This window comes from Paenibacillus xanthanilyticus, assembly GCF_042682185.1.
GTDB classification, from domain to species: Bacteria; Bacillota; Bacilli; order Paenibacillales; family Paenibacillaceae; genus Paenibacillus_Z; species Paenibacillus_Z xanthanilyticus.
The window spans coordinates 1,445,344-1,560,686 of record NZ_JBHUHA010000001.1; the positions used below are offsets into that span (position 1 = coordinate 1,445,344).

Consider the following 115,343-nt stretch of genomic DNA (forward strand, 5'->3'; position numbering starts at 1 on the left):
ATTCCAATACAATTGCTCCAGCGCTAGCTGCGCCGCTTCGGCGCGGGATGCCCACGTCATGCCCATATGCTTCACTCTCCGTATCCTTTTATCTCTCGTCCAAAGTACCGTTCCTCTCGAGCTTCGCCAGCTGCTCCAGCAGCATCATGCCGCTCAGCTGGGTGCTCAGCTGTACGACCGCATCCGGCGTCTGCGCCCATGAATTGCTGAACGTCGCGCTCTCGCTCGCTTTGCCATACGCCCACAGACTGTCACCGTTGGTCTTCATCAGCTCAATAAGGTCTCGCCGCTTAGGGTCGGCTTCGATCAGCTCGCCGAGGTATCGCACGAGCACGCCTTTGAACAGCCCGCCGTCGCCATCGCCCTCGGAAGGCAGCATGCCTGTGGCGGGCGACAAGAAATCCGCCTTCAGATTGCCGGCCGTCCTGCGCGCCTCGTCCAAATAACGCGTCTCTTTCGTTGCATGATACAACTCGACGCCCGCGCCGATGTACACGCCTTGCCCGTAGGTGAATTTCCAATCCTTGTCGACGGTGCCGTCACCCGTCCGGTTAATGCCGTCCCACACGAGCCCCGTCTGGAGATCGACGAGCGTCTTTGTCTGCCAATCGTAAATCTTCTTCGCCCATGCCAAGTCCTCGCCGCTGCCGAAATGCCGGTATAATCGCGCGGCTAGAATAACGGCTGGAGCATTCGCCGGCGTATTCTTATAATTCAGCTGCTCCTTCCGCCATGCAATGCCGCCGCCCATCTCCTCATTCCAACCGGCCTTGATGTCGGCCCACAGCTCGAGCGCAGCCTGCTTATAGCGCTCCTCCCCCGTGGCGTCATACGCCCGCAGCCAGCCAAGCGCCATCCACTCCATATCGTCGTAATAATCGTTGATCATGACGCCCGCGTTGCGATCCAATATGCCCTGATACAGCTTCGCGAGACGCTCCGTGTACGCGGCGTCGCCGGTACGCTCATAGCCATCCACGAGCACGTCGACGGCATGCGCCAGCCACCAATAATTGAACGGATCGGTGCATAGCTGGGCGATGCATGGCGCGGCATTGTTGAACAGCCCCCGCTTCTCCTCCCAGAAGGACTTGGCCAGCTCCCCCTGCGCTTCGTCGGCCCGCTCCTGCCATACCGTCTGAGCTGGCGAGAATGCTTCCTTCAACCGGTCCGCTTGCAGTACGGCGAGGACGATGCCGACGATCACGATCGCCGCCGCGGCCAAGCCGATCGCGCGTTTTCGATTCAATACCTTCACCTCGCCTTTGGCGATAGCGGGTGACGAACGCTGCACTTATAACCGGTGCATGCCGTCACCCGCCGTTTCTAGATTACAAACCGTACATTTTATCGAGGTTCACATAATTACCGTTGCCTTTGGCGCTGTCATAGCCGACGATGATCGTGTTCTGGCCCGCGTTCAAGTTGACGTTCAGCGTCACGGTGCCCCATGCCCCCCAGCTGCCCGTGCCAGGGAAATTCAGGTTCGCCGCCACCACCGTCCCATTCACGGACACGTACCGGCTCGCATTGCCCGCGCCGCCCGCATAGCGCAGCGTGATCGTCCGCGTGCCGGCTGTGTTCTGATTGACGTAGAACGTCACATTCGTCCCGCTCGCATTCCAACCCGCGAGATAGCCCCGGCCCGAAAATCCGGCTTGCGTCGACTCGGTGCTAATGCCGTTGACCCGCGCATTCTCCGCTTCGTAGTTGCCGTTGCCCGCAATGTAGCCGGTGTAATTGTCCGCGGGCACGAGCTGCAGGATCGACGCGCCTGCCGCTGCCGCGAGGCTTTGTACGTACCCGGAGCCCGTCGGCGCCGACCAGTCGCTGCCGATCACGTTATCCGACGTCCGTCGATGGTTGAACGCCTGCGTCGCGTTCTGCTGAAGGAAATTCAAGTACGTCGCGTTGCCCGTGGCGATCCGCAGCTTGTTGAGGTTGCGGGCGAAGATCATTTTGAACCCGGCGCCGTCGTTCTCCCCTTCGTACATCAGCGTGTTGGACAAGGTCAGATTGTTGATCGCATAGTTCGCCGCATTGTTCGCATCCGTCAGGTAGCCGCTGCTGCCCGTCGCCTGATAGAGCGCCAGCGCCGCCCCGAGGAAGTTGCCGTAATTATAGGAGAATTCCCAGCCGACGACCGTGCCGTTGCCCGTGCCTTCCACATGGTCGCTCAGCTTGCTGCCGGAGACGAGCCGCGACTTGATCCAGTTGTACAGCCCTTGGGCTTTCGTAAGATAAGCGTTGTCGCCCGTGGCGTTCTTCAGCTTGATCGCCGTCATGACCATCGGCGCGTTGGTCGCGATGTTCTTCTGCGGCGAAGTCCCGTCGCGCTTCCACCAGATGCCGCCACCGTACGTAGCGTCGTTGAACGCATAGATCTGATCGAACAGGAAGGACGCCCGGTTGCGGTACTCCGCCGTCCCCGTCAGCTCGTATGCCCGCATGCAGGCCAGCGCCCACCAGCCCAGATCGTCGTTGAAATCGTTGTCCATCATGTTCGGATATTTGCTGTTGAAGCCGGTATAAATATCGTCGATCATCGTCCGGTACGTCTGGCTGCCGGTCCGCTCGTAGGCGTCCATCACCGTCTCCCACAGCTGCGCCTCCCACCAGAAGTCCGTGTACAAGCCGCCGTTCGGACCGTGCGCATGCTCCGGATGGATTTGGTGATCGCTGTTCGTGTAGAAATACTTCGCCGACGCGTCGTAGAACTTCGTGATGAATCCGCTCATCGCGGTATCCGCCTGCGCCGCGGTGAACGCCTCCGCCCGCTGCGGAACGCCGACGCCCGCGCCTATGATTACGGCCGCCAAGACCGCGCTCAACATTCGTTTGCCTGTCGATACTCGAGATTGCATCGTCTTCACTATTTGCTCGCCCTCTTTCCGATTCGAGATTCGCTTGCCAAAAGCCCGATCAGCTGCGCGAAGCGGCATTGCCGATACCCGGGTTCCGCTTCCGTCTTAAGCGTCATCACCTCCTCTCGAAGGAGCATCCGAAAAGCGAGGGGCGAGCATTAGCCCTTCGTTCCGGTGAAGGCGATCCCCTGCACGAAATACTTTTGCAGCAGCAAGAACAGGATGAGGATCGGCAGAATCGCGATGAGCGCCCCGGCCATCATCGGCCCGTAATCCGTCTGGTAATTGTACGAGAACGCCTGCAAGCCCATCTGGATCGTCGCCTTGTCCGGATCATTGAGGATAATCATCGGCCAGAGGAAGCTGTTCCAGCCCGCCTGGAAGGTGAAAATGCTGAGCGTCGCGAGCGCCGGCTTCGTCAGCGGCAAGTAGATGTTCCAGAAGATGCGGAATTCCGGGCAGCCCTCGATCCGCGCCATCTCCATCATGTCGGAGGGCAGCGTCAGGAAGAACTGGCGCATGAAGAACACCGCGAACGAACCGGATGCGCCGGGCAGGATAATCCCCCAGAACGAGTTCAGGAAGCCGTTGCCGCCGTCGCCCATCAGATCGTTGCCGCCGATGAGCGGGAAGTGCTTCAGCACGTAGAAGCTCGGGATCATCGTGACGATGCCCGGAATCATCATGGCGGCCAGCAGCACGCGGAACAGCGGCTTGTTCAGCTTGAAATCCAGCTTCGCGAACGCATAGCCGCTGAGCGAGCCGAAGAACAGATTGCACAGCACGCCCGCCGCCGCCAGCACGAAGGAGTTGTAGAAATAAAGGCCGAACGGCACCGTCGTGAACGCCGCCTTATAGTGCTCGAACGTGATGCGCGACGGCAGCCAGCTGATCGGAACCGAGAAAATTTCGTCGCTCGGCTTGAAGGAGGTGATCAGGCTCCAGAAGAAAGGCAAGAACATGCAGATTGCGATGATGATCGCGACCGTATAGAACGCGATTGCCGCCAGCGCCCTCCTCGCCGTAACGGAGGCCGGCCTGGTTCTCGTCGCCGCGGTCGCGGATAATGATGGCTGAGCCATGTCCATTCCTCCTTACACGATAGGCTCTTCGGATTTGGAAATACGCATGTTGATGAACGAGAAGACGAGAATCGCGAGCGCCAGCACGAATGCCTGCGCCGAAGCGTAGCCCATCTGCAGCTGGTTGAAGCCCTGTTGGTAGATGAGGTACACCGGCGTCTTCGTTACGTTGCCCGGCCCGCCCTGCGTCAGGACGAACGCCTGATCGAACAGCTGGAGCGCGCCGATGATCGACATCGTGCTGACCAGGAACGTCGTCGGACGAAGCTGCGGCCAGGTGATGTACCGGAAGCGATCCAGCGCCGTAGCGCCGTCGAGCTTCGCGGATTCGTAGAGATAATCCGGCACCCCTTGAAGGCCTGCGATATAGATGACCATATTCGAGCCGACCGACTGCCACAGCGTGACGAGAATGATCGAGAGCATCGCCGTCTCCGTCTGCGCCAGCCATGCCGGGCCCGTCACGCCTACGTAGCTCAGCAAATTGTTGACGAGGCCGAATTCGGGATGCAGCAGCCAGATCCATACCGTGGCCGCGGCTACCGCGGAGGTTAGCGTCGGCAAGTAGTTCATCGTCCGGAATAGCTTCACGCCGTAGCGCCGGAAGTTCAGCAGCATGGCGAGCCCGAGCGAGATCAGAATATTGAGCGGAACGAAGATCACCGAGTAGAAGGCGACGTTCTTGAACGTCGTCCAGAACAGATCGTCCTGCAGCAGCCGCTTGTAATTGTCCAGCTGGACGAAATCCATCCGGCTGACGACGTCATAGTTCGTAAAGCTTAAGTAGAGCGCCATCACGACCGGTATGATCGTGAAAGCGACGAAGAGCAGCATGGTCGGCGTAATGAACAGGTACGCCGTTCGAGCCTGATGTTTATTTAATTTTCCCATCGAGGACATCAGCGCTCCTCCTTTCTTCCATCGGTTGATGCACAAGGGAGCGGCCGCGCTAAGGGGGCGAAGGACGACATTACCCTTCGCCGCACCCGCGCCGGTTAGATTAGGCCCGACTGCCCGCCCGCCTCGTGCCGATCAAGCTATTTCACGTCCGCGTTATCCTGCAGCAGCTGGTCGCCGCGCTGCTGGGATTTGCTCAACGTATCCTCGATGCTCTGTTTCTTCTGTTGGAACAGCTGCAGGTTCGGGATAAGCGCGTCGTTCTCCATGACGGAGTAACCCGGATGGGCCGGACGAATCTTCGCGAACTCGAGCGTGTCGAGGAATGGCTTCCAGAACGGATCGTCCTTGAAGAACGGATCTTCGAGCGCCGGCTTGTAGCCCGGAATGTTGAGGCTCGTTTTGGCCCACAGCAAAGCGTTGTCCTTGTTCGCGGTCCACCACTTGATGAATTCCCACGCTTCCTTGTGGTGCTTGCCGCCCTCTGGAATGACGAGGCCGAAGCCGCCCATCACGCTGCCCTTGTCGCCATTCGGTCCGACCGGAGGCGGCACGATGCCAAAGTCGAGATCCTTGCCGTACTTCTTGTATGTGCTAAGCATCCACGGACCCGTGTACTGCATCGCCAGCTTGCCGGTTACGAACGCATCCGTGCCTTCGCCCAAGCCTTGCTCGAACCCGGTTTTGTACACTTTATCCTCGTTCAGCAGGCGATCCCAGAAGGTGAGCACCGCTTTGCCCTGCTCGTTATTGAAGTTCGTCTTGCCGTCCTCGGTCATCATTGATCCGCCCGCCTGCTGCAGGTACATATTGAACAGCCCCGGATCGCCGAGCGAGAAGCCGGCCACCTCCAGCTTGCTGCCGTTCCACTTCGTCGTCTTAATCGCCGCCTGCTCCAATTCGTCCCATGTCGTCGGCGGCTCCACGCCGGCGTCGGCGAGAATCTTCTTGTTGTAGAACAGCGCGCGCGCGTCGACGGTCAGCGGCAATCCGTACAGCTTGTCGTCATGCGTCAGCTCCTTGAGCGCCTCGCTGTAGAAATCGTCCCGGCTAAGACCATCTGCCGCCAACAGCTCGTCGATCGGATGAAGTACGTTCTTCGGCGCGTAGAGCGAGGTGCGCCATCTGTCCCAGAACAGGATGTCCGGTGCGCCGCCCGACGTGGAAGCCGTCAGGAATTTCGTGATCATATCCTGCTGCAGCACGTATTTGACGCGAATTTTGTCCTGGGATTTGTTGAAGGCGTCGACCATCGTCTCGAATTGCTTCTGCCCTTCGCCGCCCCAATCGCCCCAGAAGGTGAGCTCGACCGGCTTGCCCGAACCCGAGTTGCCGCTTGCTTCTCCGTTGTCGGACGTCGCGCCGCCGTTGCCGCCGGAATTTCCGTTACTGCTGCAGCCTGTCGCCGCGCCAAGCAATACCGCGCTCATTGTCATGACCGTCATCCATTTTTTCACGTTTCATGCCTCCCTTTTAATCGTTGCGCCCCTATAAGTTCGAAAGGACAAGTCCTTTTGAAACCGCTTTAATTCGTTCGCACGGCAATGCCGCAATAATCGAGCAGCAGCTCGCTGAACATCATGTTCGCCCAGGAGAACCATGGCCGGGTGAATCGGTGCGGGTCGTCGGCATGGAAGCCCTCGTGCATGAGCCCCGTATCCGCTGTCGTGGCTGCCAGCACCTCCAGCATCCGCGCCTGCTCTTGCTTGTCGGCAGCCGTAAGCCCCTGCATCGCGAGCGCGATGTGCCATATATACCGATCCGGCGTATGTGGACTCCCGATTCCCGATGCCGCTTCGCCTTCAAAGTAGTAGGGATTGGCGCGGCTTAAGAGAAAGCGTCTCGTGTTCTGGTAGATCGGGTCGTCCTTGCCGGCATAACCGAGATAAGGAATGGCCAGCAGGCTCGGGACGTTGGCGTCGTCCATCAGGTTGTAACGGCCTAGACCGTCCGTCTCGTAAGCATACATCCGGCCGTATTCAGGATGATCGACGATGCCATGCGTCCGGATACCGCTATCGATCTCCTCGCGCAGTCGCGCCGCTTGTTCGGCGAGCGCCGCATCGTCCAGCACATCCTTCGCGATCTCCTCCACGTACCGAAGCACGACAACCGCGAACATATTGGACGGAATCAGGTAACCGTAGGTACAGGCATCGTCGCTCGGCCGGAAGCCGCTCCACGTCATGCCCGTGTACGCCGTCGGCGAGCCTTTGCCCTCTCTCGGCAGCGTATCCGTCGGCGGGCAATCGATCCGCTGGAACCGATACGCCGACCGCGTCTCATGGTGCTGCTCCGTCATCCACAGATCGAGGATCGCGGCCGCCGCTTGCCGGAAGGTATCCCCCAGATGCGCAGTGCGTCCCGTATTCTTCCAGAGCAGATAGCTCAGCTGCAGCGGATAGCAGAGGGAATCGATCTCGTATTTACGCTCCCATAGCCATGGGCTCATCTCGGTCAAATCCTGCTGATGGCCGCTTGCGCTGGGCGATGAGTTAAAGGCATTGGCATAGGGATCGAGCAGCACGCAGTCGAGTTGTCTGCGGACCAAGCCCTCGATCATATCCGCCAGCTCGGCATCTTCGGCCGCGAGCACCAAATACGGTCGAACCTGTGCGGCCGAATCACGCAGCCACATAGCTGGTATATCACCTGTTATAACAAATGTCGTGCCATCCGGCATGCGCTTGATTGTCGTCTGCAGCGTGTTCGTGAAGCCGTTCTCGAATATCGCTGCTAGATGCTGATGTTCCGGTCCCAAGATCGACTTGATGCGCTCCACTAATCGTACGATGGATACCGGGTTTTGCGTTGATTGCACCACGTCTTGCCGCCCCTCCAATCTCTAATTAGCGTTTAGTAAACCGCTTACATTCCATATTGTCATTATATTGGCATGTATATGGTATGTCAATATGTATTTTTGGAAAGAATATATCATTTAAGCATATCAACTAAGGGGTCGCTCCCCCTTCCCCCTCGGCAACGCTGTCAGGTTAAGAGGGCTCCGCCCCCTTTAATCCCACTTTTGTTGCTCCCTCCTCCCACCTCCTCCGCCGAGGAGGCTCCAAAGGACTTTGCCCAGCGTATGCTTCCGAAGTGCGTTTTCCTTAGAAAACGCTCAGGACTCCCTATTTCGAACTTGCACGTTTGTTCGCGGTCGGCGGGTTGCTTCGAGCGGGCACGCTTTTGTCCTCGCGGACAAAGCTTCATGCGCATTGGGAACATCTTTTCAAGACACCAGGATATAGGGTGATTTGCAGCTCCTTGCTGACCTTCGATTACGTCCGCTCCCGCGGACACACTTAACGTTTCAGTTCACACTAGTATCAGGAACGTGTGCATGATCTCCTTTCCTGCCTCAACAACAAAAAAGCCCCTCGCGGGGCTTTGCGGTTAAACGGATTTGGCCGGGCCGGTCGATTCGCTGACGATCAGCGAGGCGTCGAGCAGAATTTTGCTTGGGACCGATTGGCCTTCGCGCAGCTTCAATACATTCTCGAAGGCGAGACGGCCCATCTCCGTCTGATTCTGCCGCAGATGGGTGAACGGGAACTTGCCGTTGACTTCCGGACAATCGAAGCAGACGATCGAGATATCCTCCGGCACGGAGCGGCCCAGCCGCTGCACCGCCTGGACGGCCAGCTGCGCGATATTGTATTCGGTGGCGAACAGCGCCGTAATGTGCGGGTGACGCTCCAGATGCGCCATCACCAGCCGAATGTCCTGCTCGCGGTTCTCTTCCGTATTCGCCTTCGGCAGCGTCGACGTCAGCTCCAGCCAGATGTCGCGGTCGACGACGATGCCCTTCTCCGCATGGGCTTGAATAAAGCCCTCGATTCGTTCCTCGATGGCCGTCGTGTCGACAGGCGGCGGCGTGAGGAACCCGATCGACTTATGTCCGAGCTCGAACAGATGGTTCGCGCCTTCCTTCGCCGCGCCGGCGTTGTCCGTCGCGATCGAACCGGCCGAGATTCCCTTCAGATGGCGGTCCACCAGCACGAACGGGAATTGATTGATGACCAGCTTCAGAATCTCGGCGTTGAAGTATTCGCCCTGCGCCGGGAAGATGATCAGCCCGTCCACGCCGAGCTCAAGCAGCCCTTTGATCGCTTCTTCCTCGTACGCCGGGATCCCGAACGTGCGGCGGAGCACGAGGTAGCTGTTATGCTGGCGCGAAGCTTCCTCCATGCCATAGATCAACCCGCTGCCATAACTGTCGGCGAAATCCGTAATGACCAGACCGATCAGCAACCGGCCGTCCGCCTTGCGCGCGTGCTGCTGTTGTGTGCCGCCGAGCGACGGTTTGATCGCTCCCGCGGGCTGCTCCGCGACGAACGAGCCCCGCCCCGGCTGTCGCACAATGTACCCTTCGCTCGCCATCAGTTCCAGCGCCTTCTTGCTCGTGATGCGGCTGACATTGTACATATCGCCTAGTTCCTTCTCGGACGGCACGCGGTCGCCCGGCGCATACTTCCGTTCCCGAATTTCATCGCGCAGCGCTTCAAATATTTTCTCGTACATCGGCTTCGATGTTTCGTTCGACATGTTCGTCCCTCCGCTTCCAACAACCGGCTGTCGCAAATTTATACATAATAATATATCATGATATATGCGTTTTGCCAAGATGAGTTGACATATCAGCCGGACTTTGCGATTCGGGACGAACATGTCGCGGTCTACCTCTACTTCTCCTCCTACACGCTATGGATGAAGGAAAGGAGTTGTTGGTGTTTGGTGAAAATAATGTATTAGACTGGATTCGTTGAATTAGCGCGGTTTTGAATTGAAGAATCGTCAGCTTATAAAAAATAAGTTTTAGACTGATCTATTAAAGAAGCTGCGGCGGACCAAGACTTGAAAAATAAAGTCTTAGACCGCAGCTGTTGTCATTTAACTAACGTTCTTTTCCGAGCAATACATACCCACGTACAGGCGTCTGAAGTTTAAGGACATACACTGAGTAGGAATAATTTTTTCAGAGAGGAGTATGTTCTGTATGCCAAGTTTCAACTTCCCGGTTACTGCACAGGGTTTCCCGTAGTTCGAACCTGCTATTGCGATTAACCTGCTCAATCCAACGATTATGCTGGCTGTCGCTGTAGATACGAACAATCCGCAAGGTTCCCCTCAAACGGGTGTATACCGTTCCGTAGATGGAGGTACGAACTGGACAACTATTCACATTCTTCCCCTTCCCACCCCCTTTACAGCTGCAGAAGCGCCTTACATTGCCTATGCATTCCCTAATACGTTCTTTGTAACTGCCCACGCTTTCGAGGGTGCTTCGGCTGGAACATGTATTGTCTACCGATCCACTAACAACGGTACTGATTTTGATGCCCCTGTAATCGTTAATCGTGGTTACGGCTCTTACATTAACAATGATGAAACACTTGTAGCCGTTGATAACGGACAATCAAGCCCCTCCCTCGGTTTTAAGGGTTTATCTCACATATACTCACTCATTCGCAGGATTTCATCACCTTAGATCAGATCAATCTTAGGATAAAGAACAGATGAACACGGTTGAGGTTGCGGGCTGAGCATGCGGAAATAGAGGACTATCAGGAAATATTCCCCAATTAGTTTCTACTGCACGCATACTCCACTAATCCCTTGGCGTTCACCCTCCCATGACTCAACGGGTCATTGCCCTTACAATCCTTCGTTATACCAGTTGGCCAAGTTAAACCAGTAATGCCCGGTTGGTTCCATGCCAATAATGAGCCTTTTCAATCGATGTTTCTGCTGTAATTCACTCATCCAGCGGCTCAGTTTTTCAAATCCTTCAATACTATTGGAAAATGAGAGATGGCGTTTCGAAACCACAATACCGCGAAAATTCGTAGCTTGTGCGACATGCGTTTCTTTCGCCATGTCGATCCCTACGACGAGATGCGAGGTGGTAATTTGTTCGACCCGTTGATTTTGTGCATCTATTTGCTTAAACTTCATAGTAAGAGCGCCTCCTCTGATGTGTTGTCGACAAACCCATCATACCGAGGCGCTCCCTTTTTTACAAAGCTCATTTCTTAAGCTCTGCAGGATTGTTTAGCGTAATGATTAGAAAAGTTATTTTTTTTGTTTTTTATATTTCTTCCAGACATTATTATCAACAAATAACTTAGTACCTGTATCAACTTCTTCAACGTACTGTATTTTTTTATAGTTTGAATATAATCCCCAAAAGATACTGATGGGCAATATCAATAATACACACCATATTGATTGCACAAAGGTTAAGATTAAGGAAAGTATAGTTAACAAAGATGTCAGAATAAAAATCAAAAATTCATTCTTTGTTGCAATTTGCTTATACTTTTTTGAAAAATCAATACTTCTAATTTCTTTCATTTTAGTTTGTACTCCTTCATTTTTAGTATGACGCATAAATTATAATAAGAATATTTCATAAAGACAATTTGAATAATTTTCATCTCCCATATTCAACTAACCTCCCTCTATGGAGAATCGCTTTCCTCTTAAATGCTCACGTTTTCTTAGGTTTTGAACGTTTTTCTTTCGTACGAGACTACCACTGAATGGAACATGGTTGTAGAAGATGCAGAATATGGGGCGGAGAAAGTAAAAAGAGCATACCCACCCAAACCACTGGCTTAAAAAAGTGGTCGATCTGGAGATTTATGGTCGCACCTTTGGATCTCCACATTGCCTCATGGAGGTCAACCCTCCCATGTCTCACAGCGTCTTCGCTCCCACATTCCTTCATTCAACCTGCCCATGAGGTGGAGGTCGGATATGCTGCCCGACAGGATCTTCGTCCGTATGTTAGTGTTTTTCCGACTTATCCGTGCTTCAATTGTCTGTACCTTTGTTACGCTAACGTTCGTCTTCTAAGAAATGCATGAATTTAAGCTGCTAACGAAACTTCCCTAAACTGAGGGATATCCTGCAACATCTTTACTTCACTGAACGGATGACCTTTTTTCAAGACACCAAAGAGAATTCGAATCAGCTTGCCGCAAAGCGCAATGAGCGACTGCATCTTTTTCAACGGATTATCTGACCGCTTGGTGTAGTACTGATGCAAGGCCTTAAACGCTCGATTCTTCGCCACCATTGGCATCATGACGCGAAATAGCAGCGCTCGCAGCCGCTTACGACCTCGCTTCGTGATCTTGGTTTGACCCTTGTGTTTAGGCTTGCCGCTGCTTTCAGACCTCTCATTCGTTCGATGCCGAGACCTCGCTTGGCAACCTTCCTGAGATGACTCAGCAAGGCCTCCTCTGACTCTGAAACCAGCTCGTGCGGCAACAAACAAAGACTGAGCATTTGGCGTGCGGACTTGCATTCCCAATCCTTAAATACCGTGAGAAACTCTGGGAAGTACCGATCCAACCAGTTATGAACTCGGCCTTGCACCACGCGCATGTCAGTCGACAGATGATCGCGAATTTTCATCGCTTCCCTTAGTTGGTTGCATACCTTCGCCTTCTCGGGGTTCAGCGCGTACCCTGCGTTCGGCAAATAGCGCCTCGGGAGCAAGTTCCCGTGGCGCTATGAATGACAGCTTGGCGGCAGGGAAGGAACGCGAGCGCACCTTCTGCTACATCGGGGTCGGGAATAGCCCTCTGCCGATGAAGTTGGCCGATACCGGCTTCTTGCCGATCTCTCGCGACCAGACCGACAATTGACCGATATGGTGAATTTCGTGGGCGATCACGTGCCGCATCACCTCGCCGTATTGGTGCGCTTCCTCTACCCCTTCATCCGTAACGTCGATCATGACAAGGTCTTCCAGCCCCTCGTGCCATTGCCGCACGAAGGGAGCAAGCTCGGCATGGCAGCGGTCGGAGAATGCTTTGATTTGACGCACGCTCATGATTTCCTCGAACGGCGGAATATGAATTTCCTTCTGTAGAATCCCGGCGCAGATCCAGCCATACTCGACGGCTACAATATGATACAGCGTGGGGAGTATGTATCCGATGCCGCCGGTGCGCGGTTTCATCAGCTCTTCCATGCTCACCGTCTCGCACCATTCGAACCACTCGTTGCGCACCTGCCAGTTATACTCGAATAGCTTCAACATTACATTGCCTCCTATTCAGCGTCTCCGTCGTACTTTTACCAACATTCGCCATTCATTGTCGCGATCCTGCACCGCTCCGATCTATTCGATTTCCCGTATTTCACGTCTCCGGCTGGCCTCGCCGATAATGCAGCGGCACATAGCCGGTCACCTCCTTGAACACGCGGCCGAAATGCGTCACGCTGCCGAACCCGACCTTCTTGGCGATCGCTCCGACCTTCAACGAGCTCCCCTCCAGCAGCCGTTTCGCCTCCTTGATCCGAACGCTGTTCACATATTCGACGAACGTGAATCCGGTCGCTTCCTTGAAGAACCGGCTCAAGTAATACGGACTGATGAAAAATCGGTCGGCCACCAGCTGAAGCGACAGCTCATCCATATAGCGGTCGTTGAGGTAACGGACGATTTCCGACATCCGTTCATGCATGGGACTTAGGGCGGCCGGCGGTTCCGTCGCTTCCTGACCGATATGCCTGCAGCAGCGAATGAGCAGCTGCTGGGCCAACGTCATCGCATAGAGCTCGAATCCCGGCCTCCGATCCGCGATCTCCTGTCTGATCCCGGCAGCCAGACTATCGACGGACAGCCGTTCGTGGAGCGGCAAGCGGACGACGAGATACGCCCGCTCCGCTAGGGGCAGCAGCACGTCGGGCAGGCTCCTTTCCGTCATCCCCGCGCGGCTCGGATGAATGTTGACGATCAGCCGCTCATGCTCCGGCATAGCTGCGTTCGTCGTCCGATGGAGCACATGGGGAGCGACGATCACGATGTCCCCCTCGCGCATGACGATCGTCCGGTCTTGCACGAAGAACTCCCGCTGGCCGGACAACAGGCAGTACACCTCGTACGTGCCGTGAAAATGACTGGCCGGCATATGGTGGCTTTTGGCCTTCCGATAGGAGACGCCGAACGTCCCTGTACTATTCTCGTAATGAAGATCGCTCATCGCCCGCATCCTCCCTTCCTGACTCCATTATAAGCGGCCACGGTCCGCAAGATATAAGAAAAAATCGCTCATTCGCGCAATTTATGTACATATTCCAAGTGCTACGATAAAGCTATCTTCGAAAGGAGGAACATAGGATGAATATGAAATTACCTGTATCCGCGGCTCGCGCGCAGGAGGCGCTGTCTCCCCTGGAATGGGCCGAGAAGGCTTGCGAGGCGTTGATGGCCAAATTCGAACCGGAGAAGCTGCCGCCGGACCGATTCCATTACCATCAAGGGGTGTTCCTGTCGGGCATGTCGAAATGCTGGCAGCAGACCGGCAATGACAGCTACTACGACTACATCAAGCGCTGGGTGGACAGCCACGTGCTGGAGGATGGCCGCATCTTGGCGCGCAACGCCGACGAGCTGGACGATATCCAGCCTGGCGTGCTGCTGTTCCCGCTCTACGATCGGACCGGCGACGAACGGTATAAGCAGGCGTTGTACAACCTCGTCCCGACGCTCAAGGATTGGAAGACCAACCCGTCCGGCGGCTTCTGGCATAAAGCGCGTTATCCGAATCAAATGTGGCTCGACGGCCTATATATGGCCGGACCGATCGCCGTCCAGTTCGGCAAGACGTTCGACGAGCCGGACTACTTCGACCTGCTGACCTATCAGGCTATGCTGATGGAGAAGCATACGAAGGACCCGGTCACCGGCCTGCTGTACCATGGATGGGACGAGACGCGGCAGGCTGCATGGGCCGACCCGGCAACCGGGCTCTCGCCGGAATTGTGGGGCCGCGCGATCGGCTGGTACCCGGTCGCGCTGCTGGAGATGTTCGAGCATCTGCCTCAGGACCATCGGGATAAGCCGCAGCTGGTCAACATTGTTCGGGACTTGTTGATCGCCCTCGCGAACTACCAAGACGAAGCCACCGGCCTCTGGTACCAGGTCGTGGACAAGGGCGACCGCCCGGATAATTGGACGGAAAACTCCTGCACCTCCCTGTTCGTGCACGCCATCGCCAAGGCCGTGCGCATGGGGATTCTGGATGAAGCGTATATGGACCACGCTTGGAAGGGGTACCTCGGCGTCATCGATACGCTTGCCTTCGATGAACAGGACCGCCTCGTGATCAGCCGAATCTGCATCGGCACCGGCATCGGCGATTATGCGCATTATATCGCTCGCCCGACCAGCGAGAACGATCTGCATGGGGCGGGTGCCTTCATTCTCATGTGCGCGGAGATGAACCTGGCGAAGTCTAAAGGATAACCCGCTTCCATCCCTTGCATCGCTCAATCATCGCCACAACGCCAAAAACCGGCCGCATCCCGCTGCCGGTTTTGCTCTTTTATACCCCGATCTTGCGACACCTATATGAAAAAGGAGCCCGAAGGCCCCTTTCTCAGCAAAATGCTTCTAGCTATCACGCGCTAAGGCTTGGTCAGAATCCCCTGCGCCACGATAACCAGATCCTCCAGACCAATGGCATTGTCCGCATTGAGATCGTACGGCTTGAACTTCGCGTCCCACTGCGCATCGGCGGAAGTCTTGCCATACGCCGCGGCGACGATGCCGAGGTCGCCGATCGTGTACGCGCCGTCTCCGTTCGTGTCGCCAGGCTGCGCCGCGTTGACCGATGCCGCGAACGCGTTCATGGCCGCCGTCAGCGCATTGACCGCCTGCGCGATTTGAGCCGCCGTCGCGTAATCGTCGGTCGTCACCGCCGTCGCTTGCGCGATGGCCGTGCCGAACGCGTCCTTCGCTTGCTGCGGATATTGACCCGGCTTCGTGCCGACCTGCGCGGCGTCGAACTGCGTTTGCGCGCTGACGAGCAGCGAGACGAGCGCGGCTTTGTCCGCTGCGACGCGAATTTGCACCGCTTTGGAAGCTGCGTCAATCTGCTTCTCCGCGCCGTCGCCCGTAGCGGCCGTGCCCGTAATCGAGATGGCGGCAGAAGACGTCTCGCCCAGCTCCTTCGCCTTCCAATTCAACCGGATCAGCGTCGTATCTTCATCGATGACCCCGCCCTCTCCGGCGGAGGCGCCGATGATGCGGACGGTGCCCGGCGTGCCGGATTCCACGTTCAGCAGCTGGAAGCCTTCCGCCAGCGAGACCGCCGAGACGAATTCGAGTTTGTCCGCGTCGTAGGCGACCGTGATGTCCTGAGCGTACAGCCCCTCTTCGACATTGCGAAGGTTATAATCCGTGTTGAATTTGGAGCCGCCGACCACGCTGGCCGGGATGCCGGTAATCGCGCCGGACAGCTCTCCGCCCAGCGTGACGAAGTCGGACAGCGGTATGTTCAGCTCGTCGACCAGCCTGGCCACCATCTCGGATACTTTGATAGCGCCATACATTTGCAGATGCGTGTTGTCTTCTTTGCCGTCGACCCACATGAAGATGTCCTTCGTGCCTTCCGTACCGAGCTGTTGGAAGTATTCCCAGCTCGCCTGATTCAGGTCGACAAGCAGCGTTCCGGTTTCTTGCGCCGTTGCCTTCATCGCCGCCACGTAGTCCGGGAAGCTCTTGTTCAGCGTGTCGCCCGTGAAGTCGCGCCGGTTCACCGGCGTGACGAGCACCGGAATCGCGCCGCGCTGCACCGCGCCATCGATGTAATTCTTCAGATACACTTTGAACTGCTCCGGCGTGAGATAGCGCTCCGGACGCGAAGGCGTGGAGTCGTTATGGGACCATTGCATGAACAGATAGTCGCCCTCGTGAATGCCGAGCAGGATATCGTTCAAGTGGCCGCCTACCAGGAACGTTTTGCTGCTGAGCCCGCCGATCGCGCGGTTGTCGATCGACACCTGCTCCAGATCGAAGTAGCTGCCCAGCGTCTCGCCCCAACCGGCTTGCGGACGATAGCTCTCCGCGTAATTGGCCACCGTGGAGTCACTCGCCAAGTAGATCACCGGCTTCTCGCCCGCGCCGTTGTCTGGCAGACGTTCGATCGTCAGCGCGTTGATCTTCGGCGTATTGCCTGCGAACTCGAAGTTGAAGACGCCGTCGATAAGGGCAATGTCATACGTAATCTCCTTGAATTCACCCGCCGGAACCGTCGTAACCGGCAGCTTCGTCATCTGCTCGACCGTCACGCCGGCGTTCGTCGCTTCCGCCGTGTCGCCGATCGTCATGGCGACGCGGTAATTGGCCGGCTCCATCTCCACCAGGAAAGAGGTGCCGCCTAAGCGCACGAAATCCTCCGTCAGCGCATTGCCGGTGCCGCGGTTCTCGTCTTGGACGAGCGCGGTGTCGGCAAACCCGTAGCCGTTGCCTTCCACGTAAGCGCGCTTCGCATCGACTTGGACGTACCCCTCGGCTGCTGCGCCGGAACCGAAGTCGAAGCGGTAGCCGTTCACATCGCCGGCAGGTTCGCTGGTCAGCGATGCCTTCGCGACGGTCAGCATGTTAAACGCATGATCTACCTGCGCCTGTGTCGCCTCGGTGCCGATGATCGCTTCGGCCGCGGCCAGCGCCTTATTCAGCACGGCGACCGATGGCGCGGTGTAAGCCGACAGATCCATCGCTTTGACCTCGCCCTGCAGCGCGATGAGGGCGGTCTGATCGCCTGCCGCCGCATCTTGCTTCTCGCCTTCGATGCGCACGTTGTCGATCTGGGTCGTCCAGCTCAGCGTGCCGCCGCCGCCCTTTCTCGTGCCGAGGAAACGCAGCGCCCGGACGTTGTCCGCATAGGCCGTGCCGGCGCTCATCGGAATGTCCGCGATCGTCTGCTTGACGCTCGGATCAGCCAGGCTCGTCAACGTCAGATCGATCGTCTTCTCGGCGAAGTTGAGGTCTGCCTTCACGTTCACCCACTGGTTCTTCGTCAGGTTCGTCGCCGTCCCGCCCGGGATGGCCGTCGTGCCCGTACCGTAGTCCGGCACGTAGTGACCCGGGAGATAACCGATCGGCGTGTTCGTGCCGCTCGTCGTGTACAACGTCAAAATCAAATTCTCGTTCGCGTCCTGCAGCGACAGATGACCTTCGGACGGGGACGCGCCGACATTGCCCGTATTCCAGTCGAAGTCCACATGGACGATGTCGCCGTTCACGGCATCGAACAGCCGGAACGTCTTCGCGCGATTGCCCGACCCGGAGCCGACGACCGACAGCACCTTGCCGCCGTTCTGCTCCACGACGGTCCCCGTCATCGTCCCCGCAAAGCCGGTCGCGTTCACCATCGCATATTGGACGACGGCCGGATCGCCCTCGAAGTTCTCCTCATACAGCTGCTGCTCCGGCTCCGGCTCCGGCTCGACGATATCCGGATTAATCACGAATGGCGAAAGTCCGACGTTCATGCCTTTGACCGCGCCCGCGACCAAGCCGGCGATCACCTGCGCGCCGTAGCCGCTGAAGTGCGTGTTATCATTGACGCCGTTCGGGTACTTCGGATACTGACCCGGATTCGCGTACAGGAATAGTTTCTCGGATGCAGCCAAGCCGACCTTGTTGTAATGCGCGATGCTGAGCTGGCTCAAATCGATCAACGCCACGTTCTCTTCTTGGGCCACTTCCTTGGCCGCTTGGACGTATTCCGGGAAGCTTACGTTGAACTCCTGGGTGATGTTGTTGAAATCTCTGCGCCCGACCGGCGTGAGCAGTACCGGCGTCGCGCCGCGCTGCTTGGCGCCGTTCACGTAGCGGGTCAGGTAGGTTTTGTAGTCCGCAGGTGACGCATACCGCTCCGGAATGCCCGCGCTGGCATCGTTATGACCGAACGAGATGAAGAAGTAATCGCCCGGTTTGATTTCGCGCAGTATCGTATCCAGGCGGCCGTCGACCATGAACGATTTGCTGCTTCTGCCGCCGATCGCGTTGTTCTCCACGACGACGCCATTCGCGAAGTAACGGCCGAATTGCTGCCCCCATCCTTCTTGCGGGGCTTGCATGTCGCTGTACGCTTGCATCGTCGAATCGCCGGCCATGTAGATCGTCGTGGCGGCGCCGGCCGTCTTCGCCGGGTATTTCTCGATCGCGATCTCCTGCACGTGAATCGCGCTGCCGGAGAAGATGAACTCCAGCTGTCCGTCGACCAGCGCGACGTCATAGGCATATACCAGCGGCTCGCCCTGCTTCACGTTCGTCACGGCCAGCTTCTGCACGAATTCGGATTTGACGCCGACATTGGAGGCCTGCGCCTCATCGCCGAGCTTGACCGTTACCTTGTAGTTGGCGTTCGGCAGATCGACCGCGAATTTGCCGTCGGCCGGCACCGTCACGTTACCGGCGCCCACCGTAATGCCGCTCGTATTCACGAAGCCGAAGCCCGTGCCTTCCGCATAAGGCGTATTCTGCACGTTGGTCGCGCCGTCGGCGGATTCCGTGCCGAAGTCGAAGCGGTAGACCGGCTCGGTCGTCGCTTGACCGCCGACAAGCTCCAGGTTCGCTTTCGGGAACGTCGTCTCGCCGAAGCCGATATGGAAGCTCGTATGCGGGGGCTGATTGTAGCCGACGTTCTGCCATGCGACGCCCAACCGGTACACGGGATCCTGCATCAGCGCCGGAATCCGGTAAGCCGTCGGAATGGTCGTGGAATAGAGACGGTATTCCGTGCTGTCTTCGCTGCGCACCAGCACTTCCTCCCGCCAGTCGCCCAGTATATCCGCCTGGGCCGCCGGATTGCCCTTCGTGCTATTGTTGGTCAGCGCCCCTTGCGCCCGGAAAATCTCATCCAGCTTCTTGTTCTCGTAATCCCAGTTGTATATGACCGGGACGCCTTTGCCCGTGCTGTTGTCCCAGTCATGGTCGAACAGCTCCCGCCCGAGATCGCCATCCCACCAAATCGCGAAATTAGCGCTCTTCGGCGACACGCTTCCCCCATAGATCGATTCGCCGTTCGCCGCGTAAGCGCTCGTCAGCGGCACCATTTGGCCTTCGACGATGGTGGTCGCCCAAGATTCATAGCCCGGATAGGCCGGGTCGATATCCGCCGACATGCCGCGGCCGGTATCCTTGCCGGTAAACTCGCCCCATAGAATCTCGCCCGTCGCGGCGTCGCGCATCTCGAGGCCGTATGCGGCGCTCGTATGCTCGTGCACGCTGACGATCTGATAGCCGTCGCGGGTCGAATCCAGCTTGCCCGCATGCATCGCGTCGCCGTGACCGAGTCCGGTGCTGTACAGCAAAGTCCCGTCGTCGTCGATCGCGAGCGCGCCGAACATGATTTCGTCTTTGCCGTCCGCATCGACATCGAGCACGCTGAGTCCATGGTTGCCCTGCGCTTCATATTGTTTGCCCGCTTCGTTCGTGTCGAAGACCCAGCGCTTCGTCAGCTCGCCGCCCACCACATCATAGGCAGCCAGCACGGTGCGCGTATAATAGCCGCGGGTCATGACGACGCTTGGCTTCTTGCCGTCCAGATAAGCGACCGCGCCCAAGAAACGATCTACCCGGTTGCCGTAGCCGTCGCCCCAATCGCTCACGATGCCTCTTGGCGGCTCGTAGGCGACATTGGAGAGCGCGGCGCCCGTCGCCCCGTCGAACAGCGTCAAATATTCCGGTCCGGACAGAATATAGCCGCTCTCGTTGCGGTAATCCTTCGTGCCGTCGCCGATGACGCGGCCTTTGCCGTCCTTCGTGCCGTCCGCCGTCTTGACGACGACCTCGGATCTGCCGTTGCCGTCGAAGTCGTAGACCAAGAACGGCGAGTAATGCGCGCCCGCACGGATGTTGATCCCGAGGTCGATTCTCCACAGCTTGCTGCCGTCCAGCTCCACGGCGTCCATGTACACATTGCCGGTATAGCCGGCTTGGGAGTTGTCCTTCGCGTTGGTCGGGTTCCATAAGAAGACGATCTCATACTCGCCGTCGCCGTCCACGTCCGCCACGGACGCATCGCTGGCCGTGTAGGAGTAAGTGCCGCCGTCCTTCGTTCTGCCGTCGGCCGGCTTGTCGAGCGGGATCGGCAAATAATCGCGATGCCACACCGACACCGTCTCCGGCTGTATCTCTTCCTTGCCGGCGATGATCGTGGAAATTTGGTATTGCGAGCTGTCCGCGCCGGTCGTATCCACGTAGTTGGTCACGTCGCTCAGCGGCGCCGCATTGACCTTGTTGCCATTTTTGTAGACATTGAAAGCGATTGCATCCGGATCCGCATGAAGATAACGCCAGCTTAAGAACACGCCGCCATCGGTTAAGACCGCGACCAAGCCTCGGCCCAAATTCTCCGCCTGACGCGCAGGCAGACTATCCGCGGCCGACGCGGATGCATAACCGTGAACCGGCGCGGCGACCAGCGAACCCGCCATCAAAAATGATAAAGCCATCGCGCAAATCGATTTGCTGCGGGATACAGCTTTTGTACCCATGAACTCACTCCTCTTCCGAAATTCCAATCGTCTATCACTCATGACTGGACCTGATGCCGGAGCGCCCACTCAACTGTAAAGCGCTTACAATTTTGAAAATTCCACCTCCTGGCGACTTGCACGCAAGCCTGATTCGCCGCTTTGGGCCGGCGAGACTAACGTCATCGTACTGCTTCGCTCTTTCATCGGTAAATCGTTAGTATTGATAATCCATGGTCACTTTTGACTTTTAAGCCGGGAATGGCACGGTTTAAGATACGTTTTGTATCAAAATTGATTGAGTTTAGCAAAATTGACGCCCTTGGTGATAAACATCTGATGAACGAATAGCGCGAATCGAAGCAAGCCTTCCGAGAAGGGGGCAAGACAAAAAGCACCACGGCGTACTCGCCATGATGCCTCATCCATCGTCCCCTTACGCATAGTAGCTCCGGACGAGCAAATCTTGATTGTAATTGCCAAATCCCCTGCCGTACAGCGTCAGGCCTCCCCGTCCGCCACCGGTATCCTCCGCGGCGATCCGGAGCGTCCAATTGACCGCGTCCAAGGCCAGATCGCGGAGACCAGTGCCGGAGATTTGCTGACCGTCGACGTATGTGCCGTTCTCTTTGATCCGAAGCACCTTCAGCAGACCGTATTGGTTCACATCCGCGTGCCACCACTCCGGCGTCAATCGCCCTCTCGTCTCGCCGAAATCGCCGGGGCTCGTCCAGACCCCGAGCGGCTTGTCGTTCAAATAGAACCGGATATCGGAGGGCCAGTTCTCGTTCACCCGCGGCGCCTCGGAGCCGATCTCGAGCGAAATTTCGATTTCGCGCAGACGTTGGTTTTGATCCACGTAATTCGGAATTTTGTACTCCACCCATCCCTTCGCGAACCATAGAATGCCCGCGTTCACCCGCTCCGGGTCCATGAAGCAGGCCGGGTTGTCATATTGTCCGATGACCGATTTGGTCGTGGCGATCCCGCAGGTCGGCCAAGCTTCGTAATCGGTATAATGCCCGAGCGGAATGGATAGCTCCTGGGAGCTTAAGGAGACGGGTGCTTCAGGGGAGAGCTTGACCTGCATGAATTCCGTCTTGACGTAACAGACTTTGTACGTGCCGTTGTCCACCCGCGTCATCCGGCTTCCCACGATCCCCGCTTCCTCCAGCTTCCGTATATGTCCGCTAACGACCGCATTGCTGAGGTACAGCTCGGACGCCAGCTCCTTGACGTGTCGTTCGCGTTCGAATAATTTCTCGATCATGCGCAGGCGCACTTCGCTGGCCAGCGCCTCATAGACGCGCAGCGATGCGCCATCGGTCGATAACTGCATACAGACACCTCTAGTTGGATTTTGTTTTAAGCGAATCCTGAATTTCGATATTGTCTCATATCCCTCATTATGATACGAATATTATAGAAACACAATATTTAGAATTCGCTTATAACTTAATCCATAGCACTCTAGGAGGTATGACGATGACAATTCGCGCCAACATGCTCGTCGACAAGCATTTCACGGTGTCCGCCGTGGACCCTCGGGTATACGGGTCCTTCATCGAGCATCTGGGACGTGCCGTATATGGCGGCATCTATGACCCCGGCCATCCAACGGCGGATGCCAGCGGTTTCCGCCAGGATGCGCTTGAAGCGATTCGGGCTCTTCAGGTTCCGATCATCCGCTATCCCGGCGGCAACTTTGTCTCCGGCTATAACTGGGAGGACGGCGTCGGCCCCAAGTCGGAGCGGCCGCGCTCGCTGGAGCTGGCGTGGTGGACGACGGAGACGAACCAGATCGGCACGAACGAATTCGCGGATTGGGCCAAGCTGGCCGGCACCGAAGTGATGATGGCTGTTAACCTCGGCACCAGAGGCATCGACGCCGCGCGTAATCTCGTGGAATATTGCAATCATCCCTCCGGCTCCCGCTGGAGCGACCTGCGCATCGCGCACGGCTATCGGGAGCCTCACCGATTCAAGACGTGGTGCCTCGGCAACGAGATGGACGGGCCTTGGCAGATCGGCGCCAAGACGGCCGTCGAATACGGCCGCCTGGCCAACGAGACGGCCAAAGCGATGCGGTGGGTGGACCCTACCATTGAGCTCGTCGCTTGCGGCAGCTCTTCGCGGGGCATGCCGACGTTCGCCGACTGGGAGGCGACTGTCCTCGATCTGACGTACGACCAGGTCGACTACTTGTCGCTGCACGCCTACTACAACAACAACGAAGGCGACACGGCGAATTTCCTCGCCCGTTCGCTCGATCTCGATCAGTTCATCCAGAGCGTGGCCGCCATCTGCGACTATGTGCAGGCGAAGAAACGAAGCAAGAAGAAAATCATGCTGTCGCTCGACGAATGGAACGTCTGGAACTCGATCGGTTCGAGCCGCGCGGACGAGCGCTGGCAGATCGCCCCGCCCGAATTCGAAGATGTCTATACGCATGAAGACGCGCTGGCCGTCGGCTGCTTCCTGATCACGATCTTGAAGAACGCCGATCGGGTCAAAATGGCCTGCATCGCGCAGCTCATCAATACGATCGCGCCGATCATGACGGAGACGGGCGGGCCGCTGTGGCTGCAGTCCACGTATTACCCGCTCCTGCATGCTTCCAATTACGGCCGGGGTACCGTGCTGCTGGCCAACGTCGACTCTCCGAAGTATGACGCCAAGGACTACACGGACGTCCCTTATCTGGAGTCGGTCTGCGTGTTCGACGAAGCGACGGAGCAGTTGACGATCTTCGCGGTCAACCGCCATCTGGAAGAAACGATGACGCTGGACGTCGACGTCCGCAGCTTCGGCAGCCTTCGCCTCATCGAGCATCTCGTGCTGGCGAACGACGATTTGAAAGCCGTTAACACCAAGGAGACGCCTAACCGGGTCGTCCCTGCATCAGGTGGCCAGACCGCAGTCGATCAAGGCCGGATAAGCACCCGGTTAAGCCGCGCTTCCTGGAACGTTATTCGACTTCAAGTGACCAAATAGCTCGGGCAACCGACGAACGACAAAGAGACGACTCCATCGCTATGATGGGGTCGTCTCTTCTTTAAATACAAATGGATACCATTAGTAATTACTCAGTATGTTTAAAATTTTTATCATCCTTACCGTTCGTAGGAGCAGCGCCACTTTGAGCAATATCTTTGTTGTCTGATTTATAGTTATACTTATAATTATAAATCACGTCCGGCTCATCGTTAAAAACTACGTTAATAGCATAAGGACCTCCGAATTTGCCTTCCCCTGATTTATGATATTTAACATCGATATCGAACTCATTTTCTTCGTAGCCTTTTGAAACAAGATGAGCGACCACTTTCTGTTTAACCGATTCCTCCGATTCTGGTGGTCCTGTTAATAGATTGCATCCGGTTGAAAGAATACTCACTGCCAAAATGATAATTAGCAATGCAGCTTTTCTCTTAAGAATCATGCATAACTCCACTCCTGAACAATTTTCTAACGGGCGCCGGGAATTCCCTGTCCGAACTGGCTGCATGCTAACTCCGCAAGGACGCCGCCTGCTTCAGAGCCGCCAACCCTTTCTTCTCGCTGCCGAACAGCCGGTAGAGAACCACATCCCGCTTGTGATCCGGCTGGTCCGCGAGCGCCTCGCGCAGCGCGTCCGCCAGCTCCGGCGTATCGATCGCGATGCCCTTGACCGGCTTCGCCATGTCGCTGCCGCCCAGCACGATGGCGACCAGCGTCGGCATGCTAGCGACGGTCACGCCATGCTGCGCGACGAACGCTTCCGCATATTTATCCTGCGCCGATTGGTGCTCGCTGTCGACGATCTCCATATAGCGGCGAACGAGAGGAAAATACGTCTCGCTAACCAAGCCCAGTCCGAAGACCGCGTATGTCCCGGGCATGACGGACTTCACGCCGCTCTCCACATCGCCGTACCATGCGAATTCCTTCATGGCCAGCTCCGCATAGTCCGCGATCAGCGGGTGCAGCCCTTCATATTGCAGGGCGTTAGCAAAAAACTGATGCAGGTTGGATTTGGCCAAGCTCGCGATCGGAAGCCAATGCTTCGCCGCGCTCTTCAGCTTCAGCTGATAGCCCCTCGGAAACCCTTCCCGCAGCAGACCGCTCACATAGTCGAGCGCTTCTCGATAAGCCGCCTCTTCTTCCGCGTCGATTCGGATGTTGATGGTCTGCAGCACGTCGTTGCATGTGCCGGACATCAGACTTCCGGTATGACCGGCGGCGAACTGGCCGCTTCCCTTCGTCAAATAAGCGGCCGCTTGCTCGGAACCGAGTTGGACCGCGTAGTCGAGATAACGCTTGCGGGTATCCGGTTCCTTCAAGCCGATCTGCAGCGTGACATAGAGGAAAAATGTCATTTCGCTCGGCTGTATCGGCGGGCGTTGGTCGTCCGGGAGCAGCGCGCGTTCTAACTCATAATGCCCGGTACGTTCAAAATACCGATCCAAAAAACGTTCCTCGGCCCAGTCTTTGCAAGCCGAGACGAACGCATAGCGCCACTTCTCCAACCGTTTGGGGAATGCGAGCATCTTCGCGTTCAGGCGTTGATTGAGCGGTTCGACCACGTCCGGGTCTTGCGCCGCCAGATCCGGATTCATTAGATGTCGGGCGAAGAAGAAATCATCGTTCTCCGCGGGCAGCACCGGCAGGTCCTTCAACACCTTGACTTCGATGAATCGGTTCAACTGCTGCTTCAACTTCTCCAGCTTGGCTTCATTGCGGAGATATTCACGATGCACCAGCGATTCGGTCTCGGACTGAACCTCCAGCACGAGCTGCATGCGATAGCCGAAGAAATGCGCGCCGTACGCCTCCGACTGAAAGATCCCCTCGACGCGAGCCCGCCAGGCGGGGAAAAATTCGCGGAGCAGGGTGTCGCCGCTTAATGCGGCCGACTCCGGTCCGACCTCCACATCGTAGGCATCGTCGCTGAAGAGGGGTTCGTGCACGTCGAGGCCGACTTGATCCGCCACCGAGCGGGAGCCGCTCCTTCGAATGCTGACTCTCATGTAATCCATGATTCCCGGGTGAAGCGGACCCAGCCCTTTCAAGCCGTCGATTCTCGCTTTTTCTTTCTCGTAAATCGACATCAATAAGGTCCAGATCTGATCCAATAGCTGTTCGGCCGCCTTGTCCATCATTTCCTCCTCAGGTATATTTTCTCAGTACAGACTCATTTCTAGTATAGTGGATGGTTCGGAAGAATCCAATTCGCTAGATTCCGATGGTCAAGGCGTGCCGAATAACCCCATGCGCTGAATCTGATTTATTTCACTTTCATGCTAAAAACATCGCCCTTGTTACCGCCAAATACGAGAAGTCCGCCTTCAGGCAGCACGACGGAATCCTTATGGTGTACCTTGGAAAAATGAACCGTCGCCCCTTTCGCATCATAGACGGCAAATCCTCCGCTGGCCGGCGCCTTGACGATGATCTGGCGATTGGCGAACTTCTTGTCGATTTTAAACCAAGCAGCCTGATCATTGTGGAGACGGAGCGTACCGCTGCCTAACGTGAAGGTCGGTATGGCATCTTCCCGGATGTAAGCTTGCCCGCCGATCGTCAAATACTCTTTCTGCTGTTTCGTGTAGAAATTCAAATCGAACGTGTCTCTTCCGTGCATAATCGGCATTTGGGCGACATTGACGGCTTTATTCCCGCTGATGATCTTGGTGCCAGATGCATAACCGAAGTCAGTGTTCACCTCGAATTGCTTTGTCATGAACGAAGGAGTAAGATAGCCGATTGCCGTAATTTTCTCATCCAGCGGATAGTAGGTCTTTCCGTTCCGCGCTTCCCATGCTTGTTTCGTTGCCTGATCGAGCGGATTGCGATCCAGCTTCTGATGCGAATACGTAGCCATAGCCGATTGGCCGATTCCCGGCACGCTCGCATAGCCGATAAATTTCATATACGTCTTGCCGTTGTCCGCCCGCTCGAAGCTCACGGTCGCGCTGCCGTCGTTGGATTTGAATTGTCCGTTGCCCGTATACATGAACTTCTGAGGCGGGGAGAAACCGTCGCTCAGCTCGGGCACGATCTCCCCGTTCTTGAACTGCACGTCGACCATTTGTCCCAAAGTCACGTACAATCCGGCGTACGCCTGCAGGTCTGTCGGCATGTCGACTTTAACGGCGGGTTCGAACGTTTTGTCAGGCAAAATTTCGTCAATGATGCCTTTGGTTTTGGCATAGGCCAGCAAGGTCTTCGTTGCCAGTATGCTATTGTAGATCGAACTTCCTCCCGACGAGAGTACCGCCATAGAAAGATCATGCTCCGGCAGCGTAATGAGACTGGCGTGATACATGGTCGTATCCCCGCCTTTGGACAGCGCCGTAATCCCGTACTCATCGAACGGCGCTAATTGTACGGCATCCCAACCGAGACCGTAATTGAAGGAGTTGGTCTCTTCCGGCACCCAAAATCCCTTGCGATACTCATGGCTTTGCATCGCCTTAACCGACTTCTCGGATAAGAGGTCCGTCCGGTTGCCGATGAGAACATCCCCGAACTTGCTTACCTCTTCAGCCGTGGAATAAATACCGCCTGTGCCGATGAGATTGACGTTCTCTACCGGCAGCGCCTGCTCCGATGGAGGCAAATACACGCTGGCAAGTCGGTCTCTGTCAAAGGAATCGCGCGGCGTCTTGGTGGCGTTTAGCCCAAGAGGCAAGCTAAAATGAGTTTGCAGAAATTTGCTGTAGCTTAGCCCGCTTACCCGTTCGATCATGATTTCCAGCAGCTGGAACCCGTCGTTGCAGTATACCGAGAACGCGCCGGGATCCGCCTTTAAGCGTCCCGACCGCAACCGGTCCAGCAATTCGTCGTGGGCTTCCGTATCGTTGTCGTCGAACAGGAAGCCGTCCTCGAAGTGACTGCCGTACAGGCCCGAGGAATGATTCATCAGCATGCGCGGCGTAATGTTTTTGTACCGCTCATCCGCCATTTTGAAATCCTTCACATAGGTGGTCAGCGGTTTATCGATATCGATCAGACCCCGATCGGCCAGCTTCATCGCGGCGGCCGTCACGTACACTTTGCTCGTCGAGCCGATGCCGAACATCGTATCCTTGGTGACGGGAGCTTTGGTCGCTTTATCGTGGACCCCCGCGCCGTCCAACAAGACGACGGCCCCATGATCACGGAGCGCGTATTGGATCCCGCTGACGCCATAGTCGGATACGATCTTCAAGGCCAGCTCTTTCGCCGTCTGCTCAACGGACGCCTCCGTCGATTGCGAAGATGCCGAGACGACGGGCGCAGCCGCAAGCAGCGTGCTCATGAATAACAACACTTTCTTTTTCATGTTTCCTGCCTCCTGGATTTCGATTGGTTGGTGGTGACTAAAGTCAGCATACAAGGAAACCAACCCGCTGATCCGAAATCGCCCTGAAACGAAAAAAACAATCCCTAAACAGCAGGCTGCTTAGGGATTGTTCGTCAAGAACGGCAGAACGACCATGTTATGAAATTGTTTATGCTTCGTCTCAATGGTCATATGACCCCCGTACTTGTCGCAGATCCTAGCGATGTTGGTAAGTCCGATGCCATGGAATTCCGGATTTGGTTTTTGGCTTTGCAGCCGTGCCGTTTCATGCTCCATATTATTCTGGATGTGAATCAGCAGCGTATCGGGCTTGGCGTGGATTTTGATCAGCATGTACCGGTCTTCCGCGAGCTTGATTTGTTTGGACGCTTCAATGGCGTTATCCAGCATATTGCCGAGCACGACGCAGAGGTCGTAGCGGTCGAGACGGACTTCCTGCGAATCCAGGCTAAGCTTCGTGTCGATGCGGATCCCGTTGGCTTGACCGATATCCAGCGTGTTGGTGACTAGGGCGTCGATGGCCAGATTCCCCGTATTGACCCGCCGATAAGCGCCCTCGATCTTGCTTAACGTCGTCTTGATGTGCTCCCTCGCTGCTTCTAGTTCGTTGCGCTTCATGCATTCGTCAATATACAGGAATTGTTGATTCGTGTCGTGAATGATTCTCTTGATGGATTTGAAGCTGTGCACGACTTTCTCGTAGTTCGCGTCCTGGTAGTCCATTTGCTGCTGCAGCTGCGCGTTCTCGTGCATGAATTGCAGCTTTTCCGTAATCGTATCCATGATATAGACGATCAGAACGTTCAAGAACAAAAAGCCGATGGCCGAAAGAAAGGAGAAGAAGCTGTTGAACGTTAAAATATTCAGATGGTAGATGCTGAGAACCGGGATGACCAAAAAAATCGCATAATACCGGTAAGGCAAGGAGAAGCTTCTTCGTTTGGCCACGAGCCGTATGAGCTGGATGACGGCAAACATGATCAAGAAGCAGAGAAACATCAGCTTCGTCAGCGTGGCGGAATCCAGCTGCGCGACAGCGTCCAAGCGCTCGAAGTCGATATCGTCCAGCGTATATAGAATATAAATGGAGATCGAGCTTGCCAACGACACTAATACAGCGTAGACCAGTGTGAAAATGAGCTTCAGACGAATGGCGACGCGATACGAATGCGCGACGATAAAGACGAACACCAGCGGCAGCGCGGCATAGATCACGGGATGAAGCGAAATGGCAATGTAGGGGTAACCGAGGAGCCCGTAGATCAGAAAATAAATAAACCGGTTTTGTTTTCTAGCGGCTTTGCCGAACACCGACTGAAAGAAAAAGTTCAGCTGAAATCCGAGCACGAGAAGAAAGAGCACGACAACCGACGCATCAACCAAACTCATCGCCATCGACCCTCTTGATCATAAATTTGGTGTACGTATCCTTAACCTCCTTGACTTTAGAACGGCCGATCGGCAGATCCAGTCCATTGGTCATCTGCACAACGCCGCCGGCGAACTTCCGCACATGGAGCAGGTTGATGATAATAGACCGATGAATTTGCAAGAAGTTGTGGTCCTTCAAGGCTTCCGCATAATCGGCGATAATGCCTTTACCGTCATAGAGGCGGTGAAGGGTCGTGAAGCGCAGCTTGCTTTTGATCGTTAAACTTTTGGCCGCTTCGATGCTGATCAGCTCATCATATTTGATGACGATGTCTTCATAGCCCGATTTGACGATCATGAACTTCTTGTCCATCGCTTGCACGTATTGGCAGAGCTTGAGAATCTTCTCTTCCAGCACGGACGGGGGCACGGGCTTAATCAAATAGTGAAAGGTCAAGACGTCGAAGCTCTCCATCATATAGTCCGGATAGCTGGTAAGGAAGATGATTTGGACATCCAGGTCGTTCAACGCTCTGATTCTGCGCGCCGCTTCAATCCCGTTCATGCCCCCCATCTCGATATCCAGGATCAGCAGATGGAACGGCGTCTCCCGACGCTCATAATAGGCGACCAATTGTTCGCCCGAGCTGAACAGCTCGATTTCGAATTCGATATTTGCCTTCATCGACAAGGCAATGACGGCGTTTCGAATTCGCTCTCGTTGGTTGACTTCATCATCGCAAATCGCCACTCTGTACACGAATGGAACACTCCTTACTTCCAACAGCTTTTTGGGACGCTATGTCTCATCATACTACGTTTGGATCGCAAGGAAATGGGATTCCGGATGAAACGCGAATTTTGATCCCTGAACGTCATGCCCCGCTTCGGTACAAAAAAATGCTTACCATCGAAAGCGAGCGGTAAGCATTTTGATTCGCGCAGAAGCAAGTCGGGGCAAGGCGTCTCCGCCTCTTCTATAAGTTAGACACACGGATGCCTTGCACCGGATCGAACTGCAGCATCTTCGTCCCGATCTTGTCGATGAAGAACCGGTCGTGGCTGACGGTGATGACCGCGCCTGGGAAATGGATGAGCGCCTGCTCCATGACCTGAATGCTCGTCAGATCCAAGTGATTCGTCGGTTCATCCAAAATAATGACGGCCGCGCCCGAGAGCAGGCACTTGGCCAGCGCGACGCGCGCCTTCTGCCCGCCGGAGAGATGGCCGATCGTCTTGCTCAAGTCCGCCTCCGAGAATTGCAGCATGGAGAGGAACTTATTCACCTTCTTGCGCGGCGCGTCCAATCCCAAGCCGTACGTGTTCACCGCGTGGGTCACCGTATCCTTCGGATCGAGCTCCTCCCACATCCGGTTGAAATACGCGTAGCTGACGCCCTTCTCCCATGTCACTTCGCCGGATTCCGGCTTCGCCTCTCCGGTAAGCACCTTGATCAGCGTCGACTTCCCGCTGCCGTTCGGCCCGACGATGACGAGGCGGTCCTCCTTCTGAATATCGAAGCTGATGTTCTCGAAGATCGTGCGCTCGCCGAAGGTTTGGCCGATCTTCTTCACCTCGCACAGCTTGTCCGGGAAGCGCAGCCGCTCGTAAATGTCGGTGATGAGCACGTTCACCGGATGCGGCTCGATCCGCTTCTTGTTCTCCGCCAATTGCCGGGACAGCCTGTCCTTCGCAGACGCTTTGCGGCTTGCGCGGCTGTCGATCGCCTCCGCCTCCATCGCGAGCAGCTCTTCCTCCCACTCGAACTGGCGGTCCAATTCCTTCTTGCGCATCTTCTTCTTGCGGACGTAGTCGGTGTAGTTCCCTTCGTATTCCTGAAAATGATAGTTCTCGATCTCGATCGTGCGCGTGACGACCTTGTCGATAAACTGGCGGTCATGCGACACCAGAATCATCGCGCCCTTGAACCGGTACAGCCATTGCTCCAGCCAAGCGATGCCCTCGATGTCCAAGTAATTCGTCGGCTCGTCGAGCAGGACGACATCCGGCTGCTCGATGAGCATCTTGGCGAGCGCGGCGCGGTTGCGCCAGCCTCCGGACAGCTCGCCCACCGGCTGATGGCGCGAACGGTCGTCGAAGCCGAGCTTCGTCAGCACCGTGTTGATCTCGACCCCGACGTTCCACCCGTCCAGATGCTCCATTTGCTCGAACAGCTCCGCCTGCCTGCCCAGCAGACGCTCCATCTCGCCATCGTCGGCAACGACGCCAAGCTGCTCGCCGATTTGCTGAAGCTCCCGTTCAATCTGCGCAACCTGCTCGAAGCACAGCTCCAGCTCTTGTTGCACGGACAGACCGCTTTGCAGCTCCGAGAATTGCGAGAAGTAGCCGATCTTGACCTGCGGATCGACCTCCACATTGCCCGACGTCGGCTCTTCTTTGCCCAGGATCAGCCGGAATACCGTCGACTTGCCCGCGCCGTTCCGCCCGATTAGGCCAACCCGCTCCCCTTGACTCAGGCGAAAATAGATATTGCGGAAAATCAAGGATTCTTCGTATTTCTTCGTGACGTTCTCCAATCGAATGACGCTCATGCGATTCTCCTTCTGCTTGTTAGCTATTCTCGCGCTGGTACCCTTCAGCCCATCCTTCCGGGATCGGGTAAGCAGCCGGTTCGCCCGTCGAAATCTCGTAGGCTCGCAGGACCGTCTGGAGCAGCCCCGGAAACCGCGCTTCCAGGTCTTCATGCCGAATGCTCTGCAGTCGCTGCGTGGCTTGAATTCGGGTGCGGGTAATACCGGATTCGCGAAGCGTGCGCATATGATGGGACAAGGTCGATTTGACGATAGGCAGCTCTAGGCATCCGCATGACCCTTCCCCCATCTGGACCAGGGTAGCCACCAAGCGAATGCGAATCGGATCGCTTAGCGCATATAACACGGAAGTGAGTTGAAGATCAGATCGATCGGGATGATGTAATGCTTTCAAGTGGAGCAGCCCCTTCCGACGATATCGTGTACTCGTTGTCAGTGAATAGTTGGAAAGTTAATAATTGCATCGTACCATATTCCATGCTATATTTCTAATGTTCGATTATAATCGAACATTAGAAATAATGAAAAGAGGGATACCATGCCGGATACGGACATTGCCCATCGCGCAAGCGAAGACAAGGCGCCCATTGACGAAGGCGTCATTACGCTGCTGCTCGGATTTACAATCGTGCTCGTCATTATGAATACGATGATGTTCAATCTCGCTCTGCCCGATGTCGCGCTTGATTTCGGTCTTTCCTCCACCTCGGTGTCGTGGATCGTGACCGGTTACTCCATTCTGTTCGCCATCTCGTCCATTACGTACAGTCGGCTCTCCGATTTCGTTCCGATCAGGCGGCTGTATGTCATCGGCTTATTGTCGTTCGGCGGAGCCGCCATCCTTGGCTTATTCAGCGACAGCTTCCTGCCGCTCTTGTTCGCGCGCCTGATTCAGGCCTCCGGCGCGGGCGCGATTCCCGCGTTGTCCATGGTCCTGATCACCCGGTACGTGCCCGTGGACAGGAGGGGCAAAGCGATGGCCGCCATTATGTCGGCCGCGTCGCTCGGTTTAGGCCTTGGCCCCGTCATCGGTGGCGTGATCGTCGAATATTTGGGCTGGCATGTTCTGTTTGGCGTGACCGCCCTTACGCTGCTGCTCATTCCGTTCTATATCCGGCTGCTTCCCAAAGAAAAGCCGGCGAAAGGAAGCTTCGACGTGCTTGGCGCCTTGTTCGCGGGCATCGGCACGACGGGACTGCTGCTGTTCCTGACCAGTCAAGCATGGTATTGGCTGGGTGCCGGTTTGGCTGCCATCTTCTTGTTCGTCGTGCGTATCCGCATCGCCAAAGATCCCTTCGTCCAGCCGTCGCTATTCCGCAATGGGCGTTATTTGACGGTCAGCGCCGTCGGGATCGGGGCCTACCTATGCAGCTTCGCCACCCTATTCATCCTTCCGCAAATTTTGGTGCATCAATTCGAATTAACGGCGAGCCAAGCCGGCTTCATTATTTTCCCGGGCTCCATGCTGGCCATGATTCTGTCGCGTTCGGTTGGCCGAATCATCGATCGTTACGGCAATCGCCTCATCATTCGAGCCATTCCGCTGCTTATGCTGGCGTCCGTCGTGCTGTTCGCGCTCTTCGCCGCGCGCTCGTACTGGGCGATTGTGTTCATCTATATGATCATGAGCGTAGGGTTCACGTTCCTATCCAGCAGCGTCTCGAACGAGCTGTCGCGCCTGCTGCCGGGTTCCCAGGTCGGCTCGGGACTCGGATTATTCCAGCTGCTGCAATTTTTCAGCGGCGCATTCGGCATCGCGGCGACGGCGACGGCGCTCGAATGGCAGCATGCCCGGACGCTTGCCGCCGCGTACGGCAGCATCTTCTGGGGCATGGTTGCGATCGTCCTGCTTGCCATGGCTTGCGGCTACTTCTACACCCGGCCAGGCAAATCGAGCAGCAAGTCCGCAGCCTCGTCCCTATCCTCAACGCCGTAACGGCAGCTGCGCGAAGAGAGGTGTCCTACCGTCATGCGAGTTGACGGTAGGACACCTCTTTGGCGTTTCTATTTCCGGTAGGCCAATCGGCGCAGCAGCTGCTCGGCAGGGCCAGAGACGTTCGCGCGCTGCATGAACCAGGCCATGATGAGGGAGGCGATCCAAGTCAACCAAGCCACAATGTCGCTGCCAAGCTGATTGCCGATCTCGCCCACACCGCCTAGTCCATCCGCAAACACGATGAAGAACACGATCGATTGGAGAATAAAAAACGTTAACGATCGCTGGCCGAGTGCGGCAACCGCCACGGTTAGCTTTCCACGTACCGTACTCGGTCTCCCTGTGATATAGCCGATAAGCGCTGCCCAGCCGATTCCGCCCGCATAACCGGTTAAAGTATGCAAGGCGCTTGCAAGGGATCTGGCTGCCGCCGAAGGGTCATGCCAGTACAGCGAGGACATCAGCGCAAGCGGCATGCCGCCAAGTACGGACAGCGTAAGACCGATGGATGCCGTCCGCAAGAGGAGAGCCCGATGCCGCTCCGGATCGTCGAGCAGCTTCTTCCGAGCCGCCCAGATGCCAAGCGCCATGGCCGGTATAACTTGGTGCAGGAGAATGAGGGTATAAGGCACAAAGTAAAACGCTCGCGTAAGCAGGAAATTCCCGATTCCGTCTCCAGCGGCATCCGTAGTCGAAGCAGCATGATCCCAGTCATATTCACCGCGGGTAATCTCAGCGCCGAGTACGGTTGCCAGGAATAACGTGATGCCCGCGATCCAAATCAAGGTCTTATCCGACAGACGGAGGAACCAAAAAAAGGCCAGCGTTGCCAAGCCGTACAGTCCGATTGTGATGTCGTAAAGCGTAATCGTATGTACGAATCCAAACAAAAGAAGCCACCAGCCGCGCCGAAGGAGCAGCTTGCGTATAGCCGGCCACTCCTGTCCCTTCTCTTCCAGCCTGCGTAATAATTGGACCATGCCATAGCCGAACAGCAGAAAAAATACAGGGAACGCCCGACCGTCGACAACGATTTGCCGCAAGAAGATGATGACGCGATTTAATGCGGTTTCTTCGAGGTGGACTAGATACTGATTCGCATGCGCCAAAGCAATAAGCAGCAGCATAAAGCCTCTGGCCAAATCCGGCGCTAGCTTGCGCCCGCTGTTTGTAGACATCGAGAACCCGATCCTCCCCTCTTTTTCCGCTCCATTATCATCCATATTTTAACACACGATCTCTGATGCGGTTACCGATGATTATCGTTCCCGACGAAAATGAACAGGCAGCCGGTCGTGATGAACCGACCGTCGATCCGATCAACGGCAAGCTGATCGGCTGCGCTTGTTTCCTTCTATCGGCGAAGCGTATCCAGCAAATAATTCCACTTGGACACGATCGCCACGTTATCGATGGCGATTTTGGCGATCAAATTCTGATAGTAGCCTGTCGGCATGGCGGCAAGAATACTGCCCGCGCGCTGGACCATGGTCCACTTGTGAAATAACGCTTGTTTCAATCCGGCTTCATACGAGGAGACGTCCGTATACACCGTTATCGGCGCGGTTACCTGAACATCCCTGCCCGTAAAGGCCGTGTATATTTCGCGCAGCGTAATCAGATGCTTGCGTTCGTCATCCCGGATGGAGGCAAGCACGCTGCGCGCTTCCTCGGAAGGCGCCAGTTCGATAAGCCGTTGAAAGAACGACTCGGCATTGCTTTCCGCATTCGCCGTCATCTGAATGGCTTGGAGCGACTCCTGCAGCGCGGCATAAGGAAGCGGCGCTCCTGTTTGGCGATAACCCCAGCGGGCATGGTCATAATGGCTATAATACAAATGGACTTCCCCATTTCGTATAGAATCCTTCCACTATATGCCGCCGCCCAGTCAGAGGGTGCTATGACCAAAGAAAAAACAGCCGATCCGGCTGGATCGGCTGTTAAAGGAACCGTACCTGCGACAATCCCCTTCTCATTCACGCAGGATCTAACCCTTAGATTGCATCACCTTTATGCCCGCCAAAAACGTATCAACGATCAGGTTGAACGTGACGTCCAGATCGAGCGGCATCCCGAAGCCTCCCTGCTTCTCCAAATGAGCAAACCCGTGCAGAAAGCTGCGCAAGCCGCGCACGGCGTGAATGGCCGCATCTCCCCGTAGTCCATACACTTCCAGCGCATTCACGGCCATATCCACTACGCCTCCGGCCGCTTCCTGCAGCCGGTTGTCGTCCTGGTCGACGGCACGCTGCACCGCTTCATAGAGACCGGGATGTGCGCGGGCGAAGTCAAGATATGCATAGCTGAACGCCCGAATGGCCTCGTCGCCCGACTTGCCGGCCAGCGCGCTCGCGAACCGTTCCGACATCTTCGCCATCCCGGATAGCGCCAGCTGGCGTCTCAAATCCGGCAGCCCATTGACGTGATTATAGAGCGACGGAGAACGAATCTGCAGCTTCTGCGCGAGCGAGGCCAGCGTGACGGCTTCGAGACCTTGCTCGTCCGCGATTTCGGTTGCGGCGCGGATGACCGCCGGCAAATCAAGACCGATGCGCGGCATCTTGGTTGCTCCCTTCTTCCGCGTTGGCATGCAGCCGGCGCTCGGCGGTTTCGATCGCGCGGGCAATCTGGGCTTTCGGGTTATCGACCATGAGGCCGTGCCCCACGCCAAGAAGCGAGGGATTCAACTCGCATAATTTGCGCGCGGTCGCGAGCGACGCTACCTTGTTCCACGTCGCCATGGCCGGGAAGGGGAATAACGGACGCAGTTGGCCGGCTACCGCCATGCCGCCTCGCGTCTGAAGCGCGTCGCCCGCGAGCAGAGCCCGGTTGCGCGTATCCAGAAACGCCATATGCCCGGGCGTATGGCCAGGCGCGGAGATGGCAAGCAAGGAGCCCACCCGGTCGCCGTCTTGCAGCAGGACGTCCGCCTTCGTCTTGATCTTGCCGGCTTTCGGCACATCCCCTCGAATCGGATCTTGCGGTTCGTGCGCGTAGAGGGACCGGTCGCCGGCCAACAGCCGGGCGTCGCGAGCCGAGACGAATACGGGCACCTGCGGCAACGCCGCCTTGAGCGCATCGAGCGCGCCAATATGGTCGCCGTGCGCATGCGTCAACGCGATCCGCGTAATCGGCTTGCCAATTCGCGCCGCGGCTTGAAGGATGCCCTTCGCGCTGTAGGGCAAACCGGCGTCGATCACGGTCAAGCCGTCCTCCTCCTCGACTAAATAAGCGTTCACCGGGAAGAAGCGCGGTAAAAATGTCAGTTGAAAGACGGAACGTTTATGAATAATTCGCAATCGGATCACTCCTTATTTTCGAAAACTAATGCCATTAGTTTTATATTAACTAATGGCATTAGTTTTTGCAAGGAGGATTTTGGTCATCCGCTGCCTCGAACGGGGGACGCATCGAAATTCGGACGCGTTCATGAAACCACATGACGTAACGTCGTATGCAATCGCTTTTTTTATGAGAAAAACCCCAGACTTGTTGGGTCTGAGGCTTGTCGATCGCCTTTCTTATTCACCGTCTTCCTTGAACGCGTATTGTTCGTCGCTTACCTGCTCCAACCATTCAACGGCCTTGCCGTCCAGACGTTCTTGAATGGCGATATGGGTCATCGCCGTGGTCGGCGAAGCGCCATGCCAATGCTTCTCCCCTGGCGGGAACCAGATGACGTCGCCGGGACGAATCTCCTCGATCGCGCCTCCCCAGCGCTGCACTCGTCCCAGGCCAGACGTGACGATCAGCGTCTGACCGAGCGGATGCGTATGCCAGGCCGTGCGCGCGCCAGGCTCGAACGTCACGCTTGCTCCTTGCGCCCGCGCCGGATCGGCGGCTTCGAACAGCGGGTCGATGCGCACCGCGCCGGTAAAATAGTCTGACGGCCCTTTGCCCGATGCTCTCGTCCCCACTCGATTGATTTCCATTCTATATCCCTCCAATTATGAGCAGTCGTCAACTCGCGTTCATTATCCTATAAACAAGCACGCCGGTTCAATCGTTAAAGTGACGCGATCTGTCCTTGATGGTAGGGACGTCTTAGGATGATCGCGACGACGCTTAATAGCGCCAATAGCATGCCGCCGAAAACCACGTACGGCGTCCCGATCCCGGTTATAAATAAACCGCAGACGGCCGTGCCGACGGTCGTCCCCAAGTTCGCGGCCGTTAGAAACAACCCATTGGCGAACTCGGGGGCTTCCGGCGCCGCGGACGTGATCCAATATTGATTGATGTTGCCTCCAATCCCCGCCACGATTCCCCAAAGCAAGAGGACGACGAACATAGGAACGCCGAGATGACCCACCCCTAACATCGCGACGTACACCGCGACGAGCGCATAAGGGAAAGACGCTACCAATTTGAACGCATGTTTCGTAAGCAGCTTGCCGGCCGCGATGTTCCCGATAATATTGGCCGTGCCATATACGAATAAGAGAAAGCTGATCGCATCCCAACTCATGTTCGTCACGGTCTCCATATACTCGGAAAGGTAACTATACACGCCGAAGACGGCTCCGTTCATCAAGATGACGGCAGCGATGGACAGCCAGGTAACCGATCTTTTCAATACGGTTAGCTGCGCGCCATACGAAAGCTTATCGGCCACCGGCATGGACGGTATGAAGAACAGCGTGGCCACCAATACGACGGCATTCACGGCTGCGAAGAACAGCATGGCCATGCTTAACGAAGCTGTGTTCGCGATGAGGCTCGTGATCGGCACGCCAAGCACCATCCCCGCGGAGACGCCGATGAATATGCTGGATACCGCTTTGGGGGCATCTTCCTTGCCGACCGACGATGCGGCCACCGTAAAAGCCAAGGACACATAGACCGGATGGAAGAGTGCCGGGATTACGCGCGCAGCTAATAAAAGGGTGAAACTGGTCGTGACCGCGGACACCACGTTGCCCGCGATAAAAACGGCAAGCACGAGCAGCAGGGTCGTTCTGCGATTCATGCGCGAGAACAATAACGGCATGACAGGACCGGATACGGCAATGGCAAGCGCGAATAGGCTGACCACCAGCCCCGCCTGGGCTATATTCACCTGATAATGCTCGGCGATTAACGGCAATATCCCGATAACGCCCATCTCGGTATTCAAGATGCTAAAGACGCCCAGCGATAAAATAATGAGTCGTACTGAATTGGGTTTTACTCTCAATGGGGATCATCCTCACGTCGATTTCCTGCATGTTGAATGAAAGAGGCACACCTGTTAGGCGTGCCCCGTCAAATTGTGCAAGGTTAACCTGTTATTCTTGCCCCATCGTGCTAATGTCGATGACGAACCGATATCGGACATCCGAAGCCAGCACGCGTGCCCAAGCTTCATCGATCTGGTTCGCGGCGATCACTTCGATCTCGGGCGCAATGTGGTGTTCGGCGCAAAAATCCAGCATCTCCTGCGTCTCGCGAATGCCGCCGATGGACGACCCGGCGAACGAGCGGCGATGAGGGATCAACGAGAACACGTGGACCGGCAGCGGCTCCGACGGAGCGCCGACGTTGACGAGCGTGCCATCCACCGCCAGCAGCGAAAGATAGGCGTTAATGTCGATCTCCGCGCTCACCGTATTCACAATCAGATCGAACGATGCAGCCAGCTCCTTGAACGTCTCCGGATCGCTCGTCGCATAATAATGATCCGCGCCCAGCTTCAGCCCATCCTCTTTCTTCTTCAGCGATTGCGATAACACCGTCACTTCTGCTCCCATGGCGTGAGCGAGCTTCACGGCCATATGGCCAAGCCCGCCAAGTCCCACGACGGCGATCTTATTGCCGGGAGCGGCTCCCCAATGACGCAGCGGCGAATATGTCGTAATGCCAGCGCACAAGAGCGGAGCAGCTGCATCCAGCTCCAAACCGTCGGGTATGCGGACCACAAAGTCTTCCGTGACGACGATGTGCGTGGAATAGCCGCCCTGCGTGTACTGTCCGTAACGGTCGACAGACCCGTAGGTTCCCGTCATGCCATGCAGGCAATACTGCTCCTCGCCCTTGTGACAGTTGGCGCACTCCCTGCAGGAGTCGACCATGCACCCGACGCCTACCCGGTCGCCGACGGCATATTTGGTCACTTCCGGGCCGACCTCGGCGACGATGCCGGCAATCTCATGTCCGGGCACGAACGGATATTGGACCGGCCCCCATTCGCCGCGAGCGGAATGGATGTCCGAGTGGCAAATGCCGGCGTATTTGATTTCGATCAGGACATCGTGCGGCTGAAGCTCCCGACGTTCTATGGTGGTTAGGTTGAATGGACCTTCTTGATTAAATACGGCGCGTGCTTGAGCGTTTATCATCGTGAAACCTCCTGGAAAGTGGGATATGGGGTCGTGTACATGTACCCATAAATAAACAAAATGAATTGTTTAATCAACTCATGTCTAATATTATGAATATAGACGCGTTCCTTCAATGGTTAATCCGACGCGGATTGTTGATATCTCAACACAGCCGTTCAAAATGTTCATTATCTTGAGAAGCCAGGTGAAACGATCGATGCCCAAAGTAGACCGTCGAATACTCAAAACGCAAGAAGCCATGAAAAAAGCGGTGATCGAGCTGATGACCGAAAAAAACTTCGACCACATCACCATTCAGGATATCGCCGATCGGGCGAACATTAACCGCGGTACCATTTATCTTCATTATCAGGACAAATACGATCTGTTGGATAAACTCATCGCGTCCCACTTTGATGAATTGGAAGCCATGGACAAGTGGGCATGCGAGATGGATTGGATCGACGCGCTCGTGCCCTATTTCGAATATTTCGAGAACCATTACCTGTTTTTCTCGGCGATGCTGGCCAGCAATGACGCGAAGAGCGCTCCTTCTTCCTTTCGAACCCGGCTGCTGGCGAATTTCATGGCCGGCTTCGAAGGCGAGATCGACAGAGAAAGCGGCAAGAACGCGGAATTAAGCGATGATGTGATCCTGCAATATGCGGGGACCGCTTATGTGGGGCTCATTGAATGGTGGATCCGCAACGGCATGCCCTACCCGCCTCGGGATATGGCGAAGCAGGCGGGCATCTTATTGGGAAGAAGCTTATAAATTATCGAGCGCGATCGCGGTCAGCAAATGAACACGCAGAGCCAGCAAAAAAGCGGCGTCCCCCAGGGATGCCGCTTTTTTGTTCCGCATGTTCGTTGCGGATATTTCGAATGTCGTTCAAACATTACGCGTTGCTTAATTTTTCCGTGCCTGTCCTGCGTTCCTTCGCATACTCCGCGGTTGCCGTGAACAGCACGTCGGAGGAGGAGTTCAGCGCGGTCTCGAACGAGTCCTGCAGCACGCCGATAATGAAGCCGACGCCGACCACCTGGACGGCAATTTCGTTCGGGATGCCGAACAAGCTGCACGCCAGCGGGATGAGCAGCAGCGAACCGCCCGCGACGCCAGAGGCGCCGGCAGCCGCAACGGCGGAGAGAACACTGAGCAGAAGCGCCATGCCAAAATCCACCTCGATGCCGAGCGTATGGACCGTCGCCAAGGTCAAGACCGAAATCGTAACCGCCGCGCCCGCCATGTTGATCGTCGCGCCGAGCGGAATGGAGACCGAATAGGTATCCGGGTTCAAGCCGAGCTTCTCGCACAACCGCATGTTGATCGGAATATTGGCTGCGGAGCTGCGCGTGAAGAACGCCGTGATACCGCTCTCCCTAAGGCAGCTGAACACGAGCGGATACGGATTACGGCGAATATTCACGTACACGATCAGCGGGTTGACGACAAGGGCGATGAACAGCATGCACCCGATCAGGACGAGGAGCAGCTTCCCGTAATCCAGCAAGGAAGCCAAGCCGTTCGCTGTAATCGAATCGAATACAAGGCCCAAGATGCCAATCGGCGCCAGATTAATGACCCACTTCACGATTTGGGACACGGCATCCGAGAGGTTGACCAGCACGGTCTTCGTGCTGTCGTGTGCGTTCTTCAGCGCGAGGCCGAGCAGAATCGCCCACGCCAGAATGCCGATATAATTGCCATTCATGAGCGCGTGCACCGGATTATCGACGACATTCAACAGCAGCGCCTTAAGCACGTCGACGATGCCTTCCGGCGGCGACAGATCCTGGGATCCCGTAACAAGCGATAGGGTAACCGGGAATATAAAGCTCGCGATCACCGCGATCAGACCGGCAAGAAACGTGCTGATCCCATACAGTACGAGGATGGAGCCCATATTCGTCTGTTGGCCCTTCTTGTGCTGCGAGATGGCCGCCATGACGATCAGCAGGACCAGCACCGGCGCGACCGCCTTCAAGGCAGATACGAACAGGGAGCCGAGCAGGCTGATTCCGGTTGCTTGAGGGAGCGCTAACGCAAGGAGAATACCTGCGAGCATGCCCGCGAGTATACGCTTTACGAGGCTGATTTGATTCCATTTGAGTACGAGTGCTTTCATGAAGTCCCTCCAGCAAATATTTGGAATTATACATACGATCATACATTATATGGAATAATTCCGTGTCGTATAAACGTAATTTTATCATGAAACCAGATTGTTGTGTATATGTGCCTATGATGATGATATCTATCTTTTACTACAAGTATCTATTAAAGATAAAAAGCTTTTAGCGAGGCTGCCCAATGGCTGAATCCCGCACGAGACAGGACTTCACGGCCGCCCTGCATTATTTTTTCAGACTTCATCGCAAGCTTTCGTCATTTTTATAGACGAAATGGACAAAGCGGTTCAAAAAATAGAATTAGGGGGTTTATGCGCAACCCACCTATTCCGTTCTCCTGTTCGTCGGTGCTTCCTCCCTTATTACCCCCAGAATTCGTCCCCAATCCACCACATGATGTCTGCAATATTTACAATAGAGGAAATAACGCGTCCCTAATCGGTCCTATCTGTCTGTTTTTATCACATCGATCCGTAAAAAATAACAGCCGGTTGGCTGCTGACGTAGAAAATGGCGGCTCTTCCGTTCCTCTGGCAGTCGCGCTCTGCGCGGACGTAACGAAAAGCCGAGTTAGAACCAACGCCAAAAAAGCCCCTTAAATTGGGGGCTAAGCGTGAACTTGCTTGTCGGCTCGTGCGAAGCGGGAAATGAGAAACTCCTCCAGATAAAACTCCCCTCCCGCCCTGAGAACAACGTTCTCGGTTTGAAGCAGCCGTATCGCGCGCTGGCAAGCCGTCTTAAACTGTCGGAGCGTGAAGCATGCTTTGACCGCCCTGTAGAACTGATAAGGACGCGCAAGCGCATAGTCCGTCTCCTCGCCGGCGACGAAGGCGTAAACGCCCGTGCTTTGCGCAACTTCGATAAAGCGTTGGAAGGTGCGGTCCTCCAATTCCTTCTCCAGAACGAGCACGGGATCGACGCTGAACAGCTCGCGGCTATCGAACAACTCGCGAAGCCGTTTGGCCGCGAAACGCAGCACCTTCATCCCTCGGTTATGCATCAATTGAGCCAGCCGGAGGAAGGTTTGTCCATTGTCGAGCTGCTCGAGATCGCCGATCCGGAATGCATGGAGCAGCATGCGCAGCCGCCCGACCGTCCTGCTATACGGCACTTTCGCCTTGGGGACCGACCGATAATGACGATTCGCTTCATGACGAACGTGATAGACCGGATTGGGCACGCAGCACAAAGACCACCGTCCCGACGTGTCTTTGGATACGGCTGTCTTCGTAAATAAAGGCTGTCCCGGCTGCGGCTCCAAGGCTGCTAGCGATTGAAGCGTCTCGCGAATCTGGGCAGGGCGGTTCTTGTGGGTCAGCGTGTAGATCCACGATCCATCGCCAAGAAACTCCTTGAATTCGGTGTTCATTTTGTCGCCATTGCGGCTGATGATGTAGAGATACAGCTTCTGGGCGGACAACGGCAGGTCCGTGAACGCTTTCGTGAAGACGACCGGACTGAACAGTACGAATCGGCCTGTCCGACGCTTGTATGCTTCCAACCGCCATTCGGAGATGATGCCATTCCTGTTGGTCGAGAGCAGACCCAGGTCGATGAACTTTCGAATCTCGGCATAGAACTGCTCTTTAGAGCCCGCATCCTCATACTCATCGTTCATGAGCTGATACAGCTGATGCGTAGACACGCCGGTTAGCGCCCCTTCGGTATTGAAGCGACGGGAAATGGTCATCAGGAGGCGGATCGACATCTCCGTCACATGGTATTTTCGCATCGGGTGGCTATTGCGGCGGAACAGCATCACTTCGTCCTGGTCGTACGAACGTTCAATTTGGAGCAGATCATGCAGGAAGGAATAATCGACCGACACCGGATACGTCGCATCGAAGTTTCGGTTGTTCAATTTCATATATTGGAACGCATGTGATCCTTTATACGGCTTCGCCATCCAGATCGGCCTCCTTCCTCATCTATTCATAGGAATGTCATGTGCAGCGTATTTACTCCCGTTCCTTGGCGCGTTATAATAAGGAAACAGCCGATAAAGGCAAAACTAAAGCAGACCTTTTCTGCGACATTTTTTCGCGAAAAAGGACTTTGCAGCAATTATCAGCCGATTCCCTGTTACCAGCAGGTGATCAGCGCACGCTCGTCATCGCCTCGCTACCACACGAAGCGTTGACGGCACAGGATTCCATCGTGAACCTACCATCAAACGCAAGAAGTAAAGTTTACCAGACCTTACTTCTCCTAACCCCCGTTACCAGCGGGGGTTTTTTTCTATCCATACAAGCATGTCTAAGTCTCACGCCTATACATGCCTGTATTTCTCTCGCTGAATGCTGCATTCCCGGTCTTGCGACCGTGAACGCAAACCAATCAGCTTGGGCTGAATGCTGCATTCCCGGTCTTGACCGTGAACGCAAACCAATCAGCTTGGGCTGAATGCTGCATTCCCGGTCTTGACCGTGAACGCAAACCAATCAGCTTGGGCTGAATGCTGCATTCCCGGTCTTGACCATGAACGCAAACCAATCAGCTTGGGCTGAATGCTGCATTCCCGGTCTTGACCGTGAACGCAAACCAATCAGCCCTTATTACATAAATCTCCTAGTTTCGACAATACCACTGGGGTTGGGATATGGTCAAACGTACTACAGGGGAGTTTTGGCACGTAATTTTAGGGGAGTTTTGAGACGTACTACAGGGGAGTTTCGTACTTCAGGGGAGTTTTGACACGTACTTCAGAGGAGTTTCGTACTTCAAGGGAGCTTCATGACGTACTTCAAAGGAGCTTTGACACGTACTTCAGGGGAGTTTCGTACTTTAGGGGAGTCTCGGCACGTACTTCAGAGGAGCTTCGTACTTCAGGGGAGTTTTGGCACGTACTTCAGGGGAGTCTCGTTGGAGAAGAAAATTTTTGAAAAACGGATGAAATACGTACTTCAGGGGAGTTTCGAGACGTACTTTAGGGGAGTTATTAAAAAAAAACACGCGCTACCCTAGTAAGGTAGGCGTGTTGAATTGCAGCTGATTGTCCATCGAATCCGCTTGCAGCAGCCAATCGCTCGGAATGAACCGCACTTGCACCGGAACGCGACGTTCTTTTCGCACAATATCGAAGCTTTGAATGACGTCGAACGATTGCAGCTCCTCGAAAGCACGCTGCATATGCGAGTACGCTTTCGACTTCTCGCTCGAATGAAGACCTAGGTGCGGAAGCAGCTGCTCCACGTCGAGCATCAGCTCGCCATCCTTCGCTTTGTTGACCAAGATCAGGTACAGCGCGCGCGAAGTCGGCGAGGCCAAATCGTTAAACAGCGAGATGCTGATCGGCACGACGTTCCCGATCAATAAGTTCTTGTGGAGGTTGTTGCTGAGCATAACGGACACCGTATTCGTGGTCCGGTCGATCTCCATATCCTGAAACGGGTTATGAATCTTCGTTCTCATCCGTTTTTTGGCTTCCGCATCAAAAAATTCTTCCATCACGATGGACGTTTGGCCCAGGTTCGACAAGCTGTCGAACAGGTTATTATACTCGCCGCCGATCGCCTCCACCTGAACGCATTTCAGTAATTCGTTGAACGTAAATTCGAAGCTTTGATTTTTCCCCTTTTGCTCCCATAGCTTGAATATGCCCAGCATGTTGCGCGCGTCCGTCGGAAGCAGCAGCTTGCCGTTGCTGTTGTTATAATGCATGTTGCGGAAACCCGTCTTATTTACCTCTAAGCTCCCGTCTTTCTTCCGCTGCTTCTGCAAGGTCTCCTCGTTCGGGCTGCTCGACGAGATGAACGGATGGTCGATGAAATTCCGCTCCATATTGTGGCTGAGCTGCCGGTTTTGTTTTTGCTTGATTTGAATGGCCTTCTCGAGGATTAAAATTTGATGCTGCAGCAGCTGAATCTCTTCGGTTACTTCTTCGTTCTGATTGTCCTTCAGCGCAATTTCCGTATACCGCGTAATGAGTGGAACCGAGATCCGTTTGAGCTCCGAGATGCTTTTATATAATAGCGGCTTGGTGAACCCTTCCGCTTCTAGTTCGATCTGCCCTTTGATCATCGCTTCGTCTTTGGAGTATTTCGCTAGATCCTTACGGCTTTTCACGAGAATTTGAGCATTCTTCTCAAGGTTGTTCAGAATCGATTTGCTCAAGTGCCTGCCACCTGCTTTCATGGTCGTTCTTCCTTTATTGTAGTCGCTAATCTAGCACATGACAATCGGCATGGCCCGATAAACCAAGAAGCCGCGCTCCCCCACAAATTTGAACTAGTATTGCACAAGATCCTGCGAGAAAACAGGCTTGAACCTCGCTATACTGAAGTTGCTTAGGTACGCCATATGCCAAAATAGGAGTGATAATCAAGATGACGAATCAATTGCGCATCGGTACGCTGGTAGGCGGCGGCGACGCTGTTCGCGTCATTCCCCAGATCGCGTCTCATGGCTTCGAATCCTTCAGCTTAACCTTCTGGCAGACGACCGGCACGACCGATCTCGTCGAGACCGCCAAGCGAATTCGCGAGCTTCAAGATGAATACGGTTTCATCATCTCGACGCTCGGCATTTTCGGCAATCCGCTGACGGGCGCCGGCGATAATGCGGATACACGGGCGAGCTGGGAGCGTCTGATCGACCATGCGCATCTGTTCGGCACCGATATCGTCTCCGGATTCACGGGACGGCTGACGGGCGAATCGATCGAAGCCTCGATCCCGCAGTATGCGAAGGTGTTCGGCGAACTGTCGAGAAGAGCGGCCGACCAAGGCGTCCGCATCGCCTTCGAGAACTGCGACATGGGCGGAACGTGGGAATCCGGCGATTGGAACATCGCCCATAACCCGACGGCGTGGGAAATGATGTTCGGCGCTATCCCGTCGGACAATATCGGCTTGCAGTGGGAGCCTTGTCATCAGATGGTGTCCTTGATCGATCCGATCCCGCAGCTTCGCAAATGGGTGCATAAAGTATTCCACGTCCATGGCAAGGACGCGACGATCGCTTGGGATATCGTGAAGGAGTACGGGATCCATGGGCCCAAACCGTTCGTATGGCATCGGACGCCAGGCTTCGGGGACACGAATTGGACCGACATCATTACGATCCTCAGACAGGCGAATTATCAAGGGACAATCGATATCGAAGGCTGGCATGACCCGGTCTATCGCGGCGAATTGGAGATGACCGGCCAAGTGCATGCGCTCAACTATTTGAAGCAGTGCCGAGGCGGGAGCTTCGTACCGAACCCGGCGTAATGGATCTAAGAGGAGGACGAACAACGATGACGGCAACCTATAATGTAGTGGTAGCCGGCTGCGGCGGCATGTCGAATATCTGGATCGATTATGCGCTGCAGCGGCCGGATACCGAGATCGTCGCGCTGGTGGATATTAAGGAAGAGTTCGCGATCGCCAAGCGAGAGAGCAAAGGTCTTGCCTGCCCCGTCTTCACCGATCTTGCGCAAGCGATCGAGCAAACCGGCGCGAATTTGGTATTCGACGTCACCATTCCGGCCAGCCACTATGAGATTAGCAGCACGGCGCTCCGAATGGGGTGCCATGTATTCGGGGAGAAGCCGCTGGCGGAGACGATGGCGGCATGCAACGAGATCGTGCAGATCTCGGAGCAGACGGGCAAGGCTCATGCCGTCATGCAGAACCGCCGTTACGACCCGCGTATCCGTTCGCTGCGCGAGCTGATCGCATCCGGAACGATCGGCAAGCCCGGATTCGCGGGGGCAGACTTCTTCATCGGGGCGCATTTCGGCGGCTTCCGCGATGCGATGGCAAGCCCCCTCCTGCTCGATATGGCGATTCATACATTCGACCAAGCGCGGCTGATCCTGAATGCGGATCCGGTATCCGTCTATTGCCAGGAGTTTAACCCTCCCGGCTCCTGGTATGCAGGCCATGCGGCGGCTGTCTGCATTTTCGAAATGTCCGACGGTTCGATCTTCAATTATCGCGGTTCTTGGTGCGCGGAAGGTGCGCCGACTTCATGGGAAGCCCAATGGCGCATCACCGGGGAGATTGGAACGGCGATCTGGGACGGTCATGGCGCGCCTTATGCCGAAGTTGTCGCGGACAAGGATCAAGCCGGGAAGTTCATGAAGGAAACGATCCGCGTGGAAGGAAGCGCCGAAGGTACGCAGCAGCTGCGTTACGGCCATCACGGCTGTCTCGACGAAATGTTCGCCTCGTTGGAAGAAGGACGTCCGGCAGAGACGGACAGCCGGGATAACCGGTACAGCATGGCGATGGTGCTGGCTTCGCTCGAGAGTGCGAGCACGGGAAGGAAAGTAAGCATCCAGGAATTTATGGAGCAATAGCTTCTACTAATAAGGGGTTTGGCTTGGAGTAAATCCGAAGCCAGACCCCTTATTCACTTTCGCCTCACGGAAAAGACGAAAAAACGTTGAAAAAACTAATTAATCCGGGTATAATACTTGGTATATTAAAAATGCCAATCGTTAAGGGGGACAGATGTCAATGACAACGCGGAATAATTGGGAACAGGCCTGGGTGGATGACTATCTGGATCTCTTGAATATGGCGAAACGGCTTCAAGATCAAGAGTGGGAGCAGGAACTGCTGCAGACCCTTCGGGAATATAAGCGCCATTCGGCCATGGAGATTCATTATCGAATGACCCAGGGTCTGTGGCGCAGATTCGATGAGATTAACCGGCGCATGCTGGAGCTGTACGAGAAGCTGAAGGCGAACCAGGACCAGACGGAGAACGAGCAGATTCAGGAGCAAGTATGGGATCTGAAGATTGAGCGCATTGATGTGATGCGGCGCATTCACGGTTGAGAGGTGTATCTTCACAATAAAAAAAGGCATGCGGTCAACCGCTCTGCCTAGAATCATGCAATGATAAAATTGTGTTCTCCGTGGCATACAGCGGTCTGTTCTGCCCTGGCAGAAGAAGCGAATTACTTGGCTACCTGCTCCATATTGCGCATGGCTTCCATCATCGAGGTCATCATTTCATCGCATTGCTGCATTTTCATCATCATGGCTTTCATGTCCATGCTGTCGGTCATGTTCATCTCGCTCATGGTGTTCATCATCGTTTTCATACAGGTCATCTTGCTCATCATGTCTTCCATACACATCGTCATCATCATGTTCATGCACATCGATTCCATTTTCTCCATGTTCGTTTCCTCCTCGGATTTGTCCCATTTCATACTTGGAATAGATTTAGCATACAGAAGACTGTTCTGCGCAACTTCCTCTATTAAATTACTACAGGGTTTACCATTGTTCAAGCTTTTTCCTGAAACTTTTCTGAAAAAATGGATATTTTTTCAATTCTGAGTAAGGCGATTTATCGCATCGGATTGAAAAAAGAGTACAAGTAGACGGGAAATGCCCTCTTTTGTACTCTTTTTTGTATGTTCTAATCGGAGTCACCCCAACCTCGCCGAATGACTGCGAATGAGGATTATAACCCCTTATAGTAAGTTTTCTAGTACGCGCTTGGCATATTCCCAATTGCTCAGGTTGCGGGCGTATGTATCCTTCCCCTTCGATGTTATCCTAAAATACTTGCGCCGTCCGCCCTGTGATTCGTCGCCCCAGTACCACTCGATGTCGCCGTCCGCTTCAAGCCGGCGGAAGCTGGAGTACATCGTCGCTTCCTTCAATTCATACTCGCCGCCCGAACGCTCGGCGATCAGCTTCGTTATTTCGTAGCCGTATCGATCCGCTTCGGACAAGAGCCGTAAAATCATCGTGTCCGTATGGCCGCGCAACAGGTCGGATGTGATTTTGTTCTCGCTCATGCTGCTCACCTCCCTGTCCGTATCATACGCCATACTACTGTTACCGTCGATGTAGTATTTTGGATTTATGAGGTTACCGAGTTGTCCGAAGCCGCCAGGCGATTGGCACTGCCGCGGTTTGGGTCCGAACTGCTGGATAGCGAGTGGTCCGCATATATCTGCGATTGAAAGGGTCGTATCGCTGCATCGCGTCCCATGCCAACTAGACCAAGAGCTCGCCAGCGAGCTCTTGGTCTTCATCGTAGACGGTCGCCTCATTCCGAAGGCAGATCAATTCCGATTCCGCGCACCCCCGCCTTGCGCAGGAAGTAAGCGGCAATCCCGATATCGAAGGCCGCGAGCCCCATTGGGCTAAAAAACACGGCGTCTTCCGGCCCGTAGTCTGCGAGCTTGCCCCGGCATACGACGTCGGCGATCGTCAGCGCATCCGACTGCTTCAGGCCATGGTCGAGATGAAGCCGTTCAATATCGGTATTCTCCCGGCATACCTCATGCCAATCATCGACAACGACGGCGCGTACGGCGCGCACGCTCTCCGGCAGGTAATCCCGCAGCGAGATATTCAGGAGCAGCTTCCCGTCGGCTGGCGCTTCATCGATGTAGCGCTCTTTAGCCACCGTGGTCGTCATGAACACATCCGATTCCCGGAATGGCGCACGCCAACCATCGTTGACTTCGATGAAGGGCCGCAGTGCGGAATCGATCGTATCCGGGTCGACCCCATTCAGGTCGAACACCGTGATGCGCTCGAGCGCCGGGCCCAGCACGTCCTTGGCCATTGCCGCGTGCAGCCGGCCGATCGGACCCCAGCCCACAATGCCGACCTTTCGAGCAGCTGCTGCTCCCCGAACCGCCATGTATTGCCGTATCATCAACCCGCTGACTGCAGCCGTGCGCAAGCCGCTGAGCAGGCCGCCCTCGAAGCAGGCCGCCGGCTTGCCCGTCACCGGATCGTTCAAGATGACGACGCAATGCGCCCGAGGCAGCCCGTGCCGATGGTTCCCCGGGAAGCTGGCGATCCATTTGATCCCCGACATGACGACCCCGCCGCCGACGTAAGCCGGCATCGCGATGATCCGGTTAGCCGGATCGCCGAACCGCAAATACGGCTTGAGCGGCTGCGCATAATCCCCAGCGTCGATCGTTCGGACGACTTGCTCGATCACGGTTATCAGCTCGTGCCAATCGATCCCCAGCTCCCGAATATGCGCATCGTTCACATATCGCATGGTCGAACACCTGCAGTCGGCTCAGACGGGCCCGCGACTAATTCCTTCTCCACCCATTCGTCATCGTAGACGGTCGATAAATACCGTTCGCCGCTATCCGGAAGAATCGCCGCGCAGACCGAGCCGGGCGGAATCGAATCGGCCAGCTTGCGAATGGCCGCCACGACGCCGCCGGAGGAGCCGCCGGCCAAGATCGCCTCGGCGCGGACGAGTTCCCTGCAGCCCTGCATGCATTCCAGGTCTGTGACCGCCACGACTTGATCGGCCATATCCGGCCGATATTGACCCGGGACGATGCCCGCCCCTAGCCCCGGCAACCGCCGTTTCCCTTTCTCCCCGCCGAAAATAACGCTTCCAACCGCATCCACCGCCACGATCTTCGTCTTCAGCCCCTTCTCCCGGACATACTCCATGCAGCCGCGAACCGTGCCGCAGGAGCTAACGCCGCAAAACAAATAATCGAGGCGTTCCAAGGCTGTCGCGATTTCCTTCATGGTCGTGTTGGCATGCGCCCGGTAGTTGTCCGGGTTCGCATACTGATTCGTCCAGTAACTTCCGGGTATTTGGGCAAGCAGCTCGTTCACTCTTCGGATGCGCGCTGGCAGGAACTCCCCCGTGTCGGGATCCGGTTCCGTGACGAGATCGATCTCGCCGTGATAGCTGCGAATAATTGCCTTATGCTGATCAGTCGTGCGCGGATCGACGACGCAGATGAAACGCAAGCCGAGATAGCCGCAAATTTGCGCCAGGCTAATGCCCAAATTGCCGGAACTCGATTCGATCACCACTGACTTCGAATTAATATCGCCTCGCCGAATCGCCTCTTGAATCATGTAGAGAGCCGGCCTGGCTTTCACGCTTCCGCCCGGATTCATGAATTCAAGCTTGGCGTAAACCTGGAAAGGCAGTCCGCCGTACAAGCGGCGAAGCGGCATTAACGGGGTGTTGCCTACGTATTGAAAGATGCCCTCCGCTGTATTCATCCCGACACTCCCCTATGCCTTATGGATCTTCTTTCCTTTGATCGCTTGACGATGGACCGCATCATCGAAGACGCCCGTGATGACACGGATTTCCTGCAGCATTCCGCCTTGGATCATGACGCCGATCTCGGGGATGCTCCCCGCGATGTCCCGCTTGATCGCCTCCAGCACGTCCGGCGCAATCGTTTCGCCCAAAATATGCACCGTCAGCGCATTGTCCTTCGCCACCACCCGAATAGCGGCATCGCGAACGTGGCGGTAGACGGCCTCCTCGATATCGTAAACGCTGATTTTCTCCCCATGCTTCAGCTCGTGACCGACGCGTCTCGCAAGGCTCTTGAAGCTCGCCCTGGTTTCGCCGTTCACGACGATGGGTTCGAAATCGCGGACGACGTCATAGGTCACGAAACGAATGGCCGGAAACAAGTCGCGTACGGTAGAGGTCAAGACAAGGATTCGCTCGTCAGGTCCGAGCTCGGTCGCACCGATGCCCGCTTCCTCCGCCCGCAAGCCTTCCGCGATCAGCCCTTCCGTCAAGACGTATCTGCCGAGCGCATGATCGTAGCGCGCAATCGTCCCGATCTCAATGGAGCCATACGTATCCGTCATTGCGTCCGGATGTAGGCCCAGGCGCTCGGCCGCGCGCTGCTGCCAGGAAGGCGGAGCCGCTTCGCCGACGAGGATGACTTTACGAATCCCATAACGACCGGGGTCCGGCGAAGCCATCAAAATCCGGTCTAGTATGGAGGGCATCGTGTACAGCACCTCGGGGCGGAACGCGGCAAGCCGTTCCACATGCTGCTCGATCGGCAGCTGAAACGGGATCGACTCCACCTCCATGCCGAGCTGTCTGAACACGGCCTCCGCCGTCGCGGCCGCATGACCCGTCCCCATGTCCGCCATCGCCCTGGTCAGGTTCGAATCCGCGAGAATCGTGCGAACGACGTTTAATTTGATCGCCAAATACCGTTCTTCATCTTCGGCAGAATAATAGATGCTTTTTCTGCGTCCCGAGCTCGTGCCGCTCGTCTTATAGCAATAGATATCCGTGCGTCCGGCGAACGGCTCATTGGCGGCATAATAGTAGCGCTCCAGCACCTCCGCGGTCATAAGCGGCAGCTCCTCCAGCCTGCGCGAAAAGAGGAATTCGCCGTTGTCCGCCGGCGGAGCGATCAGTGATTCATACCAGGGAAACAGAAGCCTGGTTTGACGAAGCTTTTCTACCAATTCTTGATCAGCGTCCATAGGAAGCCCCCGTTCTCAGCCGTTCGTTCACTCTATGAGCTTCAACCGCGCACGGTTCATGAAACGGGCGTCCGTAACGGTTTCTTGGTCTGGGCGGACAACGATTCACCCCGGATGCGCCGCGCTCGTAAACTATGGGGGCAGTGAAAGTTGGGATTTACGGAAGAGGAGCGGTGGCCATGAAACCTAGACGAACGAAGCTGATCAGCAAGCTCGTAAAAACCACCATTATACGGAAAGACCGCGAACTGGCAAGGTACGTTCCAAGGACGGTTCCGATGTCGAGGAAGAGTCTCTCCGGCATGCTCGAGCAATACGGCATGGTTTATATCAAACCGACCATTGGCGCGCTAGGCATCGGGGTCATGCGGGTTGAACGGATCCGCGGCGAGGAATACCGTTATCAAGACGGCAAGGCGAAGCATGTCTTCTCTTCCTTCGCGTCCATGTACGCCTCCATTCGCCGCCGGGTCGGAGCCAAACCTTATCTTGTTCAACGAGGCATCGATATGCTGAGGCACCTCGGGCGTCCGTTTGATTTTCGCGTCATGGTACAGCGTAACCCGCGCGGCCAGTGGGAATGCACCGGCACCGTCGCACGGCTTGCTCACCCGAAGAAGATCGTTACGAACGGCAGTCAGGGCGGAACGATCTATCCGTCCGTACAGCTGCTCCAGCGCGCGTCGGGTACCCGAAAGGCGCACCGGCTCATCCGGAAGATGGAGGTCATCTCCCTCCAAACCGCGCGGCTGCTCAGCCAGTCGGATCCCGCTCTTCACGTGTTCGGACTGGATATTGCGGTCGACCGGAAGCATCGGCCCTGGATGCTGGAGGTCAACACCAATCCCGATCCTTGCCCGTTCACGAAGGTACCGGACGCCTCCATGCTCCGCAAAATTTTACGGTACGCCAAGGCGCACGGACAAACGTACGACTTGCATTGCATGAAAGCCCGTAGGGCACCGTCGCCTTAGCATGGTTAGAAAAACAGCATAAGCCCGTCGCGATCTTTCGTCCTCGCGATGGGCTTATGCTGTCTTCATGACTCCATGCTAAAAATTCACAGCTAAAAATTCACACGCACGCTCATCGGCTTCCGCGAGCTTCCCCCGGCCAGCGTACCTGCCTTATGGCGGGTCGAGCCGTCGTGCTTCACCACGAAAACCTCGTTGCCGATCGAATAGCTAACATATTCGCCGACCGTCTTCACATTCGCGATGCGCACCCATCCATAATCGAAATCCAGCGCCGCCGACGCCAGCTGCCGCTTCGCGCCCGTTACCGGATCCACTTGAATGAGCGATTGGCTCGAACCTATGGGCTGCTGATTCTCCGTGGTGACGAAGATGCGGCCGTTATCTCCCGCGAAGATGCCGATTCCCGGACTTGCCAGCTTGAGCACCCCTTGCTGGCGATAGCCGTCCAGCGACATTTTCCGCAGCGATTGCGTGGTGCCGTCGATAAAATAGATTTCGTCCTGGACCGGGATGGCGTGCGCCACATCGGCTTCCCGGGATAGCTTCGTTCTCTGGGTTCCGTCCACCGACATCCGATAGAGCGCTTGGCGGTTATTCTCGTAATGGGTATAGTAAAGCCAATTGCCCGCGCCGAATTTCAGAAAGGCATCGTTGCCGGAAAGCTTCGTCTTCTTGCCGTCTTGAAGCTTGTAAATCGCATACCCTTCATCGTCGTAATCTGTAAACCAGACTACGCCGCCCCGGATGTAAACCGCCTCCTCATGCAGCCGGCCTTTCCCGAGGACTTTGCGGTTTGCGCCATCGTCGCCCTTGATCCGAACGATGCTGCCCTTCGCGTTATAATACTGGTCGCCATCTTGCGCCAGGATGAATTCCATTTGGGCCTCCGAGTCAAACTGGAGCTTCTTCGCGATCTCGCCGTCAGCCGTTACTTTGTATATGCGCTCGTAATTAGCCGAGAAATTGTTCTCCGAAACGTAGAAATGCTCGCCATCCCCGTCGGCGGCATGATGAAGCCCGGGTCCAATCGAGCCGCCAAAGGAGCGCTGCGCGCTAGTTCCGTCCCCATACACGTAGATGAGGTCCTCTCCGCCGCTGAAGACGACGCGCGGCTTCAGCACGTTCGCAAGCTCGGCCAGCTCATTCTCGGAAATCATGATCGGCTCTTGGCTGATGACGATGATCCCGCTCTTGTAATAAAGCTGCTGCCGCAGCACATCCTCCACCACATGCCGAAGCGGCAGAAACGTGACGCCATTCCGCGTCTGGCTGGGCGCATTCATCGTGATCGTCCGGTCATTGATGCGAAGCGCGCGTTCGCCGACCCGCATCGTGGCGGTATCGGTGCCGGCTTGCAGCTTGATTTCTCGAGTCTGGGGTGCCCATGTTAGCTTCGCGCCCAACTTCTCGGATACGAAACGCAGCGGGACGAGCGTCGTCCCTTGATCCACGAATGGCGCCGCGTCTTGGCCGCTGTCCCCGATTCGGCCTAGCGTGCCGTTCACGTATACTTTCGAGCTGCCTACGCTAAGTATGATTGCCTCGTCCAGTTGGGGGGCCAACGTTTCGGCTGCCGCGGCAGGATGCGGGGAACCGACACTGCTTGTCAGCAGTGCGGCCGTCAAGAGCAATTTCTTTATCACGATTGAACCTCCTAATATGTGGATGCTATGACTGGAGAAATAGTAGCACGGATTGAGTAAGGTGGCAAATCGATCAGCCGGCCGCTCATTCGGAACAACAGTCTTCGCATCCGCGAAAAAAAATGCCCCGGATCGCTCCGGGGCACCGCTGTATTACCTTTCTGTATACCACTGCGTCAGAATTTCGCCCGCGCGCTTGCCGTATACGTCAAAGCCGCGATTCGTCTTCGCTTCCGCAAGCGGGTACAGGTTCACGCTCCAGTCCCACCAGAAGAACCCGCCGAACCAGGGCTGATCCCAGAATACCTGCATGACGGAGCTATAGAAGTTAGCCTGCTCCTCCTCGGAGAACGGCAGATCCCGGCGCGTGAAATCCCAGGGCATCGTGGCGCAGCCATGCGCGCTGCGACAACCGATCTCCATGAAGACGACCGGCTTGTTGAATCTCCGATGCAGCCGTTCCATCTTGTCTCGGACCGGGAGCCAATTGGCGATCATGTTCTCTTCCGTATCGCCCGGCACGCTGCCGACCGGATAATACGCGCTCGTGCCGATGACGTCGACCAGATCGAACCACGCCACGCCTTCTTCGCTGCCATGGTTGGCATTATAGATCAGCGGGCCCGAGTACACCTCTCTTACGCGGGCGATCGTCTTCGTCCATCTGGCCGTCTGCGACTCGGTCTTGACCATCTCGCAGCCGACGCAGAACATCTCGCAGCCCAGCTCCTCCGCCAGCTCCGCGTAATGGACTAGAAAATTCGTGTACGATTCGAACCAGCGATCCCAGTAGGAGGGACTCCCGTTATCCTCCTCCGGAAACCCGATATGGGCACGCCAGAGGCCGTCCTTCGAATTGACGACCGGCTTCAGGCAAATTTTCAGCCCGTTCTTCCTTGCTTCGCGCACGGCGGCTTCGATATCGCGGTCCGTTACGGTATAGCCGTAATCGAACGGAATCTGCGTCGCATGCACCGTATCCTGCCACGTCCAAAACGACAGCGCGATCCATTCGCTTCCGGTTTCGCGCAGCTTGCGCATGGAGTCCGCCGCGGCTTCCGTCCGGTAGTCCCCGCGCTTTGCGCTCCAGCCCCATGTCATGCCTTTGATGAATAATCGCTCCATGCCGTCCCTCGTTTCTATGATGCTGCAGCCGCGTTCGGCCTTTCACCCTTCGAATTCCGTTCTATTGACGTTCAAGCGCCCTGCGGATGCTCGTCTCGAGCGGCGAATACTCCGCCTCGTCCTCCCGCTTCAGATTCAGCCGCTCGATGACCGGCGTCGTGCGGTTGCACATGAACCGGGGAACGCCGATCATGTTCTGGGAGGACGAATGGTAGAGGAAAGGATGGCACAGAATCGCGTCGCCTGCCCTGCCCGTCGTCTCCAGCACGCGCAGCGTGAAGCCGTCCGCATCGATATAGTCCTCGTTCATGAACGTATCGATCCGCGCTTGGGCGATCTTCTCCGCGGACATCCCATCCGGCGTCCCGGTTCCTGGAATCGGGGCGTCCTCGATCGCGGCGGCCGCCTCGTCCTTCCGCGCATCCGCGCCGGTCAGCTCGCGCAAATACGGATGCTGGCGATTGAGCTTGCCGATCGCTTCCCCGATCTCCAATCCGTCCGGGTAGCCTTCCAGGAATCGGGCGACCACCTTGTGCGAGCCTTCCACGATGAACGTGCCGCCGCCTTGATGCCCGACGTCGGAGAACAGGCACAGACAGAGCAACCCCTGCTCCGGGCTGTCGACGAAATGCTTGAAGTGGATGCCGTCCCAATGCCAGCCGCGCAGCGGAACGGTCCACGGCTTATCCGCGTCCAGGGAGAAGTTGACGGGCCACCAACCGAACCCGCTCAGCTTCTCCGTCTCGCCGTACACGGTACGGTTCGCCCAACGTCCATGGCCGATCAGATCCTCGATGGCGTCGCCGAGCCGCTCGGTGTTGCAGCGGGCGAAGGCCGGCGTCATGAACACCTCGTTAATCTGCACCAAGGGCTCCGTCCAGGTCGCGCGGTCGTCCTTGCGCACTGCGCTGCGCTTCTCTACCTCCGTCCACAGGAAATCCTGCGCCTCCAGCGCGTCTTGGCGGGCGTAAGCGCCTTCCAATTTGACCCAGCCCTTCTCAATGAAATGCTCGACCTGCTCTTCCGTCAGCACTTTATATGTCATGGACCGTTTCCTCCGTTAGATGAAGTATTTGCCTTAGAACCCTGCTTCCCTGCCTCGCCGCCCACTCCAGCATTCGCTGCTGCGCGCCGTTTAGCTTATCGAATAAGTGGTTAGATCGGGCAATTCGTCCCGCGTCACCGTGAGCGGATGCGCGTAATACTTGAGCAGCATCGCCCGCTCCGTGTACTGCTCGCCGACGTCCCATGCCCCGCTTGCGTCTTGGCTGCATACGAAGCCGCCGTACCAGGTACAGTTCCACAGCCACGGCGCTCCCTCGTCGGCCATGCGATCGGGATCCGGCAGCGGTCCATTCTCCGACAAGGCGATCAATTTGTTCGCGGCCGTATAGCCAAGCGCTTGGCGGAACCGTTCGGCGTTGGACACATAGGTTCGCTCCGGCGGATAGATGTCCTCGCCGATGATATCGACAACGTCGTCGCCGGGATACCAGTCGCGGTGCTGGCCGTTCCATACCCAGATCAGGTTGTTCAGTCCGTGCCGATTCGTCAGCCGGTCATACATGATTTTCCACAGCTTGATGCAAGGCTCGGGCCCCTTCGCCCCCCACCAGAACCAACCGCCGGACGCCTCGTGCAGCGGACGCCATAACACGGGGATGCCTTCTTCCTCGAGCCGCTTCAACTGGATGGCGATCGCGTCGATATCGCGCATCAATAGGGCATAGTCTTCGGATGTGTCGTCGTTCATGGCGCCCGCGATGTCGAAGGTCGTGGCCGACGTATAGAAGCCCCGGTGCCATCCGTTATCCGGCGGCTCATCGATCAAATCCTTGGGCGCGTTCCAGTGCCAGCAGAACGTGACGATGCCGCCGCTTCTCCACCAGTCGATCGCAAGCGGCGTATCGGTCGGCACGGAGCCGCGTTCGACGCGGGACGGCGAATCGTTCATGAAGTCGAAGCCGCCGACCGCCGGGTACTTGCCGGTTGCGCGGCGAATCACCTCCATCTCGGGCGTCGAGACGACGCCGACCTGCTGGCCGGTCAGCGTCCGCGTGCCGTAGATGCTGCACAAGTAGGCCATCAGCCGTTTGGCGTTGTCGCTTGCTTTCGGATTAATCAGCTTCGGTTCGACGGCGAATCTCCCTTGCGCATGCTTTCTCATTGCTTATGCCCTCTTCCCTGTTTGGAGTCTTGGCGTGCTGCCTTATCGATTAACCAACGACGCCGGTGCGCTCGACGCTCTCGACGAAGTAACGCTGGACGAACAGGTACAAGACGATGAGCGGCGCGATGGTCAGCAGAATGCCGGTATCGACGATCATCGAGACATGGTTCGGATCCGCCCGCGCCTCCGTCCCTTCGATGCCGAGCAGACGAGGCAGGAATTGATTGACGTCTGCGGGGAACGACGCGATTTTCACCGCCATGAGATTGCTGTCGCTCATGAACAGGGACGTATAGAACGTGTCGTTGTACTGCCAGACGAATGAGAACAGCAGCACCGTAATGATCGGCGGAACCGCGTTCGGCAGCATGATCGCGAAGAAGGTGCGAATGCCCCCTGCCCCGTCGATGAGCGCCGATTCCTCGATTTCCTTCGGCAATCCTCGGAAGAACTGCCGGAAGATATAGATGAACAGCCCCGCTTTCAACCCGATGGCCAATCCCGAAGTAATGAGAGAAGGCCAATACGTGTTCAGCAGATTGACGCCTGCCTTGCCCGTGAACAGCGTGACGAGTCCCAGCACGTCGAATTCCCGGAAGTGCAGGTACATCGGGACCATCAGCGTGCTGGACGGAATCAGAATCGTCAGAATGACGAGCGCGAACAGCACATTGCTGCCCGGAAAGGTAAACCGCGCGAAGCCGTAACCCGCCAAGGCGCAAGAGATGGTGGCGAGCAGCGTCGTCGATACGACGAACAGCAGGGTGTTCTGAAGAAGCGGCCAGTAATCCAGAATCTCCATCGCCAGCCTGATGTTCTCCATCGTATAGTTCACAGGTATCATATAGATCGTAGGGTCGTAAATATCGAGCGGATCTTTGAACGCGACGGAGATTTGCTTCATAATCGGCAGCAGGATGACGAACGATATTCCGAGAATCAAAATGTAGCGAAAGATCGACCACAGCAGCTCGCCGCCTTTGTTTCGCGCACGCTGATACCGCAGCAGGACCGCTTCGTTTTCCGGTATTTTGGCGGACATGCTCTTCCCCCTCTCCGACAATCAGTTGTAATAGAACACTTTTCTGGAAATGAAGAAGCCGACCACGACCAGAATAAGGCTGACGACGAGCGTATACATCCAAGCCATCGCGGCGCTAAGTCCGAAATTCTGCGACGTGAACGCCGTCTCATAGATATACTGCGTCACTTGGCTGTCGGCGAACGAATCGATGATCGTATAGATGACGTTCGTCAAGATGAGCGGACTGACCATGGGGAACGTAATTTTCCAGAACGACTCGTACGCGGTCGCGCCTTCCATCTTCGCGACCTCGTACATCGTGGTAGGCACTGACTGCAGCGCGGCGAGGAAAATGAGAATCTGGACGCCCGAGCCGCGGATAATCTCGTAAATCCGGTTGACGGCCGTCACGATATACTCGATGAACCAGAGCGGAATGCCGCCGTTGCCGAGCATGCTCACGAGAATCATCGGGTCGAAGCCGTTCTGCTGTTCGCCGAGCTCCTGCGCGATCTGGGAGCTGCCCGTCAGCTGGATCAAGCCGGCCGACTGCGCCTCCGCGATCGCGCCCGAAGCGAGAATGACGGGCAGGAAGAACACGGCGCGCGCGAGCGCCCGGCCCCTGAACTTCGAGTTCAGGAGCGTGGCCGCGAACAGACTGAAGAACAGAATCATCGGCACGTTGTAGGCCATCTCGGATACGGACTCCGTCAAGATCCGGTTAAAGTTAGGATCGACGCGAAGCGCGCTCGTGTAATTATCGAGGCCGATAAAGCTTAATTCATAGCCGCTAGGCGCCACGTTCAGCTCGCTGAAGCTAAACCGGACGGACTGCAGGAACGGCGTTACGAACAGGAAGAGGAATCCGAGCAGCCACGGCAGGATAAAGAGGATCCCGAGGAGCGCCCGCTTCCGCGTCAGCGTCAGTGTGAAACTTCTCTTGGTCAATTGCCCTCACTCCCCGCCGTGAAATTTTTCGCTTCTACCCTTGTGCCGTTAATCGTCACCGGCTGGTCGGTATAGTTGACGTATACCGCGTCCCCGTTGCCGTAGCGGACCTCGACGACGCCTTCTCCATGGACGATGCGATCCGTGATCGGCTGCGTCCGCAGTCCGCCGAGCGCCTCGTTCGCCTTGGCGTACATCTTGGCCGCCTCCTCGATCCAGCTGGCGTATGCGGTAGAGAACATCGCGTCGTACGCCGTGAATTTCAGCTCGGAGGACGATTCGTGCGACCACAGGAAGTGCGGCGCCGCGCCGTATTCGACCGACCGAAGCAGTTGGTCTTGGAGATCCTGCTCATCGCTGAGGTTGATTGGCGAGCCCGCATAATCCACATAGCCGTGAATGACCATTTGGTAGAACGGCACCGTCTCATCGACGATATTGAAGCCGCTGCCTTCCATCGGCACGTTGATCAGCTGATCGGCGTACGGAAGCGCGTACGCATTCCCGCCGGTCAACAGCAGGTTCGGGAATCGCTGCTCGAGCTTACCGAGCTGCTCCTTCACGATGTTCTTGGCCGTGTCGCGGAAGATGACCCGGCTGACGCGGTAGTCGGCATGGAGCAGATCGCCGAGATCGCGGAGCGCGACGGCATCGATGTCGTAATCGTCGTAGTCGGCCATGAAGCGATCGACGAAATACGGGAGCTTGGCAGGCGATAGCAGCCAGTAGACGCCCAAGTCGTAATCCATCGTATTGAACGCGCGGTTGTACGGCGTCCGCGCTGCTTGCTCGCGGGTAATGAACCGGGCCGCATCGGAGGCAGGCTTGAACGCGTAGCTGTCACGCAGCACGTGCTGGAAGGCCGTATCCGGGAACAGCTGCCCGCCGGCCGCCTCCAGCTTCTCCGCCAGCTGGCGGAGCTCCGACTTGCTTCCAAGCTTCCCTTCCAGCTCGATATCGGAAGGAACGGTATGCTTCATGCCGCCGTTAAACCAGCCGAGATATCGCATCTGCACGTTGGAAATCCCTTTGTCCGTTAACAGATCCGCGATTTCGCCGGCCTGGCGGAAGGTCGTCATCGGCACGATCCCCTTGTACGGCACGCCAAGGAACGATTTGCGCTTATCGACCGCGCCAAGCACATCCACGAAGAATGGCAAGCCGTCTTCGACTTCGATCGCGGTCAGATGGCCTTGCGCGGCAAGCCGCTCGCGGTAGATCTTGGCCATGCCGGCATAGGTGGCATTCGAACCGGCAAGAAAGCCGTAACGAATCTGTATGTCTCCGGTGTAACGCGCTTCGGACAAGAGCTGAATTTCGTCGACCTCATTGCCCTTGTACAGCTCCAATTCGTCCTCCCCGCGAAGAGCGAAGCTGGCATGAACGTGGTTGAACGAATTTTGCCGTCCGCCGATATCGGCCGTAATGGACGCAATCGCTTCGCCCTTCTCGATTTGCGCGAACCAGGCGCCGTCGCCCGCTTTGAGACCGAATACCGGCAAGCGCGCGCTCTCCGATACTTGGCCGCGCCGGCCGCTGTTGTCGTTATAATCGTCGCCGTAGACGCGCTGCGCATAGACTTCGGCATTCGATTTGCCGTTGTTGAGATGAATCAGGCCGCCGGATCCGTCCGGCACCAGCATATAGCCTTGCTCATCTGTCCCGGCGGCGCCGAAGAAGTTCAGCAGCTCGAGGTTGCGGATCTTGAATCCTTGGCTTTCCGCAATCTGCGCGGCCGGCACGTTCACAAGGAGGCTGTCGCCGTCCAGACGGTATTCGAGAACGACGGTGAAATTCGGCTTCTCCTCGCCGCCTGCGCCGATGCCGTTCGCTTCATTATCGATAGCGAGATCCTCTTCCGTGTAGCCTGCCTTGGCGAATGCGTCCAGCACGCGCTGCAGGACGAGCGGGCGTTCCACCGCGGTATCGAGCCGTTCCATGACGTCCGGTTTGGTCTCCGAAGGCAGGTACGCCCGATTGATCGTCACCTTCGTCTGGTCATCCAGCTGGCTAAGCACTTTCTCTTCCATCCGCTGGGTGCTGATGTATTTCGGCAGCGCGTCGATGCCCAGCGACATATCGCCGATCGTGTACGTCAGCCGAAGCCCGCCCTCGATCATCTCGAGCTTGAACTGCTTGTTCGCGACCGACTGCGCATAGTTCGTGAACGTCCCTAGCGTCCCGATGCGGTCGCGGTAGTTGACGGTCACCTGAGAAGATAGCCGTTCTTTCTCGACGGGAGACGCCTTCGCGTCTTCGTTCCTCGATGCAGGATTGGTGCGCCAAACCTTGCCGCTCCTTTTGTCCACCACGGCAAGCTCGGTTGTCTCTTCATGGACATACATGGCCAGGGCCTCCGTCTCGGCCGCAAGCTTCATGCCCGGAACGGCGCTGCCAGGCAGAAACCGGGGTTCGGTGGCCGCAGCCGGGATCGGCGCCTCCCCCTCATAAGCGGAAACGTGAATCGCCGGCGCACCTCTCGTCAGCGTAACGTAGAGCATGGCGCCGATTCCGACTACCGCGATACCAGCCAGCACCGCATAAAGTTTCTTTCTCTTGTTCACTGGTGCTGTCCCCCTTACGTCCGGAAAATGAGTTCGCGGTAGATATCATAGACGAAGTACCAAATCTGAGCGCCAAGGCTAAGCGCAAGCGTGCCCAGAAAGACGACGATCCCCATGGCGATGACGGTCAGGATCAGCGTGATGACCGTCTTCGAGGCGGTATACTGGTGCACGGTCATAATGCCGGCGAACAGCAAATAGATGAACCAAATGCCGGCAAAGCTGTTCATCAAATAAAAGAAGGCCGTCTCCTCCTGCACCATGATGCGGCTGACGAACGTCATCGGGAGATTGATCAGGATGAGCGGCAGCATCGCATAGCCGGTCGCCATGACGATCTCCTTGAATTTGCCCTCGCCTTCCATCAAGGTCGTGATCGACCAGTTCGCGACGCAGAACAGCAGGAACGGCAGCAGCGTGTAGATGATGTCGTTCACGCTGTTCAAGTTCCGCGGATCGTTGAAGTTGACGAGGAAGCCCGAGAACTGTCGCTGCAGGATGAGCGTCAGGATGAACAGCGCGAGGATCGTCAGCGCGACCCGGACCTTGCCCTTGCGTTCGTATTTCATATCCCAGAACCCGTCGAACGGGTGGACGATGACATGGAGGGGAAACTTCACGAAATCATGCTTCACGTCTCTCACTCCTTCTCACCCTGACTTTCCTTGCGATCCGATAGGCAACGAAGGCGAAGAGAAGCACCATGAGCGTCGTCATCGCATTGCCGAACTGCTCCTGCATGACTTCGCGGCGGTATCGCTTGAAGGCCGTCGAATAATATTTGCGGTCCATGCCGAGCTTGAAATACGCCATTGCTTCCTTGTTTTTCTTCTGCATAAGCAGCGAGCGTCCAATGCCCCGATATGCGATATCGAAGTTCGAGTTCAGTCGGAGCACTTCTCGCCATATGCCGACGGATTGGTCGGTATTGCCGTTATAATGCTCGGTTGTCGCCGCGGTCACCAGCTCGCCGAATCGGGTAGGCTGGAAGACGACGATATTGTTCTTGCCCCGGTCGAGCACGACCAGTCGATCCGCGACCCGTTCGACCGCGACCGGCGTATTGAAGACGCCAAGCTGCGTTCCTCGTCCGCCGAAGGCATACAATAGTTCTCCCTCGTCGTTGTACGTGAACAGACGGGCGCGCAGCGAATCGAGCGCGACATACATGCCGCCGCCAAGCACCTTGATGTCCACAAGTTTGGACGGGCCCGAGTTGTTGCCCAGCATCCGGTAACGGATATCGCCTCGCGGCGAGTATTCGCCGAATCGTTTCAGCACGTCCTGCCCGGAAGGGTTCAGCCGTTTGATCGTTTCGGTCGAATTGATATCGATCGTCGTCGCATAGACGAAGCCTTTGCGGTCGATATCGACGCTGGCGAATTCCGTCGGAATGAACAGCTGCATCTGCGCTTGCTGCGCATCCGTCGCAAGCGCCCGCCACAGCCGGTCGGCCGGGTTCGCCGTTACCTTGATCGTGCCGACGTAACCCATGAACTGGCCGGTCTCGTCGAATTGCATGATGCCCTCGTACATGCCGCGCGCGACGACGAAGATCCGGCCCGCCTTGTCGGCCGTCACCTTGAGCGGGACGAATTTGAAGTCGGGCGGCAAAATTTCCGATTGGGGATTGTCGACGATGCGTATGAGCTCGCCTTCGTTCGTCAGGATGACGACGCGCCCCTTATCCGTATCCGCGACGTAGATCTCCTTCTCCTCCGAGACGAAAATCCCCGATGGATTGGCGAACTTGTTCTCCGCCCCGTCCAGCTCGAAGTGATCGATCGTCCGAAGTACCCGCCACTGCCGGTCAAGGGCGATGATCCGCGCATTGCCGCTGTCCAGAATGTAAATGAACCCATCCTCTGTGATGAAGAGGTCATTCGGCTGATTGAAGCTGCCGACGCCAAGACTTTGTCCCGTGACGGCTTGCTCCGGCACATAGGGCGCGGGCAGCGGCACCGATTCTTCATAAAAATTGTAGGTATAGGCTTCATATGGCGTGGCGGCCGAGGCGGTCGGCGCCGCTAGGGCGGCGAGCATCGAGAGGATCGCCGCCAGCACGATCGCTTTTTGTAATCTCACGGACGGTCCCCCCTAATCTTTCATGCCGGATGTCGCCATCGTCTCGATAATGCGGCTTTGCGAGAAGACGAACAGCGTGATCGGCACGCTCATCAAGATCAACGCGACGGCTGCGCCGACGCCTGCGCGGGCGATCCCGCCTTGAATGATTTGGCCCGAGGCATAATGAAGCGTTTTCAATTGCTCGCTGTAGATGAATCCGTTGCCGTCCGTCCCCCAGAGCAGCTGGAACAACAGAATGACGAGCGTCAGCCAGGCCGGCTTGACGTTGGGCATGACGACTTGCCAGAATATGCGGTATTCGCTCGCCCCGTCGATCTTGGCCGCTTCCAGCAGCGAGTCCGGCAGCTGTTCCATGAATTGCTTCATGAGATATAGGCCGAGCGGATAGGCGAATGCCGGGACGATCACCGCCCAGTAGGTATCGATGAGGCCGAGCCACGACATGATCATGTAATTCGGAATCGACGTTACGGCGCCGGTGAACATGAGCGACAGCACGACCGTCTGGAACATGAGCGCCTTGCCGGGAAACACATGCTTCGCAAGCGGATAAGCGGCGGCCGACGCCAAGATGACGTGTCCGATGACGCCCATCCCGGTAATGAAGAACGTATTGAAGATATAGCGGGAGAACGGGACCCACGACTGGCCGAGCAGCGTCATGAGATCGACGAAGTTCGTCAGCGTCGGGTTGCGCACGAACAGAGTCGGCGGGAACAGGAAAATTTCATCGAGCGGCTTGAAGGCCGAGTTGATCGCATAGATGAGCGGGAGCGCCATGAAGGCGCCGACGACCGCCAGCATGACGAATAAGGCGAAACTCCCCATAAAGGACCGGTTGACCCGCTTTTTGCGCATCGTAAGAATGAAATTCATGCGATTAGTCCCCTACCTTCCTGAGAAGTCGTTGGATCACCAGATTCGCGCCGAGCATGATGACGAACAACACGGTCGCGATCGCGGAGGCATATCCCATCTCGAAGCGGATCGTGCCGAAGTCGATCAAGTGCGTGACGATCGTCTGCGCGGCATAGTTGACGCTCGGGAATCCGGCCAGGTTGATCGATACGTCCGCCACGGCGAGCGATGTCGTCAGCTGGATGACGGCGCCGAACATGAGCTGAGGTCTCATGGACGGCAGCGTAATATACCAGAGCTCCTGCCAGCGATTGCGTATGCCGTCTACCGCGCCGGCTTCGTACAGCGTCTTGTCGACCGTCTGCAACCCGGCAATGAAGGCGAGGAAGCCGGTCCCAAGCGACAGCCAGAGCTGCACGAGGATGAGGATCGGCAGAATGTACTTCTCGGTCTTCAGCCACTGAATCGGCTCCAGAATGAAGCCGAGCTTGATGAGCAGGCCGTTGGCGATGCCGTACCGGTCCCCGGAAAAAATGATCTGCCAGATAAAATAAACGTTGCCGGATATGGACGGCGCGTAGAAGACCAGCGTCATGAACGCGCGAAGCTTCGGTCCGAGCTCGTTGATGATCCAGGCGAAGATGAAGCAGGCAATATAGCTGACCGGTCCGGTAATGGCCGCGAAGAGGAGCGTGTTCTTGATCGCCGTCAAGAACACGTCGTCTTCCAGGAACAACCTCGAGTAATTCTGCCAGCCGATAAAGCGCGGAAATTCGAGCAGGTTGAAATACGTAAAGCTGATGAAGATGGACATGAGCACGGGCAAAATCGTAAAGGCCGCGAACAACAGCATATACGGCGCCATCAGAATATAGGAATGCTTCTTCTTCTTCATTTCCTGCTTCTGGACGGCCCACCATGTCCGGGAACGCGTCGGTTTGCCGGTTCCCGCCGGCTGCTGCTTCTTGCGCTCGATCGTGATATTGGACACGTATGTCCCCCCCTTTTATTCCGGAAGGCCGAACTCTTTGCGTTTGGCTTTGATCTCGTCCTGGATGAACTGGACGTAATCGACAATCGCTTCGCGCGGTTCCGTATTGGCGCTGACCACGGTTTTATAGAAGGCATTGAGCAGGTGGCGTCCCGTAAAATACCCGCCTGGCACTTCCGGAATGCCTTGGACATAGTCGAACTGGGCCTTCAGGTTCTCGTACTCGGCAACCGGCCAAGGCAAGCTGTCGAGCGACTCGATGTTGGCGGTCGGGTAGCGGGCGGATGCGCCGAGGAGCCCTTCCATCTCGCGGCCGAATTGCGTCTGCGTGTCCGCGGACGTCCACCATTTCATGAATGCCCACGCGGCTTCCTTGTCCTCGGCGCCCTTCAGCATGATCGTGCCGCTGCCCGCGCTTGAGACGGAGCGGTCGATGGTGCCGTCTGGCTTCGGCGTTCCGGGGATCGGCACGAAGCCCCACATGCCGCGAATTTCCGGCGCGAATACGGTGAGCAGATTATAGGTCGTATAATCCGCGATGCCGATCGGCATCTGGCCGGTGCGGAACCGGTTCGCAAAATCGAACTCCCGCTCCAGCTTGTAATCCGTGTAGAACTCCGTCCATTGCTTGAACGTCTCGATGCCGATGCGGGAATCGAGATCCGATTCCTTGCCGTCATTCCGGTAGAATTGACCGCCGTTCTGCATCAGCAAGGCCGCGTAGATCGAATTCGGCGGCAGGTTCTCTCCCGGGTAGGTCGGGTTCAGCACGAGCGGCAGACCGAACTCCATATGGTTCTTATTCAAGATAGCCAGCAAATTGGAGACATCGTCCCACGTCTGCGGGATCTTCAGTCCCAACTCGTTCAAGACGTCCTTGCGGTAGAACAACATATTGAACGTCTGCGTCTCCGGCAGCGCGTACACGCCGCTCTCGTACGTATACGGGACGAGCGCGCTCGGGCGGAACCGTTCCGATACCGCTTCGAAATCGCCGAATTGCGTCAGATCCGCGGCCGCGTTCCGCATCGCATAGTTGACCGGAATATCGTTGCCGATCTGCATCGCTACATCGGGTCCTTGACCGGCCAGCGTCGCGGGGAGCAGCGTCTGCATTTGCACCAGCTTCAAATTGACATTAATGCCGGTCTGCGGCGTGAACGTCTCGTCGATCATCGCCTTGAGCGTATTCGCCTGGTCGCGGCCCGAGCCGATCCAGACCGTGACGGAACGCTGATCGCCGTCTTCGGCGACATTGCCGATCGAATTGTAGTCGATGAAGAACGAGTACGCGAACGTGCTAATCTCATGCTTCAGCTCGGAGAAAAATCCGAGCCCGCCGCGCGGGAATTTCTTCTCCGGCGAGGCGACGTAGATCTCGTCGATCTCCAGCGGCATCTCGCGAGTCCGCAGCAGCCATGTGCCAAGACCTCCCGTATTCGTCTTATAGGAAGTAAGACGGCGCGGGATCGTGTCCGGTTCGTCGATCATCTCGTCGAGCTGCACGTACATCGTCTTCAGCAGCGCTTCGGAGTCGCTGCTTCCGCCCGATAGACGGCGAAGCTCCCGGCTGACGAATTTGAGCCTGTCGCTCTCGGCCTTGAACGTATCGAGCAGATTCGGAATCCGCACATGGACGCGATAATCGCGGTATTGGTCGGGCGCGGTGCCGGTTATCATCAATATTTTGCGGTAGAGGCTGTTCAAGTTGAACAGGCTCTCTTCGATGGACCGGATCAGCGGCGCGAAATCGCCGAGGTTATTCTCCAGCCGGATGACGTTCTTCCCTTCGTTCAGCTTGACGAGGTACGGTTCGTCGCCGCCAAGGACATCGATCCGGTAACCGCTCTTGTATCGGAACGGCACCCGCTGCGCTTCGCTGAACGGGATGACGCCGTTGACCAGCAATCTGCGCGTCGAATAGATGCCCCGCACGAAATTTTGCTGCGTTTTGAAGCCCAGCTTATAGAGTCCCGTCTCCGGCACCTCGACCTCCCATTCGATCCATTGGCCCGGGACGCGCCAGTTGTAGCCCCCGATCGTATTGACGCGAACCTCGGAAGGGCTGTACGGGGTGACCGCAGGGCTGGAACGTTCCGTCTGCGGGTACAGCGTCGGGGACGATTTGACAAGGGCATCCTCGCCTTGCACCGTCACCAGAATATCTTCGGTTTCCTGGATGCCTTCTTGCTGATAAGCAGCCAGCGCTGCTTCATAGGAAGCCGGCTCCTTATACTGGAAAAGCTTCAATTGGCGGATCACCATCGGCTCGCGCTGCGAAACCAAGGTGAGCGTATGACGGCCGGCCGTCAGATAAAATTGGAACGGCTGCTCGAAGTAACCCTCGTAATCCTTGAACAGCGTCTCGCGCCATCCCGGCTTCTCCGATTGCCGCGGCCGCAGGTCGTTGCCGCGATTGTCCCGCTGCACCTTCTCGAACTCGTTGCCCCATACGCGGTCGAACTGCAGATACGCCGTTTCTTCGAAAGGCGCTTCGCCGTCGATCAGGAACGAACGCTCGATGCTCGAGCTCTTGCCTTCGATCGGATAGTAGAGCAGCGAGACGTGGTACAGTCCCGTCTCCGGCACGTCGACGACCCATTCGACCTGCCCGCTCTCGCCTGTCTTCAGCGAGACGCCGCTCTGGCCTTCATAATTGTCGAGCTTCTCGAAGCCTTCTCCGGAGGCGGCGTCGTATGCGGCAGCCTCGATGATGATTTCACGATCGGGGCGACTGGCGCTTTCATATTTCGCGGCATAAGCCGCATACCCCCCTTTGCCTTGAATCATGGAGAAAAGCTCCTCGTCCGCGGACAAATTCGCGCTGGCCATCTTCGTCTCGTTGGTTGGGCTCTCTGCCGATATTCGGCTGCCGGATATCAGCAAGCTTAGCGCCAAGACGGTGCTCAAGGCCGTGAGCGCTGTTTTCATAGTCCCCTTCAATTCAAGCCCCCCTAATAAGCTTTCGCGACGCGTACTTGGCGTGGCGCCTTTTACACCCGAGCGGATGAATAGACTTGGTTAGGTAAACGCTTACATTACATAAAGATCGTATCACTGAACCAAACAACAGTCAATGAAACTTTATTAGTTTGTTATTGTTTTGTTATTATAAAATGAGCGGTTATTTGCCATTCGCGATCGAATTTTGTCAAAAACAATTCGTTTTTCTCCCCCGGCTTCCGATCTCGGGTGTCGCATTCCATCCAACCGCTTTGTTCCCTTTAGGTTCTGTTTGCCGACCGCGCAAAAAAAGGGATGTGCTTCGTAACCGCACACCCCTTCCGCTATTTACCGTCTGCTGCGCGAACGGCTGTGATGATTATTTTACTTTTTGCAGCGCGGCTTCGGCGGCTGCCTTATGCTTCTCGATCGTTGCGGACACCGATTGGTTCTGCAGGATGACTTCGTCCATGACCGCATAGATCGGGAAGTCCGGGATTCCCTCTTCGACCGCCAGACGGCCGGTGCCGTTCACGCTCTTCAGCGCAAGGTCGATGTCGGCTTGGTTCTTGAAGCGGGACTCCAGCCAATCCTGGCCCAAGTATTCTTCGGTCGGCGGCACGTCGAAGCTTTGCTCCCAAATCGAGTAGACCGTCTGCGCGTCTTTCACGCCTTTGAGCATGAACCAGCCGTTCTGGGCCGTGTTCGCATACGTATGCTTGCTGTCGGTGTTCGGACCGCTCGGGTTCGGAACGACGCCGACTTCGAAGGTCAGATCCGCCACGTTCCAGTCATAGTTGATCGACATGAGGACGTCGCCGTCTTTGAACGTGTTCGTTTCGTTCCAATCCATTTTGTTGCCCGTCTTGACTTTAACGACGTTCTCCACGTTGTACAGGCGGTTGACGAACTCCAGCGTTTCGGCGAATTTCGGATCCGTCATCCCCATGGTCAAGTCTTCGTTCACGAACATCGCATTGTTCGTCACGCCGAAGTGACGGGCCGCGTCGACCGGCCAGCCGGCATAGCCGAACGTGTCGTTCTTGCCGTCGTTATCCGTGTCGCGCGTCGCGGCCTTGGCAAGCTCCAGGAATTTATCCCACGTCCACTGCCCGGCGTTGTACAGCTCCTGCGGATCCTGCAAGCCCAGCTTCTTCACGAGGTCGCGGTTGTAGTACGTGCCGACGATCTGTACGCCCGGCGTGCCGAACGCGTACTCGGTGCCCCCCATGGCGGGCAGCTTCTGCATCAGCTTCTGCTCGTTGTTGATGTCGTCCGTCGCCGACGTGAATTCGCTGACCGGGAGGATGATCCCTTGCTTCACCAGCGGGATCGCGCGCTTGAGCTCCATGATCGCGATATCCGCGAACGGCTCGCCGGCGAGCGTCGACGTCGTCACTTTATCCATGTATTGTTCAAACGGGACATTGATGAATTCGAATTTGAAGTTGTACTGCTTCTCCAGCTCCGCAAGCTTATCGAGGCGCGCTTTCTCGCCTGCCGTGTTGCCCGCCGGCTTCTGGTCCCACCAAGCCGCGACTTTAATCGTCCGGCCGCCGAGATCGATCGCCGCAGGCGGTTCTTCCTTGACCGGCTCTTCCTTGGCCGGCTCGTTCGTCGCCGTACCTTCGCTGCCCGCATTGTTCTTAGGCGCGTTCGTCCCGGCATTGTTAGCGCCATTATTGCTGCCGCCACTGCAAGCGGTTGTGACCAACATCATTGCGATAAACAGGATTGAAAGCCCTTTCAATTTTTTCATTGTCAAGCCTCCCATTATTGTTATCGTGTTGCTCTTGGCACCGATTACAGCTTATTGGGCTATACGCAGCGGCCAAATCCCCCAAAGTAACCGTTTTCAAGTAAGCGTTTACAAATTAACGATTTTAGGTTCTCATCACCACCGTGATAATGTGCTGTTTGCAAAACAATCATAACACCGTCTTTTATTACCGTCAATTACCAAAGCAACAAATCTTATGATTTTGTTTTCTTTTTGTTATTCTTGTTTGGTTAATTCCTCCCCCTTCCCCCTCCGCTGAGGGGAACCAAAGGACTTCGCCCTCTGGACTCCCTATTTCGTGCAGGCACGTTTGTTCGCGGTCGGCGGGTTGCTTCGAGCTGGCACGCTTTTGTCCTCGCGGACAAAGCTTCAGTGGGTGTTAAAGTTCTAAGACTTAAAACTGTAAACTATGGGCCACGGTTGGCTTTACTCGGGGTTTAAACCTGTCCGTCCGTGCACTTGGAGGGACATCGTGCTGACATTCGCTTTCGTCCGCTTGCGCGGACACGCTTTACGTTTAAAGTGCATCATCGTATCCTATTCCAATAAAAAAAATCGACACATCGGCTAGCCGAGTATCGATTCCTTATCGTTCGTGCTTGTCTTTCCATTCCCGCATGGCTTCACTCCGATACCGCCACGTTGTCCCGCGTATAAGCATGCTGCTCCCGAATAATCGGATCGCCTTGAATCAGTTTTTTCTCGACCGCCGATTCTGGATTGTCGATGCGCCATAGCATCTGGTCGACCGCCCGCATTCCCAACAGCTCTTTATTGACGTTGACCGTGCCGAGGATCGGATGGGTATCGCACGTATTATCGAAGCCCGTTACGGCACAGTCGCGCGGCACGCTGAAATCCCGTTTGCCGAGCTCGTCGACGAGGTATTGAGCCGTCGTGTCGTTCGCGCAGACAAACACTTCGGGCAGCTCTTTCAAATCCAGCTGAGGGAACAATTTATACATATCGTCGGCATCCTGTCCGATAAGGAGGGGATCCTGATCCAACGTAATCCCGTAGCTTTCGAGCGTCGTCCGGAATGCGAGCCACCGTTCGAAATAACTTTGGGCATCGGATATATTGCCGACGAACTGAAATTTGCGATAGCCCTTGCTAACCAGCTTCGTCGTCAAATTCTGCATGCAGCTGAAGTTATCCGTGAACACGGTATCGCACGGGAACGCCGGATCGACGTGATCGACCATCACGACGGGAATATTCAGACGACCGATATCCAGCAGAATCGGCGTGGATATGGACCCGACCGTAATGACGCCTCGGATCGCTTCCGGCTTCACGAGCGCGAATACATGATCGTGGGACGGCTCGGTCAGCGTCATGATATCGATGCCCAGCTGATTAAGCCTTGCCGATATGCCGTCGAATACGGGCCCCCAATAGACGGATTCTTTGTTCTGATAACGAATATTCGGAAATAGGACGACGATGGTTCCCGACCGCTTCCGGTCGATCGGTTCTTGCAGTTCGCCGGCGACGCGCTTGGGCTCGTTGTTCTTGAAATAGCCGAGTTGTCCGGCCACCTTATATATCATCTCCCGCGTTGCTGCGCTAACCCCTGCTTTTCCGGTAAGCGCGCGCGACACCGCGAATTTCGATACGCCCGCCATGTCGGCGATTTCTTGAATGGTTACTTTCCCTCTCATATCAATCATCCAATCCGACTAATTTTCGTAGGTTCTGCCAACTCCTCTTCCCTATAATAGCAGAAAATTTGTCGAATCAAACGCCGAATCTCACATTTTTCCATGAGGCTCCCGGCGTGCCGGCTGCAGTACGATCTTGTCATCCTCCAGCCGCAGCAGCACTTTATCGGCATTCCTCGCGCCTACCGCTTCCAGGTAATGTTCCGGCACTTGGATGCGTCCGGTTCGGTCCATAACGGCATATTCGATATGCGTGTCTTCCGATTGGGCTTCACCTGCGGACCCTTCCGCGGCTTCGGTCTCTTCCGCCCGGCGAATCCTCTCCGACGAGGTGCGCCCGTCGCGAATCTCGACGACGCGGGCGACCTGCTTGGCGAGATCGAGATCATGCGTCACGATGACGATCGTCAATCCCAAGTCGGCATTCAGGCTGCGCAGCAGCTGCATCACTTGAGCCGACGTGCGCGTGTCGAGCGCGCCGGTCGGTTCGTCGGCCAGCAGCAGCTTCGGGCGGTTCGCGAGCGCGATCGCGATCGCGACCCGCTGCTGCTCGCCTCCGGACAGCTCCTCGAGCCGGTTATGAAGGCGGTGGCCTAGTCCCACCGCCTCCAATAATTCGGCGGCGCGCTGGCGCTTCTTCTTCCGGTCATGCAGGAGCATCGGAATTTCGACATTTTCCCTTGCCGTCAAATAGGGAATCAGGTTCCGGGCCTTATTCTGCCAGACGAAACCGACCGTCTCGCGCTTATAACGCGAAAGCTCTCGATCCGTCAGTTTCAGCATGTCGATGCCGTCGACGGCAAGGCGCCCGGCCGACGGACGATCCAGCCCCCCCAGCATATTCATCAGCGTCGACTTGCCGCTGCCCGAGTTGCCGATGATCGCCATCATCTCGCCTTGCTGTACCTGCAGGTTCAGTCCCTGAAGCGCCATCACTTCGATCTCGCTCGTCTTGTAGATCTTCACGAGGTTCTCGCAGACGATCATCGCTCTCAATCCTCCCCCAACTTGACCGCTTGATAGATGTTCATTCGTTTCAGCAACCAGGCGAGAATAAGGAGCGCGGCGGCAAGCATGATGCACGTCGCGGCCGCAAGCCGAACGATGTCGGCGTGATCCGAGATGACTTCGAACGGCGGCACGATTCGTCCGGGATCAAAGGAGAGCTGATAGAGCGGCACGAATATGCGGCACGCCGCCAATCCGGTTGCGATCGCGATCAGGAAACCCGCGCCCGTCGTCAGCAATTGCTCGACGATCAGCATCCCGAGAAGCTGGCGGAACGAGATCCCCATGGCTCTGTAGATCCCGAGCTGCAGCATGCGTCCTTGCAAAGACAGCAGCCAGAAAAGCATGAACCCGATAAAACTGATGACAAGCGACACGATGAAGCCGAGGCTCATGACGCCGTTAATTGCCATGCGGAACGGATCGAGACGGCTCTGCGCGATTTCGCCGATCGTATCCTCGAATTTCTCCAGCGCGATGCCCTTCTCTTCGATGGCCGCAAGCAGCTGCCGACGGTCCGCCCCGCGCGCCACCTTGATCCAGGCGTCGTAAGGCTCCATCGCCAGCTCACTCTGGATCTTCTCGAGATGGCCGACGATCAGCATCGGATTCCCATTATCCGGCGATTCCTCGACCGCCGCGCGATTCGGATTAAAGGTCGGGAAGTAGTCCACGATCCCGTAGACGACGAACCGCGTCGGCCGCAGCCCTTCCCAGCCGACGTCCATGACATCGCCGATCTGCGCGCCGAAATGATCGGCCGCCGATCTAGACAGCAGCACCGCGCTCGCATCGGGCGCGATCAGATTCAGATAATCGTAGAAGTGATGCGGCAGCAGCCCCTCCTTCATCCATGCGGCTTCGCCGAACGCGTCGGTATCGATGCCCATCAGCCGCACCTTGCCGCTCTTGTTGCCGAGCCATGCGTCCGATTGTTCCTTCACGAACACTCTCGCCGCCCGTTCGACGCCGGGAAGCTGCTCGATCATGGCCAGCGGCGGCTCCAGATAATTGATGCGCGTGGCGGTGGCCGTCTGTTGATCCGGTCCGGCCTGACCGGGGGCTGTAGGCGGCGGGGCGTCGCTCGCCCAATGTTGGCGCAGCACGATGTCGCTGCCCTTGGCATACCAGATCTGATCCTCCATGTTGCCGTTGATCGTGCGGGCCGTGTTCGCGTTATAGATGCCCGTGCCGATGGTTAGCACGAGGAACACCATCAGACCGTGGTACAGCCGATTGCGCCGGCTGACCAGCAGCAGCGCGGAATAAAGCTGCGGCGCCCACCGCTTCCTGCCGAACCGATAGAGCATCGACACCAGGAGCGGGTAGGCCCGAATGAGCAGCAGGCTCGCGCCGAGAATGAAGAGCGTTGGCACCGTATAGAGCAGCGGGTCCGCCGACAGCGACTGTCCGTCCAATCCGAGCTTCACCAAATCGCGCATTCGCTGCTGATAGATGTAATAGCCATAGAACGAGAGGCCAAGCAGCACGATGTCCAGGCCGAACGTCTGCCAGGCCGGACGTTTCCCCTCTCGCGCCTTGGCGCGGTTCTGATCGACGATCGACTTGCCGGTCGCCAAGAAGACCGGAACCAACCCGACGAACCAAGCGGCTACCGCGGCCCCGCCCGCATACAGCCAGCTTTCGGCGGATATTTGCACCGCAAGCGCGCCGCGATCCACGAAGTTCAAGAACGTGCTGGTCGAACCGAGCATCCGCGTGAACGCCGCGCCCAGAGCAGGACCTGCCGCCAGCGCGACGGACGCGATAAGTCCGAATTCCATCGCGTAGACGGACATGATATGCCATCTTGTCGCGCCGCGGCTGCGAAGGACGGCGATCTCGGACTTTTGCCGCTCGATCAGCATCCCTGTGACCATATAGAGATAGAAGCCGATCAGGATGAACAACGGCACGTTGAGCGACCAGAGCAAATGGCGAAGCGTCTGCTCCCGGTCGGCATACGCGGTCATGGCGTCGCTGCCGGGCACCCACACCGATGAACTGACGGAGAAATTATAAGTTCCCAGCATGTCGGCCGTCATGTTCGATTTGAGTGCGATCAAGCGTTCGGCCGTCCGGATGTCGAACGTCGTATAATCGGCCGCCGCCAGCGCTCCGATCTTCGCGAAGACGAACGGACCTTCCTCCGCAAAATCGCGCTTGAACAGCTCCTCCGGCAGAAATAGCGTGCTGCGCTCGGGACCAAGGCTGGCGCGGCTCCAATACACGTCGCTCAAGTCATTCTCCGCGATGACCGCGACGGGCTTCACGCGAATCGGCTGCCTATCCGGTCTCGGATCCTCGATGATATATTCCTGGCCGAGCAGCATGTTCAGCTCGACAAGCGCATTGTCTGTCACCATCGCTTCATAGACGCCGTTGACAGGCTCCTTCTTGGGGAGGACGCCGTCCACGACGCGCACCTTTCCTTCGAGCCCGGTACGGGCGGCGAATTTGGCCGAACGCTTCTCTTCCGCGTCGGCGCGCGTCGGGTCGGCCGGCGTAAGCTCGAAACGGACGGTCTCCATGCTGCGCTGGTCAAGCAGTAGCTTCAGACTGCCGTCCGCGACGTTGGCCGCCCAGTACGCGTCCAGCCGGTCCCTAACGGCCTTCTGAATTCGGGGGTCGTCATCGCGCATCGTGATGTCAATGGAGACGACGCCCGGATGAATGCCCGTTCCCGCATAGCTGCGGTCCATATCCTGGACCAGCATGTAGCGAAGCACGGCGTTCTTATAGATCGGCATGCTGGATGTCAGTGCGATGCAGCAAAGCATCCCCGCGAGCAGGCTGGCGGCCAGCCAGCGATTTCTTGCCAGCTTGCGGAACAACATGATGAGAACGGACATGGCTTAACGCTCCCTCGTTTCCCCACATGACTTACTGTAGAATGATCTTCATCCCGTCCTCGACGCCCTGGACGATCTCGTATTCCGTCGCGGTCTCCAGGCCGATCTCGACATCCAGCTCCTTGCGCCGCTCGCCGTCCAGCACCTGCACGAAGGTGCGTCCGAAATACGTGCGCACGCCGGCCTTCGGCACGACGATCACGTTATCCCGCCGCGCGGCGACAATTACGATGTCGGCCATCTTGCCCAGCGCCGCATCCGGTGGCAAGGAGTCCAATTCGACATATAACGTGCGGGCGTATTCCTCGCGCAGCCTGTCGTCGTCCGTCTGCGGAGCGGAAGCGGGCGTCTGCGTCACCTTGCCCGCGTAGACCTTGCCTTGGAACGTCGCCTCCGCCGCCATGCCCACTTTAATGTCGGCGAGCACGGGATTATTGTTCGTCGTCAATGCCAGCCGAATCGCTTGCGGATCGGCAATCGCGGCCAGCACGCGGCCGGGCTCCGCCCGGTCGCCGGGCATCAAGTCGGTGAAGTAAGACACGATGCCATCCGCTTCCGCCGTAAGGATCGAGGCGGCAACCTTCGCCTTCGTCTTCTCGAACAGCAGCTCCGCCAGCCGGTAATCGAGCCGTGCGATCTTGATCTGCCTCCCGCTGCCGCCCTTGACCGCCTCTTCCAGGGCAAGGCGCTTACGTTCGTATTCCAGCTCCCGCTGGAGCAGCTCGACGTCGACGCCCTCATTCTCCAATGTCGCGAGCACGTCGCCTTTCTTGACGACGGTTCCTGCCCGTACGCCGAGGCTGTCGATCACGCCGCCTTCCCGGAATTGGTAATACTTCACGTTGTTGGGCACGAAGGTGCCCGAACCCGAGATCTGTCTTGCGATGCTGCCCAGCTTCGCGTCGACCGTCCGCGCTTCGGTCTGCGCCGGCTTGACGAGCGGCGGCTTCAGCGGAGCCTGCTCCTGCGGCAGAAGGCTGCAGCCGCTTGACGCCGCGGCGGCGGCTACGAGCATGACGGCCGCATATAAACGACGGTTAAGCTTCCTTGCTGCTTTCCGATCCAATACGACCATCCTCCAATGCATATACGTCGTCCACCAGTTCCATAATGTGCGGGTCGTGCGTGGTCATCACAATGGCGATTCCTTCCGACCGGACGAGCTCGCGGAAGACGTGCATGACTTGCTTCCCCATTCGCGAATCCAATTCCGCCGTCGGTTCGTCGGCCAGAATCAGCCTCGGCTTATGGGCGATCGCGCGAGCAATGGCCGTCCGCTGCTGCTCGCCGCCCGAGAGCTCCGGAGGCATGTGATGCATGCGGCCGGCCAACCCGACGAACGCGAGCGCCTCTTCGGCCAGCTTCTTCCGCTCCGGCGCCGGAATGCCGGCGATGCGAAGACCGAAATCGACGTTCTCGAATGCGGTCATATACGGTACAAGCGCGAAGGACTGGAAGATAAGCCCGATCTCGCGTCTGCGCATCTCGTTCTTCTGCCGGTCGGTCATCTTGCTGCCGTCCCTGTCACCGTAATAGATGACGCCTTCCGTCGGCGCGTCAAGCGCTGCCATAATATTCAGCAGCGTCGTCTTGCCGGATCCCGACCGTCCCTTCAAGGCAATCAACCGGCCTTGGCCGACGCTGAGCGTTGCGCCTCGGAGGGCCGTAACCGCGCCGTTTCCCTTGCCGAACACCCGCGTGACGCCGCGAGCCTCCAGCAGCGGCGCGCCGGACTTCCCCGTCCCGTCCATCTCCTCACTCCCATTCTTCGGCTGCGGCGATGATTGGCTTTCGCGTGCCGCAATCTTATGGATGCGCTTACATTACCATCATAACAAATAACGATTTTAGCGCAATGTTTTTTTGTGAAGGAATGAATCTGTTATTATTCATTGTGAAATGCCCTTGCTTCTCCCATCCTCGGAAGCCCGTCTAAAATACGTGCATCCACGCTAAAATCCGCGAATAAACAGACCGCAACATGAGAATTTCGCCATCGTACGCTTGCACATACGCACCTAACGTCACCAAACACGTTTCGATGATTTTCATTTATAAAGAACAAAACATTTTCTATGGGAGAGGATAAATATCCATCACGTCGAATACCAATAGTCATGAAAAGGCTTACAATATTGAAGACCTTAGGAATGACTTGCGACCGTTAAGGAGATGGCGGATATGAACATGCGCGCTTCAGCGCTAGTCTTGCTCTTGGTGCCCCTGCTTCTCGCATCCTGCACGTCGAATACGAATACGAATACGAATAAGCTTTCGGATGACGCGGTACCCGATCCATTCCAGCAAGCCGAGCGATTGGGCAAAGGCGTTAATTTGGGCAATGCGCTTGATGCCCCCCGGGAAGGCGAATGGGGACTCACCTTGCAGGAAGCGTATTTTGGACTCATCGCGGAGGGCGGTTTCGATACGGTTCGCGTTCCGATCAAATGGTCGGCCCATGCGTCCGCGGAACCTCCCTACGCGCTCGACGAGACGTTTGCGCAGCGCGTGGATTGGGTCCTCGACCAAGCCGAGTCCCACGGATTGAATGCGGTGATCAATATTCACCATTACGATGAGCTATTCGAAGCGCCGGCCGAACACAAGGCGCGATTCTTGCGGATATGGGAACAGCTGGCGCAGCGGTACAAGGATCGGCCGCTCTCCGTCTATTTCGAGCCGCTCAACGAGCCGCATGGCAATCTCGACGCATCGTCTTGGAACGACCTGCTGGCCGAAGCGATCCAGACCATCCGAGGCATCGATCGTCGGCATACCCTCGTCATCGGAACTTCCGAATGGGGCGGCATTCGCGGCTTACCTGCGCTCCACGTGCCGGAGGAAGAGAAGAATGCAATCGTGACGTTCCACTACTATGAGCCCTTCTTATTCACCCATCAAGGGGCGGAATGGAACGGGGCAGAGACAAGCACGACCGGCTTGACTTGGCCAGGTCCGCCCGCGAGCGAGGTTCAGGCAGCAGAAGCCGCCGATCGAGTGACGTGGGTCCATCGTTGGTTCGAAGACTATAACAAGCAGCCGCCTGAATACAATCCGGCCGGCCGGGAACAAGTGATGCGCGATCTCGACCAAGCCGCCGCTTGGAGCAAAGAACAAGGCCGTCCTCTCTGGTTAGGCGAATTCGGCGCCTACTCCAAAGCGGACATGGAATCGCGCGTTCGCTGGACCGAATTCGTTCGCAGCGAGGCGGAGAAACGGAGCATCTCCTGGGCGTACTGGGAGTTTGGGTCCGGCTTCGGGGTGTATAACCGGGAACGCGCCCAATGGAACCGCGAGCTGCACGAGGCGCTGATCGGCCGTGCGGTTGAATAAATGATCCGCATGCACGCGTTAGTCCCATGACAACTAAGGGGACCCGAAAGTCATCATTGCGATGGCTCTCGGGTCCCCTTACGTCTCCGACAATCTAGTTCGCCACTCTCTTCGGGCGCCTACGGCTCATCGTAGATACTCCCCCATGCGTGTAATAATCGAGCATCCAACATAGATACCATTCGCATCATGACCCCCAGTTAACGGATATGAAGACCAAACCAATGAGAATAAGCGCCGATAAGCATAAGCAACAGCAGTGGAATCGACAGAACGGAAAGCCATAGAAACAAATCATAATAGCGGTCCCTTTTTGGGACCGCTGCCTGTTCCCATTCGCTAGTCTCAAGAATACCGGCCTCCTGTCGTTCCGGACGTTTGAAGACTTGGTTCAAGGCACGGTAATGCGTTCCACCGTATACTCGCATTCGCCGCCCGGTAACGCGACTTGAACGGTCGAATAGATCGGCGACAACAATAACTGTCTACCGAGCGGCGACAAAAATGAAATGCATCCCGCATCGATATCCGCCTTGTCCGGATAACAAATCTTGTAGCGCTCGAGAACCTGAGAGCGCTTGTCGCGAATCGTGACGGTGCTGTCGATCACGACAAAGGTTAATTGGAAATCCGGCTCATGCGTCAAACAAAATAGCAGTTTTTCGATACGATGAACGTACCGCCCGAACAGAATCTCGGTCGACTTTCGTTCCGCATGACGGTCAGGCAGCGGAAAATAGGCATCTAGCATCGTTTTTTTGGATTCTTCCAAGTGAACCAGCTGCCGAAGAATATATTCCCTTACTTCAAAATTGTTCATGCTAGCCTCCTTGTTTGGTTCTGTAGATGATGGCAATATGACGCTGTTTCATAAGAAATGGATGTTCGCATTCAATGATCGAGAACTTCAGATCGACGAATTGGTCAGGCTCGATCGTGGATAAAAATTCATTTGCATCATCTGTGGCTTGGCGGGATAACGTGTCCGCGAACGTTTTTACTTGAATCATGCCGCGTGCATTCCTTTCCATAATTGATCTGTAATCTAAAGCTGCAGAACTGTACAAGCACCTCCCGGGAATTCGGATTGACTTATACATTAAATGTAAAATCCAATAAATAAGCACAAAGGCACTCCGACGGATAGACCGATCGGAATGCCTCTATTGCTTTGTTTTATGGGTACACTCCATGTAAAAGCTTAGCATGATTATGGCACCGTCATTGTAAAATGTCAACAAATATGGATGTAATAACCATCAGATGTCATCTATTCAGACAAATAGCAAAATCGATTGTCGATTGCATTCGTCCATACGCTAGGCCGCATGGTTGCATCCCTCGAACACGGGCGGCAGCCGACCGGCCGTTCGGCTGCCATCGCGTCGGGGCTAATGTTGTCGTTCCTAGCTGCTTAATCGGTCATCGCGACCGTCCTGGTCGTTGGCCGTATCCAGCAAGGCCGCGTTTATCCCGTTCAAGAAGGCCTGGGCGCTGGCTTTGATGATATCGGTATCCATCGCGCGTCCCGAATAAATCTTGCCGCCGTATTCTAGCTGAATGTTGACCCTTCCGACGGCTTCGGCGCCCCTGGAGATGCTGTTGATTTTATAATGCTTCAAACTGACGTCGAGATTCGTCAGCGTCTTGATCCCGCGATATAAGGCATCGATCGGACCGTCTCCGACGGCGCTCCCCTTAAGCACCAGGTCGCCTTTAAGCAGCGTTAAAGCCGCGGTCGGGCACTCGTCGTTGGTCACGACTTGGAACGACTTCAACTCGAAAAGCCGCCCGCTGCCGCCCGCCTGTTCCCGATGCTCCGTAACCAGGTAGAACAGGTCGTGATCGTACACTTCCTTCTTGGCGTCCGCCAACTCGAGGAACTTCTGGAACAGCTGCTCCAGCTCCTCGCCAGTGCCGGGATCAAAGCCCAATTGCTGCACCGCATGCTTAAAGGCATGGCGGCCGGAGCGGGCCGTTAACACCAGCTCCATGCTATCTGCCCCCACCTCTTCCGGCGACATGATCTCATACACCTGTTTATCTTTGAGCAAGCCGTCCTGATGAATACCCGAGGAGTGGGCGAACGCATTCTCTCCGGTAATGGCCTTGTTCACCTGGACATCCAGACCCGTCAAGTACGTCAACAGACGCGACGTTCGCAGCAGCTCGGTCGTTTCGATAGCCGTTCGGCATTGGTAACGCGCCTCCCGGACCTTCAGCGCCATGACGACCTCTTCGAGCGAGGTGTTGCCTGCCCGCTCGCCCAGGCCGTTGATCGTGCATTCGATTTTGTCGGCGCCGTTCTTGATCGCGCTCAGCGTATTGGCCGTCGCAAGTCCCAGGTCATTATGGCAATGGACGCTGAGCAGGACCTCGTGGTTCACGTTCTTCAGCCGTTCGTTCACCTTGCGGATCAGCTCGCCGAACTCCTCCGGTTCCGCGAATCCGACGGTATCGGGGACGTTAATGATCGTCGCGCCGGCCTTCACGACCGCCTCGATGGTGCTCCACAAATATTCGAAATCCGCTCTCGAAGCATCCTCCGTGGAATACTGCACCTGCGGCAGCAAGGTTTTGGCATAACGAACCGCATCTACCCCCATCTGCAAGACGGCTTCCTTGGAGCGGTTAAACTTCTTCTCCACATGAATATTCGAGGCCCCGAGGACGATATGAATCAACGGCTGCTGCGCGATTCGAATGCTCTCGTACACCGCGTCGATATCGCTTTTTACCGCACGGCCCAATGCCGTGATGGACACGCTGTCTCCCACGATGCGGGCGATTTCGCGCACGGCTTGGAAATCCCCTTGGGAGGAGGCCGGGAAGCCCGCCTCGATAATGTCGACCTTCAGTCGTTTTAGCTGCTGCGCGAATTCAACCTTTTGCTGCTTATTTAATTTCGCTCCGGGCACTTGCTCCCCGTCGCGTAAGGTAGTGTCCAGCACCATAATATTGCGATTTTGCATTGAAACGCCTCCTCGAATGTTAGGAATTGGATTAATCTATATAAAGCGGGGTTGACGAAACCCGGAATTTCGCCAACAAGGTGAAACGGCTATCGCCGTGTTGTAACGGCGGGGCGCGTTTCATTCCGGAGACATAGAGGCCGAAGTATAAGCGTGAAACTTATACTTTCCTATATGTCAAAAAAACCCCGTCTCTGCAATAGAGACGAGGTTGAACCCGCGGTACCACTCTAATATCACTTCACTGGGGTGAAATGAACTCCTTCGATGGCCATCACCATCTATCCTTGTAACGGCGGAATCCCGGTTTTCCCTACATGATCAGGAAAACTGTTCATAGACGAGTTCAAAGCAATCGACGCTGCCGTTTCGCACCAACCAACGGCTCTCTGAAAGGTCGCTTTACTTCTACTAATTCTAATCGGCACATTTGGAATTTGAAATTACTGGTAAGTATAGCCATGAAATGAATCGTTGTCAAGCGTCTTAGGTTAGGCAGTTTGGCCGCAAAAAAGAGCCGCAACGATGCGGCTCTCGCTTTCACGCGGCAATGGCGTTGTCGCGGGTTATCCAACACCGCTATGTCAAGATCTCGACCAGGCGCTTCTTGTCGATCATCGCCTTAATATCGCTCACCATCTGAATGGAGGCTTCGATCTCGACCTTGCGCGTGGACACGCTCTCTACGCTGCAGCCGACCGGGATCCCTTTCTCCAGACCAAACTCCAGCAATTCCTCGAAAATTTTATTCGTCAACCGGATCGATTTGTCCAGGACGTCCGTCGAATACTTCAGCTCGTTCTCCAGCCAGCGCGGGATGCTGATGCCCAGCCACTTCATGAATTCGAGCGTCTTCGTCGAGCCGCAAGGGGCCAGATTGAACAGGATCGGGACCATCTCGAGCTCATGCTCGTTGCAATAATGATAATAGTCGGAGAGGAAGTTCTTCGAGGCTTCGACATTGTACGTCGCCTGCGATACGAAGAAGCTGCAGCCCTGCTTGATCTTATTCACGACGCGCAGATGTTCGTCGTTCTTCTTCATATGGCGTTCCGGAATAATAACCCCACCGAACGTGAGACTGCTGGCATGCTCACGGCTAAGCTTGTAGGCATCGGCTAGTTCAAGCCTCACCTGCTGCTGGCTCGAGGAGGCGCCGACGAATACGCTGTAGCGGTCCTTGTCTTCGCCTCTCTTCAGCCAATCCGTCAACTCTGCTTCCGAATATTTGCCGACGCAGCGATAGATGATTTTGGGAATATCCAGCTCATGCAAGTACTGCTCGCTATACGTCTCGGGATCCAGCATCGCCATATAGGGAAATGGACGCTCTTCTTCAATGCGGTCGGATTCCTCCTGCACGTCATACAGAATTAACGCGTCCAGCTTTACGTTTCGCAGCCGTTCCATTTGTTTCTGCGAGATTTCCGCGATTTTCTCGGCCGTATGCGACGCTTTCGGCGGCGTCATCCCGTATGTGATGATTCCGGTTTTCTTGGTCATGATCGATTCTCTAAACATTGGAATTCCTCCCCCATCGTTCCCTTATGTATCTATCGGATATAGGTTCACGTAATCTTAACAAGCTGCCGAATAAAGCGGCGATGCCGCATGGCTCCTTCTAGTAAGATAGCATAGGTGCTCGACTGTCGGTGTTTCCAAAAAGTTATATCTGGATATAGCTTTTAGCTATAACCAGCATTTCTGTAAGAAGAAAAGAATCCCGCACATCGGCCATCCTATCTTCACATTTATGACCGAACTTCCGATAAAAATGACATAACCTGCTAAGCTCAGCATTTGTGTACAAGCGTAACGTCACTCCCTGCGGATTTCCTCCATATTACTTAAGAAGGTGACAAGCATGTTGACCACGCAAGACAAACGCGTCGCGCAATCGTATGACATTCTAGACCGTTTACGGCTGCCGAACGGCCTATATGTGGCCTCCTCGTCGAGTGACTATAATTTCATTTGGCTGCGAGACACGTTCTATGAGGTCCTCCCTTACCTCGATAAAAGCTGCAACCGATACGAAAATACGTATTACCGCATCTTGGATATTTTTCGCGACTACGAATGGAAGCTAGACATCCATACGAAACAAAAGCCCGTCTACAAACATGAATACATGCATCCTCGGTATACCGCGGATACCGTTCGAGAGGTTGAATCCGAATGGGGCAACAAGCAGCATGACGCGACGGCCGCCATTCTCTTCGGCATCGGCGAGGGGATGAAGCGCGGTAAGAAGATGCTTCGCGACGAGAAAGATCGAGAGATCGTCCAGAAGCTCGTTCGCTATCTGGAATGCGTGCAATTCTGGGAAGATCCGGACAATGGCATATGGGAAGAGTATGAAGAGGTTCGCTCCTCGTCGGTCGGGGCTTGCGTGGCTGCGCTAAAATCAGTGCAGGGTATCGTGGACGTACCCGACTCGATGATCGAGAAAGGCATGGAGACGCTGTATGAACTGTTTCCCTACGAGACCAAAACGCGTAAGTATGACTTGGCGCAATTGACGCTCATCTACCCGTTCGGGGTATTCGTCGGTGAAATGGCGCAGGTGATCCTGAATCAAACGGAAAAGCACCTGGCAAGAAACAACGGCATTCTTCGCTATATCGGCGACAGTTATTATTCGACTTTAGAAGCAGAGCATGGCAGAGGACGTTCGCGCTCCTTCTACGTCGGAACGGAAGCTGAGTGGACATTCGGCTTTGGTTTCCTTGCTCTGAGTTACATGAAGCTCGGCCAATTGGAGAAAGCGAGATTTTACATGGAGCGTTTCGAAGCGGTCATGCTGGAGGATGGCTCTTTACCAGAGCTTTATTATGCCAACTCCAGCAAGTTTAATACGAATACGCCTTTAGGCTGGTCGAATGCCATGTACATTTTGGCCAAAGAGGCCTTGAGCTCTTAATCTAAACGAAGCTCGCAGATGAAGCCCCGCATTCGAGAAGGAGAATGCGGGGCTTCGCTGCAAGCACATGTCGTATTGAACGTCGTACGTTACGATCTCGTGATTGCCAATGCCCGAATCCGGGGAACGCCATGGACCAACAGGCGATAAGGTTACGAAATTGATTTCTGAAATTGTCCATGGGCCTCCGGATATTCCCAATCTCAGCAAATAGGGTGTCTTGTTCCGGAGAAGCTTATTCACGGTTCCTTGATCCGGCCCTTTCGCGGAATGACGAAGAGCAGCCTGCCGCAAGGGCAAACTGCTCCTGGTACACTCGACGATCAAACGATGAATCGACCGATCAAGACTTGCAGCTCCTCAGCCATATGGGACAGCGAGGCGGCCGAGGCTTGGATTTCCTCCATGGACGCCAGCTGCTCTTCCGTCGCGGCGGAAGCATTCTGGGCACCGCCTGCTGCTTGCTCGGCTGAAATCGAAATCGATTGAATTGTACTCAATATGCGAGACGACTCCCGAGTCATGGCTGCCGCCGAACGATTGATGTGTTCGATCTGCTTCGATACGGTATGAACGGAGTGGTGAATGTCGCGGAACACCTCATTCGCTTGCACGACCGCAGCCGCCCCTTGAGCGACCTCACCGTAAACCGACTGCACGACGGCCATCATGGCTTGCGTTTCGCGCTGCGAATCAAGGATGATGCCATTGATTTGCTGAGCGGAGCGTGCCGACTGCTCGGCAAGCTTCTTGACCTCATGCGCGACAACCTCAAAACCTTTGCCATGCTCCCCTGCACGCGCAGACTCGATTGCCGCATTTAGGGCGAGAAGATTCGTCTGCGCCGAAATTTCGGCGATCGCGTCTACGCAGCCGCCGATCGCTGCGGAACGCTCCTGCAGCCGGATCATCGCTTCGTTGAGCGTCGCGACTTTCGTCTGAACATCCTCCATATGGTGATTCGCTTGCTCCACCACAAGCCGGCCTTTCTCGGCGCGATCGGCCGCCTGCCGCGAATTGTCGGTTACCTCGGCGGCATACTGGTTGACGCTTGTCAGCTCGCCGGTCAGCGCTTGCATCATCGTAAGTCCTGCAGCCGTCTCGGCGCTTTGGGCATCTGCGACTGCCGCCGCTTGTTGGACGGTTACGGCGATATGCTCGGTCGCTTTACCGGTTTGATCTGCGCTGACGGCCAGCTGGACCGAGGAGGCCGCTACCTGATCGGACGTTTCGCCGATCCGTACGAGCATGTCCCGGAGTTTCTCCAGCATCTTGTTATACGAGCCGGCCAGACGACCAATCTCATCCTTGCTGTTCGTTTGGATGTGGCGGGTCAAGTCCCCTTCGCCGTCCGCGATGTCCTTCAGCTGCAATTCCATCCACTTCAGCGGCCGAAGAATCCGACGCAGGAACACAAAGCAAAGAGCGACTGCAATCACGCTGCCAATGCCGGCGTAGAGGAAGATCATCTTAATCGAAGCGGCGACATGCTTCTGGATGACGGCTATTTTCGGTCCCACTAACCACATCCCAATCGTCTTGCCCTGCTCGTCTTGGAGCGGAACATAGTAAGTCAGATAATCCGTCCCCGCAACCTTTGCTTCGCCCAGATACGGCTCGTTATGCTGAAGCACCTGCTGGGCAATGCGCGAGTCCGCCTTCGTTCCGATGATCCGCTTGCCTTCTTGCATGAGATTGGTCGTCACGCGGGTGTCGCCGAGAAAAAGGGTGACCGCGCCGCCGGTTATCTGGCTCATTTGATCCGGGAATTCAACGTTATCGTTCATGCGCGTCGTCCCTTTGTACAAGACGCCGTCCTTCTCCGACCATGGTCCGGGGTATTTCGCGTCCAGCCAATTGAAGCCAAGCTGCGATACCACCTTGACCCGGTCAGAGAAAACCTGATGCATCGATGCTTCGATTTGAGAGCGGGTCGCCGCCGATATGGTAAGTAGAAGCGATACAATGATGAGTAGCGTCATCACGACTAATTTGGCTCGTAGGGAGCGTCCGATGAATTTCATGATGTTGATCTCCTCGCATTTTGATGATGGCCATGAATGATGGTGATGTTCCTAGTTTAATGAATAGGAATGGCGTAGGATGTGATTTTTCTCACTCGGAATAGCAGTTGGGGTGACTTTTTTCGCACCCGAAATCGAACGGACGAAACAAAATCGAAAAAGGCCGCAGCAGGTTGCGACCTTACAACCCGATACAGCCTTATGGGCATTTTTTGAAATCAGCAGCGATCGTGTGGCCGACCTTCGTTGGCCCTATTGCGATTAGGGTGATCAGGCCTTATTCCTGATAAAGCGCGCGAGTATCGAATTCCTTCACCCACACCTGCATGAATCCCGGACTTCGATTATCCCACGCATAGTAGGGAATCCACCGGAACGTGTTCCCCTGCCGATCATGAGCCAGCAGCATAGTTGTGCCTTCAAGGATGTCGCTTCCGGACACAAAGGTGAAGGTTATGTCGGCAGGAATCGCATAATCGTCAACCCGAAGAAGCGGGTTATCCGCTTGCTCCAAGCAGTACAGGAGGGGCCCCCGCCGAATGGCGAATCGTCCGCGGTTGGCTTCCACCTCCGCTCGGGCCCGAACCAATTGAACGGGTTCATCCAGTCGAAGCTCCACGGTATCGCCTTCATTCCAATTCCGCTCTAGCACCAGGTATCCCTTTTCCAGCCGATAAGCGTCCGGAGGGATACGATCCCTGTTCAGGAACACCTGAAATCCGCGGCACCAGCCCGGAATACGAAGCAGCAGCGGGAAGGTCCGTGCTCGTTCCGGACGGAGCTTCAAGCGGATGTTCCCCTCCCACGGGTATTCGGTAGCCGACTCGATTCGAACCGCGAATCCGTCAGACAGCTGAAGTTCGGCGTGGCCCGCGATGTATTGATTACATACAATCCCCTGATCGGCAGCCGCATACTGATAACCGCCGACGGAGGGCAGGAAGCGGGCTAGATTCGTCGGGCAGCATGAGGTGTGGAACCATTCCACCCGATGATGGTTCCCTTCGGAAGCGAGCGGATTCACATAGAAGAACTTATCGCCGGTCAAGGATAGGCCGGCCAATGCGCCATTGTACAACTCTAGCTCGACAATGTCGGCATATTTGGCATCGCCGAAGAGCAGGTTCATCCGGTGATTCCAAAGCGCCATGCCGATCGACGCGCAAGTCTCGCAATAAGCGGTGTGATTGGGGAGGTCGTAGTCAACCGTGAATCCTTCATTATGCTGCGAGGGCCCTATCCCTCCAGTCACATACATATTACGTTCCACGGTATGCGCCCACACGCGGAGCAGCGCATCGAGATAGGCCTCTTCGCCGGCGGCGCGCGCTACGTCGGCCATGCCCGCATAGAGGTACATGGCACGTACGGCATGTCCAGTTACCTTCTCGATGTCCTTAACCGGGACGTCATCCTGGCAATAAGCCGGCCCCCAGTCTTCTTTCTCCCATATGGCGCCGGAGCCATGTCCATGCCCCCGCTCCTCCAATAACCAATGCGCAAAGGACAAGTATTTCGCTTCGCCCGTAATGTGATAAAGCTTGACCAACGCAAGCTCGATCTCCTGGTGTCCCTCTACCCAGTGACGCTTGCCGGGTCCAAATGTCGAGAGGTAATGGTCCGCCAGCTTGCAGGCGACGCCCAGCAGCTCCCGCTTGCCGGTCGCTTCATAATAAGCGACCGCCGCCTCGATGAGATGTCCGCCGTTATACATTTCGTGCTTTTCCATATCGGTCCACTTTAATTCCGGCGAGGTTAAGGTGTAAGAGGTCGACAGATAACCGTCCGTCTCCTGCGCGGCGGCAATCAGTCCGATGATCCGGTCGACCTCCTTCTCGAGTACGGGATCTCGCTCCAGCATCAACGTATAAGCGGCGCCTTCGAGTACTTTATACACGTCGGAATCATCATAGTACATGCCTTGATGCGGTCCGGGCTCTAAGCCGCCTGCCCGCGCAAAATTCGATATCCGGCCGGTCTTCTCGCACTGCGCCAGGCATGCCGGAAGCGTCGCCTGCTTCAAGGTCGTCAGCCTGGGCAGCCAGAAATCGTCCTGTATGTTCACCTTGTTAAAGGGAACAGGCGTCCAATTCACTACGCGATGGATTTGATTCTTCTCCATGATCGTCAGCCTCCACCTTATCACTACCGCTCGAAACTTAACCTTTCAAGCCTGTCAACGAAATACCCTCCAGGAAGTATCGCTGGCCAAGCAGAAACACCACGACGCAAGGAAGCACCACTGCCGCCGATGCCGCCATCAGCAGATCCCATTGCGACGTATAGGACCCCTGGAACATCTGCAAGCCGAGCGCCAGCGTGAATTTCTCGGTCGATTTCAAGTAGATGAGCGGTCCGAAAAAATCATTCCACGCGCCTAAGAACGTAAACAAGGAAATGACGATGATGGCGGATCGGCTCAGCGGCAGCACCACGTGGTAATAGATTCTCCAATATCCGGCCCCGTCGACGAGCGCCGCCTCATCCAGGTCGCGGGGAATGGTCATGTAGAACTGGCGCAGCAAGAAGATATTGAAGATGCCCCCGCCGAAAAAGGCCGGTACGATCAACGGAACAAAGGTATCGTAGAACCCCAATGTTTTCCAACCCAAAAACGTGGGGATCAGGGTCACGGCGCCCGGCAGCATCATCGCGGTAAGCAAAATGCCGAATACGACATTGCGTCCCCTCCACTGGATGCGCGAAAATCCAAAAGCCGCAATGGTGCTGCTCGTTACGGTTCCGATCAGGACGAGGACGACGATGATGAGGGTGTTCAGAAAAAACGTATTAAACGGAAGAATCGTGAGCGCTTCCGAGAAATTATCCCATTTGATCGGATCGGGTATCCAAACCGGCGGCATGACGAAAATTTGCGATAGACTCATGAGCGAGCTGCGGACCATCCACACGAGGGGGAGCAGAAATAAAGCGGACAGGATCGCAAGCAGCACATAGACGACCGACTTCTTATAGGCCGACGTTTTCATGTACGCCCCTCGCCTTCATAATAAACCCAGGATTTGGCAGTTCGGAAGACAAGCAGGGTGAAGAGCAGGATAATGACGAATAAAATCCACGCCAGCGCCGAGGCGTACCCCATATTCGTATCGCGGAAAGCGGTGCGCCACAAATAGAAGATATAGAAGAGGCTCGCGTTGTTCGGCCCGCCCTGCGTTAGAATATAGGCTTCGTTAAACACTTGAAAAGCGCCGATGATCGTCATGACCGTATTAAAGAACAAGGTCGGGCTTACCATCGGCAGCGTGATATGGATGAGCTTATGCCAGCTTCCCCCGCCATCGACTTCGATGGCCTCGTAATACTGGTGCGGGATCCCGCTTAGACCGGCTAGGAAGATGACGACGGTGCCGCCGATTCCCCACATCGTGGTCAGCACGATCGAAGGAATGACGGAATGCTCGGCGAACAGCCATGAACTAGTCGGCAGATGCAGCCATTGGAGCATCGTATTGACTAGCCCCAAATCTGGATTCAGCAGCCACATCCAGATGATGGACGTCGCCACGGCCGGGACGATGCTGGGCAAGTAGACAAATGTACGGAACAGCGCCCGCCCTTTTATGTTTTGATTCAACAGCAGCGCGATGGCAAAGGAAACGACAATGGTCACGGGTACCTTGAGGACGACGAAATAGAAGGTGACCCCCAATGACTTATTGAATAGCTCGTCTTGACCCGACAGCAGCTTGGCGTAATGATCGAAGCCGATAAAATGCGTCGCGGACTGGAACACATTATAATCCGTCAAGCTGTAATACAGGCTCGCCAGCATCGGGCCGGCGGTAAATAGCAGAAAGCCGAGCGTAGCAGGCAGCGTGAACAGGATGCCATATAGCAGCGCTTTACGTTCCTTGGACCGCAATCCGGCACGCAGCGGGGCTTGCGGGATCGTCTTCAGATTGGCATTCATGGGGCCCTCCCTATATAGGCGTCTGGACGGAGGAACGGGCCGCGAATGGCTGCCCGCTCCCGTACAGGTCTAATCCGTGCTGCCAGGTTATTGAATATCGCGTCGACCTCGCACCTGAGCTTGGGCTTTGGCCGCGATGCCGTTCATGGCCGCTTCGGCCGTCTGTTGACCGAGCCATACCTTGTCGAGCGCGGGATTGACGATATCCATGATCTTATTAAAGTTCTTTACATAGCCTGTCGGGGTCTGATGACCGTGAGACAGCGCCATATTGATGACGGCGTCTCGGTACCCTGGCCGGCGTCCCTTCGAATCGGCCGTCCATTTGGCGATGAGCGTCTCGTCCTCATACCAGTTCTTCAGCGCGGGCATCCAAAGCCCTTTGTGGTGGAGCTCCAACGTGCCCTCCGGATCGAGCAGCGCCTTGACCAGCTCCCAGGACTCTTGCGGATGCTTCGTCGATTTGAAGATGGAGAACATGCCGTTGACCACGGTCGTCACCGGCTTCTTCAGGACGGGAAGCGGCGCGACGTCGTAATTCACGTCGGTGCTGCTCAGGTCGAAATTCGCCCATTGTCCGTCGATGACCATCGCGACCTTGCGGGTCTGCAGCGCCACGTTCGTACCCGGTACGTTCTTGGACTGCACCGGCGACGGCGCCACATGATGGACATTGATCAAGTCGGCGACTTTCTGCAGCGCTTCTACGGCTTCGGGTTGGTTCAGCGCGAACGTCTTTCCGTCCGCCGATACGAAATCGCCGCCGTTGCTGTAAATGAAATTCGACCAGGATCCCCACCAGCCGTTGGCGCCGCTGACTCCGAATTGTCTGATTTTGCTCGGGTCGAAGCCGGGCTCCGTGGCATTTTTGCCGGATTGGTCGATCGTCAACTTTTTGGCCGTCTCCACGAATTGATCCCAGGTCCACGCCTCCTCCGCATGGGCAGGCGGCGGTTCGAGTCCGGCTTCCTTGAACAGATCGACGTTATAGTAGAGGGAGAACGTCTCGATGTTCGAGGCCAGACCGATGATATTACCGGGTTCGGTGAAATACGACGTATTCGGCAGCAATTGATCGGCATGAAACGCGGTATCGCTATCGAGCATGGTCTGCAGGTTCACGAGCTTGCCCTGTTCGGCCAGCGGGAAGGCGATCGTAGCCGATTCCAGCATGGCGACGTCCGGCTCTTGGTTGCCGGCAACCATGGTGGTCAGCTTCGTATCATAGTCCGTCGGAATGGATTCATACTTGACCGTGACGCCCGGATGGGTCTCTTCGAATCGGTCGATCGCCTTCTGATAGGTTTCGATTTCTTTCGGACTGCCCCAGTTGGTCAACCGAAGCGTAATCGGTTCTTTAGAACCGGCGTCACCCGCCGTTTGGCCGGCTTCTACAGCGTTCTGGTTATCGGTTGAGGTGGTGTCGGTATTGTCTGTCGTACATGCGGATAGGCCGGATGCTAACACGGCCAGACCAATGGATAGTGAGGTCAATCGCTTCCTTGCACGATTCACGTCCCGTTCCCCTTTCATTCGCCCTTTGGTTCATAGCTGCAGTCTATGATGGGATCAATATAACAAATATAAAGCGGTTACAAAACTCAGTTATCTTAGATTTGGTGGACTAATCTTGGGTATCCAATGGCAGTTTGATCGTCACGCTCGTCCCGCTGCCGATCGAAGATCGAATGCTTACTTCGCCGTCGTCTCCGTAACGATGACGGATGCGCGCGATCGTATTGGCAATGCCGACGGTTGGCGTTGCGCCGGATAAAATTCGCGCGGTCGTCTCATCGCTCATCCCGCATCCGTTATCCGTGACCGTGAACGAGCGGGCGTCGCCTTCGATCCTGCCGGAGATCGTAATGATGCCCCCGCTCTCCGTGAGCTCGAAGCCGTGAATGATGGCATTTTCGACGAAAGGCTGAAAGAGAAGCCTCGGCACCTTATGGTCGTGCAGAGCGGGATCCATGTCGTAGTGAACCGCGAACTTGTTCTCGAAGCGGATGTCCATCAGGTAGAAGTAGTTGCTCATCCATTCGATCTCTTCGCTTAAATAAACCGCGTCCCAATCCTTGCGCGTCGTATAGTGCAGCATATTGGACAAACATAAGAGCATCTTGCTTAACTCTCGCTGATCGTTCTCCAGTGCCACCCAATTCATGACATTGAGCGTGTTATACAGGAAATGCGGGTTCATTTGGAAGTTCAAGGCCTGGATCTCGGCTTGCTGCTCCCGCAGTTTGATGTCGTAGTTCTCATTGACCAGCACGCGAATCCGGTCGTTCATCGTATTGAACTTTTGGATCAGGATCCCGATCTCATCGTTGGACTTAGCTTCGACCTTGGCGTGAAAATCGCCTTCGCCGACAAAACGCATGGCTACCATCAAATGCTTGATCGGACCCGTAATTCGGCTAATGACGAAATAAGCAAGCGTCGCTGCGGCTAGCGCGAGAATGGCCGCAATGGTAATGGTCGAGGTTAAGATAACCGGCACCAATTTCTCCACGAGCACGCGTTCCGGGATCGTGACGACGGACACCCACCCGGTTACGTCCGACTTGTCGAAACAAACGAGCATGTTATGGCCGTCCAGCGTGATGCGCTGGGTCCCGCTCCCCTTCTCCAGCACATCGTACACCCACCGGTCTTGGATGTGTTCCGCAATGAGTCGTTGCTCGGAATGCGCGACGTATGTGCCATCGGCGCTCGCAACGAAGTATTCGGCTTCGGCCGGAATACTATCTTCGAAAAGGTGATGGAATAGGTCGGCCTTCATGCTGATGGCCAGAACCGGCCGTTCGACGCCCGGATCCAGATTGGCCATGGTACTGTTATCGAGATAAGAGAAGTTCAGAAGCCTGGTGGCCGTGAACAAATAGCGGTAGTCATAATCGGTTGCCTTGTCGAGCCAGGGCTGGTTAAACATCTTCGGGAAATCATACGTGGGATTCCACACCAGCCGTCCGCCTGCCAGCTTCGCCTCCTTGTAGATGGGACTCTCCGCGAGATCCCCTTGCGGCATATTCTGCGGACCGAACTTAAAGTAGGACGTCCAGATTTGATACGCGAATAAGTCCTCGGTCTGCGCGAAGCGCTGGGCGAGAATGGCGCTGATTTTGCGGTCGGCCTCGAGGAGCTGCTCATGCCGCGCGGGGTTCAAATGATTGAAAATCCCGAACAATTCTTTATCCGTGAACAAGTTCGAGCTGATCCGATCGATTTGTCTTAGCTTGACGTCCATGATCTCGTTGTTCTTCTTCACGATCTGATAGAAGTTATCTTGGGCTTGATCCGTCACGATGCCCAGACTCATGCGGTAAAACAACGTCCCGAGCAGCAGCAAGGGAAGGAGAATCAGCAGCAGATAGCTGACGAGCAGACGGGTACGCAGCATTAGGCCCTCCCGCTGCCCAGAAGGCCGTTGCGATAAGCTTCCGGCGATACGCCTACATGGCTTTTGAACACGCGAGAGAAATACTTGGTGTCGCGGTATCCGCATCGCTCGGCGACATCATAAATTTTCAGCGGAGCGTCCGTATCGGCCAACAACGCTTTCGCGTGCTTCATCCGCGTGTCGGTCAGAAACTCGGAGAACGTCTTCCCGGTATGGCTCTTGAACATCGAGCTAAAATAAGAGGGATTAAAGTAGAATTGCTCGGCGATCGTCTCCAGCATCAAGTCCTCCATGAAGCGCTCGCGGATGAGCTGCACGCAGGATTCCGCAATGAATTCGCCTCGTCCGCGCTTCAGACTCTGCAGGGACTGACCCAGCTCCAGATACCGAGCCTCCACTAATGCGAGGACGGCAAAATACGAGTCGCTATGCGGAATATCGCTTGCCGCCGCTTCCGTCATGCGCTCTGCCGTTTCCTTTTTCACGAAGAGATAACAGCGGCTCTTGAGCTTCATGACGAGCAGCGAAGCCTGTTCCTTGATGATGACCGGATCCGTCCAGCCTTCTCCCGACAGCCGATCGAACCACTGCCGGATCAGCGTCAATCCGTGCTCGGTGCGTTGGTCCCGCGCCGCTTCGAATAGATCTCCGACAATCGCTTCGACATCCCAGTCAATCCCGTTCCTGTCGGACTCGATTCGTTCGTCTGCGAAGACAATCCCTTCCCACTTCCCATAGAACGTGTTCAACATGGCAAGACCGGCCGAGCGATAGGAATGCCGCCCTTCCGCCTGAAGGCTGCCGCAATGCGGCCCGATCCCATGTACGAGCTTGGCCTCTCTGTAGGTGGACCGTTTCGCTATTTGCGCGAGCAGCGATCGTATCGCATTGCGGTCGACATCGGCAGCGTCCACGCATAGGATGGATACAACCTTCGCTTCTTGTCCTTGATCCGAGTTCTCCAGGTAAACATGAGACTCCCCGATCCTGGACAAGGCCTCCTCCAGATCATGGAGGAATGCTTCAGGGTTTGTCGGGTGCTGGCCCATTAAGTCTTCGATCCGCGAGACGATCACAAGCCCCGGCTTGCGAATAAAAGAAGGCCCCTCCTCCATGGGCTCACCCGGATAAGCCGGTTGCCCCCGAAGCATATGCTGCAGGCCGGCATCTTTCCATCCCTTGCTCTGGACGGCTTCCCTCTCCAGCTCCTCCTCGATTCGCCTTAGCACGCCTTCGACCGCTTCCAGATCTACCGGCTTGAGCAAGTAATCGAAAGCACCGTTGCGCAGCGCGGATTGCGCATATTCGAATAGATTGTAAGCCGTCAGAAAGATCACCTTGGGCCGGATTTTCATGTCGGCGAGCTTGGCCATGAAAGCCAGCCCGTCCATCATCGGCATGCGAATATCGGAAATGACGATTTGAGGGCGTTCCGCGATGACAAGGTCCAATGCCTCCATGCCGTTCTTCGAGATGAATACCTCATAGTCGGGCCGGATGGCCCTCATCAACCTCGTCATGCCTCTCAAATGGCGGGCTTCATCATCCACGAGCAGCACTTTCATACGAATCCCCCTCACAACGATTTATGGCCAGTGGCCGCAAGCTAGGAAATAGGCCGCATCATACCCGGCATGAATCCCTTGTATATTCTACCTAGGGACTGGAAGCCCCTTCTTCACCGAGTGCGGCGAGGCATCGCGCAAAAGAGGCCGTCTCAAAAGGGTTGAAGTAAGTGACTCCTAACTCGCGAATGGCCTCCATATGCACAAAAAATGGCGTTACAGGGTCTTATCCCTGTGACGCCATTTGCCATTTTCGGTCCATTGCGGCTTTCTTCAGCAAATTATGGGCGAGCGAAAGCCACCCGACCTCCAGGCTCACTTTTGGCAAGCCCCGAAGCAGGAATCTTCGGAATCCCCGGTTGTTCTTCATCTGTCCAAATACGCTCTCGGGTTCATGCATTCGTCGAACCGAGAGTGCGTAGCCTTCTTCGCTCTTCAAGCGCTCACGTGCCTGTTGCTTGTAGCGAAGATGATCCAGGCTCACTTTAATCTCGCGGTCACCAGCTGCCTTTGTGCAGTTTACTTTTAGCGGACATCCTTCGCAGCTGGCACTACGGTAATGACGGTGACGAAGTTCATAGCCGCTTTCCGTACGTTCTTTGCTTTCTCTGCGGAAGGTAAGCGTTTGTCCCGCCACACATACCCAGCTGTCCTCTTCAGCGGTGTACGTCCAGTTATCTAGTTTGCTCACGTCTTGCTGCCAAGCCTTGGTGTTCTCGCGATGGTACGTTGCGTACTTCACAATGGCTTCCACGTTTTCTTGCTCCAGGTACGCGTAGTTCTCTTCTCCGCCATAGCCGGCGTCCGCGATGATCGTGCCAGGTAGTACACCTAATGCGTGTTTCACTTTCTCCAGATGCGGCTTCAGGCATCTGGTGTCCGTTGGACGCTGGTGAACGCTGTACCCTAGGATGAATTGGTTCTCGGTTCCGATCTGTACATTGTAGCCGGGTTTGAGCTGACCATTTCGCATATGGTCTTCTTTCATGCGCATGAAGGTGGCGTCTGGATCTGTTTTGCTGAAACTGTTGCGGCTCCCCAAGATGGTTTGCTGGGATTCGTACTTTTGGAGTCGCGGCAGCAGGTCTTTACGAAGGATGCGAACTGTTTTCTTGAGCGGCTTGTCCTTTGGTTTCGCTTCGAGTCGTTGTTCGAGCTGCTGCACCGCATGTTCCAGCTTTTCGCTCGTCATGTCTGCTGCTTCACCAAGCTCACTTAGATCCAGACCGCGGAGGACTTGATCTTCCTGCTTCTCCGCTTCTTCGATGGTCGCGAACAAGGTCTGTACTTTCTCCTGCAGTTTCATTTTGTGTTTAATGACCGCCTTACCCCAGACGAAGGTGTAGCGGTTCGCATTGGCTTCAATCTTGGTCCCGTCTACGAAGTAATGCTCGAGTTTGACGTACTTCGCTTCGATGAGAAACTGAAGAACGGCGGTGAAAATGGATTCCAATACGTCTTTCATGCGCTCGGAACGAAAGCGATTAATGGTGCGGAAGTCTGGGCGCTGCCGCGCAGCCAGCCACATGAACATGATGTTCTCCCGAACGGCTTTGGCAATTTGGCGTGAGGAGTAAATCCGCTGCGTGTAAGCGTAGATGATGATCTTCGTCAGCATTTTGGGGTGGTAGCTGTCCCGACCGCCGCCGGGATAGGCCTTGGTGAAGAGGTTCATATTTAAGCGGTCGACCGCATCATTGACGATGCGAACGAGATGGTTTTGAGGGATATCTTCTTGCAAGTCCATTGGCAAGGACAGTTGGTCCATGGTATATTCTTTGTACAAAAGAAGCCTCTCCTTTGGTTAGATGGTTGGTGGTACTTCCATTCTAACAAGGACAGGCTTCTTTTGTTTTGAAACTTTAATGAATGGTTAGCCAAAACGGAGCAGGTCGCATGATTCTGGAGAAGCGTCAGCGTTCGCCTTTGTGAGCGGATTCCTACCTTCGCCCATTACATTCAGGGAATCCGGGAACAACAGCGATCGGAAGAACATGTGACCGCGCAGTGGGTGCGGTAACCCAGACATTGTTTTTAAAAAACGGGGGTATCCCAAGGTCATCTTTTGATGACTTTTGGGACACCCCCTTCGTTTTGAACATGATTAGACGTTATCCTTCGCTAGACCAGGTCGCAGGCCTCGGCCGGCATCCAGTGCGCATCCTTGCCATCCCATTTGACATTGCAACCGATCGGATTGGTCACCTTGACAGTCATCTCTTGACCTGACGTAAGCGCAGCGAGCGCATTGTCGAGATCGTTGACGGTCATTTTGCTAACATCGCGCGGTTGATCGACGCCGCGTCCGGTGTACACCAGCTTGCGCTCTTCGTCGAATACGTAAAAATGCGGCGTTCTCAGCGCGCCGTACGCGAGCGCGACTTCTTGTGATTCATCGTGCAGATATACCCATGGGAAAGCATGCTCCGCCATGTGTGCGACCATATGATTAAAGGAATCTTCCGGCTTCGTGTTCACGCTGTTCGCGTTAATGCCGACGAACCGCACGCCTTTGTCGATATAGCGATTTGCGGTTTCGCGCGTAACTTCGTTAGATCCGACGACATAAGGACAATGATTGCAAGTGAAAAAGACGACCAGCGTCTTCGCATCGCGAAAGTCGCTCAGCCCGTAATGGTTCCCGTCTGTGGCCGGCAGAGTAAAATCCGGCGCTGTATCTCCAATCGATAACGTAAAGGTGTCTCCCATTGCCATTCCCCTCTCATCAAATGGATGTGTTACAGCTGATGCTCCCCCGTGCTCTGGAAAAACTCGATAATCTCGCCGCTCAGCCCTTGAACAAAAGCAATGCGCACCGGCGTCGGCGGCGTATTCCCCAGCACGGCATCCTTCGGCGCTACCGTCACGACAGCGCCTGCGGCAACAGCCGCTTCGACGGCGGCGTCCACGTTATCGGTGCGGAACGCAACGTGGAAGTAGTACCCTTCCGGCTTCGGCTCGCCGGAGCCGCCCGCGAATACCTCCAAATAGTTGCCGTCTCCGGTATCCAGCAGCACGATGCGCTTGTCGCCTTCGCCCCATGCCTGGCGCAGTTCAAAACCCAAGCCCTCGGTATAAAATTTGACCGTCGCTTCAAAATCGTTCGCCCTCAGCGCGACATGATGAAAACCGCCGCCGCCGATTTTGTTATTCGTACCCACGTTGCTATTCCCTCCTTTAGTATACCTACTGCCTATCTCTACCCGTATACCTCATCTTCAACCGTTGGAATCCGTCCTTACGCGCTCTCTTCCAGCCGAAGTTGACGGAGGTAATCCAGGATGAGGTTGTGTTTTCTCATCGACTTATCGTAGATGAGATTGATCTTGCCGTTATCCAATCGCCCTAAGCCGCTCGCCAGCTCCTCGTTATTGTGACTCCAGTCGATTTGCCGCAGGATCCGGAAACACGAGGTCCAATCGCGGCGGCCGCCCTTGCCGAGGTCGAGATGCTCATGCGCGAACAACGCAATCGCTTCTTGCACGACTCTGCTCGAGCTGATATAAGATCCAAGCCCAGGCTGCTCCGGCAGATCAGGCAGCACGCCGTTAAAAAACTGGTGCAAAATTTCCGTATGGATGGTCGGGTCATGGCGAACCCTGCGCGCCAGCTCATAAGAAGCTTGGGTTTTACCCGTAAACAAGAGGGAAGCGATCGTATGCAGCCAGCTAAAGCACGTGAAATTTTTGTTATAGGCCGTGAGATTGTTGCGGGTCTCCACGCCGGCGTTCTTGAGCAGCGTATTATGGTCCACGACCTGCTGAATCATCGTATTGATCGGGTCGCTGCCGTCAAACGCATGGCCGAGCTCCTTGCTCACCAGCTGGACTTTGCTGTTAATATCGCCGAACAGCTGCTTCTCTTCCTCTTCGGTTAATCCGATATACAGCTGAACGGTCAGCTCGCTCTCCAGAAGATCCAGCCTTCTGGATTCGAGCTGGCTCAATAGTCCCTCCAGCTGCTCGGTATGTTCCCGTAAAGTGTCATCTTCCGGATGCTGGCGGCATTTCACCTTTAAGCGGCTGAGCTCCTTCTCATGTTTACGGCTTTCCTTCGCCAACTGGTCGTTCGTGTATCCCAGCGCCATGATACGATGCTGTCCGTCCAGAATACTCAGCTTCGCCCCGTGCAGCAGGATGAACTGCGCCTCTGCTTTCATTAGGGAAGAGATGTCCCGGAGCGACAGCGTGACCGGCCCGAAGAACACATGATCCAATTCCCGTTCCTGCAGATATTTCGCGATTTTGCGAAGCTGCCCGCCGCTAAGCTTCCGCTGCACCATCGGGTCGATGACGGTATAGTTCAACAAATCCTGCACGCGCATGGAAACCGTTGTAAGCCCGAACCGCTCGCAATACGGCTGAATGTTCATCGAGAGTTTAAGACCATCCATTAACCGGCGTCCTCCTTATCCGAAATTAGGAAATTGTGCTGCTCCGCAAAGAAATCTTTAATCGATTGGTAGGCTTTCATGATGCGGCTTCTGCGCGGCAAACGCGTCTGTTCATCGTCTTTGTAGATGGTCGCCCACTGGATATGCGGGAGGATTTTCGCGGCGTATTGCAAGGTGTACTTGTTGAATTGCTGCGACTTAAAGGCTTCCTCGTGCAAAAATAAAGCAAGGGCTATCTGGATATTTTCCGTCCAGCAAATCGAACCCGGTTCCGGTTCAGGCAGAACATGAAGCAGCGTTTCAAAATAATAGGCAGCCTGCTCAAGATGCTCTTGCAAGACCACATCCGTAAAATGATACCCATTGTGACGGGCATTCACTTTCAGGCGCCCCTCGAATAAGCCAACGAGCAGCTCAATCAGCAGCGAGTAGGAAAACAGATAGCCCGGGCTTTTCCCCCGTTCCGAATAAATATCGGTCGGCAGATGCTTCATGACCGGATATTCTTCCACCAACCGCGTTGCCATGACATGATAGAATCGCCGTTGTTCCCGCAGCATGGCGAGATTTCCCGCTATTTTTCTTGGCAGCTTGTTGATGTCCGAGAACAGCTGGCGTTCCTGCTTCGGGTTAATGTCGCCATAAATCATGACAGACATCGGGAACGCATACAGCTTCCTGAGCCGATCCGTAATTTCTTGCACGCGTTCAAACTCCCGCCGGTCCTTGGCCCTTGCTAGATTGCTCTGAAGCATCTCCATCACCCGGCGGAACGCTTCGAGCCTATGCTGGCCATCTACCACATAGCACTTCTCCATCGGCTGCAAGCGAAACGTGGAGGTGTCCGGATCATATTGACCTGCGCCCCGAGCAGACAGGATGATCCCCGGGAAGTAAATGCTTTGTCCGTGTTCCAGATACAACAACAGGTAGTCGACGAGCTGAGAGACGTTCTTGGGAATCAGTTGACGCTGAACCTCAAGGTCAACTTCGTAGATAGAGAACAATTGGTTCATCGCCACCGTAGCAGTTAGCGTCGTTTGTCCGAATGTCCTCCCCGACTGGGCGTGTATCTCGATGAACGTTCCGTTCCCTGAATTTTCTGATATCAGATCCGACAATGATTGTACGGGCTCCATAATCAACCTCCGCTTCTCGTAATTTGCGTCCAGTCTATCGGAATCTCTCTACTCGGCTGCATAAGATGCTCGATACAAGCTTCTCTCATTTGATAAGTTTATCCATTTTATGATTCCACTAAAACTGACATTCTCCTCTTGCTGCATTGAAAAAAAGACCGCCGCCATGACGAAACCCCCTATGGTTGTCCATCGGCTCAAACACGTATGTGTTTGGACGAGGACCGCCAAGCGAAAGGATTCTATACCATTAATGTTCCGTTAAACTTTGTATCGACACGGTCTGTTCTTGCTCAGGATCGTTCAAGGGATAGATTCTAGCGGTTTCGTTCTGTTCGTCGACATGCTGAATGTATACAGGCACCCCGTTGAACGTGATGTTAGCCAAGTTCGGCGAGGACTGAATTTCTTTTGCCCGTTGTATGTTCAAGTGCACCCCTCCTTTGTGAAGTTGTCCTGTCTATATTTCCCAACGCCCTCCTCATTCATCCCGTGCCATCATTCAAGTTCCCCCCACAAACAAAAAAGGCTTGCCATTGGAATACCAACGGCAAGCTTCCTCCTACGAAACGATGGGCATTCTTTTATTCGTGCAACTCCGCTATCAACACCTTCGCATCCGCAAGCAAGATTTGTTTAGCTGCTTCTTTGACATCATTCGCTTTATTCAAATGCTTCACAAAATCTTGCATGTGTTTCACGGCTTGATCCCGATGGTTCTTATCCAGGTGATGCTGAACCTGATGTAACGCATTATGGAGCTTCGTTGCAATCGGTCCGGCAAGTTCGCCCGACTCCGCATAACGCGTAATCAGCTGCCGCATGGAAGACACGCTCGTCGTGATTTCGAATTGCAGCGATCGTTGGGTGCGATTGCCCCGATAATCTTTTACAATAATGGTTGCCTGCTTGGTCCCTAATTGGCCGGCAAAATCAAGCTCGAGTTCGTCCTCGCCGGCTTGCGGATCCAGCTCGTAGGTTTCGCCGTTAATGGCGATCGTCGCGTTCTTAATCGCTTGACCATGTGCGGCGACTCGTAATGTAAAGGTATGAAAATCATCATAAATGCTGCCATGCTGAACCTCGGTATCGCTGCCGTCAACCGTGAAGGTGAACGATGGCAGGTTGGCGGCTTCAAGCCGGATGCCACTCGAAGCCACGCCCCACCTGTCCACCGTTCGAATGACGATGGTATCGCTTTGAGCGGCCGCCACGCCTTCCAATTCGGCCGTTTGCACCCCTCGCTTGACCTCTACGGTGCTCCCCGTCTGCTGGCCTTCCTTATACAATAGGATTTGAACCTTGTCGCCTTCGATATCATAAGGTCCATCCCAATTCAAGGAGATCCCTTCGTCATCGCGGCTCACCTGGACATTCTCCACCTCGCTAGGCGGGATCCCGTCATTCACCGGCTCGCGCGGCGGTGTCGGCGCGTTCAATACGGATGCATCGCCAAAGGTGAATTTATCGAAATTGTACAGCCAGTCGTTCCCTTTGAACAACAGGAATACGATATGTTTGCCGGTCACCGGCGTCGTCACATCCGCCGAGAAGGTCTGGAAGTTCTGCCACCCGCCGGTACCGGTAATCGTGGCGGTTGCGATAACCGGCCCATTCATGCCGTCGATTCTGACTTCGACCGTTCCTCCGCTGGTGTCGCTGGCGGCTTGAAGATGGAGCTTAGATGGGCTGCTGGTACCAAAATCAACGTAGTTGTACATCGCATACGGTTTGTTCGGGCCATAGATGCCGGCGAGGTACGTTTGACCTCCGCCATTCTCTCGGCCAACTCCTACGGCGCTGGTATAGTTCTCTCCCTCTAACTTGCCCAGGGCATCCAATCGCTTCCCTTTGACCGTGGAGAACGTAAACCGGTCCAGATTAACCGGAAAATCGGTGCCGTTCTTCCCGTGGAATACAAGATAGACGTCATGCACGCCAACGGCCAGCGTGTCATCGATCGTGGACATGATATCCACCCAGTTGTTCCAGCTTCCAAGCGCCGGAATATCGATGATGCCTGCGGTCGGTCCTTCGAGGCTATCCAGCTTCACTTCAATTTGGCCGCCTTGATTGCCGCTGGCTACGCGCACCGTCACGCCGGCGGCGCCCGTTCCGAAATCGATTCCCTTGTAGGAGGCATACGCGCCGTCGTGTATGGCATCCAAATAGCCGTCCGTCGCGTTGCGGCTTAATCCTTCACTGGTATCGAAGTTGCCGGCTTTCAAGCTCGCGTATGCATCGGTTTCCGTTGGATCCGTCGTTGTGAATTTGAACCAGTTCAAATTAAAGAGATAGTCATCGTTCGTTCTCGTAAAGACAAGATAGACGTCATGCGTGCCGGTAATGGAGCTCGGATTGCCTTGATCGTCCTTAAGCAGTGCGACCGCATCGATGTAGTTGTTCCATCCGCCGGTGCCTTCTACGTTTAACGTCCCGACTTTCGGGCCGTCCAAGGCGTCCAGCCGAATCTCGATCTTGCCTCCGCCGGTACCGCTGGCCGCGCGGGCGATGAAGCCGATCGCGCCGTCGGAGCCGAAGTTCACGTTTTTGTAAGCGGCAAAATGACCCGGCTGAATGCCGCCCAATTGCAGCGAGCCTTCCAACGCTCCTTCCAACACGAACCCGGTGCCGATATTATACCGTTCGGCTTCGATCTTCTGGAAAGGATCCTTCGCCGCGTACCGAAGCGGCGCTTCTTGAGGCGCGATCGCGGTCAGCGCCTCAACGGCGCTTGCCGACGACCACGATTCGTAGGTACCGGCAAGCAGCTGTCCAGCCCAGTTGCCGTCGACGATGGACTCCCCGTTCTTATGGCTCCAGGCCATCTCCGTATTAAAGGCGGCCCATTCGTTAAAGCTGCTGCGGAATGCCGCGTATTTGCCGTCCGTTTGGGAAGCCAGCTCTTGCTGCAGGAAGCCCAGGTTGCGCATCAAGATCGTCTTGCCGCCCTTCAAATCGCCGTTCGGACCTTCGTAATTCAACAATCCGTTCGCGTCGACCAGACGCGTCATCGTGAATTGAGCCGCTTCAACCGCGTCATCAAGATAAACGGAATTGCCGGTTGCCTGGTACAATCCGACGGCTGCGCCGATGAACGTCGCTTGATTGTAATGCGTGGCGTCCGGAATCGGCCCGTTCTCCACTTCGATCCGGTCGAATATCTTTCCGTTGCCATCGGATAACATCGTTTTGCCCCACTTGAAAATCCGGGTTGCCGCATCGAGATAGCGCTGTTCGCCCGTGATGTTATAGAGATAAACCGCCGCTTGGGCTGCCGGGAAATTGATGCACGCGTTCTTGGTCGAACGATCATTATTCAGCCACCAAATCCCGCCGCTCGCAAAGCCGTCATCCCATTGCGTATCATAGACAAAGTCAAAATGGGTTTTGGCCTGCTCCAGATACTTGGGATCGCCGGTTAATTGATAGGCTCTCGCTGAACCCATGGCCCACCACATAATATCGTCATTGAACGGATTATTGGTCCAGTCCTCGCCGTATTTGGCGACCGTGCCCGCATACACATCATCGATTTGCGCGCGAAGCTGCGCTTTCAGCGCCGGATCGGTCGTATGCTGGTAGGCATCCATCACGAGTTCCCACAGCTCGGCTTCCACCCAGAAATCCTGATGGGTACCACGCTTCGAGTCCTTCCAGAACATCTTGGCGGCCGGATCCCAGAATTTGGCGTTGAACGCTTGGATCGCCGTATCGGCATCGGTCGAAGTAAAGGCGTGCGCGGTAGATGTGCCCAGCGACGGGGACGCCGTGAGCGACATAGCCGCGACCAACGGTATGGCGAACAGTCTCAGCAGCTTCTTCTTCATCACAAACATCATACAACCTCCATTGTCGATATTTTAACGGGAGAACCTGTTGCGCATGGGAGTGATCCGGAATTTCCATCGTGATCAGAGTGGTCGTTCGATCAGGCGGTTGACGTTCGCGATCACGCCCCTTCCATTCGGCCTGAATATCTCAGCCTCAATCGCCATGTATTAAGCGCTTACATTTTTCAATATTATGCCTATATTGGTATAATGTCAATATATTATATTAATTAAATGCTATGTCAGTTTTTTCGCAAAATTCAACAATAGGTTTGACGAAATTTCTGGATGACAACTAGATAGTGGCGGTTTTTAGACGCTTTTTCCGATTCCTAAAATAGCTACTCGTCTGAAGTTGATATATCATTTATATCTATCACGGCAAGGCAATGGAGGTTGAATCGACTTCCGAATCAGGTTCGAGCAGCAGCATAAAAAGAGCCAGCAGAAGCAATCGACTGTGGCCTAAGCACATTTGTCGATTGATCCACTCGCTCTAGAAGAACATATCGGTGCAGAAAGCGAACCGGTGTAACTCCGCGCCTTATACGGCCTGTTCTGGCCTGCGGACTTGAGGCTGCGGGGCTGGGCGGGGTTTCAGCCATACGCCGTCTCTTCCGATGAAGGCGCCTTTGTAAATACCGTCTTGGAGCTGCTGGACGACTTCCTCTTTGGTCCCAATGAGAAAGATGCGCTGCAAATCCTCCGCGCGGTAGTGCTCTTCTTCGTCATAATCATGCGGAATGGGAACGGCCGCTTGATACAGGACGCGCTTAAAGTTCTCGATGGATGCTTGCCCCATCGCGGGTATCGACATGATCTGGCTGAGGCTGAGCTGCAGCACGTCCCGCAGCGTACCCGATTCGCCCGGGATATGCCGCAATAGCGCGTTCATGGCCCTTCTCGTCAATCCGAACTCGTTGGACTTGTGAAGCACGAGGAGCGGCATATCCAGATGGTTTTTCCTGATGGCGATATAGTGGAGGATCGGTTTCTCTACTCGCCCGTATGCCAGCATATAGGCGGAGAATTCTTCGTAATTCAGGTAGGTCAATTCACCAACACCTTCTGTCTGTTTATTATGCATGACATAGGGTTCGTGTTCAGACGGTCGTTTCCTACCGTACCCCCTCGCAAGAGACAGGGCTCATCCGGCCTCCGTTCTGCCAAGCATCATGCCGAATGTCCCGTCGGTATCGGCCGCTAATTCGCGGAATCCCCCTTGCTGCACGATCCGGCCGTTCTCCATCACGACGACTTGATCCGCGCCGCGGATCGTCGATAGCCGATGCGCGATGACGATGATCGTCATCTTGCCATGGAGATGTTCCAGCGCTTCCTGGATCAGCGCCTCGTTCTCGCCGTCCAGCGCGCTGGTCGCCTCGTCCAGAATCAGGATGGCGGGCTTCCGCAGAATCGCCCTGGCCAGCACGATCCGCTGGCGTTCGCCGCCGGATAAGCGGGCGCCCCGATCCCCGAGAACGGTATCGAGTCCGTCCGTCAGTCGGCGGACGAAGCGATCCGCCGCCGCGAAGCGCAGCGCTTCCCACATCTCCTCCTCGGAGGCGCCCGGAGCAGCAGCCGACAGATTGTCCCGGATGCTGGCGTGAAACAGGAACGGATCCTGCGATACATAGCCCACCGTCCTGCGCAGCGCCAGCGCATCCGCTTCGGTCAAGGGTTTGCCGTCGATCAGCACCTCCCCCTGCTCCGGAAAAGCAAGCCCGACGAGAACGTCGACCAACGTGCTCTTGCCCGCTCCCGATTGGCCGACGATGGCCGTCGTGCCGGCCGCGGGGATGAATAGGCGGATATCTTCGAGCGCGTAATCGGAGGCGTCCGCATCATAACGGTAATAGACGCCGTTGCATGCGATGCCCTGCCGAAGCGCCGCCGGTCCCGCTACGGCACGTTCCTCCTCTACGTCCATCGATTGGACGCTCGTCAGTTTCGACTGCAAGTCGCTCAGCGCCTTGAACGCGGGGAGCGATTGCGCCAGCTGCTCCGCGCCGGACTGCAGCGACTGGAATTTCGGCCATAGGCGCGAGAAGATGACCAGAATCAGGGCGAGCTTCTCTACCTGGACGTGCAGCAGGGCGAGCGCCGCATACGCGAACAACGCGATCAGCACCGCGGACGCCGCTTTATACGCGAAGCGGGACTTGGCCTGCACGGTCGAAAAGTCGACCATATTCCGTTCCATTCGGCCGCACAGCTCCTGGAACCAGCCGTAATGCTGCCGTTCCATGCCGCTGCTTTTGATTTCTTTCATCCCGCCTAGATGGTCGGTCAGCCCGGCCAAGTACAGCTGCATGAGCGAAGTCGTCTCTTCCCCGATTCGCCGGGACTTGCGCGTGTATCGGCGTGCGAACAGCGCCAGCAGCAGGCCGCCGCAGAGTACGCCAACCGTCAATTCGACCGACAGCCATAGCGCCAGACCGAGCTGAACGAGCGTGAACAGCAGCGTCATGGCCTGTTGGAGGAACAAATAGACCCCATAGCTGACCCGGGACAGCTCGCTCGTCAGGTAATGGATAAAATCGGATCGTCGCTGCTTCAGAAAAAACGACCAATCCGCCTGCAGCAGCGCGCGGTACAGGTCTTGGCGGAGCTGGCGGATAAATCCCTGCTCGATCTGCTCGCTCAAGATGGCGAGCCGGCGCTGCAGCCAGGCCTGGCCGATCAGGATCGCCGCGAAAATCGCGAGCGCCGCGGGCAGTCCCATCCCATCCGGCAGCTGGCGAAGCGGAGCCAGGAGGTGAAGCGGCAGCGACAACCCGTCAGAAGCGGAGGACACGGTCAAGCCCGCCAGCGCGAGCAGCGGAAGGAGCAGGAAGACCCCCGCTCCTTCAAGCAGGCTGACCGCCAGCATGCCGGACATGCTCAGATACAATTTCAGTCCCGCGAATCGCCGCAGCTTGCGGACATAAACGAATAGCTCCTTCAAATCGGGCTTCCTCCTCAGCTGCCGGATACCGCGGCATGGATACGGTCAACGAGCTCGTAAGCCGTGAAGGTAGGTCCCGCAGGCCTCCTTAAGCGATAGACCGGAATATGACTGGCCAGCCGCGCAATGGCGCCGAAATGCCACGTATCTCCCCCGAGCTGCGGGATGAGGAACTGCCGGAACGTATGCATCCGCAAAATCGGCAGCGGCTCAAGCCCCGTATACGGCGCCAGCTCGATCTCCCCCTCCTCGGACTTGGCGAGCTCGAAGACGCCGGCCAGCGGCACCGGGTCCGCGCAAAATCCCGAGCGGACCGGCACGGCGTATTTGGTCTCGTAGAGAGGGTCGAAGCTCCGCCGGTCTAATCCGAAGCTGTCGAGGCTTTGCTGCCACAGCTTCTGCTGCGGATAGGCGGGCTGCACGATTGGCCGGCCATCAGGACCGGCCTGCGACACCGCAATGACGTCGTCGCTCAGCAGCAGGTGGCCCCGCTCGACGAACGCCTTCGCCAACGTCGATTTGCCCGCGCCGGAATCCCCGACGATCGCATAAGCCCGGCCGTCGATGAGAACGGCGCTGCCGTGAAGCGGAAGCGTCTTGCGCTGGATCAGGATGGTGCCCATACAGGTGCCGAGGACGTAGAGACGACGCGCCGTCTCCCCCGACCCGGGCAGCGGCGAGACGCGGATCTCCCGCCCTCCGCTCACGCTGAAGATCGCGATGTCCGGCACATAGAACAATAACCGGTCCGGAAGAAACGCGTAATAGTCCCCCGGCACTTCATGCTCCCGCCACACTTGTTCCAGATCCTCCAGACGGATGTCGATATCCGCCCAATCCGGCTCCTGCGGCTTGCCCGGTAGAAGCTCCGGCAGCTCGATTTCGCTTGCGATGCGCAGGCCGAAGGACTCGTACACCTTCCTCTGCTGAACGATTAATTCCATGATGCTCCCCCTTTATGATCGTTGAACAACCCGCCGCCTCGTTTCTTACGGGAAACAGACCCTTATACACGTCGCGTGGATAAGGGTCTGTTTCTCGTACTAAATGAGCGTGATTAGGAAGCCTGTGGCTTGCCGTTGTTCGCACCCTTGCCGTTTTTGTCCGGGTACAAGCCGTTCGGTCCGCCCATTGTCGCGGAGACGTCCAGCACATCCAATGTCGGTTGCTGCCATTCTTTTCTCATATTTTTCACCTCCTTTCAAGCCTTCGGTCCGGATAGCCGGCGAAGGAAACGATAGACGATCAGGCTTTGCATGACGATCCGCGCGTCGGGATCGAACGCCGCCTCCGCCCGGGGCGCAGGGCCGAGCTTCTGAAGCGACCGCCGAATCTGGTCCGTGTTCAAATACCCGGCCGCGGCGGGATCTGCGCACAGCTGCCGCACCTCATCGGTCAGAGCCGGCCAGGAGAAGCGCATGCGGTGGATCCAATCCGCTCCCTGTACGCCGCGGACCCTCTGGTTGAGCCGAATCTCGTCCGGAAGCATGCCTGCGGCAGCCCGTCGGACGAGCGCCCGGTCCATGCCGTCCTTGACGAATTGCTCCATCGGCAGGGAAAGACAGAATCGGATCACGCGCGGATCTGCCGTCGGATCGCGCTCGGCCACGCCGTATTGGAGCGACAGCTTCGTCGCCGATGTCCCCTGATGATTGGCCGCGGCCAAGTTTTCGAACTGATACGCCCTGGAGGCAAGCTCGCTCCACTCGGACAATCCGACATCATGGTCTTGAAGCTTCTCCAGCACGTTCGTTCGCCTCGCGAGCTCCGGGTGAATGAGCGAAGGCCGTTCTTCTTCGGACCGCCGTCCGGCAGCCTGTCTGCCCTGGCGCCATGCCAGCCCTGCAATATAAGGAAGCAATTTCTTGCGCCCGACCCCGTTATAGCGGCCGTAAGCCTTCAGTTCGGCATGGAGCCGTCTCCATTGCAGCCTCCGCAATAGACGGGCGTAGTAGTCCGGCGCCGGCCCCCACGAGATCGTGAAATTGCCGGCCGCCCCGTTCAGCAGGACGCCGATCCCCTGCCGGCTCGCTTCCTCGAGCATGCCTTTAATCCAAATCGAATTCTCGAAAAATTTGTAAGGGGCTTCCATAAGCCCGATCAAATCGTCGACCTCGTCGAGCGGACTGCGCCCGGCAAAATCCAAACGGCGGTTCGTGAGATTTCCGATATGCCGGACCGCCGCCTGAATGAATGGCGTTTCGTCGGCCGCCATGCTCTTAAGCGTCCAGTCGACGAAGTCGGCTGGCGGTACGCTGCTGAAGGTATGCAGCGTTCTCCCTTGACCGCGCAGCGATTCGGCCGCGAAGCTCGCGACCGCGCCCGAATCCAGGCCGCCGCTCAGGCTCGCGCCGACCTCTCCGATGGTGCGCAGCCTGGCTTGGACCGCTTCGCGGAACACATGGCGGAAGGCCTCGACGTAATCGCCGTCCGACTTCAGCTTGAGCGGCTGCTGCGGAATGGCGATCGCATCATGCTGTCGCAGCGTCAAGCGTCCTCCGGTCAGCGAGAAGGAATGGCCGGGCGGAATCTGCCTGATTCCCCGATAGGCCGTGGCATGCACGTCGACCGTATCCAGTATGACCGGAATGGCCAGAAATTCCGCCAGCCACGACTCTTCCACCTCGGACTGGATGCCGGGCAGCGCCAGCAGCGGACCGACGACGGTGCAGAAAGCGAACCGCTGCTCGTCCGCGCTGTAATAGAGCGTCCGGTTGCCCTGCAAATCTCTCGCCCCGAACAGCCGGCCGCGCTTCGCGTCCCAGATCGCGAACGCATAATCGCCGATCAAATACCTTGCCGCCTCGACGTCCCAAGCTTCGTAGGCGCAGAGAATCAATTCGCTGTCCGTCATTCCTGCGCGCAGTCCGCGCGCGATCCGCAGCCGGTCGAACAGCTCCTCCCGATTATCCAGAATGGCGTCGGCCGTAATGGCAAGCCCCGTCCGCTCGCAGGAATATGGGAGCCGCTCGCCGCGCGATTCGGGCGTGATCCACTGCGCATGGCAGCCGAAGGCTGCATGCTCTGCCCGCCAAATTCGTCGATCGTCGGCCGGATAACGCTCCAACGCCTGCATCATTCGTTCGAGCTGGCGGTCATCCGGCGACAAGCCCGAATGCTGGACAATCCCTGCGATGGCACTCATGTGAATATCTCCAATTGGTATCGTTATTTTAGATACATTATGTATCGTGAATGGCAAAAAAAAACGCCTTACTCTTTAACGATTCGCGCCCTCCTTTAGTTTTGAGTCCGTCCTGTCGCAAATGGGCAAAAAAAAATTTTTGGGCGCCATGATATCCGAACAAAAGAAGGCCGCCGATCTTGTCGGCAGCCTCAGGCCTGGTGGACAACTTACTTTGGGCTCCCCTTCATCACCCTTTGATGGCGCCGGCAATCATACTGCTTTGCACCTGCTTGCTGAGCAGCAAATAAATGACGATCGTCGGGATCGTCGTTATCATCAGTCCCGCGCCGATAATGCCCCATTGCGTGATATAGGTTCCGACCATAGACATCATTCCGACTGTCAGCGTCTGGATGGCCGCGTCGTTAATGAACGTCACCGCGAACATTAATTCATTCCAAGACGACAGGAACGTAAAGATCGACACCGTGGCGACCGCGGGACGAACGAGCGGGAAGACGATGAACAGGAACGTTCGATAAATCCCGCACCCGTCGATGACCGCGGACTCTTCCATCTCGCGGGGAATGCCCTTGAAGAAGCTGGCGAGAATGAATACCGCCATCGGGATCGCGAACGCGACATAGGGGATAATCAAAGCCCAGTAGGTATTCAGCAGCTTCAAGTTCTTCAGGACCATGAAGAGCGGCAGCAAAGCCGCGTGAATCGGCACCATCATCCCGAGCAGAATGAGCATCATCGTCGCATGGTTCAGCTTCCAATTCATCCGCGTAATGGCATAGCCCGTCATCGAGGACAGCACCACGACAAGAAGAATGGTGACCGCGGTAACCAACACGCTATTGAGAAAATAGGTGAGCACCTGACCTTCCGTAAATGCCTGGACATAATTGCTCCAGAGGAACTTCTTGGGCAGTCCCAGTACATCGCCGCTAAAAATCTCGCCGTTATCTTTCAACGAGAAAAACGCCAGCCAAACGAGCGGATACAATTGTGTGATCGCGATCAAGATCAAAAACGCATGCATGATCATCCTGCCCGCGAGCCTCGGCTTTCTCTGATAGGCAGCTTCTGCTGCGCTCACTGTGCGCACCCCCTCTATTCCGTTTTGAAAAATCGATTAATCAGGACCGTAAACACGA

At 56.0% G+C, this 115,343-nt stretch carries 88 protein-coding genes, 2 pseudogenes and 1 other annotated feature (2 of these 91 only partly in view); of the genes and pseudogenes, 10 read left to right on the forward strand and 80 right to left on the reverse strand.

Annotation, left to right across the window (positions count from 1 at the left end; translation table 11 throughout):
• From ACFSKT_RS05935 to ACFSKT_RS05995, 13 genes and pseudogenes are all read right to left on the reverse strand, one after another.
• Positions 1 to 60 carry the start of a glycoside hydrolase family 76 protein gene (locus ACFSKT_RS05935; protein WP_377718154.1) on the reverse strand. The gene continues 1,011 nt to the left of window position 1, outside the view, so 60 of the gene's 1,071 nt are visible here — the first part of the coding sequence; it begins with the start codon at positions 58 to 60; its stop codon lies off the left edge, out of view.
• A 28-nt stretch (positions 61 to 88) separates the two neighbouring features.
• A complete protein-coding gene (locus ACFSKT_RS05940; RefSeq protein ID WP_377718077.1) occupies positions 89 to 1,249 on the reverse strand; it encodes a glycoside hydrolase family 76 protein in 1,161 nt (386 codons plus the stop codon).
• Between the two features lie 82 nt (positions 1,250 to 1,331).
• Positions 1,332 to 2,864, reverse strand: coding sequence for a glycoside hydrolase family 76 protein (locus ACFSKT_RS05945; RefSeq protein ID WP_377718155.1), 1,533 nt, complete (start codon positions 2,862 to 2,864; stop codon positions 1,332 to 1,334).
• A gap of 158 nt (positions 2,865 to 3,022) precedes the next feature.
• Entirely contained in the window at positions 3,023 to 3,946 is a 924-nt protein-coding gene (locus ACFSKT_RS05950; RefSeq protein ID WP_377718078.1) for a carbohydrate ABC transporter permease, read from the reverse strand.
• Between the two features lie 12 nt (positions 3,947 to 3,958).
• Positions 3,959 to 4,846 carry a carbohydrate ABC transporter permease gene (locus ACFSKT_RS05955; protein WP_377718079.1) on the reverse strand — a complete coding sequence of 296 codons (888 nt, stop codon included), beginning with the start codon at positions 4,844 to 4,846 and terminating at the stop codon, positions 3,959 to 3,961.
• 137 nt (positions 4,847 to 4,983) lie between these two features.
• Positions 4,984 to 6,279, reverse strand: coding sequence for an ABC transporter substrate-binding protein (locus ACFSKT_RS05960; protein WP_377718156.1), 1,296 nt, complete (start codon positions 6,277 to 6,279; stop codon positions 4,984 to 4,986).
• Positions 6,280 to 6,368: 89 nt separating this feature from the next.
• Positions 6,369 to 7,667, reverse strand: coding sequence for a glycoside hydrolase family 125 protein (locus ACFSKT_RS05965; protein ID WP_377718080.1), 1,299 nt, complete (start codon positions 7,665 to 7,667; stop codon positions 6,369 to 6,371).
• Between the two features lie 572 nt (positions 7,668 to 8,239).
• Positions 8,240 to 9,391 carry a GntR family transcriptional regulator gene (locus ACFSKT_RS05970; RefSeq protein ID WP_377718081.1) on the reverse strand — a complete coding sequence of 384 codons (1,152 nt, stop codon included), beginning with the start codon at positions 9,389 to 9,391 and terminating at the stop codon, positions 8,240 to 8,242.
• 1,128 nt (positions 9,392 to 10,519) lie between these two features.
• Positions 10,520 to 10,801: pseudogene (locus ACFSKT_RS05975) on the reverse strand (IS110 family transposase); the annotation flags it as partial.
• A gap of 117 nt (positions 10,802 to 10,918) precedes the next feature.
• Complete coding sequence (locus tag ACFSKT_RS05980) at positions 10,919 to 11,200, reverse strand: hypothetical protein (RefSeq protein ID WP_377718082.1); 282 nt, start codon at positions 11,198 to 11,200, stop codon at positions 10,919 to 10,921.
• Positions 11,201 to 11,717: 517 nt separating this feature from the next.
• A pseudogene (locus tag ACFSKT_RS05985) lies at positions 11,718 to 12,283 on the reverse strand (transposase); the annotation flags it as partial.
• 130 nt (positions 12,284 to 12,413) lie between these two features.
• The gene (locus ACFSKT_RS05990; RefSeq protein WP_377718084.1) at positions 12,414 to 12,899 is read right to left on the reverse strand and encodes a DinB family protein; all 486 of its coding nucleotides are present in this window, start codon (positions 12,897 to 12,899) and stop codon (positions 12,414 to 12,416) included.
• Between the two features lie 100 nt (positions 12,900 to 12,999).
• Positions 13,000 to 13,845, reverse strand: coding sequence for a helix-turn-helix transcriptional regulator (locus ACFSKT_RS05995; RefSeq protein WP_377718085.1), 846 nt, complete (start codon positions 13,843 to 13,845; stop codon positions 13,000 to 13,002).
• 137 nt (positions 13,846 to 13,982) lie between these two features.
• On the opposite strand from ACFSKT_RS05995, the gene ACFSKT_RS06000 reads away from it, so the two are divergent.
• Complete coding sequence (locus ACFSKT_RS06000) at positions 13,983 to 15,110, forward strand: glycoside hydrolase family 88/105 protein (RefSeq protein WP_377718086.1); 1,128 nt, start codon at positions 13,983 to 13,985, stop codon at positions 15,108 to 15,110.
• Positions 15,111 to 15,271: 161 nt separating this feature from the next.
• Here the strand turns inward: ACFSKT_RS06000 and ACFSKT_RS06005 are convergent, their stop codons facing one another.
• A complete protein-coding gene (locus ACFSKT_RS06005) occupies positions 15,272 to 21,154 on the reverse strand; it encodes a rhamnogalacturonan lyase family protein (protein ID WP_377718087.1) in 5,883 nt (1,960 codons plus the stop codon).
• 415 nt (positions 21,155 to 21,569) lie between these two features.
• Entirely contained in the window at positions 21,570 to 22,472 is a 903-nt protein-coding gene (locus ACFSKT_RS06010) for an ArsR/SmtB family transcription factor (protein WP_377718088.1), read from the reverse strand.
• Between the two features lie 146 nt (positions 22,473 to 22,618).
• Here ACFSKT_RS06010 and arfA point away from each other — a divergent pair, with 146 nt between their 5' ends.
• The gene (arfA, locus tag ACFSKT_RS06015; RefSeq protein WP_377718089.1) at positions 22,619 to 24,127 is read left to right on the forward strand and encodes an arabinosylfuranosidase ArfA; all 1,509 of its coding nucleotides are present in this window, start codon (positions 22,619 to 22,621) and stop codon (positions 24,125 to 24,127) included.
• Between the two features lie 88 nt (positions 24,128 to 24,215).
• On the opposite strand, the gene ACFSKT_RS06020 is transcribed toward arfA, so the two are convergent.
• The 7 genes from ACFSKT_RS06020 to ACFSKT_RS06050 form a co-directional block, all read right to left on the reverse strand.
• Positions 24,216 to 24,575: a DUF3139 domain-containing protein gene (locus tag ACFSKT_RS06020; protein WP_377718090.1), complete on the reverse strand. Its 360-nt coding sequence runs from the start codon at positions 24,573 to 24,575 to the stop codon at positions 24,216 to 24,218.
• Between the two features lie 67 nt (positions 24,576 to 24,642).
• Positions 24,643 to 26,274, reverse strand: coding sequence for a DUF6138 family protein (locus ACFSKT_RS06025; RefSeq protein WP_377718091.1), 1,632 nt, complete (start codon positions 26,272 to 26,274; stop codon positions 24,643 to 24,645).
• A 125-nt stretch (positions 26,275 to 26,399) separates the two neighbouring features.
• Positions 26,400 to 28,439 (reverse strand): serine hydrolase domain-containing protein, encoded by a 2,040-nt coding sequence (locus ACFSKT_RS06030; RefSeq protein WP_377718092.1) that lies wholly within the window; start codon positions 28,437 to 28,439, stop codon positions 26,400 to 26,402.
• 120 nt (positions 28,440 to 28,559) lie between these two features.
• A complete protein-coding gene (locus tag ACFSKT_RS06035) occupies positions 28,560 to 29,849 on the reverse strand; it encodes a GHKL domain-containing protein (protein ID WP_377718093.1) in 1,290 nt (429 codons plus the stop codon).
• A complete protein-coding gene (locus tag ACFSKT_RS06040; protein WP_377718094.1) occupies positions 29,836 to 30,591 on the reverse strand; it encodes a LytR/AlgR family response regulator transcription factor in 756 nt (251 codons plus the stop codon). The genes ACFSKT_RS06035 and ACFSKT_RS06040 overlap by 14 nt, the downstream gene beginning before the upstream one ends.
• Before the next feature lie 217 nt (positions 30,592 to 30,808).
• The gene (locus ACFSKT_RS06045) at positions 30,809 to 32,383 is read right to left on the reverse strand and encodes an ABC-F family ATP-binding cassette domain-containing protein (protein ID WP_377718095.1); all 1,575 of its coding nucleotides are present in this window, start codon (positions 32,381 to 32,383) and stop codon (positions 30,809 to 30,811) included.
• Between the two features lie 19 nt (positions 32,384 to 32,402).
• A complete protein-coding gene (locus ACFSKT_RS06050) occupies positions 32,403 to 32,777 on the reverse strand; it encodes an ArsR/SmtB family transcription factor (RefSeq protein ID WP_377718096.1) in 375 nt (124 codons plus the stop codon).
• A gap of 144 nt (positions 32,778 to 32,921) precedes the next feature.
• Here ACFSKT_RS06050 and ACFSKT_RS06055 point away from each other — a divergent pair, with 144 nt between their 5' ends.
• Positions 32,922 to 34,319: an MFS transporter gene (locus ACFSKT_RS06055; RefSeq protein ID WP_377718097.1), complete on the forward strand. Its 1,398-nt coding sequence runs from the start codon at positions 32,922 to 32,924 to the stop codon at positions 34,317 to 34,319.
• A gap of 68 nt (positions 34,320 to 34,387) precedes the next feature.
• Here the strand turns inward: ACFSKT_RS06055 and ACFSKT_RS06060 are convergent, their stop codons facing one another.
• From ACFSKT_RS06060 to ACFSKT_RS06090, 7 genes are all read right to left on the reverse strand, one after another.
• Positions 34,388 to 35,497, reverse strand: a complete 1,110-nt coding sequence (locus ACFSKT_RS06060; protein ID WP_377718098.1) for a DUF418 domain-containing protein — start codon at positions 35,495 to 35,497, stop codon at positions 34,388 to 34,390.
• 176 nt (positions 35,498 to 35,673) lie between these two features.
• Positions 35,674 to 36,156 carry a hypothetical protein gene (locus ACFSKT_RS06065; RefSeq protein ID WP_377718099.1) on the reverse strand — a complete coding sequence of 161 codons (483 nt, stop codon included), beginning with the start codon at positions 36,154 to 36,156 and terminating at the stop codon, positions 35,674 to 35,676.
• A gap of 150 nt (positions 36,157 to 36,306) precedes the next feature.
• Positions 36,307 to 36,879 (reverse strand): TetR/AcrR family transcriptional regulator, encoded by a 573-nt coding sequence (locus tag ACFSKT_RS06070; RefSeq protein WP_377718100.1) that lies wholly within the window; start codon positions 36,877 to 36,879, stop codon positions 36,307 to 36,309.
• Positions 36,860 to 37,618, reverse strand: a complete 759-nt coding sequence (locus ACFSKT_RS06075; protein WP_377718101.1) for an MBL fold metallo-hydrolase — start codon at positions 37,616 to 37,618, stop codon at positions 36,860 to 36,862. The genes ACFSKT_RS06070 and ACFSKT_RS06075 overlap by 20 nt, the downstream gene beginning before the upstream one ends.
• Before the next feature lie 222 nt (positions 37,619 to 37,840).
• On the reverse strand, positions 37,841 to 38,251 hold the full coding sequence (locus ACFSKT_RS06080) for a (R)-mandelonitrile lyase (protein WP_377718102.1): 411 nt from the start codon (positions 38,249 to 38,251) through the stop codon (positions 37,841 to 37,843).
• 74 nt (positions 38,252 to 38,325) lie between these two features.
• Positions 38,326 to 39,495, reverse strand: a complete 1,170-nt coding sequence (locus tag ACFSKT_RS06085; protein WP_377718103.1) for an MFS transporter — start codon at positions 39,493 to 39,495, stop codon at positions 38,326 to 38,328.
• Between the two features lie 91 nt (positions 39,496 to 39,586).
• Positions 39,587 to 40,636: an NAD(P)-dependent alcohol dehydrogenase gene (locus ACFSKT_RS06090; RefSeq protein ID WP_377718104.1), complete on the reverse strand. Its 1,050-nt coding sequence runs from the start codon at positions 40,634 to 40,636 to the stop codon at positions 39,587 to 39,589.
• 199 nt (positions 40,637 to 40,835) lie between these two features.
• Here ACFSKT_RS06090 and ACFSKT_RS06095 point away from each other — a divergent pair, with 199 nt between their 5' ends.
• Positions 40,836 to 41,393, forward strand: a complete 558-nt coding sequence (locus ACFSKT_RS06095; RefSeq protein ID WP_377718105.1) for a TetR/AcrR family transcriptional regulator — start codon at positions 40,836 to 40,838, stop codon at positions 41,391 to 41,393.
• 124 nt (positions 41,394 to 41,517) lie between these two features.
• On the opposite strand, the gene sstT is transcribed toward ACFSKT_RS06095, so the two are convergent.
• From sstT to ACFSKT_RS06110, 3 genes are all read right to left on the reverse strand, one after another.
• Positions 41,518 to 42,747 carry a serine/threonine transporter SstT gene (sstT, locus tag ACFSKT_RS06100; RefSeq protein ID WP_377718106.1) on the reverse strand — a complete coding sequence of 410 codons (1,230 nt, stop codon included), beginning with the start codon at positions 42,745 to 42,747 and terminating at the stop codon, positions 41,518 to 41,520.
• A 611-nt stretch (positions 42,748 to 43,358) separates the two neighbouring features.
• Positions 43,359 to 44,657 carry a hypothetical protein gene (locus ACFSKT_RS06105; RefSeq protein ID WP_377718107.1) on the reverse strand — a complete coding sequence of 433 codons (1,299 nt, stop codon included), beginning with the start codon at positions 44,655 to 44,657 and terminating at the stop codon, positions 43,359 to 43,361.
• A 1,049-nt stretch (positions 44,658 to 45,706) separates the two neighbouring features.
• Positions 45,707 to 46,864 (reverse strand): replication initiator protein A, encoded by a 1,158-nt coding sequence (locus ACFSKT_RS06110; RefSeq protein WP_377718108.1) that lies wholly within the window; start codon positions 46,862 to 46,864, stop codon positions 45,707 to 45,709.
• Between the two features lie 212 nt (positions 46,865 to 47,076).
• On the opposite strand from ACFSKT_RS06110, the gene ACFSKT_RS06115 reads away from it, so the two are divergent.
• The 3 genes from ACFSKT_RS06115 (at position 47,077) to ACFSKT_RS06125 (ending at position 49,521) form a co-directional block, all read left to right on the forward strand.
• Positions 47,077 to 47,964: a sugar phosphate isomerase/epimerase family protein gene (locus ACFSKT_RS06115; protein ID WP_377718109.1), complete on the forward strand. Its 888-nt coding sequence runs from the start codon at positions 47,077 to 47,079 to the stop codon at positions 47,962 to 47,964.
• A gap of 26 nt (positions 47,965 to 47,990) precedes the next feature.
• Positions 47,991 to 49,037, forward strand: coding sequence for a Gfo/Idh/MocA family protein (locus ACFSKT_RS06120; protein ID WP_377718110.1), 1,047 nt, complete (start codon positions 47,991 to 47,993; stop codon positions 49,035 to 49,037).
• Positions 49,038 to 49,197: 160 nt separating this feature from the next.
• A complete protein-coding gene (locus tag ACFSKT_RS06125) occupies positions 49,198 to 49,521 on the forward strand; it encodes a hypothetical protein (RefSeq protein WP_377718111.1) in 324 nt (107 codons plus the stop codon).
• A 122-nt stretch (positions 49,522 to 49,643) separates the two neighbouring features.
• Here ACFSKT_RS06125 and ACFSKT_RS06130 read toward each other — a convergent pair whose 3' ends face one another.
• The 5 genes from ACFSKT_RS06130 to ACFSKT_RS06150 form a co-directional block, all read right to left on the reverse strand.
• Positions 49,644 to 49,868, reverse strand: coding sequence for a hypothetical protein (locus tag ACFSKT_RS06130; RefSeq protein ID WP_377718112.1), 225 nt, complete (start codon positions 49,866 to 49,868; stop codon positions 49,644 to 49,646).
• A gap of 300 nt (positions 49,869 to 50,168) precedes the next feature.
• Entirely contained in the window at positions 50,169 to 50,498 is a 330-nt protein-coding gene (locus tag ACFSKT_RS06135) for a PadR family transcriptional regulator (RefSeq protein WP_377718113.1), read from the reverse strand.
• Between the two features lie 254 nt (positions 50,499 to 50,752).
• On the reverse strand, positions 50,753 to 51,727 hold the full coding sequence (locus ACFSKT_RS06140) for a 2,3-diaminopropionate biosynthesis protein SbnB (protein ID WP_377718114.1): 975 nt from the start codon (positions 51,725 to 51,727) through the stop codon (positions 50,753 to 50,755).
• Positions 51,715 to 52,710: a 2,3-diaminopropionate biosynthesis protein SbnA gene (gene sbnA, locus ACFSKT_RS06145; protein WP_377718115.1), complete on the reverse strand. Its 996-nt coding sequence runs from the start codon at positions 52,708 to 52,710 to the stop codon at positions 51,715 to 51,717. Before sbnA ends, ACFSKT_RS06140 begins: the two co-directional genes overlap by 13 nt.
• Positions 52,711 to 52,722: 12 nt before the next feature.
• The gene (locus ACFSKT_RS06150) at positions 52,723 to 53,955 is read right to left on the reverse strand and encodes a phenylacetate--CoA ligase family protein (protein ID WP_377718116.1); all 1,233 of its coding nucleotides are present in this window, start codon (positions 53,953 to 53,955) and stop codon (positions 52,723 to 52,725) included.
• A 179-nt stretch (positions 53,956 to 54,134) separates the two neighbouring features.
• On the opposite strand from ACFSKT_RS06150, the gene ACFSKT_RS06155 reads away from it, so the two are divergent.
• Positions 54,135 to 54,929, forward strand: coding sequence for a YheC/YheD family protein (locus tag ACFSKT_RS06155; protein ID WP_377718117.1), 795 nt, complete (start codon positions 54,135 to 54,137; stop codon positions 54,927 to 54,929).
• 92 nt (positions 54,930 to 55,021) lie between these two features.
• Here the strand turns inward: ACFSKT_RS06155 and ACFSKT_RS06160 are convergent, their stop codons facing one another.
• From ACFSKT_RS06160 to ACFSKT_RS06245, 18 genes are all read right to left on the reverse strand, one after another.
• On the reverse strand, positions 55,022 to 56,575 hold the full coding sequence (locus tag ACFSKT_RS06160) for a stalk domain-containing protein (RefSeq protein ID WP_377718118.1): 1,554 nt from the start codon (positions 56,573 to 56,575) through the stop codon (positions 55,022 to 55,024).
• A gap of 153 nt (positions 56,576 to 56,728) precedes the next feature.
• Positions 56,729 to 57,700 carry a glycoside hydrolase family 113 gene (locus tag ACFSKT_RS06165; protein ID WP_377718119.1) on the reverse strand — a complete coding sequence of 324 codons (972 nt, stop codon included), beginning with the start codon at positions 57,698 to 57,700 and terminating at the stop codon, positions 56,729 to 56,731.
• A gap of 61 nt (positions 57,701 to 57,761) precedes the next feature.
• Entirely contained in the window at positions 57,762 to 58,745 is a 984-nt protein-coding gene (locus tag ACFSKT_RS06170) for a phytanoyl-CoA dioxygenase family protein (RefSeq protein ID WP_377718120.1), read from the reverse strand.
• A 90-nt stretch (positions 58,746 to 58,835) separates the two neighbouring features.
• Entirely contained in the window at positions 58,836 to 59,867 is a 1,032-nt protein-coding gene (locus tag ACFSKT_RS06175) for a glycosyl hydrolase (RefSeq protein ID WP_377718121.1), read from the reverse strand.
• Between the two features lie 49 nt (positions 59,868 to 59,916).
• Positions 59,917 to 60,912 (reverse strand): carbohydrate ABC transporter permease, encoded by a 996-nt coding sequence (locus tag ACFSKT_RS06180; protein WP_377718122.1) that lies wholly within the window; start codon positions 60,910 to 60,912, stop codon positions 59,917 to 59,919.
• Between the two features lie 21 nt (positions 60,913 to 60,933).
• Positions 60,934 to 61,842: a carbohydrate ABC transporter permease gene (locus ACFSKT_RS06185; protein ID WP_377718123.1), complete on the reverse strand. Its 909-nt coding sequence runs from the start codon at positions 61,840 to 61,842 to the stop codon at positions 60,934 to 60,936.
• Positions 61,839 to 64,406: a DUF5696 domain-containing protein gene (locus ACFSKT_RS06190; RefSeq protein WP_377718124.1), complete on the reverse strand. Its 2,568-nt coding sequence runs from the start codon at positions 64,404 to 64,406 to the stop codon at positions 61,839 to 61,841. The genes ACFSKT_RS06185 and ACFSKT_RS06190 overlap by 4 nt, the downstream gene beginning before the upstream one ends.
• 14 nt (positions 64,407 to 64,420) lie before the next feature.
• Positions 64,421 to 65,041: a Yip1 family protein gene (locus ACFSKT_RS06195; protein WP_377718125.1), complete on the reverse strand. Its 621-nt coding sequence runs from the start codon at positions 65,039 to 65,041 to the stop codon at positions 64,421 to 64,423.
• A complete protein-coding gene (locus tag ACFSKT_RS06200) occupies positions 65,031 to 66,491 on the reverse strand; it encodes a gluconolactonase (protein ID WP_377718126.1) in 1,461 nt (486 codons plus the stop codon). Before ACFSKT_RS06200 ends, ACFSKT_RS06195 begins: the two co-directional genes overlap by 11 nt.
• Before the next feature lie 12 nt (positions 66,492 to 66,503).
• Positions 66,504 to 67,370: a carbohydrate ABC transporter permease gene (locus tag ACFSKT_RS06205; protein ID WP_377718127.1), complete on the reverse strand. Its 867-nt coding sequence runs from the start codon at positions 67,368 to 67,370 to the stop codon at positions 66,504 to 66,506.
• 4 nt (positions 67,371 to 67,374) lie between these two features.
• On the reverse strand, positions 67,375 to 68,247 hold the full coding sequence (locus ACFSKT_RS06210; RefSeq protein WP_377718157.1) for a carbohydrate ABC transporter permease: 873 nt from the start codon (positions 68,245 to 68,247) through the stop codon (positions 67,375 to 67,377).
• A 111-nt stretch (positions 68,248 to 68,358) separates the two neighbouring features.
• A complete protein-coding gene (locus tag ACFSKT_RS06215; protein ID WP_377718158.1) occupies positions 68,359 to 71,274 on the reverse strand; it encodes an extracellular solute-binding protein in 2,916 nt (971 codons plus the stop codon).
• 391 nt (positions 71,275 to 71,665) lie between these two features.
• Complete coding sequence (locus ACFSKT_RS06220; protein ID WP_377718128.1) at positions 71,666 to 73,045, reverse strand: ABC transporter substrate-binding protein; 1,380 nt, start codon at positions 73,043 to 73,045, stop codon at positions 71,666 to 71,668.
• A 644-nt stretch (positions 73,046 to 73,689) separates the two neighbouring features.
• Positions 73,690 to 74,730 (reverse strand): substrate-binding domain-containing protein, encoded by a 1,041-nt coding sequence (locus ACFSKT_RS06225; protein WP_377718129.1) that lies wholly within the window; start codon positions 74,728 to 74,730, stop codon positions 73,690 to 73,692.
• Between the two features lie 90 nt (positions 74,731 to 74,820).
• Positions 74,821 to 75,717, reverse strand: a complete 897-nt coding sequence (locus tag ACFSKT_RS06230) for an ATP-binding cassette domain-containing protein (protein ID WP_377718130.1) — start codon at positions 75,715 to 75,717, stop codon at positions 74,821 to 74,823.
• A gap of 5 nt (positions 75,718 to 75,722) precedes the next feature.
• Positions 75,723 to 78,590, reverse strand: a complete 2,868-nt coding sequence (locus ACFSKT_RS06235) for an ABC transporter permease (RefSeq protein WP_377718131.1) — start codon at positions 78,588 to 78,590, stop codon at positions 75,723 to 75,725.
• Between the two features lie 31 nt (positions 78,591 to 78,621).
• On the reverse strand, positions 78,622 to 79,656 hold the full coding sequence (locus ACFSKT_RS06240; RefSeq protein WP_377718132.1) for an efflux RND transporter periplasmic adaptor subunit: 1,035 nt from the start codon (positions 79,654 to 79,656) through the stop codon (positions 78,622 to 78,624).
• Positions 79,628 to 80,341, reverse strand: a complete 714-nt coding sequence (locus tag ACFSKT_RS06245; protein WP_377718133.1) for an ABC transporter ATP-binding protein — start codon at positions 80,339 to 80,341, stop codon at positions 79,628 to 79,630. The genes ACFSKT_RS06240 and ACFSKT_RS06245 overlap by 29 nt, the downstream gene beginning before the upstream one ends.
• 430 nt (positions 80,342 to 80,771) lie before the next feature.
• On the opposite strand from ACFSKT_RS06245, the gene ACFSKT_RS06250 reads away from it, so the two are divergent.
• Positions 80,772 to 81,923: a glycoside hydrolase family 5 protein gene (locus ACFSKT_RS06250; protein ID WP_377718134.1), complete on the forward strand. Its 1,152-nt coding sequence runs from the start codon at positions 80,772 to 80,774 to the stop codon at positions 81,921 to 81,923.
• A 391-nt stretch (positions 81,924 to 82,314) separates the two neighbouring features.
• On the opposite strand, the gene ACFSKT_RS06255 is transcribed toward ACFSKT_RS06250, so the two are convergent.
• The 4 genes from ACFSKT_RS06255 to ACFSKT_RS06270 all read right to left on the reverse strand — a co-directional run bounded on the left by ACFSKT_RS06255 (position 82,315) and on the right by ACFSKT_RS06270 (position 86,416).
• Complete coding sequence (locus tag ACFSKT_RS06255; protein ID WP_377718135.1) at positions 82,315 to 82,743, reverse strand: GreA/GreB family elongation factor; 429 nt, start codon at positions 82,741 to 82,743, stop codon at positions 82,315 to 82,317.
• A 1-nt stretch (position 82,744) separates the two neighbouring features.
• A complete protein-coding gene (locus ACFSKT_RS06260; RefSeq protein WP_377718136.1) occupies positions 82,745 to 82,933 on the reverse strand; it encodes a sporulation protein Cse60 in 189 nt (62 codons plus the stop codon).
• Positions 82,934 to 83,329: 396 nt separating this feature from the next.
• Positions 83,330 to 84,895, reverse strand: coding sequence for a 2-isopropylmalate synthase (locus tag ACFSKT_RS06265; protein ID WP_377718137.1), 1,566 nt, complete (start codon positions 84,893 to 84,895; stop codon positions 83,330 to 83,332).
• A gap of 198 nt (positions 84,896 to 85,093) precedes the next feature.
• Positions 85,094 to 85,329 (reverse strand) — a binding site (T-box leader).
• A 145-nt stretch (positions 85,330 to 85,474) separates the two neighbouring features.
• A complete protein-coding gene (locus ACFSKT_RS06270; protein WP_377718138.1) occupies positions 85,475 to 86,416 on the reverse strand; it encodes a methylenetetrahydrofolate reductase in 942 nt (313 codons plus the stop codon).
• A gap of 343 nt (positions 86,417 to 86,759) precedes the next feature.
• On the opposite strand from ACFSKT_RS06270, the gene ACFSKT_RS06275 reads away from it, so the two are divergent.
• Complete coding sequence (locus tag ACFSKT_RS06275) at positions 86,760 to 87,818, forward strand: glycoside hydrolase family 15 protein (protein ID WP_377718139.1); 1,059 nt, start codon at positions 86,760 to 86,762, stop codon at positions 87,816 to 87,818.
• Between the two features lie 323 nt (positions 87,819 to 88,141).
• On the opposite strand, the gene ACFSKT_RS06280 is transcribed toward ACFSKT_RS06275, so the two are convergent.
• The 21 genes from ACFSKT_RS06280 to ACFSKT_RS06380 all read right to left on the reverse strand — a co-directional run.
• The gene (locus tag ACFSKT_RS06280; RefSeq protein ID WP_377718140.1) at positions 88,142 to 89,842 is read right to left on the reverse strand and encodes a methyl-accepting chemotaxis protein; all 1,701 of its coding nucleotides are present in this window, start codon (positions 89,840 to 89,842) and stop codon (positions 88,142 to 88,144) included.
• A 277-nt stretch (positions 89,843 to 90,119) separates the two neighbouring features.
• Complete coding sequence (locus tag ACFSKT_RS06285; RefSeq protein ID WP_377718141.1) at positions 90,120 to 91,964, reverse strand: glycoside hydrolase family 127 protein; 1,845 nt, start codon at positions 91,962 to 91,964, stop codon at positions 90,120 to 90,122.
• Between the two features lie 37 nt (positions 91,965 to 92,001).
• Entirely contained in the window at positions 92,002 to 92,832 is an 831-nt protein-coding gene (locus ACFSKT_RS06290; protein WP_377718142.1) for a carbohydrate ABC transporter permease, read from the reverse strand.
• Positions 92,829 to 93,776: a carbohydrate ABC transporter permease gene (locus ACFSKT_RS06295; protein WP_377718143.1), complete on the reverse strand. Its 948-nt coding sequence runs from the start codon at positions 93,774 to 93,776 to the stop codon at positions 92,829 to 92,831. The genes ACFSKT_RS06290 and ACFSKT_RS06295 overlap by 4 nt, the downstream gene beginning before the upstream one ends.
• An 87-nt stretch (positions 93,777 to 93,863) precedes the next feature.
• Positions 93,864 to 95,291, reverse strand: a complete 1,428-nt coding sequence (locus tag ACFSKT_RS06300) for an ABC transporter substrate-binding protein (protein ID WP_377718144.1) — start codon at positions 95,289 to 95,291, stop codon at positions 93,864 to 93,866.
• Positions 95,292 to 95,400: 109 nt separating this feature from the next.
• Complete coding sequence (locus ACFSKT_RS06305; RefSeq protein WP_377718145.1) at positions 95,401 to 97,176, reverse strand: sensor histidine kinase; 1,776 nt, start codon at positions 97,174 to 97,176, stop codon at positions 95,401 to 95,403.
• Positions 97,176 to 98,741, reverse strand: a complete 1,566-nt coding sequence (locus ACFSKT_RS06310; protein WP_377718146.1) for a response regulator — start codon at positions 98,739 to 98,741, stop codon at positions 97,176 to 97,178. Before ACFSKT_RS06310 ends, ACFSKT_RS06305 begins: the two co-directional genes overlap by 1 nt.
• A 226-nt stretch (positions 98,742 to 98,967) precedes the next feature.
• Entirely contained in the window at positions 98,968 to 100,527 is a 1,560-nt protein-coding gene (locus ACFSKT_RS06315) for an IS1182 family transposase (RefSeq protein ID WP_377776309.1), read from the reverse strand.
• Positions 100,528 to 100,862: 335 nt separating this feature from the next.
• Positions 100,863 to 101,450, reverse strand: coding sequence for a thioredoxin family protein (locus ACFSKT_RS06320; protein ID WP_377716646.1), 588 nt, complete (start codon positions 101,448 to 101,450; stop codon positions 100,863 to 100,865).
• A gap of 29 nt (positions 101,451 to 101,479) precedes the next feature.
• Positions 101,480 to 101,902, reverse strand: a complete 423-nt coding sequence (locus tag ACFSKT_RS06325; protein ID WP_377716648.1) for a VOC family protein — start codon at positions 101,900 to 101,902, stop codon at positions 101,480 to 101,482.
• A 77-nt stretch (positions 101,903 to 101,979) separates the two neighbouring features.
• Positions 101,980 to 103,134, reverse strand: a complete 1,155-nt coding sequence (locus ACFSKT_RS06330; protein WP_377716650.1) for a DNA sulfur modification protein DndB — start codon at positions 103,132 to 103,134, stop codon at positions 101,980 to 101,982.
• Complete coding sequence (locus ACFSKT_RS06335; protein WP_377716652.1) at positions 103,134 to 104,273, reverse strand: DNA sulfur modification protein DndB; 1,140 nt, start codon at positions 104,271 to 104,273, stop codon at positions 103,134 to 103,136. The genes ACFSKT_RS06330 and ACFSKT_RS06335 overlap by 1 nt, the downstream gene beginning before the upstream one ends.
• Before the next feature lie 250 nt (positions 104,274 to 104,523).
• The gene (locus ACFSKT_RS06340) at positions 104,524 to 104,703 is read right to left on the reverse strand and encodes a small acid-soluble spore protein H (RefSeq protein ID WP_377716654.1); all 180 of its coding nucleotides are present in this window, start codon (positions 104,701 to 104,703) and stop codon (positions 104,524 to 104,526) included.
• Positions 104,704 to 104,857: 154 nt separating this feature from the next.
• Positions 104,858 to 108,115, reverse strand: coding sequence for a carbohydrate-binding protein (locus ACFSKT_RS06345; RefSeq protein ID WP_377716656.1), 3,258 nt, complete (start codon positions 108,113 to 108,115; stop codon positions 104,858 to 104,860).
• A 535-nt stretch (positions 108,116 to 108,650) separates the two neighbouring features.
• Positions 108,651 to 109,160: a hypothetical protein gene (locus tag ACFSKT_RS06350; RefSeq protein ID WP_377716658.1), complete on the reverse strand. Its 510-nt coding sequence runs from the start codon at positions 109,158 to 109,160 to the stop codon at positions 108,651 to 108,653.
• Positions 109,161 to 109,253: 93 nt separating this feature from the next.
• Positions 109,254 to 111,053 carry an ABC transporter ATP-binding protein gene (locus ACFSKT_RS06355; RefSeq protein ID WP_377716660.1) on the reverse strand — a complete coding sequence of 600 codons (1,800 nt, stop codon included), beginning with the start codon at positions 111,051 to 111,053 and terminating at the stop codon, positions 109,254 to 109,256.
• Positions 111,054 to 111,067: 14 nt separating this feature from the next.
• Entirely contained in the window at positions 111,068 to 111,997 is a 930-nt protein-coding gene (locus ACFSKT_RS06360) for an HPr kinase/phosphorylase (RefSeq protein WP_377716662.1), read from the reverse strand.
• Between the two features lie 113 nt (positions 111,998 to 112,110).
• Entirely contained in the window at positions 112,111 to 112,239 is a 129-nt protein-coding gene (locus tag ACFSKT_RS06365) for a paeninodin family lasso peptide (protein ID WP_377716664.1), read from the reverse strand.
• 15 nt (positions 112,240 to 112,254) lie between these two features.
• On the reverse strand, positions 112,255 to 114,198 hold the full coding sequence (locus tag ACFSKT_RS06370; RefSeq protein WP_377716666.1) for an asparagine synthetase B family protein: 1,944 nt from the start codon (positions 114,196 to 114,198) through the stop codon (positions 112,255 to 112,257).
• Between the two features lie 229 nt (positions 114,199 to 114,427).
• Complete coding sequence (locus ACFSKT_RS06375) at positions 114,428 to 115,285, reverse strand: carbohydrate ABC transporter permease (protein ID WP_377716668.1); 858 nt, start codon at positions 115,283 to 115,285, stop codon at positions 114,428 to 114,430.
• Between the two features lie 14 nt (positions 115,286 to 115,299).
• Positions 115,300 to 115,343, reverse strand: the 3' portion of a protein-coding gene (locus ACFSKT_RS06380) for a carbohydrate ABC transporter permease (RefSeq protein WP_377716670.1). The gene runs 826 nt beyond the window's last position; only the last 44 of its 870 coding nucleotides appear in the window; its start codon lies beyond the right edge, outside the window; the stop codon is at positions 115,300 to 115,302.

Excerpts from the sequence above, each read along its gene's own strand:
- ACFSKT_RS05945 (WP_377718155.1), bottom strand. The coding sequence starts at position 2,864 with ATGCAATCTCGAGTATCGACAGGCAAACGAATGTTGAGCGCGGTCTTG.
- ACFSKT_RS05950 (WP_377718078.1), bottom strand. The coding sequence starts at position 3,946 with ATGGCTCAGCCATCATTATCCGCGACCGCGGCGACGAGAACCAGGCCG.
- ACFSKT_RS05955 (WP_377718079.1), bottom strand. The coding sequence starts at position 4,846 with ATGTCCTCGATGGGAAAATTAAATAAACATCAGGCTCGAACGGCGTAC.
- ACFSKT_RS05960 (WP_377718156.1), bottom strand. The coding sequence starts at position 6,279 with ATGACAATGAGCGCGGTATTGCTTGGCGCGGCGACAGGCTGCAGCAGT.
- ACFSKT_RS05970 (WP_377718081.1), bottom strand. The coding sequence starts at position 9,391 with ATGTCGAACGAAACATCGAAGCCGATGTACGAGAAAATATTTGAAGCG.
- ACFSKT_RS05980 (WP_377718082.1), bottom strand. The coding sequence starts at position 11,200 with ATGAAAGAAATTAGAAGTATTGATTTTTCAAAAAAGTATAAGCAAATT.
- ACFSKT_RS05990 (WP_377718084.1), bottom strand. The coding sequence starts at position 12,899 with ATGTTGAAGCTATTCGAGTATAACTGGCAGGTGCGCAACGAGTGGTTC.
- ACFSKT_RS05995 (WP_377718085.1), bottom strand. The coding sequence starts at position 13,845 with ATGAGCGATCTTCATTACGAGAATAGTACAGGGACGTTCGGCGTCTCC.
- ACFSKT_RS06000 (WP_377718086.1), top strand. The coding sequence starts at position 13,983 with ATGAATATGAAATTACCTGTATCCGCGGCTCGCGCGCAGGAGGCGCTG.
- ACFSKT_RS06005 (WP_377718087.1), bottom strand. The coding sequence starts at position 21,154 with ATGGGTACAAAAGCTGTATCCCGCAGCAAATCGATTTGCGCGATGGCT.
- ACFSKT_RS06010 (WP_377718088.1), bottom strand. The coding sequence starts at position 22,472 with ATGCAGTTATCGACCGATGGCGCATCGCTGCGCGTCTATGAGGCGCTG.
- arfA (WP_377718089.1), top strand. The coding sequence starts at position 22,619 with ATGACAATTCGCGCCAACATGCTCGTCGACAAGCATTTCACGGTGTCC.
- ACFSKT_RS06020 (WP_377718090.1), bottom strand. The coding sequence starts at position 24,575 with ATGATTCTTAAGAGAAAAGCTGCATTGCTAATTATCATTTTGGCAGTG.
- ACFSKT_RS06025 (WP_377718091.1), bottom strand. The coding sequence starts at position 26,274 with ATGATGGACAAGGCGGCCGAACAGCTATTGGATCAGATCTGGACCTTA.
- ACFSKT_RS06030 (WP_377718092.1), bottom strand. The coding sequence starts at position 28,439 with ATGAAAAAGAAAGTGTTGTTATTCATGAGCACGCTGCTTGCGGCTGCG.
- ACFSKT_RS06035 (WP_377718093.1), bottom strand. The coding sequence starts at position 29,849 with ATGAGTTTGGTTGATGCGTCGGTTGTCGTGCTCTTTCTTCTCGTGCTC.
- ACFSKT_RS06045 (WP_377718095.1), bottom strand. The coding sequence starts at position 32,383 with ATGAGCGTCATTCGATTGGAGAACGTCACGAAGAAATACGAAGAATCC.
- ACFSKT_RS06055 (WP_377718097.1), top strand. The coding sequence starts at position 32,922 with ATGCCGGATACGGACATTGCCCATCGCGCAAGCGAAGACAAGGCGCCC.
- ACFSKT_RS06060 (WP_377718098.1), bottom strand. The coding sequence starts at position 35,497 with ATGTCTACAAACAGCGGGCGCAAGCTAGCGCCGGATTTGGCCAGAGGC.
- ACFSKT_RS06070 (WP_377718100.1), bottom strand. The coding sequence starts at position 36,879 with ATGCCGCGCATCGGTCTTGATTTGCCGGCGGTCATCCGCGCCGCAACC.
- ACFSKT_RS06080 (WP_377718102.1), bottom strand. The coding sequence starts at position 38,251 with ATGGAAATCAATCGAGTGGGGACGAGAGCATCGGGCAAAGGGCCGTCA.
- ACFSKT_RS06090 (WP_377718104.1), bottom strand. The coding sequence starts at position 40,636 with ATGATAAACGCTCAAGCACGCGCCGTATTTAATCAAGAAGGTCCATTC.
- ACFSKT_RS06095 (WP_377718105.1), top strand. The coding sequence starts at position 40,836 with ATGCCCAAAGTAGACCGTCGAATACTCAAAACGCAAGAAGCCATGAAA.
- sstT (WP_377718106.1), bottom strand. The coding sequence starts at position 42,747 with ATGAAAGCACTCGTACTCAAATGGAATCAAATCAGCCTCGTAAAGCGT.
- ACFSKT_RS06105 (WP_377718107.1), bottom strand. The coding sequence starts at position 44,657 with ATGGCGAAGCCGTATAAAGGATCACATGCGTTCCAATATATGAAATTG.
- ACFSKT_RS06115 (WP_377718109.1), top strand. The coding sequence starts at position 47,077 with ATGACGAATCAATTGCGCATCGGTACGCTGGTAGGCGGCGGCGACGCT.
- ACFSKT_RS06120 (WP_377718110.1), top strand. The coding sequence starts at position 47,991 with ATGACGGCAACCTATAATGTAGTGGTAGCCGGCTGCGGCGGCATGTCG.
- ACFSKT_RS06125 (WP_377718111.1), top strand. The coding sequence starts at position 49,198 with ATGACAACGCGGAATAATTGGGAACAGGCCTGGGTGGATGACTATCTG.
- ACFSKT_RS06130 (WP_377718112.1), bottom strand. The coding sequence starts at position 49,868 with ATGGAGAAAATGGAATCGATGTGCATGAACATGATGATGACGATGTGT.
- ACFSKT_RS06135 (WP_377718113.1), bottom strand. The coding sequence starts at position 50,498 with ATGAGCGAGAACAAAATCACATCCGACCTGTTGCGCGGCCATACGGAC.
- ACFSKT_RS06140 (WP_377718114.1), bottom strand. The coding sequence starts at position 51,727 with ATGCGATATGTGAACGATGCGCATATTCGGGAGCTGGGGATCGATTGG.
- sbnA (WP_377718115.1), bottom strand. The coding sequence starts at position 52,710 with ATGAATACAGCGGAGGGCATCTTTCAATACGTAGGCAACACCCCGTTA.
- ACFSKT_RS06150 (WP_377718116.1), bottom strand. The coding sequence starts at position 53,955 with ATGGACGCTGATCAAGAATTGGTAGAAAAGCTTCGTCAAACCAGGCTT.
- ACFSKT_RS06155 (WP_377718117.1), top strand. The coding sequence starts at position 54,135 with ATGAAACCTAGACGAACGAAGCTGATCAGCAAGCTCGTAAAAACCACC.
- ACFSKT_RS06165 (WP_377718119.1), bottom strand. The coding sequence starts at position 57,700 with ATGGAGCGATTATTCATCAAAGGCATGACATGGGGCTGGAGCGCAAAG.
- ACFSKT_RS06170 (WP_377718120.1), bottom strand. The coding sequence starts at position 58,745 with ATGACATATAAAGTGCTGACGGAAGAGCAGGTCGAGCATTTCATTGAG.
- ACFSKT_RS06175 (WP_377718121.1), bottom strand. The coding sequence starts at position 59,867 with ATGAGAAAGCATGCGCAAGGGAGATTCGCCGTCGAACCGAAGCTGATT.
- ACFSKT_RS06180 (WP_377718122.1), bottom strand. The coding sequence starts at position 60,912 with ATGTCCGCCAAAATACCGGAAAACGAAGCGGTCCTGCTGCGGTATCAG.
- ACFSKT_RS06205 (WP_377718127.1), bottom strand. The coding sequence starts at position 67,370 with ATGAATTTCATTCTTACGATGCGCAAAAAGCGGGTCAACCGGTCCTTT.
- ACFSKT_RS06210 (WP_377718157.1), bottom strand. The coding sequence starts at position 68,247 with ATGAAGAAGAAGAAGCATTCCTATATTCTGATGGCGCCGTATATGCTG.
- ACFSKT_RS06215 (WP_377718158.1), bottom strand. The coding sequence starts at position 71,274 with ATGAAAACAGCGCTCACGGCCTTGAGCACCGTCTTGGCGCTAAGCTTG.
- ACFSKT_RS06220 (WP_377718128.1), bottom strand. The coding sequence starts at position 73,045 with ATGAAAAAATTGAAAGGGCTTTCAATCCTGTTTATCGCAATGATGTTG.
- ACFSKT_RS06225 (WP_377718129.1), bottom strand. The coding sequence starts at position 74,730 with ATGAGAGGGAAAGTAACCATTCAAGAAATCGCCGACATGGCGGGCGTA.
- ACFSKT_RS06230 (WP_377718130.1), bottom strand. The coding sequence starts at position 75,717 with ATGATCGTCTGCGAGAACCTCGTGAAGATCTACAAGACGAGCGAGATC.
- ACFSKT_RS06235 (WP_377718131.1), bottom strand. The coding sequence starts at position 78,590 with ATGTCCGTTCTCATCATGTTGTTCCGCAAGCTGGCAAGAAATCGCTGG.
- ACFSKT_RS06245 (WP_377718133.1), bottom strand. The coding sequence starts at position 80,341 with ATGGACGGGACGGGGAAGTCCGGCGCGCCGCTGCTGGAGGCTCGCGGC.
- ACFSKT_RS06250 (WP_377718134.1), top strand. The coding sequence starts at position 80,772 with ATGAACATGCGCGCTTCAGCGCTAGTCTTGCTCTTGGTGCCCCTGCTT.
- ACFSKT_RS06255 (WP_377718135.1), bottom strand. The coding sequence starts at position 82,743 with ATGAACAATTTTGAAGTAAGGGAATATATTCTTCGGCAGCTGGTTCAC.
- ACFSKT_RS06260 (WP_377718136.1), bottom strand. The coding sequence starts at position 82,933 with ATGATTCAAGTAAAAACGTTCGCGGACACGTTATCCCGCCAAGCCACA.
- ACFSKT_RS06265 (WP_377718137.1), bottom strand. The coding sequence starts at position 84,895 with ATGCAAAATCGCAATATTATGGTGCTGGACACTACCTTACGCGACGGG.
- ACFSKT_RS06270 (WP_377718138.1), bottom strand. The coding sequence starts at position 86,416 with ATGTTTAGAGAATCGATCATGACCAAGAAAACCGGAATCATCACATAC.
- ACFSKT_RS06275 (WP_377718139.1), top strand. The coding sequence starts at position 86,760 with ATGTTGACCACGCAAGACAAACGCGTCGCGCAATCGTATGACATTCTA.
- ACFSKT_RS06280 (WP_377718140.1), bottom strand. The coding sequence starts at position 89,842 with ATGAAATTCATCGGACGCTCCCTACGAGCCAAATTAGTCGTGATGACG.
- ACFSKT_RS06285 (WP_377718141.1), bottom strand. The coding sequence starts at position 91,964 with ATGGAGAAGAATCAAATCCATCGCGTAGTGAATTGGACGCCTGTTCCC.
- ACFSKT_RS06290 (WP_377718142.1), bottom strand. The coding sequence starts at position 92,832 with ATGAAAACGTCGGCCTATAAGAAGTCGGTCGTCTATGTGCTGCTTGCG.
- ACFSKT_RS06295 (WP_377718143.1), bottom strand. The coding sequence starts at position 93,776 with ATGAATGCCAATCTGAAGACGATCCCGCAAGCCCCGCTGCGTGCCGGA.
- ACFSKT_RS06305 (WP_377718145.1), bottom strand. The coding sequence starts at position 97,176 with ATGCTGCGTACCCGTCTGCTCGTCAGCTATCTGCTGCTGATTCTCCTT.
- ACFSKT_RS06310 (WP_377718146.1), bottom strand. The coding sequence starts at position 98,741 with ATGAAAGTGCTGCTCGTGGATGATGAAGCCCGCCATTTGAGAGGCATG.
- ACFSKT_RS06320 (WP_377716646.1), bottom strand. The coding sequence starts at position 101,450 with ATGGGAGACACCTTTACGTTATCGATTGGAGATACAGCGCCGGATTTT.
- ACFSKT_RS06330 (WP_377716650.1), bottom strand. The coding sequence starts at position 103,134 with ATGGATGGTCTTAAACTCTCGATGAACATTCAGCCGTATTGCGAGCGG.
- ACFSKT_RS06335 (WP_377716652.1), bottom strand. The coding sequence starts at position 104,273 with ATGGAGCCCGTACAATCATTGTCGGATCTGATATCAGAAAATTCAGGG.
- ACFSKT_RS06345 (WP_377716656.1), bottom strand. The coding sequence starts at position 108,115 with ATGATGTTTGTGATGAAGAAGAAGCTGCTGAGACTGTTCGCCATACCG.
- ACFSKT_RS06360 (WP_377716662.1), bottom strand. The coding sequence starts at position 111,997 with ATGGAATTAATCGTTCAGCAGAGGAAGGTGTACGAGTCCTTCGGCCTG.
- ACFSKT_RS06365 (WP_377716664.1), bottom strand. The coding sequence starts at position 112,239 with ATGAGAAAAGAATGGCAGCAACCGACATTGGATGTGCTGGACGTCTCC.
- ACFSKT_RS06370 (WP_377716666.1), bottom strand. The coding sequence starts at position 114,198 with ATGAGTGCCATCGCAGGGATTGTCCAGCATTCGGGCTTGTCGCCGGAT.